Genomic DNA, 111,548 nt, shown 5'->3' on the forward strand with positions numbered 1-111,548 from the left:
GCGAGGGAGCGTCAAGCTTCAGCTCCGCATCCGAAAAGGTGATTGGCGTGCGCAAGCCGGGAATGCCGCTAGGGGCGATCTTCATGCCGCGATGGATGAATTGCGGATCGGCAAAGACCTCTGCCACCGTGTTGATCGGGCCGGCGGGCACACCCACCTTTTCGAGCGCGTCCAGAAGCCCGGCCTTGGTGAAGGCGGTGGTCTTTTCCGTGAGAATGGCGGTCAGCTGATCCCGGTTGGCGACGCGCTCGCGATTGGTGCGGTAGCGCTCGTCGGCCGGCAGATGGCCGACGCCGAGCACTTCGGACAGACGGACGAACTGCTGGTCGTTGCCGCAGGCCACGATGATATGACCATCGCTGACCGGAAAGACCTGATAGGGCGCGATGTTGGGATGGGCATTGCCAAGCCGGCGCGGGCTGTTGCCGGAGGCGAGATAGTTCATCGCCTGGTTGGCCAGCACGCCTGACATGCAGTCGAACAGCGCCATGTCGATATGCTGGCCCCGGCCGGTGCGGGCGCGCTGGATCAGCGCCGCCTGAATTCCGATCACCGAATAGACACCGGTAAAGATATCGGCAAAGGCAACGCCCACCTTCTGCGGCTCGCCCTGGGGGTCGCCGGTCAGTTCCATGATGCCCGCCATGCCCTGGATAATGAAATCATAGCCGGCGCGGCTGGCATAGGGTCCGGTCTGGCCGAAGCCGGTGATGGAGCAGTAGATCAGGCCGGGATGGGACTTCAACAGGCTTTCGTAGTCGAGGCCGAATTTCTTCAGGCCGCCCACCTTGAAATTCTCGATCACCACATCCGCCTCGGCAATCAGCGCCTTGACCTTTTCGAGGTCCGCAGGATTGCCGAAATTGGCGATGAGCCCCTGCTTGCCGCGATTGCAGGCATGGTAGTAGGCGGCCGACCGCTCCCCCTCGTTCTCGATCCATGGCGGTCCCCACTGGCGCGTATCGTCGCCCTCGGGGCTCTCCACCTTGATCACCTCCGCGCCGAGATCGGCCAGCGTCTGGCCGGCAAAGGGACCGGCAAGGATGCGGGCAAGTTCGACGACCTTGATGCCTTCGAGCGGAGCGGTCATGGGGATGTCCTTTGGCTTGATGGGGGGCGTCCCCCTCCCCCTTGCGGGGAGGGGTCAGGGGTGGGGGTCCCGAAAAGGGGCTCGAGCCGGGAAGAATCTCCCCTTGGCCAAACCCCACCCCTAGCCCCTCCCCACAAGGGGGAGGGGGACTTTGATTACTTTCAGAAGAAGGCCTGCAGGCCGGTCTGGGCACGGCCCAGGATCAGCGCGTGGACGTCATGCGTGCCCTCGTAGGTGTTCACCGTCTCGAGGTTCTGCGCATGGCGCATGACGTGATATTCGGCCTGGATGCCGTTGCCGCCGTGCATGTCGCGGGACTGGCGGGCGATATCCAGCGCCTTGCCGCAATTGTTGCGCTTGACGATGGAGATCATTTCCGGCGCGAAATCATGCTCGTCCATGAGGCGGCCGACGCGCAGCGAGCCCTGGAGGCCGAGCGAGATTTCCGTCTGCATGTCGGCCAGCTTCTTCTGGAAGAGCTGGGTCTGCGCCAGCGGACGGCCGAACTGCTTGCGGTCGAGGCCGTACTGGCGGGCGCGGTGCCAGCAATCCTCGGCAGCGCCCATGACGCCCCAGGAAATGCCGTAGCGGGCGCGGTTGAGGCAGCCGAACGGACCGGCAAGACCGGAAACGCCGGGCATCAGCGCCTCTTCGCCGACTTCCACGCCGTCGAGGACGATTTCGCCGGTGATGGAGGCGCGCAGCGACAGCTTGCCCTTGATCTGCGGAGCAGAGAGACCCTTCATGCCCTTTTCCAGGATGAAGCCGCGGATCTTGTTGTCATGGGCTTCGGATTTTGCCCAGACCACGAAGACATCGGCGATGGGGGCGTTGGAAATCCAGGTCTTGGCGCCATGCAGCTTGTAGCCATTGGCAGTCTTGACGGCGCGGGTCTTCATCGAGCCCGGATCGGAACCGGCATCCGGCTCGGTCAGGCCGAAGCAGCCGATCAGTTCGCCCGAGACGAGACCCGGCAGATACTTGTCCTTCTGCTCTTCCGAGCCGTAGGTATAGATCGGGAAGATCACCAGCGAGGACTGCACGCTCATCATCGAGCGATAGCCGCTGTCGATGCGTTCGATCTCGCGGGCCACGAGGCCGTAGGACACGTAATTGGCGCCGGCGGCACCGTATTTTTCCGGCAGGGTCACGCCGAGCAGACCGGCTTCGCCCATCTTGCGGAACAGCGAGGGGTCGGTCTTTTCCTCAAGATAGGCGTCGGAAACGCGGGGCAGAAGCTCGGCCTCTGCAAACGCGGCCGCCGCATCGCGGATCATGCGCTCTTCTTCGGAAAGCTGCTTCTCAAAGCGGAAGGGATCGTCCCAGGTGAAAGCCGTCATATCGCTCATGATTATCCTCCAGATCGTGGCGGCGAGAATGCCGGGGAAGGGGATATATGACAAGGCATATTTACTCCGCCCGCTTTGAGCTTTACTCATAGCGGCATGAAGGAAATCCAGCGCCGCCTCATTCCCTCCACCGCCGCCCTCACCGCCTTCGAGGCGGTGGCCCGGCTCGGCAGTTTTTCGGCCGCCGCCGGCGCGCTGTCGCTGACGCCGGGCGCCGTCAGCCGGCATGTGGACGGGCTGGAGGGCCAGCTCGGCGTGTCGCTCGTCACCCGCACCAATCGCGGCGTGGAACTGACCGAAAAGGGAAGGCGCTATGCCCAGGGCGTTGCCGAGATCATCGACCGGCTCCGCCTGCTTTCGCTCGATGCCATGTCGGACATCCATCCGGGCCAGCTCGATCTTGCCATCCTGCCCACGTTCGGCACGCGCTGGCTGCTGCCGCGCATTCCCGATTTCGTCGCCACCAATCCCGATGTCACGCTGAATTTCGTTACCCGCATCGGCCGGGTGGATTTCGAGCGCGACCGGCTGGATGCGGCAATCCATGTGGGGCGGGCCTTTTCGCCCGACCTGAGCTTCGAGCATCTGATGCCGGAAGTGGCGGCCCCCGTTTCCAGCCCCGCCTTCAAGGCGGCGCATGCGCTCTCGCGGCCGCAGGACCTTCTGGACATGCCGCTGCTGGAAATGGTGTCGCGCCCGGACGGCTGGCGGAACTGGTTTGCGGCCGCCGGCATATCCGCTCCCTATCGGGAAGGCATGCGCTTCGAGCAGTTCATTCACGTGGCGCAGGCCTGCATGAACGGGCTCGGCGTCGCCCTCATGCCGCTGATCCTCATCAAGGCGGAGCTCGAAAGCGGGCAACTGGTCGAACTGGACGTGCCGCGCCTTTCCACCGGCAACGGCTATTTCCTCGTCTACCCTCCGCACAAGGCGAACCAGGCCGCCGTGCGCCGCTTTTCGCACTGGCTGAAAGGCCAGGCGGCGCGCTTCGTCGAGGAGGAGGAAAAGCCCGGGCATCCCCTGTCGACCGCACGCCGCCCGTATTAAATTTTAATATATATTAGTTTACCTTGATCACGGTTTTCGCGTCCGAGTGCCCCGCACGGGTCCGTGCGGAAGGGGGGATTTAAGCATCCGCGTCCTAACGTGCTGCAACACACGCCGGAAAGTTCCGCATGCATGCCATGCGCTCCGCAGGGGAATACAGGGGGGCCGATGCTGAAACTGATCGAATTCCTGAAGGTCCCGAATGACAATCCGGCGCTGACGCTGGCCCAATTCGAGGCCTTTTCGAAGCAGGTTCCGCTTCTCTACTTCATCCTCCTCACCAATATGGCCTCGCTGGCCTGGACCCATGGAAAGACGGCGCCCCCATGGCTGGTGATCTATATCCCGACCGTGCTCGGCCTTTTCTTTCTGGTGCGCAGCCTCGGCTGGATCATGCGGCGCCACATTCCGGTGACGCCGGACGAGGCGTTGAAGAAACTGCGCTCCACCAATCTGCTGACCGCCCCCATCGCGATCTTCTGCGTGCTGTGGTCCTGTTCCCTGCTGCCCTATGGCGACGCCTACCAGAATGCCCATGTGGCCTTCTTCATGGGCATTACGGTGATCGGGGTGATCTTCTGCCTGATGCATCTGCGCTCTGCCGCGCTGATCGTCACCCTGCTCGTCAATGTCCCGTTCTTCCTGCTGATGGTCTCCACCGGACAGCCCACCTTCATCGCCACCGGCATCAATGTGGTGCTGGTGACCTTTGCGATGATCGCCGTACTTCTCACCCACTACCGGGATTTCAAGCACCTGCACGAATCCCGACAGGCGCTGATGGAGAAGCAGGCGGAGCTGACGCGCAAGCATCGCGAAATGGAAACGCTCTCCAACGAGAACCTGCGGCTGGCCAACATGGACAGCCTCACGCTTCTCGCCAACCGGCGCAACTTCTTCGACGTGCTCAACCAGTCCTATGATCGGGTGCAGGGCACCGGGCGGCGGCTGACGGTCGGCATTCTCGACCTCGATGGCTTCAAGCCGGTCAACGACATGTACGGCCATTCGGCCGGGGACCGGGTGCTGGTGGAAATCGGCCGGCGGCTCACCCGGCTTTCCAGCGGGGAAACCAGTGTCTACCGACTGGGCGGCGACGAGTTCGCCCTGATCCTGACCGGCGACCAGGACGATGCGGCGCTTGCCCGGTTCGGCGAGCGCGTCTGCGAGGGCGCGGCCGAACTAATCCCTATCGGCGCCTGTGCGGTCCAGGTGACCGCATCCGTCGGCTTTGCCGTCCATCCCGACATCGGGCTCAGCGCGCAGGATCTCTACGAGCGGGCGGACTATGCGCTCTACACCGCCAAGCGCAACCATCGCGGCGGCGTGGTCATCTTCAATGCGGCCCAGGCGGCCACGCTCTCGCGCCATCGCGAGATCGAGGAGGTGCTGATGGCGGCGGACCTCGAAAGGGAAATGTCGCTCGTCTACCAGCCCATTGTCGACGTGCAGAACGTCCGCTGCATCGGGTTCGAGGCTCTGGCGCGCTGGACCAATCCGGTGCTCGGCCGGGTGTCGCCCGCCGAATTCATCCCCGTGGCCGAACATATGGGTCGCATCGCCCTCATCACCCGCCATCTGCTCGGGTCAGCCTTGCGCGAGGCCCGGACCTGGCCGCAGGACGTGTTCCTCTCCTTCAATCTCTCGCCCCACGATATTGCCACCCCCGAAAACGTGATGCGCATCATGAAGGTGGTGGAGGAAAGCGGCTTCGATCCCCGCCGGATCAATTTCGAGATCACCGAAACGGCGATCATCCGCGACTTCGTGCAGGCCGCGAACGCGGTCGAATTCCTGCGCAATCTCGGTTGCGGCATTTCGCTGGACGATTTCGGCACCGGCTATTCGAGCCTCAACCACGTGCACAAGCTGCCGCTCTCCAAGATCAAGATCGACGGCAGTTTCATCACCGAGATCGACAGCCGGCCGGCCAGCTACAAGATCGTCAAGTCCGTGCTCGCCCTCTGCGAGGACATGGGGCTGGAAGCGATCGTGGAGGGGGTGGAGACGGAGGCGGAACTGGCCGTGCTGAAGGAACTGGGGGTCAATGTGGTGCAGGGGTTCCATTTCTCCCGTCCGCTCGATGCCTTGCAGGCCAAGGAGATCCTCGACAGCGCCGACGGGCTGGCCACGGCCCCCGGCTCGGCGATTGCATGAGGCGCACTTCGCAACCTCTGACAGAGACGATCCTTTTTTAACGCGGGCAGGAACCGGACCGCCCCCTGAAACGTTTTGCTATATGGTTTCAGGGGATCACGCATGCAGGGCAGTTCCGACGCAATCGACAATCGGCTCGCGATGGTGGAGGGACGGTATCGTCTGCTGATCGATGCGATCACCGATTACGCCATCTACATGCTCGATCCGGAAGGCCATGTCACGAGCTGGAACACCGGTGCGGAACGCTTCAAGGGCTACCGCGCCGAAGAGATTCTCGGCTCGCATTTTTCCCGTTTCTACACGCTGGAGGACAGGGCCGTCGGCCTGCCGGTCCGCGCTCTGCAGATCGCGGAGCGCGAGGGCCGCTTCGAGACCGAAGGCTGGCGTCTGCGCAAGGATGGCACCCGTTTCTGGGCCAATGCGGTGATCGACCCTATTCGCATGCCGGACGGCCGGCTGGTGGGCTTTGCCAAGATTACCCGCGATCTCACCGACAAGCGCCGCATCGAGGCGGAACTGCGCATGAGCGAAAGCCAGTTCCAGGTGCTGGTGAACGGCGTGACGGATTATGCCATCTACATGCTCGGTCTCGGTGGCGAAATCACCAGCTGGAACCACGGCGCCGAGCGCATCAAGGGCTATCGGCGCGAGGAGGTGCTGGGCACCAATTTTGCCCGTTTTTATACGCCTGAGGATGTGGGCACCGGCGCGCCGCGCAAGGCACTGGCCACCGCCTGCCAGACCGGCCGTTTCGAGACCGAAGGCTGGCGGGTGCGCAAGGACGGAACCCGCTTCTGGGCGAGCGTGGTGATCGACGCGCTGCACGACGAAACCGGCGCGGTGATCGGCTTTGCCAAGGTCACCCGCGATATTACCGAAAAACACGAGGCCCGCCGCGCGCTGGACAAGGCCCGGGAAGAGCTGTTCCAGGCCCAGAAAATGGAGGCCGTCGGGCGGCTTACCGGCGGCATCGCCCATGATTTCAACAATCTGCTGATGGCCATCACCGGCAGTCTCGAACTGCTGAAACGGCATTTGCCGGACGATCCGAAAGCCCATCGGCTGATCGGCAACGCGCTGGAAGGCGCCCAGCGCGGCGCGGCGCTGACCCGCCAGATGCTCGCCTTCTCGCGCAAGCAAGAGCTGCATCTCGAACCGGTGGATCTCGCGGCTCTGGTGTTCGATATGGCGGATCTGCTCGCCCGCACCATCGGCCCGTCCGTGGCGATCGAGACCCATATTCCCGACCAGCTGCCCATGGTCCATTCGGATCCGAACCAGCTGGCCAGCGCCCTGCTGAACCTCGCCGTCAATGCCCGGGATGCCATGCCCGCCGGTGGCAAGCTACGCCTTTCGGCCCGTCGGGTGACGGCGGCCGACCCCCGGCCCGCCACGCTGAAGCGCGAGCACGGCGATCACATCTGTCTTTCCGTACGGGACAACGGATCGGGCATGGACCCGGATACGCTGGCCAAGGCCGTGACCCCCTTTTTCACCACGAAGGAAATCGGCCGGGGCACCGGGCTCGGCCTTTCCATGGTGCAGGGGTTCCTCGAACAGTCTGGCGGCGGGCTGGTCCTGCATTCCGAACCGGGCGCCGGCACGCAGGCCGATCTGTGGCTGCCGGTCGATCCGGAAGCGGCCAGGGTGCCGGATCGCGAGCCGCCCCCACCCCCGCCGCTGGAGGAGGGCGAACCGAGCCTCCGGGTTCTCGCCGTCGATGACGATCCACTGGTGCTCATGAGCACCGCCATGATGCTGGAGGCGCTCGGCCATACGGTGTTGCAGACCAATTCTCCGGACCGGGCCCGCCAGATTCTGGCTTCGTCCGAGCCGCTGGACCTGCTGGTCAGCGACCAGTCCATGCCCCGGTTGACCGGGCTGGAACTGATCGAGGCCGGCCGCCGCAGCCGGCCCGACCTGCCGGCGATCATCGCCACCGGCTATTCCGAGACACCCGGCCATGGCCACACGGATGTCATCTGGCTGTCGAAACCCTTCGGCGAGGACGACCTCGCCCGCGCCATCCGGCAGGCGGTGCTGGTGCCGGCCTGAAACGGCAAGGGGCGCATGCGTCACCGCATCCGCCCCCTTCCTTTGGATGTCAACGATCGATCAGGCCTGCTTCGACCAGTTGTCGTACCAGTTGCGGAACAGCGTGTACTGGGCTTCCACGAAGCCGCGCTGGCTGTCGGAGAGTGCATCCGTCTCGTTGAAATGCAGCGTGTATTCCGGGTTGCCGGTCAGCACCATCAGATACTTGTAATAGAGCACCAGATCCGGGCCTTCGTCGAAGGAGGAGAGCACGCCGAGCGCCTGCTCGAGTTCGAGCGCCTTCACGCGCGCCTTCGCATCGCCCTTGGCGGCAGCCTCGCAGAGCGAGACGAGATGCAGCACTTCCTTCGGCAGGACATTGCCGATGCCGGTGATCGCGCCCGCCGCACCGCAGTTCACATAGCCGTGGAAGACGGCGGTATCGACGCCGACCATCAGCGTGATGTCGTCATTGCCGCTGGTGATGAATTCGGCCGCATAGCGCATGTCGGCCGGGCCGCCGAATTCCTTGAAGCCGACGAGGTTCTTGTGCTCGCGGCGCAGTTCGAAGAACAGGTCGGCGCGGGTGGCGAAACCGTAATAGGGGCTGTTGTAGATGACCGCCGGCAGATCCGGGGCGGCGGAGAGGATGGCCTTGAAATGGGCCTTCTGGGCAACCAGCGACGGACCGCGGGACAGCACGCGCGGGATGACCATGAGGCCATGCGCGCCGACCTTCTGGGCGTGTGCGGCATGCGCCACGGCCTTGGCCGTGTTCACGGCGCCGGTGCCGACGATGACCTTGATGCCGGCCTTCACCAGACGCTCCACGCCTTCCATGCGCTCTTCGTCGGTCAGAAGCGGCCAGTCACCCATGGAACCGCAATAGACGACCGAGGCCATGCCGGCCGCGATCAGCTCCTTGCCCTTGGCGACAAGCGCATCGAAATCCGGCGTGCGGTCTGCCTTGCAAGGCGTCATCAGGGCCGGGATGACCCCGGTGAAAATGTTCGAAGCCACGTCAATTCTCCTCTCGGGTCCTCATGCCGGCGACCTCTCGCAAGTCTCGCAAACCGGCTGTGAGACTGTCTTTAGCACGCTGCATATTTCTTGTCGACAAGAAAAATACGAACGCAGGAAGCCGCTCGGAGACGTTTGGAAACGCTCAGAGCGTGATGGAGAGCGGGTCCTTGCGGGCAAAGAGGCGCTGCACCTGCACGACGATCTGTTCGGCATGGACGCGGGCCGCCTGATCCGCCGCATCCGCATCGCGGGCCTCGATCAGCGCGATCAGATGGGCGTGTTCATCGACGAAACGGTGGGGGAACTGCTCGTCATAGGAATTGTAGTAGAGGCGCAGAATGCGCCGCCCCTCGTCCAGCAGCCGGTTGAAGAGGCCGGTGAAATAGGGGTTCCTGCCAGCCTCGGCAATCGCCGCGTGAAAGGCCGCATTGGTGGCGATCATGGCGAGCGCATCCCGGTCTGCCACGGCCGCCGCATAGGCCTCGTGATGGGCGCGGATGACGGCCAGGTCTTCCTTCCGGTGATGCTGGGCGGCAAGCCGCGTCGTCACCCGATACATCAGCACCATGGCATCGAAAAAGGGATTGAGATTGAGGAAATCGATGGTGGAGACCATGGTCGAGCGGTTCGGGAGCGTCTCGATCAGGCCTTCGCCGGAGAGACGCACCAGCGCCTCGCGGATCGGCGTGCGCGACATGCCGAAGCGTTCGGCAAGCTGCACCTCGTCCACAGGGCTTCCGGGCGCCAGCTTCAGGTCGAGGATCTCGTCCCGCAGCAGGTCATAGACCATCTTCACGCCCGAGCCGCGCTTGCGCTCGGGAAGGGAAGGGGAGGCGGCATCTTTGTCGGTCATCGCAATCCTCGCTGTGCCCTCTGGACATACCGGAACCGCGGGCGAAATCAATCCGCCCCGCTAGCCGAGCCGTCCGCCGGGATTGTTCCAGTTGCCGATGACCGTTTCCATGGCGACATTGGTGGAGGTGCTGGCAACGAAGGGCAGCGCCGAAATCCGCTCGCCGAGGACATGCCGGTAGCGCTTGATGTCGCGCGTGCGGATCTTCAGGAGATAATCGAACCGGCCCGCGATCATGTGGCATTCCTCCACCTCGGCGATCTTCTTCACCGCCGTGTTGAAGGCCTTCAGCGCCTCCTCGCTGGTATTGGTCAGCTTCACCTCCGCAAAGGCGATGTGGTCGAGCCCAAGCTTCGACGGATTGAGCACGGCGCGGAAGCCATCCACATAGCCATCGGCGATCAGCCGGCGGAAACGCTGCTGGCAGGGCGTCTTCGACAGGCCCACCCGCTGCGCGAGATCGGTGATGGAAATGCGCCCGTCCTCGGCCAGAATCTCGATGATCTTCCGGTCGAACCCATCCAATTCACCTTCAGGGAGCTTATCCATAGTCACTTTGCCTTTGTTGGGCTCAATTTTTGGTCAAAACGAGCAGTGAAATCCGTAAAACAAGTCTGAATGCGTTTCAAGCTCATGCTATGGTGTCGCCACGCTTCAAGATCCCCGCTCATCGCGTCCCGAACGCCTGTCGAGAGAACCCATGGCCAACACGCCTTTCGCCCGCTTTGCCCCGTCCGTCCGCCCGCAGTCCCCGCTTCGCCGGGCCATCACCGAAGCCTATCGCCGGGCCGAGCCCGATTGCGTGCGCCCGCTGGCGGAAGCCGCGACCATCGAGCCGGTCATGAAGGCCGCCATTGCCCGCACCGCCCGCACGCTGATCGAGGCGCTGCGCGCCAAGCACAAGGGCACGGGCGTGGAAGGTCTGGTGCATGAATATTCGCTCTCCAGCCAGGAAGGCATTGCGCTGATGTGCCTGGCGGAAGCGCTGCTGCGCATTCCCGACACCGACACGCGCGACGCCCTCATCCGCGACAAGATCGCCGAAGGCGACTGGAAGTCCCATATCGGCGGGCAGAAGTCGCTCTTCGTCAATGCGGCCACCTGGGGCCTCGTGGTGACCGGCAAGCTCACCTCCACCGTCAACGACCGCAGCCTTGGCGCGGCGCTGACACGCCTCATTGCCCGCGCCGGCGAACCCGTCATCCGGCGCGGCGTCGACATGGCCATGCGCATGATGGGCGAGCAGTTCGTCACCGGCGAGACCATCGACGAGGCGCTGAAGCGGGCCCGCCCGCTGGAAGCCCGGGGCTTCCGCTATTCCTATGACATGCTGGGCGAGGCCGCGACGACGGCTGCCGATGCGGAGCGCTATTTCCGCGACTACGAGAACGCCATCCATGCAATCGGCAAGGCGGCAGCGGGCCGCGGCGTCTATGACGGCCCAGGCATCTCGATCAAGCTGTCCGCGCTCCATCCCCGCTATGTCCGCGCCAAGGCGGACCGGGTGATGACCGAGCTGCTCGGCAAGGTGAAGAAGCTCGCCCTCATCGCCAAGTCCTACGATATCGGCCTCAACATCGACGCCGAGGAAGCGGACCGCCTCGAACTGTCGCTGGATCTCCTCGAAGAGCTGGCGCTCGATCAGGACCTCGCCGGCTGGAACGGCCTCGGCTTCGTGGTGCAGGCCTATGGCAAGCGCTGCCCCTTCGTGCTCGACTACATCATCGATCTCGCCCGCCGCGCCAAGCGCCGGATGATGGTGCGCCTCGTCAAGGGCGCCTATTGGGATGCGGAAATCAAGCGCGCCCAGCTGGACGGCCTCGAAGGCTTCCCGGTCTATACCCGCAAGGTGCATACGGATGTCGCCTACATCGCCTGCGCCCGCAAGCTGCTGGCCGCTGCGGATGCGGTCTTCCCGCAATTCGCCACCCACAATGCCCAGTCGCTCGCCACCATCTATCATCTGGCCGGCACGGATTTTGCCACCGGCAAATACGAGTTCCAGTGCCTGCACGGCATGGGCGAGCCGCTTTATGACGAAGTGGTCGGCCAGGACAAGCTCGACCGTCCCTGCCGCATCTATGCGCCCGTCGGCACCCATGAGACGCTGCTCGCCTATCTGGTGCGCCGCCTGCTGGAAAACGGCGCGAACTCCTCTTTCGTCAACCGGATTTCCGATCCGAACGTCTCGGTCGACGATCTCGTCGCCGATCCGGTCGATGTCGTGACCGCCATGCCCGAGGTCGGCATGCCGCATGACCAGATCGCGCTGCCGGACAATCTCTTCGGCAAGGAACGCCCGAATTCTGCCGGCATCGACCTTTCCAACGAAATCGCGCTGGAAAAGCTTAGCTCGACCCTGAAATCGACCGCCGAAACCCGCTGGCATGCCGCCCCGCTTCTGGCGGACGGCTCCAACGACGGTGAGACCCGCGATGTGCTCAACCCCGCCGATCACGGCGACGTGGTGGGTCAGGTGACGGAAGTACGCTCCGAGGATGCGGGCCGCATCCTGAAGCTTGCCAAGGACGGCGGCGAGGCCTGGGCGAATACCACGCCTGCCGAGCGCGCCGCCTGCCTCGACCGGGCCGCCGATCTCATGCAGGAACGCCTCGAAGTGCTGATGGGCCTTGCCATGCGCGAGGCCGGCAAGACGGCGGCGAACGCGGTCGGCGAAGTGCGGGAAGCCATCGACTTCCTGCGCTACTACGCCAATCAGGCCCGCCGCTCGCTCGGCACCAACCACAAGCCGCTCGGCCCGGTGGTCTGCATCAGCCCGTGGAACTTCCCGCTGGCGATCTTCACCGGTCAGGTGGCGGCCGCGCTGGTTGCCGGCAACAGCGTGATTGCGAAATCCGCAGACGAGACGCCGATCATCGCCCATGAAAGCGTGAAGCTCCTGCATGAGGCCGGCGTGCCGCGCGGCGCCCTGCAGTTCACTCCCGGCGATGGCCGCCTTGGCGCTGCCCTCGTCGGCGCGCCGGAAACCGCAGGCGTCATGTTCACCGGCTCGACCGAGGTTGCCCGCCTCATCCAGGCGCAGCTCAACGAGCGCACCTCCGCCTCCGGCAAGCCCATCCCGCTGATTGCCGAAACCGGCGGCCAGAATGCCATGATCGTCGACAGCTCGGCGCTCGCCGAACAGGTGGTGGCAGACGTGATCGCGTCCGCCTTCGACAGCGCCGGGCAGCGCTGCTCGGCGCTCCGCGTCATCTGCCTGCAGGAAGACGTGGCCGACCGTACCCTCACCATGCTGAAGGGCGCGCTGAACGAGCTGACGCTCGGCCGCACCGACGAACTCTCCGTCGATATCGGCCCTGTTATCACCGCCGAAGCCAAGCAGGGCATCGAGGCCCATGTGGAGCGCATGCGCGGGCTCGGCTGCAAGGTGGAACAGCTGCCGCTTCCGGAAGCGGCCGCGCGCGGCACCTTCGTCGCGCCGACCATAATCGAGATCGGCACGCTCTCCGACCTGAAGCGCGAGGTCTTCGGCCCCGTGCTGCACGTCATGCGCTTTCGCCGCGAGGACATGGACAGCCTGATCGACGAGATCAACGCCACCGGCTACGGCCTGACCTTCGGCCTGCACACGCGCCTCGACGAAACCATTGCCCATGTCACCGAGCGGGTGAAGGCGGGCAATCTCTACGTCAACCGCAACATCATCGGCGCCGTGGTGGGCGTCCAGCCCTTCGGCGGACGCGGCCTGTCCGGCACCGGCCCGAAGGCGGGCGGCCCGCTCTATATCGGCCGTCTGGTGCAGAAGGCACCGGTGCCGCCGCAGGTCAGCTCCGTCCATTCGGACACGGGCCTGCGCGATTTCGCCACCTGGCTCGGTCAACGCGGCCACAATGCGGATGCGGATGCGGCCCGTGAGCTCGGCGGCCTGTCGTCGCTCGGCATGATCAAGGAACTGCCGGGCCCGGTCGGCGAGCGCAACATCTACGCGCTCCACGCCCGCGGCAGCATCCTGCTGGTGCCACAGACGGCGCGCGGCCTGTTCCGGCAGATTGCGGCCACGCTTGCCACCGGCAATGAGGCCGCCATCGACCGCGCCTCGGGTCTCGAAAACGTGCTCTCCGGCCTGCCGATGAGCGTCGCTGCCCGGATCCGCTGGACCTCCGACTGGAACGCGGACGGCCCCTATGCCGGCGCGCTGATCGAGGGGGACGGCGCCCGCGTCACCGAGGTGAACCGGAAGATCGCCAAGCTCGACGGCCCGCTGGTTCTCGTCCAGGCCGCTACCACCGCCGAGATCGAGGCAGATGCGGAGGCCTATTGCCTGAACTGGCTGCTGGAGGAGGTTTCCACCTCGATCAACACGGCCGCCGCCGGCGGCAATGCGAGCCTTATGACCATCGGCTGACCCGAACGATCCACGGGGCGGCGCGGCAGGCGACGCCCCTTTTTTCCCTGGGAGGGGGAAATCATGTCCCGCACATCGAACAATGGCGGCGATCTCGTCGATCATTACCGCCCGATCGGCATCCGGGCGGTCAATGCCGCCCTGGTCCTGAAGCCGAAGCCAGAGCCCGTGCGGTCGCCGACGAGCGGCGAGCCGCCCGTCTGGGAAGGGCAGCCGCTGCCGGAAGGCTTCCACATGCCGCAAAGCGTGATGGAGGATTGAGGCCGATCAGGCCTCGTCCGGCACCATCAGGCAGAGAATGGTGAAGAGCACCTGCGCGGCGATATGGGCCGTGTTGGTGGTCGAATCATATTGCGGGGCCACTTCCACCACGTCGCCGCCCACGAAGTCGAGGCCTCTCAAGCCGCGCAGCAGTTCCAGCACCTCGCGCGGCGTCAAGCCGCCGACCTCGGGCGTGCCCGTGCCCGGCGCAAAGCCCGGATCGACGCTGTCGATATCGAAGGAGAGATAGGTCGGGCCGTCGCCCACCACCGTGCGCGCCTTCTCGATCAGCGCGGGGATGCCGATGCCCGGCACTTCCTCCGCATGGATCACGGTCATGCCGCTCTCGTAGGAAAATTCCCAGAGATATTCCGCCCCGCCGCGAATGCCGATCTGGATCGTGCGGGCGGGATCGAGCACGCCATCCAGCACCGCGAGGCGGAAGGGGCCGCCATGCTGGAACTTCGCGCCCTCGTAAGGCCCCGCCGTATCGCAATGGGCATCGATATGGATCATGCCGACCGGCTGCTTTTCGCCCACCGCCTTCAGGATCGAGGAGGTGATCGAATGATCGCCGCCGACCGAAAGCGGGCGCACGCCGGCCGCGACCAGCCGCTTGTAGAAGGTCTCGATATCCTGATGGCAAAGCGCCAGATCGTAGCGGCTCTGCATCGGCACATCGCCGATATCGGCGATCTTTGCACGCGAGAACGGGGCGATCTTCAGCACGTGATCATAGGGCCCGACGCGCTCGATGGTGCGCACCGCACGCGGCCCGAAGCGGCTGCCGTTGCGATTGGTGACGCCGAGATCCATCGGCACGCCGAGAAGCGCGATGTCGAGCCCGCCGAAATCGGGAAGATCCTGCGCATCCGGGCGCGGCGGCGCATCGAGAAGGGTCGGAATGCCCGCAAAGGGCCATTTGCGGCGATCCGTGCCCTTGAACTGGGCCTGCGCCACCTGCCGGAAATGCGGATCGAAAATATCGCCGCCGGAAGCATTGGCATACCGGTCGCGCAGTCGCTTGAGCTTGTCCTGATCCATGGGTGCAGTCTCTCCCTCATCCCTTTTGGGGGAAGTGTAGAGAGAGGAAGCCGCGCTGGGAATAGAGGAAATGGAGAGCGTCCCTGCCGGAGGCGAAGGGATGTCCCCCCAGCCTATTTCCACCAGCCCGCCGGATAGGGTTCGTCATCCCGCTCGGCAACGGGAACCCAGTCGTCGATCCCGGTCTTTCCGACCGTCAGCGGACCCTGGCTGGTCATCAGCAGGATCCGGTCCTCGGTTTCGCCCTCCACCGCCCGCACGACGGCGAAACGGCTGCATCCCTCGTCATCACGATATTGCATGACGTAGGAATTGTCGGGCCGGGGGAAGGGAATGATGTTGTCGGAGGGGGGAAGCTTTTCCATTGTCTCGTTCAATTGACGGGCCAAGCCTGCAAAATCATGCATCATACGGTTGAGATCCTGCATGACCTGGCCCTGCAAACCCGCGAGACTTGCGTCTTCCCGATTGATTCCCTGAGCCATCTCATCCCCCAACCCGTAAAAGTTGAGGCTAATTTTAGGGATCAAGAGTTAAGACCATATTAATAGATTTCGGTCTCGTTCAACCGGTCATCCGCCGGCGCTGCTCGGCGATGGCGAGGCGGCGCTCCCACCAGATCAGCGACAGGCTGGAGAGGGCGATCAGCGCCGCGCCCGCCACCACGTTCCAGGTCGGCACCTCCGCCCACAGCAGGTAGCCGTAGAGAAAGGCCCAGACGAGACCGCTATATTCCATCGGCGCCAGGGTGGAGGCATCCGCATGGCGGAAGCTTTCATAGAGCAGATACTGCCCTCCGGCACTGACGAAGCCGAGGCCGATCATCAGTACCCAACCGCTGGCGTCCGGCCATCGCCAGACGAAAGGCAGGCTCGCCCCGCAGACCAGCAGAAAGGCGAGGCTGGTGGCGAGCATCTGGTTGAGGGTGCTTTCCGAACTGCCGTAAAGACGCAGCATGATGGTGCTGAGCGCCCAGCAGAAGCCGGCGGCGAGCACCATCAGCGCCGGCAGGAGGCTCGGCGCTTTCACCGGATCCGCAGCCAGGACCACGCCGACGAAGCCCGCCAGGCTGGCGAACCACCGCATCGGCCCCACCTTTTCGCGCAGGATGACGATGGAGAGCGCCACCACGATGATCGGCGCGGAAAAATACATGGTCGTCATTTCCGCCAGTCCGAGATGACGTGCCGCCGAGTAATAGCAAAGCCAGGCCAGCAGCATCAGCATGGCCCGCAGGAACAGCGATCCCCGTCGGGGGCTCCGCAGGATCGACGGATGCCCGTAGCGGTGCACCAGCCCGACGCTGAGCGCGACGATGACGAGGCTGCGCATGAACAGGATCTGCGGCACGGAATAGGAAGCGACCATCCATTTCACGGCCGCATCCTGAATGGCAAAAAAACTGTAGCCGCCGCAGGCCAGGGCAATGCCTGTCAGCGGCGCGGTCTGTTCGCCTGAGGGTCTGAACGCCATGAAGCCCTCATCGAAACCGGAGGATGGATCAGCGAAGACTAACAAAGCCCGCTTCGGTTGACAATGGCGGTCTCCGGCGTCATGTCATCCCCCTGAAATAAAAGGATGCTTCGGCTTTCCGGCCCTCTGATGTCCACCCGCCATGCCGCGCCGGCACCGGCCAACCACGAAACGCGAAGCATGACGAACAACACCAAGGGCTATCTGTTCACGCTGGCGGCCATTCTCATTTTCGCGACGCAGGACGGGTTCACGAAATATCTCGGCACCCATTATCCGCCGATTCTGGTGACGATGCTTCGCTTCTGGGCTTTTGCGCTTTTCGTCACGGTGATGGCAGCCTCATCGCCCGGCGGCATCCTCAGCGCCATCCGCACAAGGCACCCCTTTCTGCAGGTCACCCGCGGCGTGCTGCTGGTCTCGGAAATCGCGGTTGCGGTGCTTGCCTTCGCGACGGCGGGGCTGGCGATGACGCAGGCGATCTTTCAGGCGACGCCGCTGCTCGTCACGCTGCTTTCCGTCCCCATGCTGGGCGAGAAGGTGGGCTGGCGGCGCGGCACTGCGGTGGCTGTCGGCCTGCTCGGCGTCCTCGTGATCCTGAACCCGACCGGCCTGCATTTCGACCTGACGCTGCTGCTGCCGCTGATCGCGGCGCTGATGTTCGCGCTGTACAGCATCCTGACCCGGGCCGTCAGCCGCAGCGATTCCGCCACGACAAGCGTCTTTTATGCGGGCGTTGCCGGGGCCGTGGCGATTTCCACCGTGGGACCGTTCTTCTGGGTCCCGATCCGCATGGAAGACTGGCCGGCGGTCGGCATCCTTTGCGTCTGCGGCACGCTCAGCCACTATTGCCTCATCCGCGCCTATGGCTATCTGGAAGCGGTGAAGGTGCAGCCGATCACCTATCTGCAGCTGGTGCTGAGTGTGGCGGTCGCGGTGATCTTCTTCAACGAGGTGCTGACCGTCAACATGGTGGCGGGATCGCTGATCGTGGTCGGCGCCGGGCTCTACACGGTCTGGCGCGAATACCAGCTCGACCGGCGTGGCCGGAACGCCTGAGGCTCAGCTTTCGCTGAGCGCCCCGCGCATCATGTCGCGCACCGGTTCCAGCATGTAGTCGGCAAGGCTGCGCGGCGCGGTGATGACGACGGCTTCGACCGGAACGCCGGGCTTCAGGCTGGCCGCGATCCTCTCCGGCAGGGCGCCGGCATCGACCTCGATCGTCGCTTCGTAGAAGCTCACCCCCGCCGCCCGGTCCGTCTCCGCATCGGCCGACAGGCGCGAGAGCCGCCCCTTCACGACCGGCAGGTTGCGGCCGGACACGCCGGGGAAGCGGAGTTCGGCGGCAAGACCGACCGTAAGATCGTCGATCGCGGTCACGGGAATGCGGGTCTGCACCACCAGCCGGTCGGCGGAGGGAACGATATCGAGCAGGGGCTCGGCCGGCGACACCACGCCGCCGCGAGTGAAGACCTTCAGATCCTGCACCGTTCCATCGGCAGGGGCGCGCAGCTCCGCCCGGTCGAGACTGTCCCGGGCGACCCGGATCTTTTCCTCGATTTCGGCAATGGCCGGAACCGCATCGGCCAGGCCATCCGCCGCCGCCTGCCGGTAGGAGACCCGCGCCTGCTCGGCCTGCAGGGCAAGCTCGGCGCGGGCGGCGTGATTGGCGGCGATGTCGGCACGGGCATTGCCGAGAACCCCTTCGAGCCGGCCGATCTCCCGGTCGAGCTCCTCGAGCTTCGCCCGGGGAAGGATGGCCTTGGCGGCCAGGGCGGCCATGCCCTGCCGTTCCTTCAGGCGGCTGTCCCGCTGGTTTTTCGCGGCCAGCGCCTGCGCTTCCAGTCCCGCGCGCCGTTCCGAAAGCTGGCGCGCGCGGGCCTCGAGAACCGCGATCTGCCCGTCGAGAGCCCGGCGGCGCGCCTGGAAGAGTTGCGTTTCCGAGGCCGTGAACGAGGCCATTGAGGGTCCCGAGACGCCCTCCATGCGTGGCCGCAGGGCCGCCTCCGCCTCAAGCCGCGCCTTGCGGGCGGTTTCCCGCGCCAGATTGGCCTGAAGCACGGCGAGCGTCGCCTTGACCCGCGTCGTATCCAGCCGGATGAGTGGCTGGCCCGACCGCACCCGGTCGCCTTCGCGCACCAGAATATCGGCGACGATGCCGCCTTCGAGATGCTGCACGGTGCGCCGGTTTCCATCGGGCTTGATCACCCCGCCGGCCAGTACGGCCCCCGGCATGTCGACCAGAAAGGCCATGGAGGCAAGTCCGGCCAGACCCGAGCCGATCAGGAAAGCGCCGGCCAGCGCATAGGGGCGGATGGAAAGAGCGGAAGGGCTGGTCATGGGCGGTCTCCGGAACGGGCACGGGCGGAACTGCCCGCGCAAAAACCATGCCCTCTTCGGCCCATCCCGTCTGTTTCCCGGGGAACAGGCATCAGGCGGCCCGCACGGGACGGGGCGCGATCTTCTCCAGAACCTCGGCGCGCGGGCCGACCATCTGCTGCGTTCCATCGGCCAGCACGAGAAGACGATCCGCCATGGAGACGAGCGGTTGCCGGTGGCTTGAGACGATCACCGCCGCCCCGCCTTCGCGGGCGGCCTGAAGCGCGGCGTGAAGGGCGGCCTCGCCATTCAGGTCCAGATTGGCATTGGGTTCGTCGAGCACCAGAAGCGACGGCTTTCCATAGAGCGCCCGGGCGAGACCTATGCGCTGGCGCTGGCCACCGGAGAGCGCGGATCCGCCCGGCCCGATTTCGGTATCATATGCCTGCGGCAGGCGCAGGATGAGCTCGTGAACCCCGGCCAGACGGGCGGCCTCCACCACGGCGGCCGGATCGACGAGCCCGAAGCGGGCGATGTTTTCGGCCACCGTACCGGCCAGCAACTGGACGTCCTGCGGCAGATAGCCGATGGCCGCGCCGCGCTTTTCCGGCGCATAGCGATCGAGCGTCGCGCCGTCGAGACGAATGGTCCCGGCCGAAATGTCCCAGGCATTCACAAGGGCCCGCAGCAGGGTGGACTTGCCCGCGCCGGACGCGCCGACCACGGTCATCATCTCGCCGGGATTAAGGGTGAAGCGGATGGAATGGAGCGTCGGACGCTCGGCGCCGGGCGCGCGGACCGCAAGGTTTTCGACCTGGAGCGAGCCCTTCGGCACGGGCAGGTCCATGGGTTCGGCAACGCGGCCCGCCTCGGCGAACAGTCCGTCCAGCCGCGTCATGGCCTGACGGGCGGCAATCACGGCCTTCCAGTGCTGCACCGCCTGGTCCACCGGCTGAAGGGCGCGGCCGATCAGCAGGTTGGAGGCGAAGATGGCGCCGATGCCGATCTCCTGATGGATGGCAAGCCAGGCGCCGAGCCCGAGAACGCCGCTCTGGAAAATCACCCGGTAGGTGCGCGACAGCACCGTCGTCAGGCTTGCCCGGTCGCTGGCCCTTCCAAGGGCATGAAGCATGGCGCCCCGCCGTTCGGCCCAGCGGTCGGCCAGACGCCCGGCCATGCCATGGGCGCGCACCAGCTCCTGCCCGCCGAGCGCGGCCGATGCCACGGCGGCTGCTTCGACCGCCGGCCGGCTGGCCGCCGCCATCAACGCCCGGGTCAGGATTTCGGTGAGGACCGCAAGCAGGAAAAGGCCGCCAATGCCGGCCAGCGCGGCCCAGCCGAGCGCGGGATGCAGCAGCCAGGCGAGCACCACGAACAAGGGCGTCCAGGGCGCATCGCACAGCACTGCGGGTGCAGCCCCCGTCAGGAATTCACGCAGCTGGTCGAGATCGCGGAAGGCCTGCTGGCCTGCCGCTTCCGGCCGCTGTTTCCGGGCGCCGAAGAGCGCATGCGCCAGATCCGCCGAAAGGGCCCGATCGAAGATCGCACCGCTGCGGATCAGGATGCGGCCGCGCAGGAATTCGAGCGCGCCGTAGAGCAGAAAGGCCACGAGCGCCATGCCCGACAGCGCGATCAGCGTGCCCGAATGCCGGCTGGCGAGCACCCGGTCATAGACGGAGATCATGTAGAGCGGCCCCGTGAACATCAGCAGGTTGATGGCGAGCGACAGCCCGCCGGCCAGAAGGAAGGCCGGACGGCAGGCGCGCAAGGCTGCCCGGATCTGGGAACTGCGATGGGGAATGGTCATGAGAAGGCTCCCGTGCGTTGCGGGCCACAGGCGCGGCCCCGATGGCATGACCATGCGCCAGACCCGCTGCGGGCGCTGTTCCCTGCGGCACAGCACGACAAAAAGCCTGCCCGGCGAAACCGGGCAGGCTCTGCGGCCGTGCTCAGAAGGTCCTCAGAAGAGGAAATCCGCATTGGTCAGGGTAATGTGGCCGTTGAGCGCGATGGTCAGATCGGCCACGCCGTCGGCATCCGTGTGGGCCTGCACGAAGGTGGTGTTGGTGGAGGCGTCGAACGTCACCTTCACCTGCCCGGTCGGATTGGCATCGAAGATCGGCACCAGCCGGAAGGCATCGTTGACCCCGGCCGTGGCGGCATTGGCATCGATCTGCGTGAGATCGATCTTGTCGCTGCCATGGGTGAAGTCGGTGATCACGTCCTGCTGGGCGCTGCTGCCCACCTGGCTGTCGGTGACGGAGAGATAGCGGAAGATATCCGCCCCGGAGCCCCCGGTCATCTGGTCCTTGCCGCTGCCGCCGATCAGGATATCGGCACCGATGCCGCCGTTCAGCGTATCGTTGTCGGCCTGCCCGAAGAGCGTATCGTCGCCGCTGCCGCCGAGAACCGTATCGCGGCCCTGACCGGCCCGGATCGTATCGTTGCCGGTGCCGCCATCGATCACGTCATTGACCGTGCGGGCGAGGAAGACCGTGCCCGTATCCGTGATCACGTCGTTGCCAGCGCCGCCGAAGAGGGTGTCATTGCCCAGGCCGCCATCGATGACGTCGTTTCCGGCGCCGCCTTCGATCTGGTCGTTTCCGGACCCGCCATTGAGGGTATCGGCGGCAAGGCCCGCAAGACCCGTATCGACGATCAGATCGTCGCCTTCGCCGCCATTGACGGTATCGTTGCCTTCGCCGCCGTCGAGATTGTCATTGCCCAGTCCGCCGCGCAGCTGGTCGTCGCCGGCTAGGCCGCGGAGCCGGTCATTGCCCGCACCGCCATCGATCGTATTGGCGACGGAACTGCCCGTCAGCACATCGTTGCCGCCCTGGCCGGTGACGTGTTCGATGCCGGAATAGCGATCTCCCTGCGCATCGCCGCCAGCACCCGTGCCGGTGGACAGATTGACCGTGAGCGCGGTGGTGGTCGCGGCGAAGACGAGCGTATCGCTGCCGAAGCCGCCGTTGATCGTGTCCGCCCCCGCGCCGCCATCCAGCGTGTCGTCTCCGAAATCCCCGGAGAGCTGGTCGACGCCCGTGCCACCCGACAGGATGTCATTGCCGTCGCCGCCGTTCAGCTGGTCGTCGCCGATATTGCCGATCAGCGTATCGGCGCCCGCGCCGCCGAACAGCCGGTCATTGCCGCCCTGGCCATCGAGCCGGTCGTTGCCGGCATCGCCAAACAGGCGGTCGTTGCCATTGCCGGCGAAGATCTGGTCGTTGCCGGCTCCACCGTTGAGAATATTGTCGAGACCATTGCCGGTGATGGTGTCGTTGAAGGCCGTGCCGACGACATTCTCGATCCCCGCATAGCGATCGCCGAAGGAGGCGCTGGCGGCGGTGCCGCCGCCGAAGCCGGTGGCGAGATTGACGACCACGCCGCCATTGGCCGCCTGACTGTAATCCACCGTATCGATGCCCGCACCGCCTTCGAACGTGTCGGAGCTGGCCGCACTTTCCACTGCCTGACCGCGATCGATCATCCGGTCGTCGCCGTCGCCGGCGAGGATGGAGTCCGCACCCCCGGAAATGTTGATGACGTCATTGCCGCCGAAAGCGCGCAGAAGGTCGTCACCGCTGGTGTCGTTGAGCGTATTCGCACTGTTGTTGCCGTCGATAGCCATTGTCCTGTCTCCTGCCTTTTGGTGTGGGATCACACGTCGTTCGGATGCCCAATGCGATCCGATGGGGAGAGAATGCCGCCACGCCCGGCGGGCCGCAGTTCCCCAGGGAACAGCCGCAAGCCCGTCGAACGGTTTCATTCGCCCGGCGATTTGAAGCGCCGGTCGGGCGTGGTATGCGTGCATGTTCCCGCAAGGGAGAAAGGCGGGGGCCAGATGGGCAAGCCAATGGGATGGGTGCGGACGGGCGCTTGGAGACCGGCGGCGGGCGGCATGGCGGCCGCATGGCTGCTGGGACTTGCCCTTGTCTTCGGCGGCCTCGGCGAACGGCTGCGCGAAAATGCCACCGACCGGCTGCTTGCCGGCACCGCCGCGCCGAGCGGCGCGGTGGTGGTGGTCGATATCGACAGCGCCACCCTGGCCGCGACCGAACCCTGGCCCTGGCCCCGTCTGCGTCTGGCCGCCCTGGTGGAGCGGATCATGGCGGAAGAGCCGAAAGCCCTGGGGATCGATATCCTGCTGGCCGGCCGCGACCGGTTTTCCCCCGTTCGGCTGGCGGAAAGCCTGACCGGCGCCGATGCGGAGCTGAGGCGCCGCTTCGGCGCCCTGCCGGATTCGGATGCGGCGCTTGCACAAGCCCTCGCCCTCCGTCCCACCGTCCTCGCCGCGCTCTTTTCGGGGGCTGCAGGCGAAACCCCTCCCCCCGTTCCGGTGCTGATATCAGGGGATGCGCCCCGTCTCGCGCCCTGGGCGGCCGCTGGCGCGCTCCTGCCCCTGCCGGACCTGACCGCATCGGCCGCCGGCATCGGCATCTCCTCGCTTGCCGGTGACGCTTCCGGCACCGTGCGCAGCGTGCCGCTGATGGGCACCGCCGGCAAGGGCATCGTGGCGGGTTTCGCGGCCGAAGTGCTTCGCCAGTCCATCGGCGCCTCCGCCTTTATCCTGGATGGAAGCCGGCAGACGCTTTCCCTCGGCGATCATGCGCTGCCGCTTGCCCGAAATCTTTCCCTGCGCTTTCGCCCGTCCGACCCTGACCTGTGGCGGGGCCGCACGGTCAGCGCGCAAGCGCTTCTGGAGGGAACCCTGCCCGTGGGCAGGCTGAAGGATCGGATCGTCATCCTTGGCGGCAGCGCGCCGGAGCTGGGCGCGCTTCGCGTCGATGCCGCCTCGCCCGTCGCCCCCTCCGCGCAGATCCAGGCGGATGCGCTGGAAACCATGCTGTCGGGCGCGGTGCCGGTCCGTCCCGTCTGGGCCGACCGCTTGGAAGGGGCAGCTTTCGTGATCCTGGCGCTCGCCGGAGCCTGTGCCGGCGCGCTCCTCGGGCCTGCGGCCGCCCTGATGCTCGCCCTGGGCCTCGGCGCGCTCTGGACCGGTTCGGCGATCGCGCTCCTCGCGCAAAGCGCGCGTCTCGTCGACCCGGTATCCCCGACGCTTGGGCTTGCCCTGGCGGTGATGACGGCAGCCGGGCTGAGCGCCATTCGCCAGCGCCGGCAGGCCGCCGCGATCCGGCGGCGTTTCGAACAGCATCTCTCCCCCGCGGTGGTGGCGCGCATGGCGGAGAATCCCGGCCTGCTCCGGCTGGAAGGGGAGAAGCGCGAGATCACCGCGCTGTTTACCGATATCGAGGGCTTTTCGTCGCTGGCCGACCGCATCGGACCGCAGGCGCTGATCGCCCTTCTCGACGATTATTTCGCCGGGGTGGTGGAGGCCGTCGTGCGGCATGGCGGCATGGTCGACAAGTTCGTGGGGGATGCGGTGCACGGCATCTTCAACGCCCCGCTCGATCTTCCGGATCACCCGCAGCAGGCCCTTGAGGCCGCCGAAGCGATCCTTGCCTTCACCGAAGCCTATCGCAAGACACCTAAGGCCGTGGCCGCCGGGCTGGGGCGAACCCGGATCGGGCTCGAATGCGGTCCGGTGGTGATCGGCGATGTCGGGGCGGGGGACAAGGTGGATTACACCGCCCATGGCCTTGCCATGAACGTGGCGGCGCGGCTGGAGGCGCTGAACAAGACCTTCGGCACCAGCATATTGATCGGTCCGGGCATGGCCGCCCGCCTGGGCAGCCGGCCGCTCCGCTCGCTCGGCCAACAGGAGCTGCGGGGCTGCGGCCAATTCGAGGTCTTCACCCCCGCCGCCCCCGTCCACAGCAACGGATGATCAGCCGAGCACGCTCGCAAAGGCCTCGTCGATGCGGGCCTTGCCCCATTGCTTGACCTTGCTGGGGGCAGCGCCGGCTGCAGGAATATCGATCCCGTCTCCGGGCTTCAACACGCGCTTGCGGCCACCGGCCCGCACCTGCACCTCGCCCCGCTCGCAGAAGACGGCAAAGGCGCCCCGGTTGGGGCCTGCGAAGAAGCGGGTGCCCCGGACGCCGATCAGCCCGAAAACAGACTGCACCTCGATCTCCGTCTTCGGCAAGCTATCGTCGCGATCAAAGACGAGCGCGCCTTCGCCGAGCACCAGCCGGCCGCCGGATTCGGCCACGAACTTGTCCACCTTGAGCTTGGCATTCGCCCCGAGGAAAATATTGGTGCCGCCCACCATGGCCAGTTCGGCGCGGGACGCGGAATTGGTCCAGACCAGATCGCCGAGCAGCACGCCCGCGCCCGCCTTTAGCGGCCGCGCATCGGCCAGCTGGGCAAAAACACTGCCAACCGCCGTGCGGACGTCTCCCACCTGCGCGGGGACAGGCCCGTCGACCGGAGCGGCGACGGCGGATCCGGCGGCTACCTGGGCGCCGGAGACCACCCCGCGCTCGCCCCGGGACCGCGCAACCGCGAAAGACCGGCCCGAACCCACCTTGCCTCCAGCCATGACGGTTGCCGGAACGGCAATGCCAGCCAGAAGTGCCAGCGCGAACTGCCGACGATTGAAGGACCCGTTGCCCGGAAACTTGCTCATGTCGTTCCTCTCTGCCTTATGCCCGCTGCCCTGTCGGGACCGGCCCTTGTGCATGGTGCGCCGCGGCTTGCGGCGCGCCCGTCAGTCATCCTGTGTTTCCACCAGCCGCTCCAGCGTTTCCCTGTCGCAGAAGAGCCGGTCCGCGGTGCGTTTGATCGCGCCGGTCTTTTCGAGAAGACCGAGCGCCACATTGAGTTTCGGCCGGCTGGCGCCAATCAGCCGTGCCAGCTCGCCCTGCGAATAGCCCAGTTCCAGCGGCTGGCGACGCCCCTGCCCGGCCTGCGGCGCATCCTGCAGCCGTTCGATGAGGAATCGGGCCAGCCGGAATTCGATCCGGTGAAGCGCAATCCCTTCCATCTGGTTCGTGGTGGCCCTCAGACGCTTGCAGAGATGGGCGATGACGGCGCTGGCAAGCCTCGGCCGCTCCTCGAACAGCGCGCTCAGGCTCGTGGCCGTGATGGAATAGGCCGTGACCGGGCTGATGGCCACCGCATCGGCCGTGCGCGGCCCGCGGTCGAGAACGGCGATTTCGCCGATGAGATCGCCTGCGCCCGCCATCCGGACATTCAGTTCGCGTCCCGAGGCCGTGGCCAGCGCCAGACGCACCATGCCCTCCGCAATGAGATAGGCCCGGTCGCCGGGGTCGCCGGTCATGAACAGCACCCGGCCCGCCTCGAAGGATACCTTGCGGAACGCCTCCGCGCAGGCCGGCAGGTCGGCCTCGTCGAGAGCGCCGAACAGGTCCGTCTGCCGCAGCAGACGAAGAAGGGCCGTATCCGTCATCAGGCCTGTCATTGCCTCGCTCAAGGTTGTCGTTTCCTGCGGATGCCGGGAGGAACGCGCCGGATTTTGCCGGAACCCCTCTTTTTCATGCATCCTCAGGATGAAGATCGAGGCCGACATTAACGCAAGCCGCAGCGGCGCGAAAGGCCCGCCGCGCCGCTCTTTCTTGACATGCCTGCACAGGGCCGTCATGGTTCTGCATCCGCATCGCGCCACATCGGCGCGCCGCATCCGCGGCCCGGCCCCATCATTCATCAACTTCGCTGAGGGCGATCATGACCATCAACCTGCAAACCAACGACATGGGCAAAGTCATCGAGGCGGACCGCGCCCATGTCTGGCACCATCTGAGCCAGCACAAGGTCTACGAGACCGTGGATCCGCGCGTCTTCATCGAAGGCAAGGGCATGAAGCTCTGGGATGCCAAGGGCAACGAATATCTCGACGCGGTGTCGGGTGGGGTCTGGACCGTCAATGTCGGCTATGGCCGCGAAACCATTGCCAATGCCGTGCGCGACCAGCTGGTCAAGCTGAACTACTATGCCGGTGCAGCCGGCACCGTTCCGGGCGCGCTCTTTGCCGAGAAGCTGATTTCCAAGATGCCGGGCATGAGCCGCGTCTACTATTCCAACTCGGGCTCGGAAGCCAACGAGAAGGTCTACAAGATGGTGCGCCAGATCGCGCATCGCCGCCATGGCGGCAACAAGTGGAAGATCCTCTATCGCGAGCGCGATTATCACGGCACCACCATCGGCACGCTCGCCACCTCCGGCCAGCCGCAGCGCGCCGCCCAGTACGGACCCTATCCCGACGGTTTCGTCTCCGTGCCGCACTGCCTCGAATATCGCAAGCAGTGGGATGTGGAGAACTATGGCGAGCGCGCTGCCGACGCCATCGAGGAAGTGATCCTGCGCGAAGGGCCGGAGACGGTCGGCTGCCTCGTGCTCGAGCCGGTCACGGCCGGTGGCGGCGTGATCGTGCCGCCGGAGGGCTACTGGAAGCGCGTGCAGGAAATCTGCAAGAAATACGACATCCTGCTCCATATCGATGAAGTGGTCTGCGGCCTTGGCCGGACCGGCAAGTGGTTCGGCTACCAGCAGTTCGACATCCAGCCGGACTTCGTGACCATGGCAAAGGGCGTGGCCTCCGGCTATGCGGCGATCTCCTGCACGGTCACGACCGAGCGCGTCTTCGACATGTTCAAGGACGATGCCTCCGATCCGATGAGCTATTTCCGCGACATCTCCACCTTCGGCGGCTGCACGGCCGGCCCGGTGGCGGCGCTGGAGAACATGCGCATCATCGAGGATGAGGGCCTGCTCGAAAACTGCGAGAAGATGGGCGAATACTGCCTGTCGAAGCTCGAAGAGCTGAAGGCAAAGCACAAGGTCGTGGGCGACGTGCGCGGCAAGGGCCTGTTCCTCGGCGCCGAACTCGTGGCCGACCGCGAAACCAAGGAGCCGCTGCCGGAGAAGATGGTACAGGCCGTTGTCGGCGAATGCCTTGTCAAGCATGGGGTGATCATCGGCGCGACGAACCGTTCGCTCGACGGCCTCAACAACACGCTCTGCCTCTCCCCGGCCCTCATTGCCACCAAGGCCGATATCGACCGCATCGTCGATGCCATCGACAAGGCGCTGACGACCGTCTGCGGCTGATCGCACGGGCACGGAAGACAAGAACGGCGCGTTCCCCTCTGGGGGCGCGCCGTTTTCCGTTTCGTCGATCCCTAGAGCACACCCCAGGCGCGGAACCGTCCACGCCCCGTCAGTTCCCTGAGGTTGAGTTCCTCCACCAGCCGCACCGCCGCGCGCGGGGTGACGTCGAGCGCTTCGGAAATCATCTGGGCCGAGAGAAGCGGTCGGCGGAAGACCAGTTCCACCAGCTCCGGAAGATGCGAGGAGGACCGGCGGCCGGAGAGCTTCCGCTCCAGCGCCTGGCGCGCCAGAAAAAGACGGTCATGGTCGCGCAGGCCCGCTTCGGCGGCAGCCGTCAGGCCGGCCACCAGCGCCAAGAGCCGGTTCGTCCGCCGGCCATGGGTGCGCTCCTCCCGGCGAATGCCGCGCAGGCCCGCATTGATGGCGGCGAGATGGGGGCCCGAGGTCAGCCCCTGTTCCCGCAGGCTCGCGGCCGCCAGCAGCCGCCCCAGCCAGGGGGCATGCTGGAGCACGGCCAGCACGTTCCACGCATCGAGGAGGATCGCGGCGCGCAGCACGGGCGGCAGGTCGAGCGTTTCCTCCGCCACGCGCTGCCATTCGTCCAGCCGCTGGTCCTCGTTCCAGTCCGGTTCGTAGAGCAGCGGATCGCGGGCGGGACGCGCATCGGGCGCGCGCACCCCCGCCAGCACCGCATCCGTGCGGGCAAGAACCGCATCCATAGCCGCCAGTTCGAGGGCGAGCGGATCGTCCTCCTGTTCCTCAGGCTGCACCGCCGCCGGCGCATCCCGCTCGACCCGGCCAGCCCCTTCCGGCGCTTTCAGGGTGCGCAGGCCATCGAGGCTCAGCGCCCAGCGCGGCGCCTGCGCGGCGATGCGGCGGCGGCTGCGCAGCACCGCATGGGCGATGGTCAGCTCATGGGTCGGCGCGCGGATATCGGCTTCGGCATCATGCAGCACCAGATCTTCCAGATGCACGAGTTCGCCATCGAGATAGAGCGAGGCACAGGCATCGTAGAAATGCAGCCTTTCGGCAAAGCCGGCCCCGAAGGCGGAGCGCGCGATGCGCTCGTCCAGCCGGGCGAGGCTTGCGGTCGCCGCCGCCACCGGCTTGAAAAGCTGGTCGAGAGGAAGGGTTTTCAGGTCGTAACGCATTGAAATGAGGTTAGACGATTTGCGAAACGGACGCTATCTCCGTTTCCCCGCCAATCGCCCCTTTAGGGGTTTCAACCCTCCGCCGGCCGGTCGAGGCTGCGCAGCAATTCCTGGAAGCGAAGCCCGGCCATGGAGACGCCGTCGAGAACCATGTCGTCGAGTTCGTCCTCGGCCGGACCCGTTCCACCCTTTCCGCGCAGGGTCGTGGTGCGCAGGCGGTCGGCGAGGAAGACGGCCAGCGCCTTGTAGAACCGGGCCGCGAAGGCGGCATTGTCGACAAGCCGCGCCTCGATCACCGCCTTTTCGAGCAGCAGCACCCGGGAGGCCCGGGCGGCCGTCACGGTGGCCGAGGGCGGCGATTTGTCGACGAAGGACATTTCGCCGAGGATTTCCCCGGCATGCAGGCTCGCCACCGTCCCCACGCCGGCAACGGATACGGCCACTTCCCCATCCAGCACGATGAAGATGTGCGGCGATGCCTTGCCTTCCTCGATCAGGATATCGCCGGGCGCCAGGCTGCGCCGCGCGCCCACCCGCCCCATCCAGGCAATATCGGCATCGTCGAGCTGGCCGAGAATATAGAGAACCTTGCGCATGGCGGATGTTCCTTCGTGGGATCAGGCGAGCTGGCGACGGGCATGGGCGGCAAAGGCGCCGTCCCGCCGCATCAGCTCGGCATAGGTGCCGGTTTCGATCAGGCGGCCCCGCTCCAGCATGACGATGCGGTCCACCTTTTCGATGGTGCTCAGCCGATGGGCGATGACGATGCGGGTGACGGGCAGCTGGCTGAGCGTCTGGGTGACGATTTCCTGGGTGCGGTTGTCGAGCGCGCTGGTCGCCTCGTCCAGCATCAGGATGGCGGGCTTCTGGATGAGCGCGCGGGCGATGAGGATGCGCTGGCGCTGGCCGCCCGAAAGCGTGCCGCCCCCGTCGAGCAGCACCGTATGCATGCCCATCGGCATGTCCTCGATGTCCTTTTCGAGCCCCACCATGCGGGCCGCTTCGAGCGCCTCCTCGAGGCCGAGACCGCTTTCGCCGGCGATATTGGCATGCAGGCTGCCGGCCATGATGCGCCCGTGCTGCAACACCACGCCGATCTGCCGGCGCAGCGCCGAGAGATCGAGCCGCTGCATGGAATGGCCGTCATAGAAGATATCGCCAAGCTCCGGGCGGTCGAAGCCGAGCAGCAGCCGCAGCAGGGTCGACTTGCCGGAACCGGACGCGCCGACGACGGCGACGAATTCGCCCCGGTCGATCTTCAGCGTCAGCTCGGAAAGGGCCCGCGGCGCCTGCTCGGCATAGCGGAAGCAGAGATTGCGCATGTCGATCTCGCCCTTCAGCGTCACCGGCCGGCTGGCCACCGGCGGCGTATCCGGCACGGCGGCGACGATCGGTTCCGCCCGCTCGATCAGCGGCACGGCGGCGAGCGACTGGGTAAGCGCCGTGGCGAGGGAGGAGATGGCGCCCAGCACCTGCGCGAAGGCGGTGGTGACGGTGACGAAATCCGCCAGCGAGAAGGCCGCCGTCGCCGCCTGTTTTTGCGCATCGGATTTCATCAGCCAGACGATGGTGGCGTAAAGGAGAAGCGTGGCGAGCTGCGGCAGCAGGGCATCCAGCGTGGCCTGCCAGTTGGCCCAGCGCCCGGCCGCCTGCGCATGGCGCGTGTTTTCCGCAAACAATGCCGCCCAGCGGGCAAAGCCCATGCGCTCGGCAGCGGCGGCCCGGAGCTTGCCGATGCCCATCAGCATCTGCACGACGAAACTGTCGAGACGGCCTTTCTCCTGAAGCCGCAGGCGCTCGTGCAGCAGGCCGCGATAGCTGACGAAACCGTTGATCGCGCCGAGTGTCAGCGCAAGGCCGAGCGCCAGCAGCGCCAGCCGCCAATCCACGGTGAGGATCGGCACGAGGCTGACGAGACTGAAGACCGAGCTGGTCGCGGCACTGGTGAAACTCTGGGTGATCACCTGTCGCGCATTCTGGATGCCCAGCACCCGGTCGGTGATATCACCCACCGCAAAGGCCCGGAAGAAGGAGGGCGGCATGCGCAGCAGGCGGAGCAGCAGGGCCGGCTGCAACCGCCCCTCGAAGCCGAGTTCCACCCGCAGCATCGCCAGCGATTTCGAGGCCTCCACCACCGTCTTGACGAGGGCCGCCGCGATCAGCCCCGCGACGATCACGCCCGTCAGCGCCAGATCGCCGTGCGGAATGGCATCGTCGATCAGGAAACGGGAGCCGTAAGGCACGAGCGTGGCGAGAACCGCCGCCGACAGCATCAGCAGCACAAGGCGCAGCCGGTCGCTGCCGAGCGTGGCAAAGCCGAAGGCGAAGAGATCGCGGAAGCGGATCGATCGGGCCGGAAGCGCGGGGTAAAGCTGAAGCGCATCGGCGGCAAGCCCGCCTTCGCCGGAGCCCTCCAGCGCATCCTGCGCCAGCGGGCGAACCCTGCCGCCCTCGCGCATCACCCATCGCCCCTTGAGGAAGAGCAGCGCCACGGGCCGCCGCTCCGGACCGAAGAAACCGACCAGCGGCGCGCCGGGCTGGCGGGTCCAGCCCGGACGAAGCAGCACGCTGCGCGAAATCAGCTGATGCCGGGCGAGAATCCGGGCAATCCGCTCCTCCGGTCCGGTATCGTCAGGCACCATCTCGAAGGCCTCGAGCCGTGGTGTCACGGCGAGCGCGGAGAGAACGGAAAGCAGCGCCGCCTTGAGGGGATCGCCGGTTGCCGGGGCCGAAAGCGGGCTTCGCTCGCCCGCAGCCGTGCCAAAGCTCGCAAGGCCCGCCAGCGCATCCGCCGTCGCCGCCTCGCCATGCCGCCGCCGCCGTTCGCGCCAGTCCTGCCCGTCGGCCCCGGTGCCCTCGCCTTCCAGCCGCCGGATCACCGCCGCCATCGTCGCCTCGGTGAAGGCGCCCGGGTCGGCAGGCATCTCGCCGCGGGGCGCAAGGGCGGCCTGCCGGAGCGCATCGCACCAGGGACCGAGTGCGGTTCCGGACACGGGCTCGCCTTCGGCCAGCGGCCGTATCAGGCTGTCCGGCCCGCCGATGGCGAGAAAGCGGTAGACCGTTCCCCGCGGGGCGGAAACCGGGGGAAGCGCCATCAGGAGCGCCCCCGCCTCCAGCCGGAAAAGCGGCAGCCGGCGGCTCGTCGCCGGATCGCCGGAGAGGGCAAAGACATCGATGAAACCGCGCAGGACGAGAAATGGACCGCCCGCCCTTCCGAGATCCAGCGGATGCGCGTGGTCGACCGTGAACCCGTCCGTCAGAAGCGCCTCGTTCATCGCCTTCTCCCTCACTGCCCGCCGGAGCGGATCAGCCCCGCATAAGGACCGTCACGGCCCATCAGCGCGTCATGATCGCCCCGTTCGACGATCCTGCCGTGATCCATCACGATGATTTCCGAACAATCGCGCACCGTGCTCAGCCGGTGGGCGATGATGATGGCGGTGCAGCCGCGCCGCCGGAGATTGTCGTCGATGCGCTTTTCCGTCTGCGGGTCCAGCGCTGCGGTCGCCTCGTCCAGCACGAGGACGGCCGGATCGGCCACCAGCGCCCGGGCGATTTCCAGCCGCTGCCGCTGGCCGCCCGAGAAATTGCGGCCGCCCTCCTCCACATGGGTGTCGAGTTCGCCGGGCCGGGCGACGATATCGTCGAGGATCGCCGCATCCTTGAGGGCGCGGGTGATGGCATCGTCGGGCACATCGGGATTCCAGAGGGTGAGGTTCTCCCGGACCGTGCCCTCGAACAGGAAGATATCCTGATCCACATAGGCAATATTGGCCGCCCGCCGGTACTGGTCGAGCCCTGATATCGGCTGGCCGTCGATGCGGACCTCGCCGGACCAGGGCGCGACGAGCCCGCAGATGAGGCGTCCGAGCGTGGATTTGCCGCATCCGGACCGACCGACCAGCGCGATGCGCTCCCCCGGCCGGGCTTTCAGCGACAGCCCGTCGAGCAGCGGCTCGCCGAGCGGATTGTAGCCATAGGTCACCGCATCGATCTCGACGGATCCCTGCAGGAGAACCGGTCCGCCTGCCGGATCGTCCCGGCTCTCCGTCAGCGGATCGGGCGGGTTGCGCAGCGCATCGTCTACCCGGTTGAGATCGGCCCGGATGGTCGCCAGCTTCGGCGAGAGCGCCACGAGGCTGACGAGCGGCGCGGTGAAGCTGGTCGCGAGAAGCTGGAAAGCCACGAGATCGCCGATGGTGAGCGCGCCGTTCATCACCCGGATCGCGCCGACACCGAGGATTGCCGCCTCGATCAGCCCGCCGAGCAGCGGCGGGGCCAGACCCGTGATCATGGATTTGCCGCCGAGCGACTGGGAGGTGTTGAGCATGCGCGCATGAATGCCCGCCCAGCGCCCGAAGGAGCTGGTTTCCAGTCCCGAGGCCTTGATCGTCTCGATATTGTAGATGATGCCGACGGTGGCGCCGCCGAGCTTGCCCTGCTCCACCGAAAGCCCGAGCGAATCCTGTTTCAGCCGCGCCTGCACCAGCCGCAGCACAAAGAGGTTCGGAAGGCCGAGCGCGACCGTCATCAGCCCCAGCACGGGATCGTAGCCAACAAGCACCACGGCAAAGAAGACCAGCATGCCCCAGTTGAGCACCGCATTGGCCATGTCGGCGGAGATCACCTCCGCCACCCGCGCGCTCGCCTCGATCCGGTCGGCAATCTCGCCGGGGCTGCGCTGGCTGAAGAAGGCAATCGGCAGGTGCAGCACCCGCCAGACGAAGGCGGTCGCGCCCGTGACCGTCAGCTTGGTCTTCAGCCGCAGGATCAGCGAGGCCCTGAGATAGGTGAGCGCTGCCCGGATGAGGGCGGTGAGGCCGAGCGCGATGAACAGCGGCTTTACCCAGTGCTCCTGCTGGAGCATCAGGACCCCGTCGACGAAGAGTTTCGCATAGACCGGCAGGACGATGCCCGGCACCACGAGCGCAAGGCTGAGAAGCGCGATCAGCGCCATGCCGGCCTGCGACTGCGAAACCCGCGCCCGGAAGGCTGCCAGCAGGCCGGTCGGACGGGCCGTCCTGCGGAAGCCCTCCGTCTTCTCGAAGGTGAGAACCACGCCGGTAAAGGCTTCGGACAGTTCCTCGCGGGTGATCACGCGCGGGCCGAGCGCCGGATCGTTGATATAGGCATGGGTGTCCGTCATGCCCTCGAAGACGACATAGTGGTTGAAATTCCAGTGCAGGATGGCCGGCCAGGGCAGATCGGCAAGCCCTTCCGGCTCCTTGCGGAAGCCCCGGGCGGTCATGCCATAGCTGCGGGCCGCCTTCAGAAGGTTGCTGGCCTTGGACCCGTCGCGCGAGACCCCGCAGGCCACCCGCAGCGCCTCCAGCGGATGCCAGGCCCCATGGCTGGCCAGGATCATGGCAAGGCTCGCCGCGCCGCATTCCACCGCTTCCATTTGCAGGATGCTGGGGGTTTTCATGCGTTTGCGCCGGGCCGGTGCCTTTGCGCTTGCAGGCGCCGCGCTCATCCGGAAAGACCCGTGATCTTCTTCAGCCAGGGGATGACGTAGCTGATCGGCCGCCGCCAGGCGACGGTGACTTCCGCTTCCGCCAGCGAGCCGCTGGAGAACTGCTGGTCCGGTCCCTGCCCGCCCGACCAGGCAAAACCGCTCGGCGAGGCGGGATCGCGGGAAAGCTTCACCCGGGCCGCATAGGGAGCGCCGCCGGCGGTGAAGGTGCGCACGAGCTGCTCGTTGCGCAGCACCGCCTGCATGGCCTCGCCGGTGGAGGGAAAGTCGGAAACCAGATCGACCGCGCCCAGGATCATGCCATATTCTTCCCGGCGCACGGTGGAGGGCGCAATCTGCACTTCCATGCCGGGCTTCACCCGCTTGCCTTCGTTCGGCGGCAGATAGACGAGAAGTTCAAGCCCGGACGCGCCGCTTTCCACGCTGATCAGCGACTGGCCGGGGGCGATGCGCGTACCGGGAATGGCCTTCCATTCCGTCACCCGCCCGTCGGCGGGGCTGAGAACCCGCTCCTGCTGGCGGATCTGGATGTCCAGTTCCGCCTGCTGGCGGCGCGCCTCGGCCACCCGCTCCTCCGCCGCCCGCATCTCGCGGTCGTCGGCGCTGCGGCGGCTGATATCCTGCGTTTCGAGATCGGTGATCTGGCTCTCGGCTTCCAGCTCGCTCTGCCGCGCCTCGGCAAGCGACATGCGCGTCTGGTTGAGCTGCGGCCAGGTGATGAGCTTGCGCTCGAACAGGCTGTTGTCCCGTTCGGCCTGCTTTTCCATGGCCGACACACGTTCGCGTGCATCGCGGACGCGCAGCTTCAGCACATCCGCCCTCGCCTTCAGGGCATCCTGCGCGGCGCGGTTCGACCGGGCGATACGATCGGTCAGCGCGGCGAGCTGGCTTTCCCGCTCGCCGATGACCGCACGGAGATTGAGGCTTTGCTGGCGCAGCGCCGGCTGAACGATGCGGGCCACCTCCTGATCGCGGTGGACCCGGCTGCCGACAGGAACCAGAATTTCGGTCAGCGTTCCCTCGCCGCTCGCCACCGCATCCACCACCTGGCCGCCGGTGGTGATCAGGATGCCCGACCCCTTGACCCGTTCGGGCACCCGGCCCAGCACCGACCACAGGCCTGCAAGCCCGATCAGCGACAGGAGTGCGGCGGTGGCAATCCAGTCGCGCGGCCGGGTGAGGCGGATGATTTGGTCGAGCTGTTCAGGCGAAGACAGACGGTCGAGAGCCGACTTGCGGAAGAGGCGCGCCGCCTGGTTGCCGCCTGCCGGAGAGTTCGGGGCCTGGTTCATCGCTCAGGCCTTCCGGCCAGAGAGGCCCGGTGCGGGATGGAGGAGACCTCCCTCCCCTTCAGCGATGTCGTAGCGCCCCACGTCGATGATCCCCGGTCGTCCTGTCAGCCATTCCGGCACTTCTAGACTGGTCGCCGGCCGGCTTGCCCGTTCCACCCCAAAATCGTCAAAACACCGCAAAGCCCCCGGCACGCTCGCTTGCTCTTGCCGTTGCTCGACTCATAGTATATTTAAGATTCTTCATCGTACTATTTTACATCGCCTCTCTCGTATTCCATATATTTTAATATATATTTTGAAACTTGGAATAATGACCGAATTTTCGCACTTCGTCGACTTCCTTTTGCATTTCGTCATCCCAATCATCAACCGGCATTGACGATCGGAGTCTTTATGGAGATCTCCGGCGTGATATTATTTTGATGAAACGTGATTGTTTTATCCGTTTCCGGACACCCTGAAGAAAGATCCCCTTCACGAGGCACGCGCACGGGCCGGGCAGAGGATAGGCATGAACATTCTCGTCCAGCAGGCCGCAGACGGATCGAGGGCAGGCGCCCTGTGCGGTGCCGCGGCCTGCCGCTCCGGTGCGGTGCGGTCGTTCATGGACCGCACCGGCTTTGTCGAGGCGCGCCGGCTTGCGGTTTCCCGGCTGATCCAGCTTTTCTCCGGCGATTACCTGCTGAACCGCCTTCTTCTGGAAGAGGGCCGCTACATCACCATTCAGGCCATGCTGGGGCTGGCCGCCTGCCAGCAGGCGGAAGAGCGCCAGAGCTGGCTGACGCTCGGCCGGCTGCAGGCCCGGCTGGCCGGTTCGGATTTCGCCAGCCGCAATCGCATCGAGGCGCTGGTGGCCATTCTGGAGCGTTATGGATTTGTCGAGCGCCGCAAGGCCGAGGACGATCTGCGCATCACCCTGATCACCCCCACGCCGAAGCTCTGGGGTGCCGATGCGCTCTACCACGAGGCATTTTACGGGCCGTTCCGCCGTCTGGCCGCGCGGGACGGGGTCGCGCTGCCGGAGGCCGGTCCCCGCACGGACGAGAGCGGTTCCGAGGCCGGCTTCGATCCGCAGGCGCCCGCCTGGACGAACCGGGACCTTGCTGCCGCCGGTGCCGGTCACCGCCACTGGCATCGGGCGCAGGCGCCCCGTCTCGACCAGCTTTTCGCCCTGCGCGCCGGCCATGGCGCCTTCCAGCAGATCGTCGCCCGTGACGGCGGCTATCTCGTCCTGCTGCTCGCGCTCGAACAGACGGACCGGATGGGATCGACCCGGCTCAGCCTGCCCTATGAAACCGTCTCCAGCCATACGGGCGTCTCCCGCACCCATGCGCGCCAGCTCGTCGAACAGGCCGAAGCGCTGGGTTTCCTGACCCTGCTCAGCAAGGGCGGGCGCGAGGTGGAGGCAACCGAAGCGCTGTTCGATGCGGCTGACCGGTGGTTTGCGGATCATGCCGCCTTTCAGTCGACGCTGATCGACTGAACGGAAAAACCCGGCTTGCGCCGGGTCCTTGCTGTTGCTGCGGGTCGCGGGTCCCTTTGGATCAGTCGATTCCCATGCGGGCCAGCTTGTCCTGTGTCCAGGAGTCGCCCTTGCAACCCTTGTAGGCACCGCCCGAGGCAAAATCGAGCAGATCGTCGGGCAGCTCGTCCTGGCCGAGAGAACGGGGCAGCACGAGGATCGCCTCGCCGGCATCTTCCTCGACCACGCGGATTTTGAGGCCGGGCACGGGATCGACGCCGAGAAGCTCGACCATGGCCGCATGGGGATCGGAGATCAGCAGGGCACGGAAGCCGGCATCGGCAAGCGCCCTGTCGCGCAGCTGGCGCTCCAGCAACTGGCGGGCCTTGTCCAGCGGGAAACCGGGAATGGCGTTCATGATGGGATAGCTCCTTTAAGGGGGTGAGGATCGGCAGACCGGGGTCACTTCGGCGGGCAGATCGAGCTGAAATCGGGGCCGAAGGGCGATGCAAAGCCGCCCGAGGCGAGGTCGAGAAGGTCGTCGGAAAGCTCGTCCTGTCCGAGATTGCGAGGCAGGACGAGGATTGCCTCGCCCGCCTCTTCCTCGACGACGCGGATCTTCAGGCCCGGCACCGGATCGGCGCCGAAGACGGCCTTCAGCGCCGCATGGGGATCGCGGGCGAGCAGCCCCCGGAATTCGGGATCGGCGACCGCACGGGCAAGAACGGTTTTCTCGATGTGGCGGCGCGCCTCGGCAAGCTGGTCGGTCATGTTGGCCTCGTTGGTTTTCTGGGGAACAGGGGGAAAAGGATCGCTCAATCCGGATCGTTCGGATCGGTGCAGAGATTTTCGAGCACGGTCCCATGCGGGCCGTAGCGGCCGCCACCCGCGGCGTAATCGAGGAGATCGTCCGGCAATTCGTCGTCGGCGATCGGCCGGGGCAGGACCAGCACCACCTCGCCCTCGCCTTCCTCCAGCACCCGGATCTTCAGCGACGAAACCGGGTCTATGCCGAACAGCGCCTCGATGGCGCCATGGGGCTCGATCAGCAGCCGGTTGCGGAACACCGCATCCGTCTCGGCGCGGTCCAGCAGGGCCTTTTCCATCTGGGCGCGGGCAAGCCGCAGCCGGTCGTTCGAGGGGTGAACGGTCATGGCATCTTCCTTTTTTCTTCGACGAAACGGATGGGATCAGCGTTTGTGCGGGCAGTGATAGATGCCCGGCGCACCGCCGCTGGCGAGGTCGAGCAGCTCGTCGGGCAGCTCGTCCAGGGCAATGTCGCGCGGCAGCACCAGCGTGACCTCTCCCGGCGCTTCCTCGATCACGCGCAGGCGGTAGCCGGGGATGGGGTCGACGCCGATGAGCTTGCGCAGCGCCGCGCGGGGATCGTGAAGCAGAAGCTGCCGGAAATCGGCGTCCGCTTCCGCGCGGGCAACGAGCGCCTCCTGGATGCGCTGGCGGGCAAGGGTCATCGGGTCGGTGGAACCTGCCATGGGAACCTCATTTCTCAGCAGGGCGGCAATCGCCCCGATGTCATGGGGATCACTATAAAGGACCGCGCCCGACCGGGCGGAAAGGACCTCAAAAGTTCCAAAACAGGCCGTCCGGTTTCCGCTAGGAATAGGGGCAAGGAAAGAGCGCGCGCGCCATGCGGGCCGCAAATCGGAAGACGCCATGACATCTGCGAACCTCAGGGCAGACAGTGCCGACCCACTTGAGATCCGCGCCCTGACGGCGAGCGAGGGGCCGGCCTTTGCCGCCCTGACAGCCCCCGCCTTTCGGGGGCTTCTCGCCCTTGAGGCGCTTCCGCCGGGCGTCTACCGGCTCGGCGCCTTGCTCTCGGGAAAACCCGTCGCCCTTCTGCTCTCCTGCCCGGCCGCCGAGGGCCTACAGGACATATCCTCGATCATGGTTGCCCCCGAATGGCGTGGTCGCGGCCTGGCCCGCGCCCTGCTCGACCGTCTGATATCGCTCGCAAGGACCGATGGCCGGTGCGGGCTCGTTGCCCGCTGGTCAGACCGCCTGCCCCGCGCCCGCGAATTTGCCGCGCTGCTTCAATCCTCCGGCTGGTCCGTCCCGGTCGAGACCCGCCGCCGGATGACGTGGCGGGTGGGCGACTGGCGAAAGGGTTTTCCGAAGCGGGATGCCCTCCTGTTCCGGCTCCGCAGCCATGGGCTGGTGGACCGCAGCCTGTCCGAACTCGGCGAGGCCGGCATCGAGGACCTGATCCGGCAGAACGCGGCGCTGATTGCCGCAAGGCGTGCGCCCGAATGGTCCCGCGCGGCGGGCTGGCTTCCGGAAGCGGACCGGGATGTATCCGTCGCGCTCCATGATGCGAACGGGGCGCTGGCCGGCTGGATGGCCTGCGCCTTCCAGCCGCAGTTCGGGCGCTGGTTCGTGCCCCAGGGCTGGGTCGTAGCGGAAAAGGTACCGCTCGGCTGGCTCATCGGCGGGATCGCCTCGCTCTGTCGGCGGCTTGAGGAAAAGGCCGGTCCGGATGCACGCGTGATCGCCCAGCCCCCATCCGGCTTTGCCGGGGGCATGGAAAAGATGCTCTTCAAGCATTTCGGGCGCCACGCGATCGCCACGGATTTCCTGCGGGAAAGCGAGCTGCTTTTCCAGCCGGAAAGCGGATGAGGGGACGCGCCCGGCCATCCGCTTCTCTTCTTTCCTATCCCTCGCCGCAGGCCTTTCGATGACGCCCACACCCTCCGCCGAACGCACATCCCTTCTCGTTCCCGATCTCGCCATCCGGCCGGTACGGCCCGGCGAAGAGCCGGGGCTTGCCGGTCTCACTGCCCGCAATCTGGTTCCCCTGCTGACGGACGGGATCGAGGATCCGGATTTCTGCCATCTGGTCGCCCATGCCGGCGGCGGACCGGTCGGCCTTCTGCTCAGCCGCCGCGATCCGGACAATCCCCGGCGTCAGGAAATCCCGTCGCTGATGGTGACGCCTCTCCTCCGGCGGCAGGGCATCGCACGAGCGCTGCTGGACGGGCTTTACGAGCACCTGCAGGATGCGGGCGTGGAAGAGGTGGCGGCGAGCTGGTCGGACCGGTTGCCGCAGCTCGAAAGCTTTATCGGCCTGCTGTTGCGGGATGGCTGGGGCGAGCCGGAACCGCATCGTCTGCGCATGAGTTTCAACGTGCGCGATGCGCTGGAGGCGCTGGCGCTGGCCCGGAGACCCGTTGCACGGGCGCGGGCGCGCGGCCTGACGAGCATTTCCCTTGCCTCGTTGGGCAAAGACGGGTGGTCCTCGCTTCTGGCGGCCGCCTCCGGCTTTCACGCCCGCGGCCTCCTGCCCGGCTGGGCCGATCCCGCCCCGTGGGAAAGCCGGATCGATCCCGCCGTTTCGCAGGTTCTGCTTTCGGCGGATGGCGCCGTCGCCGGCTGGCTGCTGGGGGAGGAACAGCCGGCCCTGAAGCGCCATGCAGCCCCGATCGGCTGGAGCAACGGCCTCAGGGATGGTCTGTTTCTGGCGGCGCAGGAATGGCTGCTGGCGCTGGAGGCCCGCGCCGGCGCCGGCGCGACCCTCATTCTCCAGCCGACCTATCGCAACGGCGGGAAGGTCGCCTCCCTCCTCGACCGCCATTTCCGGCCGCATGCCCTCTGGGCCGATCAGTTGGTGATGAGCGTGCGGCCGCTGGGCGGGGATGCATCGTCCAGCATGCGGCGCGGCAGCAGCATGTAACCCACGCCCCGCACCGTTTCGATGGGGGCATCGCGGCCTTCATGGGCCATCTTGCGCCGCAGCCGCACCACGAGATTGTCGACCGTATGCTTGGAAATATCGCGCGGGTCGCGGTTGGAGATCACATCCAGCAGGAAATCGCGCGAAACCGGCTGCATCTGGCGGGATGCCAGCGCGAAGAGAATGTTGAATTCGCCCGCCGTCAGCTCCACCAGCTGGCCGTTCGGCCGGAAAAGCTCGCGCCGCACCACATCCACGATCCAGCCATCGAAGGTGATGACGGGTTCGCGGGCCCGGCGCAGCACGCTGCGAATGCGCGCCATCAGGGTGCGGAGATTGACCGGCTTGGTGACGTAATCGTCGCCGCCGGCCTCCAGACCCTCCAGCATGTCGGCATCCGAATCCCGCGCCGTGACGAAGATCAGCCCGTGGCGTTCGCCGAGCCGCAGCCGCTTCGCCAGCGCAATCCCGTCATCGTCGGGCAGGTTCACGTCGAGCAGAATGATGTCCGGCTGCTCGGACTGAAGCTTTGCCCGCATTTCCGCACCGGTGGCGGCGAGAACGGTGCGAAAGCCGTGCTCCCGGAGATAATCGGACAGAAGCGCCCGGCTTTCCGGCGCATCCTCGACGATCAGAACGGTGGCGCTCATGTCGGCTCCTTCTCTTCTTTCCTCGCTTCGCCGCTGCCGGCTCCATCGCGCATCGCCGCATCGAGGGCAAGGCCGAGCGCGTGACGCAACTGCACATCCCCCGGGTCCCGGAGGAGCGCGCTCGCCGCGTCGGCAAGCGCCGGCAGCCCCATATTGGCGGCACTGCCCTTGATGCGGTGCGCCAGATCCTCGATCGCTCCCCGCTCCTCCGTTTCGGCAAGATCGCGCCTCAGATGCAGCATCTGCCGGTGGAACAGGCGTTGCAGCGCTTCCCGCCGCTCCGGCGGCAGGTGCGCAACCGGGGCTGGATCGTCCGCGGCGGCGCGCGCCTCGCCGAAAAGGCGGCTGCGAAGCAGCTCCTCTCCCGCCCCGGGGTCGAGCGCCAGCACATTCGTGTCCGGAGGATGGGCGCCCCAGAGGGCGAGCGCGAGGGGCGTTCCATCCGGATGGCGGAAGGATCGCGCCCGGGCGAGCGGGGCCGGATCGGCGAGAATCGCCATGCGGAAGGGGCGGTTGCGCAGCATGGCTTCCGCCGCGCCCGGTTCGGACACCGGAAAGACACGCAAACCCAGCCGTTCGAGCTGACGGCGCGCGCTCGCCCCGCCGCCGAGGAGCAGCACGTCCTCTCCCTCGCGGAGCGGGGCAAGGGACGGCGCAGCTTCGACCGAGTGGATATTCAGGGCGGCCAGTAGCGCCTCCGGGCGAACCGGCTTGACGAGATGGGCGACCATGCCCGCCTCCAGGGTTTTGGCGCGGTCTTCGGGCATGGCATTGGCGGTCAGCGCCAGGATGGGAACGCCGGGCGCAAGCCCTTCGGCCCGGATCCGCCGGGTCGTTTCGAAGCCGTCCATGCCGGGCATGCGCAGATCCATGAGAATGGCATCGACCGGTTGGTCGGCGAGCATGGCCAGCGCCGCCGCGCCGGAACCCGCCATCGCCACCCGGTGGCCGGCCCGCTCCAGAATGGAGCGGGTGACCTGCCGGTTGATCACATTATCCTCGACCAGCAGCAGCCGCAGCGACCGGCCCGGATGGCCGGCGAGATCGGGTTCGGGTGCTGCCGGCTCGGGCGGAGGCGCGGCGGCGAGCGGCAGGCCGACGCGGAACTGGCTTCCCCTGTCCGGCTGGCTCTCCACCTCGATCCGCCCCTGCATCGCCTCGACCAGACTGCGGGTGATCGAAAGACCGAGCCCGGCCCCGCCGAACCGGCCATGGGTGGAGGCCTCCCCCTGCACGAAGGGCTCGAAGATCCGCGCCAGCACGGCCGCATCCATGCCGATGCCGGTATCCTGCACGCCGAGGCGCACCAGGCCATCCGCCACCGAGAGCGTCAGCCAGACATGGCCGCGATCGGTGAACTTGACCGCATTGCCGACGAGATTGAGCAGGATTTGCCGGAGCCGGGCCGAATCTCCCAGCACATGGCGGGGCACGGCCGGATCCCGCGCCCATTCGAGGCTGAGCCCCTTTTCGCAGGCACGCGGCCGCAGGAGATCGATGACGTCGGCGCACAGGCGGTCGAGGTCGACGGGCTGGTGCTCCAGCACAAGGCCGCCGCGTTCCAGCCGGGTCAGATCCAGCACGTCGTCGAGGATCACCCGCAGCGCCTCGGCGGAGCGCAGGACGACGGACAGCCGCTCGCGGTCCTCGCTCTCCCGTTTTTCCTCCAGCATCAGCCGCACCATGCCGAGAATGCCGTTCATCGGCGTGCGGATTTCGTGGCTCATGACGGCGAGGAAATCGGATTTTGCCCGTTCGCCCGCCTCCGCCGCTTCCTTCGCGGCCACCAGCGCCCGGTTGGTCCGGCGCGATTCCTCGATATGGAGATATTCCTCGCGGCGCATGCGGTTGACCTGCGCCCGCGCCGCAAGCCCGACGCCGAGGCCGATGCCGGTCACCAGCAGGATGATGCCGAGATCGGCCGGCGCTTCGGCGGGTTGCCGCAGCACCCCCCAGAACAGGACGCTCACCAGCGCCGCATAGGCGGCCATCGACCCCGCGGCAAGCAGCCGGCCCGGCAGCAGCACGGGAAGTGCCGCCGCCATCAGCGGCAGCAACAGGCCGCCATGGCGCAGCAGCGCCGGGTGATCGAAGATCATGCCGTTCAGCAGGTAGAACAGGGCCTGATGCCCGTATGTGATGAGCATGAGCCGGCTTTCCTGTTCCGTCCGCCGGATCAGGACGGCGGCGGACAGGCCGAGCAGGAGCAGCAGCAGCCGGATAAGCACGAAGGGCGCAAGGCGGTCGCCCGTCACCGTCAGCACATCGACCGGCAGGAAGGAAACGCTGGCGAAGGTGGATCCCAGCACGCCGATCATCGCCATGCCGCGCGTCGCCTTCAGGGTGGCGCAGCGATAGGCGCACTCTTCCGCCGGGTCGGCAAATTCACCCGTCCAGCCCGCAAAGCGCGGCATCGGCAGGGAAGCGGCATTTTCCCTCATGGTCGCGTGGGGCCTCCATGCATCCTCTAGGCCCCGTGATACGACCCCAGCATGGCGAAGACTATAGGCGAGCGCCCGGCCGCGCCGCCGAATTCTGGGCGCATTGCGGCCGGCGGGCCCTATTCCACGCCGAGCGCTTCGGCGGCCAGATAGAAGACCGCATCCTGCGAATTCTCGGTTTCCAGCCAGAGGAAATCGAGATGCGGATATTCGTCTTCCAGGATTTCGCGCCCCGAACCGATCTCGCAGATCAGCCCGCCGCCCGCATTGAGGTGGGCGGGAGCCTCCTCGATGATCCGCCGCACGAGATCGAGCCCGTCCGTGCCGCCATCATGGGCCATTTCCGGCTCGGCGCGATATTCGGGCGGATAGCCGGCCAGCGCCTCGTGATCCACATAGGGCGGATTGGTGATGACGAGATCGTAGCGGCGGCCCGCAAGCGGTGCGAAGAGATCGCCCGCATGCAGGCTGACCTGATCCTCGACACCGTGCTCTTCCAGGTTCCGCTGCGCGACCTCAAGGGCGTCCGCCGAGAGATCGACCGCTTCGATGAGGGCATTCGGGAAGAATTTTGCGGCAATCACCGCCAGGCAGCCGGAGCCGGTGCAGATATCGACGGCGCTTTCCACCATCATCGGATCGGGCAGGAAAGCGGAGCCTTCCGAATGGATATATTCGTTGAACAGGATTTCGCCGATATGGGAGCGCGGCACGATGACCCGCTCGTCCACGAAGAAGCGCATGCCCTGGATGTAGGAGCGGCCGGTCAGATAGGCCGACGGCTTGCGGGTGGTGACCCGCGCCTCGATCCGTTCGGCCAGAAGCCTCCGTTCCGCCGGCAGCAGGCGGGCATCGAGGAAGGGGTCGAGCACGTCGATGGGCAGGTCGAGCGAATCGAGCAGCAGGAAGGCCGCATCGTCGCCGGCGGTCGAGGTGCCATGGCCATAGGCCAGATCGGCGGCATTGAAGCGGGAGATGGCATAGCGCCAGTAGTCGCGCAGCGTCACGAGTTCGCGGGTGATGTCGTCCTGGGTCAACATGATCTCACTTCGGGCAAAATTTCTGGTATGGCTCTAGAACCGAAGTCCCGGGCGGTCAACCGCCGCCCGGATTGCATGTCCACAGCCGGAGCCGAGAATGAAGCAAAGCCACGGGCGCCCGAAACGGGCTCCTTCCGCCAAACCCGCCGAGCGCGAGGGCAAGCGCAGCATGCTGGCGCGGGCCCTTTCCAAGCGCGGCTTCTGCTCGCGTACGGAAGCGGAGCGGCTGGTGCGGGAGGGCCGGGTGAGCGTGGATGGCCGGCGCATCACCGATCCCCTGAGCTGGGTGGATGTGGAGACGGCGCGGATTGCCGTGGACGGCAAGCCGGTCGCCGCGGAGAAGCCCCTCTATTTCATGCTGAACAAGCCGCGCGGTCTCGTCACCACGCGCCACGATCCGGAAGGGCGGCCGACCGTCTATGACTGCCTGAAGGGGCTCGACGCCACCCATCTCTCGCCGGTCGGGCGACTGGACAAGGCCAGCGAGGGGCTGCTTCTCTTCACCAACGACACGACTTTCGCGCAGGCGCTGCTCGATCCCGACACCCATCTGCCGAAAATCTATCATGTGCAGATCGACCGGCACGCGGATGAGACGATGCTCGCCGCCATGCGCGACGGCGTTTCCCATGAAGGGGAGCACCTGAAGGCGCTCGATGCCCGGCTCATCCGGGAAGGCGACAGGACTGCCTGGATCGAGGTGACGCTGGACGAGGGAAAGAACCGCCAGATCCGCCGCATTCTGGAGGCGCTGGGCGTTGAATGCCTGCGGCTGGTGCGGGTGGCGATCGGGGCGCTTCCGCTCGGAACGCTGGAAAAGGGTGCGGTGCGGGCGCTGACGCCTCAGGAAGTCGAAAGCCTCAAACGGGCAATCGGCCGCGCGTGAGGTCCCGTCGGGCGCCGCGAGGGCGCCCGCAGGAGGGCTAGGCTGTACTTCCGCTCAGGCGGCTTCCACCACCCGGGTGGCGGAGGCCTTCGCATTCTCGGCCTTGATGTAGCGGATGAGATCCTCGATGGTCACGAGAACCAGACCGTTCTGCTCGGCAAAGACTTCGAGCTGCGGCAGGCGCGCCATGGTGCCGTCGTCATTGGCCACTTCGCAGATCACGCCCGACGGAAACTTGCCGGCCAACCGGCAGAGATCGACTGCGGCTTCCGTGTGGCCGGGACGGCCGAGCACGCCCCGGGGATTGGCGCGCAGCGGGAAGATATGGCCGGGGCGGGCGAATTCTTCCGGACGGGAGGCGGGGTTGACCAGCGCGCGGACGGTCGCCGCCCGGTCGGCGGCGGAAATGCCGGTGGTGGTTTCCGGCAGATAATCGACCGAGACGGTGAAGGCCGTCTGCAGCGATTCCGTGTTGTTCGGCACCATCAGCGGCAGGTCGAGTGCATCGAGCCGCTCGCCGGGCATGGCGACGCAGACGAGGCCCCGGGCCTTGTTCATCATGAAGGCCATCTTTTCAGGCGAGGCATCCTCGGAGGCAAAAATCACGTCGCCTTCGTTCTCGCGATTCTCGTCGTCCACGACGACGATCATCTCGCCACGGGCCAGCGCGGCAATCGCATCTTCGATTTTGGAAATGGTCATGTTGCAGTCTTTCAAGGGTTGGCCGGATACCGGCTTCGTTGCACCATCACCGCCACATGGCGGATCAGCCAAACGTCCCTTGGGCGAACAAAGATCGCTGCGCCGCCCTTTTACAGGCGGTCGCTTTGTCTTGTCCTCTTCCATCCGGACTATACCGTCGGCTCCGGCCTCGCACCGGATCTGCTGACCTCCCGGTTGCCCGGAAGCGCTCGCGGGCTCCGGGATTTCTCCCGATACCGCCGGTGGGGAGTTTCACCCCGCCCTGAGAACAGTCTGAAAATGGCGGAGGCGCGGAGAAAATGCAAGTCTCTCCGCGCGAACGCAGCGTTCAATCGCGACAAATCCTACGCAGCGCGACGGTTTTTGCCGAAAGACGCCTCCAGACGGAAGGCAGACACCAGGTGGCGCAGCCGTTCGGTCTCGAGCGTCAGGGCGTGGCTCGCGGCGGTGGCTTCCTCGGCCATGGCCGCATTCTGCTGGGTGACCTGATCGAGGCTGTTGACCGCGCGGTTTACCTCCTGAAGGCCGGCGGACTGCTCTCCCGAGGCCGTCGCAATCGCGTCCATGTGGCTGTTGATCGCCAGGATATGCGCCTCGATGGCCCGGAGCGCCGACCCCGTTTCGCCGACGAGACGAACGCCGGTTTCCACTTCGCGGGCCGAATGGGCGATCAGCGCCTTGATGTCGCGCGCCGCCGCTGCCGAGCGCTGGGCGAGTTCGCGCACTTCCTGGGCAACGACCGCAAAGCCCTTGCCGGCTTCCCCCGCGCGCGCCGCCTCGACGCCCGCATTCAGCGCCAGCAAATTGGTCTGGAAGGCGATCTCGTCGATCACGCCGATGATATTGGCGATTTCCGAGGAGGAGCGGTCGATCCGCTGCATGGCATCGACGGCGCGATTGACCACGGCTTCGGCCTCGGCCGCGCTGGCATTGGCGGTTCCGGCGGCCGCGCGGGCCTCGGAGGCCCTTCGGGTGGAATGGCCGACATTGACGGTGATCTGGTCGAGCGCGGCTGCCGTCTCTTCCAAGGCTGCGGCCTGTTCGCCGGTGCGGCGGGAGAGATGATCGGCGCTGACGGAGATTTCGCGGCTGTTGCTGTCGATGGCCTCGGCGGTATGGGCGACGGTGGTGACGGTCTGGGCCAGTTGCGCCGCACAGGCGTTGAAATCGACGCGAAGCCGGTCGAGTTCCGGTGCGAAGGCGGTGTCGAGCGTGCAGGTGAGATCGCCTGCAGACAGGGCGCGCAGGGCATCGCCGAGCCGGTTGGCCGCATCGTTCAGCTCTTCGGCGCGCCGGTGGGCGGAAAGCCGCTCGGCCTCGCGGGCATCGGCGGCCCGTGCCCGGTCCTCGGCGGCAAGCTTCTCGTCGGAAAGTGCCTTGCGGGCATTGTCGCGGAAGACGGCCAGCGCCCGGGCCATGGAGCCGATCTCGTCCCGGCGGTCCTCACCCTCGATCGCGGCCTGAAGATTGCCTTCGGACAGCACCAGCATGGACTGGCTGATCCGGGTGGCGGGGAAGACGACCATGCGCCGGATCGCGACATAGCCACCGGCAATCACGAGAACGAGGCCTCCCACCATGAAAAGTCCGGTGTTGCGGGCCTTGTCGCTCGTATCGCTGGCCAGGGTCTCGCTGGCGATCCGGGCGCCGTCATAGATGGCCGCGCGCTTGGTCGTCAGGTCTTTGCTGAGGGCGGCGATTTGGGGCTGGCAGGCGGTGAGATAGGCCTCACGGGCGGCATCGTCCACCGTGGAGGCCGGCCGGCAGTCGCCGTCGAGAAGGGCAAAGGTGCGGTCACGCAGCACGGGAAGATCGCCATCGCCCGGAAGCGCCCCGATCGAATCGGCAAAGGTGGCTTCGAGCCGCTGGCGCGAGAAGGCGATTTCCTCGTCGGCCGCCGTCACGCCTTCCGGCGTCCCGACCAGCAGACGTTCGCCCAGCGCGGCGCGGCTGGCCTGCAGCATGCGGTTGGCGCTGGCCACCTGCGATGCCGCCTTGACGCCACCGTCGAGAAGGCCGTGATAGGCCGCCTCGACCCGGATCATGGCGAGGCCTGAATAGACGGCCATGCCGATGGCAAAGAGGCCGAACAGGCCGAGAATGGTGAGGACTTTTCCAGCAATCGATACATGTTTCATGGAAATCCGCCGCTTGATAGGAAAAGGGCGGCGGAACAATTTCCGCCGCCCCATCATGCCTGTTCTGCTTACTGGCCGAGCGCCGCGATGGCGGCCTGAAGCCGTTCGCCGGCCTTCTTCGGCACCTTGGCATTCTTGATCGCATCGAGATTTTCGGGCTTGTCGCCCACCACCACGAGGCCGACCATGCCCATGCCGACATGCGGCGAGCACTTGACCGCATAGGCGCCCGGCGCGGTGAAGGTGACCTTGTAGGTCTCGTTCATCTTGCTCTTGAAGGCTTCGGCACCGGCCGGGATCAGATCCTTGATCGTTTCGACATTATGGCCCTTGTCGGTGGGGATGAAGGTGACGCTGTCGCCCGGAGCAACCTTGGTCAGCGCCGGCTCGAACACCATCGAGCCATCCTTGCCCTTGTTCAGCATGTGAACTTCGAAATCGGCGGCGCCAGCGGCACCAGCAACGAGCGAGAGGGCAAGCGCCGCACCGGCGAGCGCAAAGGGAAAGCGTGGCATTTTCTTGTCTCCTTGAAGTTCGTCCCGGTCTTGAACACCGGCGGCGTGAGACAAGTGATAAAGCAACCGGCCGCGCAAACTTTGCGCCGCGTCAAATATCGGAGCGGAATTTGAGAAAAATCACTTCTCGCCTTCGGCCAGCCGCGACAGGCCGGTGAGGTCGCGCACCAGAAGCTTCTGCCGCCCGCCCTCGACCAGTCCCCGGTCTTCCCAGGCGCTGAGAATGCGCGAGACCGTGTGCAGCGTCGTGCCGGTCATTTCGGCAATATCCTGCTTGGAAATCTGGAAATCGATGCGGATACCGCCCTCTTCCGGCCGCCCCGCCTTGCCCGCAAGCCGGAGCACCGCATGGGCCACGCGCCGCTCCACTTCCTGGGTGGACATTTCGCGGATGCGCGTATGGGCTTCCTCGAGACGGTTGCCGATGGTCTGCAGGGCCGAAACGGCCAGCGCGGGGTTCTGCTCGACGAAGAAGGACCACAGCGAGGTCGGCCAGGCCAGATAGAGGCTTTCGGCCGCCGCATGGGCCGTTCCGGGATAATCGGTGCGCTGGAGCGCCTTGGCGAAACCGAAGAGATCGCCCGGATGCACGACGCGCACGATGATCTGCTGCCCATCCGGCGTCACCTGCGTGACCTTGAGGCGACCGTTGAGCAGCAGGAAGAAATGACTGGCCGGCGTGCCCTGCAGGAAAACCGCCTCGCCCTGCGCGGCGCGGCTGGAGCTGGCATGCGAGAGAATGAGGTCGATTTCGCTATCGGTCATCCGCGAAAACAGCGGCAACGGCTTGACGATGCTGCGATCTATGCGCAAGGCCATGGGACTTCCTGAGGTTTCATGCGGCGGGGAGCGGATCCTGGCTCCGCTTCGGCGGACTCTTTCCGGCTTTTCCCGGCGGCACAAGCCCGTAATTTCCCCTATGCACGGTCAAAGGCCGATTTTCTGGCCCAGCCACTGGAGAAGGCCCGGGCGGCGCACCAGCCGGAAACCCAGATTGTCCGGCGGTGCACCCACCGAGCAGCCGCCCGTCTTCGGGTCGCGCACGAAGGAGCTGAGCGCGGTGCGATGCTTGCCTTCCGCGACGAATATGCCGCAGGCCGTATCGGTCGCCTGATCCGCGGGCTTTTCGAGATCCACGCGGCGCTGGCAGGTGGAGGTCCACTCCCAGACATTGCCGGCGAGATCGGACAGGCCGTTCTCGTTCACGCCGAAATGGCCGAGCGGCTTCGGCGCGGGATCGGAAGAGGCCTTGCGGGCCGTTTCCCGGTTGTAATCCGCAAGCCAGCGGATGGCCGGGTTCTTGTTGTCGGGATCGATGCCCAGCGCATCGTCGACGAAGGACGATCCGGCGGCATAGGCCCATTCCGCATCGCTCGGCAGGTCATAGGTCTCGCCCGTGTGGGAGGAGAGCCAGCGCGCATAGGTGAGCGCGTCGTCATGGCTGACGCCGGTGGCCGGCACATCGACGCCGGCCGGCGCTGCGGGCTGGCGCCCGGGCTCGCGCGGCGGACAGGCAAGCTCGGCCACGCAATCGTCGTAGCTGCTGGCGGTCACCGGAAATTTCATGATCTCGAGCGGAGCCGGGATCGTGACGGTCTGGCGGGGCGCGTCCACGGCATAGCCCTTGCGGTAATAGTCTCCGTCGAGCCGGTGGGTGAAGCTGCCGGCGGCAAGCGTCACCGTCACGGGCCGGTAGAGATCGGCATCGGAGGGGCGCGGGTTCCAGAGGCCCGCCTCCAGCGCCAGCGCTCCTGACAGCAACAGCACGAGACTTGCGGGAAAAAGAAGCGAAAGCGTCGACTCATGGCCGTATTTCATGGTGGCTGTCACGGCGCGCTCCTGTCATGGGTGCCCTTGCCGGGCCTTGCGGGTCGGAAGCCGGGGCGGCGAGACGCCGCCCCGGATGCGGTCGCCGGCAGAAGCCGGCGGCCTGGGGGATCGGAGGAAAGCCGGTCGCGATCAGGTGGCGTTCGGGGCAACGACGGCGGTCATCAGGTCGTCGTTCCAGTCGCCGGTAACCTTGAAGTGGGCCGCCGCACCGAGCTCGAAGGCTTCGATGAGGTTGTGGTTCACATAGGCGTAGATGCCGGGCTGATGGAACGTGTAGTAGGCAGCCCCTGCCGCACCGCCCGGGATGAACCAGGTTTCCTGATCCACATCCGGCGGGTTGTGGAACTTGCCGGTGGCCCAGACATAATCGCCATGCCCGCCGATGAGATGCGGACGGGTATCGCGGTTGGCCTGGGAATGTACGATCAGCACCCGTTCGCCCACTTCCGCCTTGAGAGCCTTTTCGCCGGTCAGCGCGCCGACCGCGCCGTTGAAGACGATATGGGTCGGGGTCAGCGTGCGCATGACCTTGAGCTGGTCGTCATAGGCGTCGCCGGCGCTTTCATATTTCTTGTAATTGCCGTTTTCGTCCTTCGGCACGTAGAAATCCTGCTCGCCGACATAATAGACCTTGTCATAGACGAGGTCGTTGCCCTTGCCGTCCTTCAGGCCGTCGCGGGGCAGAACCATGATTGCGCCGTTCATGCCATTGGTGACGTGCCACGGAACCATTCCGGGAGGTGCGCAGTGATAGACGAACACGCCGGCGCGGGTGGCCTTGAAGCGCAGCACGGCGGTTTCACCGGGATTGACGAGGGTCAGCGCACCGCCGCCCAGCGCGCCGGTGGCGGCATGGAAGTCGATATTGTGCTGGAGTTCGTTGGTATCCGGGTTGATCAGCGTCAGCTCGACATAATCGTCCTGATGCACGACCATGAGCGGACCGGGAACCGAGCCGTTGAAGGTCATGGCGTGAATTTCGGTGCCCTTGTCGTCGATGACGAGCTTCTTTTCCTGGATCGTCATGGTGTATTCGATGACCTTCGGTCCGCCCTCGGCCTTCTGGGTATGGGCATGGACGAAGGGCGGCGCGACGAGCTCTACCTTCTGGCGCGGCAGCGAGGCGATATCGACCTTGGCGGCCGGGGTAGCGGCTGCGGCGGCAGAGGCCTTGGCGGCGGCGAGCACCGGTGCGGCTGCGCTTGCAAGGGCTGCGCCGGCAAGCATGGAGCGGCGGGTCAGTTTCATGGAATCGGACATGGCTATGTCCCCCTTTCTTCCTCAATGACTTCGACGCCGTTTCTACCCCTGAGCGAAGCACGCCTCTTTGAGGCAGCACAAATTTCGCAAAATTCTGTCGTTTCGCCCTTCGCGCGCCTGCTTGCGCCCGCGCAAAGAAGGGGGAACGGGCCTTTTCTAGAACGGAGGAAAATGACGCCACCTTGCCAGCACGAAAGGAAAGCACGCCATGTGCCCCATAACCCGCCTCATCCTCGACAGGCCCGACGGCCCCGTGCCGCGCGGGCTGCGCAAGGATGGCCCCGCCCTCTTCTCCTACGGTTTCCGCCCCTTCTTTCTCGGCGGCGGCCTGTTTGCCGCCATCGCCATGGCGGTCTGGCTGCTGGCGCTGAACAACGGACTGGAACCCGGCGGCAGCTACGGCTCCAGCCACTGGCACGCCCATGAAATGCTGTTCGGCTTCGCGCCCGCCATTCTGGCCGGCTTCATGCTGACGGCCATTCCGAACTGGACCGGCCGCCTGCCGGTGGCCGGCGGACCGCTGGTCGTGCTGTTCTGCCTGTGGGTTGCCGGGCGTCTGGTGATGATCGACCCCGACCGGCTGGGCACGACCGTCTCGGCGGCCGTGGACGGGGCTTTCCTGCCCGCCATGCTGCTTGTCGCCTTCCGGGAAATCGCCGCCGGCAAGAAATGGAGGGACCTGAAGATCCTCGCCGGTCTCGCCGCCCTTTCCCTCGCCAATATCCTGTTCCACCGGGCCATGGCCGAAGGCGAGCATCCGGAAATGGCCATGAGCCTCGCCATTTCGGCCTATACGCTGCTGGTCATGATCATCGGCGGGCGGATCGTGCCGAGCTTTACCCGCAACTACATGGCCAAGCAGGGCCGCAAGGATGCGCCGGCGCCCTTCGCCCGCTTTGACGTGGGGGCGATCCTGGTGGGTGTCACCGCGCTCGGGCTATGGACCGCCATGCCCGAATCGCCGGTCACCGCAGGGGTTGCCGCCGCTGCCGCCGGGCTTCACATCATCCGGCTGATGCGCTGGAAAGGGCTTGCGGTGCGGGCCGAGAAACTGCTCTTCGTGCTGCACGCCGCCTATCTATTCGTGCCGGCGGGCTTTGCGGCCATTGCTTTCGGCGGGCTCGGCCTGCTGGACGACGCCTTCATCCTGCATGTGCTGACGATCGGGGCGATCTCCACCATGATGCTCGCCGTGATGACCCGCGCGAGCCGCGGCCATACGGGTCGGGCGCTCACCGCATCCGGTCTGACCCGCCTCTCCTATCTGCTGCTCTTTGCGGCCGCCATCCTCCGGCCCGCCGCCTCGCTGGCGGGGGACTGGCAGATGCCGCTGCTGATGCTGGCCGGCGGGGCCTTTGCCGCCGCCTTCCTGCTCTTCGGCATCGAACACGCACCGATGCTGGCCACCCGCCGGGGCTGATGCTCAGCGGTTGACACCCAGCTTGCCGAACTGCCCCGACCGGGGGCTGACGGGGCGGGAACCGGGAGACCGGTTGCCGCCCTCTCTTTTTCCGGACGGCGGCGGCGCCTCGTCTTCGTCCTCGTCGGACGATCCGAAACCGCCTGCCGGAATGACGGCGATCGCCAGGAGAACGAGCAGCCCGAAGCCGGTGACCAGAGCGGCGGCCACGGCCGGCAGGGGAAGGCCGAGAAAGCGCGGCAGAACGAGCGGCGCCAGCACGATCCAGGTCGCCGCCTGCGGCCAGCCGATATCGCGCACCCGCCCGGAGACCAGCCACAGCACGCCGAGAAGCGTGCCAAGTCCCATCAGCAACTGGATGATCGGGTAGAGGGAGAAGAAAAAGCTCTGCTCGAGGGCGAGGTCACGGGTTTCCTGGTCCGCATTGCCGAAGCCGCCCATGCCGAGCACCATCCCTTCCGCCTCGCGGCGGATCTGCTTCTCGAATTCCTGCTTTTCCGCCTCCGTCAGCGGGCGGCCGAGCGCCTTCATCCGTTCGACCGCGGCACGCTGGCTGTCGAGCATCAGCGGAAGGTCGGGATCACCGGAGGCCCGGGGTGACGGGGCTGCTGCGGGCTTCGGCTCCATCAGCCGGGCGGCCGCCGCATCATGGCGGGCCATCACATATCGCTCCACCGGCGCCTTGACGAAATCGAAGCCGATCAGCAGCGCAAGCAGCAGGGCATAGGTGGCACGGCCGAGCCGTATATTTCCAAACAGGGTCACGTTTTCCATCTCCGCGGGAAGAATGGAATGCAACTTATGATATAGGATGTTAATGCAATACAAAGAAAGCCGGTCAAATACCGGCATCCGGCCCTTCCGGCAGCGGAGGTCTCAGGCGGCGGCCTCGGCAAGCCCGCGGCGGATGAGGATCCGGTAGGTTTCGCCGCTCGCATCGTAATTTCCCACCCATCCATGCCGGCGGCTGGTCAGGTCGGAATAGAGGAAGGTCGGCTCCTGGCGCAGCAGCACGAAGAGCACGTCGCCTTCGCCAATGCCTTCCAGCGCCTCCAGAATGCGGGGCACGATGTGGGCCGGCGTCGCATCGGTGAGGTCGAGCAGCTCCACCGGATCGGACCAGGTGAGCGGCGACGGGATGGCGGGATCGTCGGAGGGGGCCTCGTCGCGGGGCACGAACAGCACCTCGCAGCCGCCTTCGGCCAGATCGGCCATATGGGCCTCGAAGCCCTTTTCCTCCATCAGCCGGAACAGGGGATCGGGCCGGAACGGCGCGATCAGCCGCAGCGCCTGCCCCGGCTTCAGACAGTCCACCGCCTCGCGGATCGCCGTCAACGGATGCCCGCCTGAGGCGAGGATCGGCCGGACATCGAGTAGAATCGGTTCTTTCGCCATTGCACTCCTCCTGGACGCCACCGCGTCCGCACGAGACAAGATGCTCTTCGGGGGGCCGGGGTCAAGCCGACTTTCGCTTAACCCCGGCCCGATTTTCGGGTGCGGTCAATGGGTGCCGCAGCAGCAGTTGCAGCCGGCGCTTTCCTTGCGGGCGATGCGCACATGCCATTCGGACGGGCCTTCCAGCAGGTATTCCCACGAGAACACGCCGGGCTGCACCCATTCGAGCTGGCGATGGAGCGGCGCCGGATCGTGATCGTTGACGATGGTGAGATATTCGCCCCCGTCCAGCAGGCCCAGCATGTGGAAGATGCGGGCATGGCGTTCGGGTGGCGGCAGAAGCCGCACGTCCAGAGTGGCATAGGGCAGTTCGGTCGAACCGGAGGCGGAGGTGCTCATGCGAAAGGTTCCTGTGATCAAGCGTGGAGGGCATCCGGTTCGGCGCGAGGCGCAACCGGGCATGGGAACAGCCTAGAGGAGGCAGGACAAGCAGACTTTGCCGTGGCGCAAATTCCGGGCGCTTAACCGGCAAGACCGCGATAGATGGCAGGCAGCGCCGCAGGCAGTTTCGCCAGCGAGGCGACCAGCGCGAAACCGTTCTGGCCGAAGAGCGCCGGCAGATAGGTGCCCGCATTGCGGTCCACCGTTACGGCAAAGACCGAAATGCCGCGACGCCTAGCCTCGATCACCGACCGGCGGGTATCTTCGAGCGCATAGCGTCCTTCGTAATAATCGACATCGTTCGGCTTGCCGTCGGTGAGCAGCAGCAGCAGCTTGCGACTGTTCGGCTGCTTGCCGAGATCGGCGGCGGCATGACGGATCGCCGCGCCGATGCGGGTGTAATAGCCGGGCTTGAGACCGGCGATGCGGGCCTCGATATCCGGCCCCATGGGCTCGTCGAACCCCTTGACCGTCTCCATCCGCACCCAGTCGCGCCGGCGCGAGGTGAAGGAGAGCACCGAATAGCGGTCGCCGCAGGCGGCAAGCCCGTGCGAGAGCACCAGCAGCGCCTGCTTTTCCACGTCGATCACCCGGCGATTGTCCACCCAGGCATCGGTGGAGAGCGACACGTCGGTCAGAAGCGTCACGGCCAGATCGGCCGCACGCGGGCGCGACAGCATGTGGATGCGGTCCGTGCCCTCCTGCCCGGCGGCCAGATCGGCCTGCCGGCGGATGACCTGGTCGAGATCGAGCTCGGCCCCGTCGAGTTCGCCACGCATCAGGATGTTGCGCGGACGCAGGATCTCGAACTGGCGGCGCACCCGGCGGATCAGCTGGCGGGCCTCCTCGGGCAACTCGTCCCGCGCCTCGGCGGCATCGGCCACGCGCACCTGCACGGCCACCTGATTGTCGAGATAGGCCTGACTGCGATAATCCCATTCGGGATAGCGGATTTCCGCCGTCACCGGATTGCGGTCGAGCGCCTCGGGCGGCAGGTCGAGATCGAAGCGGAAGCGGGAGGCAGGCTTGCCCCGCCTTTCGCCCAGCACCATGTCCTCCAGATCGTCGGCGGTCTTCGGCGTGTCGTCATCCGTATCGTCGGCGGGGCGGTCGACCCCGATCATTTCGGAAAGGGAGAGGATCTTCTCGAAGCGGTTGAGCAGGAAGGGACTGCGGTCGCTCTTGCGGTCGGGGTCCTCGCGGCTGGCAATCATGCGTTCGCCATCGCCCGTCGCGGGCGAAGAGGCGGCGCCGGGGCTTTCCTCCTCGCGGCGCGGCGCCGTTTCCGGGCGCTCCACGAAGCGCGGCCAGAGCGGCACGGCGAGCGCCGGCAGATAGCCGGGCGGCGCCTTTTGCGGCAGCGGCAGCGCCTCGCGGATGAAAGGCTGGCCGGCAGCGGCCGAAAGCTCGGCGCGGATCAGGTTTTCCACCGCCTGTTCGGCGCGCGGCAGCCGGCCGCGCAGACGGCCAGCGGTGAGCGCGCCTGCAAGCCGCGCATAGAGCGGCTTCAGCCCGGGAAAGCGCTTCAGCACGCGGCGGGCGGTTTCCGTCGAGCGGGCGACATGCAGGAGATCGGCCCGGAGCGGATCGGCGCTCCCGTCCCCGTCCGCATGCTGCGGCATCAGGGCCATGAAGGCGGCGAGCCACAGGTAAAGATCGCGATTGAGCGAGGCCTCGGGAAAAAAGCGGATGCAATCCGGCAGCATCAGGCTCTGGTGATCGCGGGCTATATCCTCGATCCGCTCTTCGCCGAGCCCGACATATTGCCGGAAACGCAGCCGATGCATCGAGCTCTTCGCCCGCGAGGGGGCGATTTCCACCGTGCTCTCGCCCCCGAGGGCACGGAAGAAAGGCCCGAGCATCGGCCGCATCTCGGCCAGCCGCACCGCCGCCTGCGGGTGACTGGGGAAACTGCCTGTATCGCCTGCGAAACGGTGCCAGGCGCGGCCGACCGTTTCCTCCAGTTCCAGAAAATCCAGCATGGCGGGCTCCTTCGCGAACGCCTCAGCCGATGACGGCGCGGGCGGTTTCCAGAAGGGCGGCGCGGATATCCGGCTCGTCCGTGAGCGGTTCGACCAGCGCGGCGCGGATCGCCTCGAAGGGGGCGAGCCCGGCCTCGATCAGGCTGGCGCAATAGACCAGCAGACGGGTGGACACACCCTCTTCCAGATCCTGTCCCTTCAGCGCGCGGAAACGGTGGGCAAGCTTGACCAGCGGCGCGACACGGGCGGCATCGAGACCGCTTTCCCGGGAGATCACCGCGATTTCCTCGTCCTGCGGCAGGAAGGAAAACTCGATCGAGACGAAACGCTGGCGGGTGGAGGGCTTCAGCGCCTTCAGGAGGTTCTGGTAGCCGGGATTGTAGGAAACGACGAGCATGAAACTGTCCGGTGCCGACAGTTCCTCGCCGGTGCGCTCCAGCGGCAGGATGCGCCGGTCGTCGGTGAGCGGATGCAGCACCACGGCCACGTCCTTGCGGGCTTCCACCACCTCGTCGAGATAGCAGATGCCGCCTTCGCGCACCGCGCGGGTCAGCGGTCCGTCGACCCAGACCGTGTCGCCGCCCTTCAGCAGGTAGCGGCCGGTGAGATCGGCGGAGGTCAGGTCGTCATGGCAGGAAACGGTGGAGAGCGGCAGGCCGAGACGGGCCGCCATATGGGCGACGAAGCGGGTCTTGCCGCAGCCGGTCGGCCCCTTGATCATCAGCGGCAGCTTCTGGCGATAGGCCGCTTCGAAGAGCGCGCATTCGTTGCCGGCCGGGCTGTAGGCGGGGATGTCGGGATTGAAGGTCCTGGGATCGGCGATATGGAGGGTCATGGCAAGGTCTCCTGGGAAAGGGGAAGAAAGAGAATGGTTGCAGGCCGGTGCGGCAGGCAGAGGAGCGGGCGCAAAGCGCCCACCCCTCCCTTGTATGGCGTGGCATCACTCGGCCGGCTGGCTGACGATCCCGGGGTTCGCGGCCTTCTTCCCCTTGAGGAAGAGCGAGGCGAGGAACAGGAAGGCAGCGACCAGCACGAGGAAGCCGGAGCCGAGGCGCACCCAGTAGAAGAGCGCCAGCTGATCCTGCGTATCCATGTAGCTTTCACCGGCGATGCGCTGCAGTTCCACCTGCTTGATGCCGGCGAAGGTGAGCGCGAAGGTCATGACGGTCATGCCGCCGCACATGATCCAGAAGGCGAGCTTCGAAAGGCCCTGGTTGGCCGGCGCGCGCTTCAGGAGTTCCGGCACCGCATAGGCCATCATGGCGAGGTTCAGCATCACATAGGCGCCGAAGAAGGCGAGATGGCCATGGGCTGCGGTGAGCTGGGTGCCGTGGGTATAATAGTTGACCGGTGCGAGCGTGTGCAGGAAGCCCCAGACGCCGGCCCCGAAGAAGGCCATGACCGAGCAGCCGAGCGACCACAGGAGCGCCGCCTGGTTCGGATGCTTGCGGCCGGCCTTGCGGGTCATGACGAAGGAGAAGGCAACCATGGTGGCGAAGGGTGCGACCTCAAGCGTGGAGAAGAGCGAGCCGATCCACTGCCAGTAGCCGGGGGCGCCGATCCAGAAATAGTGGTGGCCGGTGCCGAGGATGCCCGAGAAGAGCGCCAGGCCGATGATGACATAGAGCCATTTTTCCACCACTTCGCGGTCGACGCCGTTGAGCTTGATCATCAGGAAGGCGAGCACGGAGGCCATGATCAGTTCCCAGACGCCTTCCACCCACAGATGGATGACGAACCACCAGTACATCTTGTCGAGCGCGAGGTTGGCCGGATTGTAGAAGGCGAAGAGGAAGAAGACCGCAAGACCCCAGAGCCCGAAGAGGAGGATGTTGGTCACCGTGGTCTTGCGGCCCTTCAGCACCGTCAGGGTGATGTTGAAGAGGAACATCAGCGCGACGACGACGATGCCGACCTTGATGATGAAGGGCTGTTCCAGGAACTCGCGGCCTTCATGGATGTGGAAGAGATAGCCGACGACGGCAATCGCTGCGGCAACGAGGAAGATCCAGAACTGGGCGATGGCGAGCTTGGGGCTGAACAGCTCCGTCTCGCTTTCTTCCGGCAGCAGGTAGAAGGTGGAGCCCATGAAGCCCATGAGCAGCCAGACGACCAGCGCATTGGTGTGAATCATGCGCACGATGTTGAAGGGCAGCACCACGGAGAAGGTGTTGGGCAGCACATAGATGGTGGCGGCGAGAACGCCGAAGAGGATCTGGGCGAAGAACAGGCCGAGCGCTCCGTAGAAATAGAGCATCGCGACCTTCTGGGTTTCGTATTTCATGATCGTTTGTCCCTTGAGAAGCGCGTGGTCAGCCGGCGTCGTTCGGCGGCCATTTCTGGGTGTTGATCTTCGAGGTCCATTCGAGGAAATCGGCGAGGTCGCGCACTTCCTCGTCGGTCAGGTTGAACTGCGGCATCTGCCGCCGTCCCTCGATCCCCGAGGGCTGGGCCGCCATCCAGGCCTTCAGCATCTCGCGGGCGCTTTCCGGATCGGCATCGCCGCCCCAGCGCTTCCAGACATTGCCGAGCTCGGGGGCGAAATAGGCGCCTTCGCCGAGCAGCGTGTGGCAGTTGATGCAGGAATTCTTTTCCCAGACATGCTTGCCGCGCGCCACGCTGTCGGAGAGCTTGGTCTCGTCCGTGGAAACGGTCTTGATGTAGTAATGGCTATGGGCTGTCAGCCCGATGAAGATGGCGAAGAAAAAGGCCGATCCGCCGTAGAAGACGTTTCGTGCCGCAGTCTTGGTCAGGCGTTCTGACATGCCCCGGCTCCTCTGTTGCGATTGGGTCCCCCTCCGGCGGAAGACCGGAAGCGGAAGCGTCGCATCGGTTTCTAGACCCGTGGCAAAATCGCTCTTTGCGTTTCGGCAAATAAAAACGGGAGGAGCCGCATGCCCCCCCAAATTTGACGCACCGCAAAGACGAAAAACCCCATCCGGCCGAAAAGGAAGGCAGGAACGATTTGAAATCCGGAGATTTTCCATGAATGACGCACAGGTGGGCCTCAGCATCGCGACGCCGATCCTGATCGGCTTTGCGATCGCGCTCTATCGCATGGGCGTGCTGCAACGGTCGGGCGCAGCCCTGGCCGTCTTCGCCTCGCTGGCCATTGCCGCAAGCCTCTTCCTGACCCAGTGAGGCTGCCGTGACCGCCTTTCTTGCAAGCCTCGCGCTCTTCGTCGCGCTGCACAGCGTGCCCGCCGTTCCGGCCATCCGGGGACGCCTGATCGGCGCGCTCGGGCGCAGCGCCTATTTCTCCCTCTATTCGCTGGTCTCGCTTGTGGCGATCGGCCTCGTCTTTCACACCGGTTTCCAGCTCGACTATATCCCGCTGTGGGATCCCGCCCCCTGGCAGGCATGGGTGACGCTGCTGACGGCGCCCGCCGGCCTCTTCTTCGTCACCACCGGCCTCATCAGCCGCAATCCCCTGTCGATCACGCTGCTGCCCGATGACGGGCGCCGGGGGGCGATCGTCTCGATCACCCGCCATCCCGTGCTGATCGGCTTCCTGCTCTGGGCGTGCGGGCATCTGGTGCCGAACGGCGACCTGCGCTCGCTCCTTCTGTTCGGCCTGCTCGCCCTCTTCAGTCTTGGCGGTATCGCCATGCAGGAGAAGCGGGCCGCAAGACGGCTCGGCGCGGAGCATGGCGCGGCCATTGCCGGCACCTCCATCCTGCCCTTTGCCGCACTGGTGGCGCGAAAGGCCCGGCCGCAGCTGGATGGCGCATTCGTCGCCGGGCTGCTGATCGCGGCGCTCCTCACCGTCCTTCTGCTCGATGGCGGTCATGAATGGCTGATCGGCGTCGATCCCCTGGCGCTTGCGACTGCCGGCTGAGCAGAGGTCTGCCACCGCTTGTCATGCGTCAAATCCGGGGGCGGAAACGGCCGCTTCCATCACTGCAACTGCTATCCCTATCAAGAATTATCATAATAATTACTGCTGGTTACGCTTGAATCTGACTGGAGCGCGGACGCATTGAAGCCTATGGTGCTGGCCGACCCCCGTTCCAAGAGGAGAAGACGACATGATCAAGAGCAAATATCTGGCGACCCTCGCCGGTGTTCTGATGCTGAGCTCGGCGGCGCTGGCCGACGATCTGACGATTGCGGTCGCAGGCCCGCTGACGGGTCCGCTCGCCACCATCGGCGATCAGTTCCGCCAGGGCGCCCAGGCGGCTGCCGATGCCATCAACGCCAAGGGCGGCGTGGCCGGCAAGCAGATCAAGCTGCAGTTCGAGGACGACCAGTGCGACCCGAAGCAGGCCGTTTCGGTCGCCAACCGCATTGCCGCTGCGGGCATCAAGTTCGTCGATGGCCATGCCTGCTCCGGTTCGAGCATTCCGGCCTCTGAAGTCTACGCCGAAAACGGCGTGCTGATGATGAGCCCCGCCTCGTCCAACCCGGTCCTGACCGATGCCGCCGCCGAAAAGGGCTGGCCGACCATCATGCGTCTCTACACCCGTGACGACGCCCAGGGCGCCTTCATCGGTCCGTGGATCGCCAGGCAATATGCCGGCAAGAAGGTCGCGATCCTGCATGACAAGACCGCCTATGGCCAGGGCGTGGCCGATGCGGTGAAGGCAACCATGAATGCCGGTGGCCTCAACGAGGTCATGTATGAGGGCATCAATGCGGGCGAGAAGGATTTCAGCGCGCTGGTGGCCAAGCTCAAGGAAGCTCAGGCCGACGTGATCTATTTCGGCGGCTACCACCCGGAAGCCGGCCTGATCCTGCGCCAGGCCGCCGATACGGGCTACAAGTTCCAGCTGATCATGCCCGACAGTATCGCCTCGCCGGAATTCTGGCAGGTGGCCGGCCCGGCTGGCGAAGGCACGCTCTTCGTCTTCCCGTCCGATCCGCAGTCCAAGCCGGAAGCCAAGGAAGCGGTGGAAAAGATCAAGGCCGGCGGCTTCAAGCCGGAAGGCTTCACCCTCTTCTCCTATGCCGTGGTCCAGGCGATTGCCCAGGGCGTCGAGGCTGCCGGTTCTGACGATCCGGCCAAGGTGGCCGAGGCCCTGAAGAGCGGCAAGCCCGTTTCCACCGTCGTCGGCGAAGTGGCCTTCGACGAGAAGGGCGACCTGAAGAACGCCAAGTACGACATCAACCGCTGGAGCAACGGCGCTTACGCCGCGATCCAGCAGTAACCGGAACAGACAGGAAGGGGGCCGGAAACGGCCCCTTTTCGATTCGACCCGCCGCGCGGCGCAGGGAGGCAGGATGAAATTCGTGATCATGGGCGTCTCCGGCTCCGGCAAGACCTCGGTCGGCGAGGCGCTGTCCGCCCGTCTCGGTGCTCCCTATATCGATGGAGACGCGCTGCATCCGCCCGCCAATATCGACAAGATGAGCGCCGGCATTCCCCTGACCGACGACGACCGCTGGCCCTGGCTGGAACAGGTGGGCGAAACCCTTCGCCGCACGCCCGGAACGGTGCTGATCGGCTGCTCGGCCCTGAAGCGCCGCTACCGGGACCGCATCCGCGAAAGCGCCGGCACACCCGTGACCTTTCTTTACCTCCAAGGCGAGAAAAGCCTGATCGCGGAACGGATGGGCCGGCGCACCGGCCATTTCATGCCGGCCACCCTGCTCGACAGCCAGTTTCAGGCGCTCGAACCGCCCGCGCCCGGCGAAAGGGCGATTACGGTCCGCATCGACCAGCCGCTGGAAGGCATCGTGGCCGACAGTGTGGCCGGGATGATGGGCGCATGAGAGCCAGAGTTTACGGCCGTAAACTTTTCACTTCACGCCGAAAGCCTGCTGCCACTGTTCCAGAAACTGCCGCCGCTTCTGCCGGTCCGTGACGAGGATCAGCGAGGGGCTGATCGGGATCGGGCGGAACACACCCTGCAGGTCGGCCTTGTCCGGTCCCTCGACGCCCACAGGCAGCGGCCCCTTCTCCGAAAAATGGAAGCTCTGCGCCGCCACGCGCTGCCCCTTTTCGGACAGGAGAAAATCCAGGAACAGCCGCCCATTCCCGGGATTTTGCGCCCGCACCGGCAGGAAGGCCGCGCGCGAGAGCACCAGCGTATAATCGGACGGAAGCACGATACCCACGGGCGCTCCCTCCGCCATGCGGGCCGCCGCATAGGAGCCGAGCAGGTTGTAACCGATCAGCACGTCGCCGCTTTCGATGCCGGACAAAAGCTCTCCCGTGCAGCAGAACCGCCGCGCATCGGCCCGGCCCAGCGCCTCGATCAGCCGCCCGAAGGCGCTCGATTGCTCCGCATCGTAAAAGCCGAAGAGATAGCCGATGCCGGAGGCGGCGATATCGTAGGTGCCGATCTTGCCCGCATAGGTTTCGGGCTTGCGGCGGATGAGATCGATCAGCTGGTCGCGGTTACGGGGAATGTCGGCCGCCGGCACCTTCTGCCTGTTATAGACGATGACGGCCGGTTCGAAGCTGAAGCCGAACACCGCATCCCGCCACCGGTTGTAATCGGGCATGCGCTCCGTTTCCGGCGACCGGTAGGCGGCAGCGCAACCGTCATTGGCCAGCCGCACCATGTGGTCGACGGAGGAGGAGAAGACCAGATCCGCCATGGGGCCAGTCCCATCGCAGGTGGCGCGCAGCCGGTCGAAGAGTTCGTTGGTGAGGCTGTCGCCATAGGTGACGTCCACATCCGGATAGTCCGACTGGAAGGCGACGATCAGCGGGCGGATGACCTCGATGTCGCCGGAAGCCTCGATGACAAGCGACCGCGCGGGCTGCACGCGCGCCTTGAATTCATAGCGATTTTCCGCCGCCAGCACCGGACAGGCAAGAACGGAAAGGACAGTCAGCAGGCGAACGACAGCGATCATGCGGGCTCCCTGTGCGAGGGGAAAACGAGGCTGACGGCAAAGAAGCCGCGGCTGTCCCGCGCGAAGGTGAGGTCCGCGCCGTGCTGGTCGGCGACGTCCTTGACGATGGCAAGCCCGAGGCCGGAGCCATAGACGCCGGTTTCCCCCCGGACGAAGCGGCGGGTTATATCCGGCAGGAGCGACGCAGCGATCCCCGGCCCGTCATCGGCAATCACCAGACGGATCGCCTCGTCCTGCCGGTCGAGGCGGATGTCGAGGGCCGAGGTGGCCCCGTGGCGCACCGCATTGTCGAGCAGGTTGCGCACCGCCTCCCCGATGGACAGCGGATCGCCGGTCATCGGGCAGGGCCGGTCTAGGCCGTCGGCGGAAACGGTAATGTCCCGCTCCATCCAGGCGGGAATGCTGTCGGCCGCCGCCTGCCGCACCACCTCGGCGAGATCGAAGCCGGTCTTGGCCACCGCCTCGGCGCGATGGGCGACCGCCGCCTGGGCGAGAAGCTGGTTGGTGAGCCGGCCGAGCTGGGCGGCGCGCCGCTCCGCCTGTTCCAGATGGCGGCGCGTGGAGGCGGGATCTTCGGCGCCGCGAATCATCTCGAGCTGTCCGGCCAGCGCCGCGACCGGGGTGCGGATCTGATGGGCGGCATCGGCGATCAGCCGCTGGATGGCCCCGAGCCGGTGGGAGAGCCGCTCCATGAAGCGGTTGATCGACTGGACCAGCCCCTCGATTTCCCGCGGCGTATCGAGCACCAGCGGGGTGAGATCGTTCGGATCCCGCCGGTTGAGCGCCTGACCGATGCGGCGGAGCGGCAGGAGCGCATAGCGCGCCGCCAGCGCCGAACCGGCAAGCGCCAGAAGGCTCATCACGGCAATCACCACGCTGACCTGCAATGTCAGGCGCTTGGCGAGCGCCACCCGCGAATCGGTGGAATGACCGACCACCACGACCGCATGGCTGGGGGCGCCCGCCAGCACCACCCGGTGGCGGAGTGCGGCGAACCGCACCGGGCCACCCTTGAAGGGCGCGGTCCAGACCTCGACCGGGTCACGCCCGCCGGTCGGACTGGCGGCAAGCGCGGCGAGCCTGGCCGGGTCGACCGGCAGGTCGTCATAGCCCGTCAGCGTGGTGCCATCGGCGGCGATCACCCGGTAATAGACCCGTTCCTGGCGAAAGACGGACAGGAGATCGAGCGCGCTCACGGGAATGTCGACCTCTAGCCCCGCCTCCCCCTGCCGCACCGTCTCGGCGATCTGGGCGGCGGCGCCGGCCAGCAGGCTGTCATAGGCCTCGTCGGCGGCCCGTCCGGCATAATCCCGCGCCAGCCACAAGAGCAGCACGGCCCCGATGGCCAGCACCAGCGCCACGGCCCCGAACAGGCGGCGGAAAAGCGAGGGACGCCTAGTCTTCATGGAGGACGGCCTGATAGCCGAGGCCGCGCAGGGTGCGGATTTCCATCCGCTCGGAGCCGAGCTTGCGCCGCAGCCGCGCCACATAGAGCTCGATCACGTTTTCCGCCGGCTCCTCCCCGAAACCGAAGAGCTGGTCGATCAGCTCCGCCTTGGAGAAAACCTTGGCGGGACGGGACATCAGCACTTCGAGAAGCGCGATTTCCCGGCGGGTGAGTTCGGCGCGCGCGCCATCCACATGCACGGCGCGGGCCACCTGATCGAGCACCACGTCGCCCATCTCGATGCGGGCCGATTGCGGGCCGCCGATGCGGCGGAGCAGCGCCCGCACCCGGGCTTCCAGCTCGCGAAAATCGAAGGGTTTCACCAGATAGTCGTCGGCACCGAGATCGAGCGCGGTGACGCGATCCTCCACCATGGAGCGGGCCGTCAGCACGAGAACGGGCGGCGAGGGCTTCATCCGGCGGATGGTTTCCAGCACCTGGAAGCCGTTCCGCCCGGGCAGCATCACATCGAGAATGACGAGGTCATAGGACTGCACGGCGAGCGCATCTTCCGCGCCCTCCCCGGTCTTTTCCCAATCGACCGCATGGCCCAGCCGCGAGATGCAAGCCGCGATGGCTTCCCCCACGTCGGGCGTGTCCTCGACCACCAGAATACGCATTTTCCTCCCGCAACAGGCCTCTCCACCCATGACAGCTTGTTGACAGGAACCGAGGCTATTGAGGGCTCGACAGCTTGTCAACCAAGCCGGAAACCGGTCCCGGGAGGGGACTTTCCGGCGCAAAGGGAGGAAAAAACCCATGAAAAGACGCGTCTTCATCGGCAGCATCGTCGCCGCCGGCCTCGCCCTCGGCTTTGCCGCACCGGCCCTTGCCGAAGGTCCTGAAAGCCTGAAGATCATCGTTCCCGCCAAGCCCGGCGGCGGCTGGGACCAGACGGGCCGCGCGCTGGAAGGCGTGATCCGCTCCGCTGGCTTGGCCGGCACCGTGACGGTGGAAAATGTGGCGGGTGCGGGTGGCACGGTCGGTCTCGCGCAGCTTGCCGGCAAGGAAAAGGGCAATGGCGGCGCGGTGATGATCACCGGCCTCGTCATGGTCGGCGCCGTGCTCACGAACAATGCGCCCAACACCCTCACCGAAGTCACCCCCATTGCCCGGCTGACGGGCGAATACGAGGTGGTGGTGGTTCCGGCGGCCTCGCCGATCAAGACCATGGGCGAACTGATCGAGAAGCTGAAGGCCGATCCGGGCGCGGTCGCCTGGGGCGGCGGCTCGGCCGGCGGCACGGACCACATCATTGCCGGCCTGATCGGCAAATCCGCCGGCATCGACCTGACCAAGCTCAACTATGTCCCCTTCTCGGGCGGCGGCGAGGCGCTGGCGGCGATCCTCGGTGGCCACGTGACAGCCGGCATTTCCGGCTATAGCGAATGGGAATCGCAGATCGCCGCCGGTGAACTTCGCGTGCTCGGCATCACCGCCCCGGAAAAGGTGGCCGGCATCGACGCGCCGACGCTGAAGGAACAGGGTGTCGACGTGGAGCTCGCCAACTGGCGCGGCATCGTCGCTGCCCCCGGCATTACCGACGAGCAGAAGGCCGCTCTCGCCGAAACGGTGGAGAAGGCCGTGAAGTCCGATGCCTGGAAGAAGGTTCTCGAAGAGAAGAAGTGGACCGACCTCTACCTGCCCGGCGACGATTTCGGCAAGCTGATCGCCGAGGAGAATGCCCGGGTCAGCGAAACGCTGAAATCCATCGGCCTCGTGCAGTAAGGACAGGCAAGATGAACAGCTCGTTTCTGTTCAAGGCGGGGGCCGGCCTTTGGGTCGGCCTCGGTCTTGTGGGCCTGTCGGTTCTGACGGTCATCTCGACGGCGGGCATGAAGATCGCGCCCACCTATTCCAAGGTCGGCCCGCAGGTCTTTCCCTATGCGGCGGCCCTCGTCATCGGGGCGCTCGGCGTGTTCTTCGTGTGGAAGGCCGTGACAGGCGATCCCGACCGGCTGGTGCCGGACACGGAAGAGACGGATTTCCGGGCGCTCGCCACCGTCGGCCTCGGCTTTGTCCTCTTCATCCTCACGCTTGAGACGCTGGGCTTCGTGCTGGCCGCAACCCTGCTGTTCACGGCGGTGGCGCGCGGCTTCGGCAGCCCGCGCCTGATCCGCGACGGCATCATCGGCCTTCTGCTCGGCGCGGTGGCCTTTGCCGTCTTCACGCGCCTTCTCGACCTGCAGCTTCCTGCCGGCCTGTTTGCGGGAGTTCTCTGACATGGAAGCACTGTCCTATCTCCTCCAGGGATTCGAGACCGCCTTCGTCCCCATCAACCTGCTCTGGTGCATGGTCGGCGTCACGCTCGGCACGCTGATCGGCATCCTGCCGGGCATCGGCCCCGCGCTCACCATCGCGCTGCTGCTGCCGGTCACCTCCAAACTCGACCCGACGGGCGCCTTCATCATGTTTGCCGGGCTCTATTACGGGGCGATGTACGGCTCTTCCACCACGTCGATCCTGCTCAACACGCCCGGCGAATCCGGCTCGATCATCACGGCGGTGGAAGGCAATGTGATGGCGCGCAAGGGGCGTGGCGCGGCCGCGCTTTCGACGGCGGCCATCGGCTCCTTCGTCGCCGGCACCATCGGCACGCTGCTGCTCACCTTCCTCGCCCCCGTCTTCGTCAAGCTCGCGCTGCGCTTCGGGCCGGCGGAATATTTCGCGCTGATGGTCTTTGCCTTCACCGCCGCCTCCGCCCTGCTCGGCAGCTCGCTGACGCGGGGGCTGACCAGCCTGTTCCTCGGCTTCGGGATCGGGCTCGTGGGCATCGACCTGCTGACCGGACAGACCCGCCTCTCCTTCGGCATTCCTGCGCTCTATGACGGCATCGACATCGTGGTGGTCGCGGTCGGGCTCTTCGCGGTGGGGGAAGCCCTGCACATCGCCTCCCGGCGCGACCTGCGCGACAGCGTGATTTCCCCGGTGGAGGGCTCGCTGTTCATGACGCGGGAAGAATGGAGCCGCTCCTGGAAGCCCTGGCTTCGGGGCACCGCGCTCGGCTTCCCCTTCGGCGTCCTGCCGGCGGGGGGAACGGAGATCCCCACCTTCCTTTCCTACTTCCTCGAAAAGCGGCTGGCGAAGAAGCCGGAAGAATTCGGGCATGGCGCCATCGAGGGCGTGGCAGGGCCGGAAGCGGCGAACAATGCGGCCGTGGCCGGCGTGCTTGTGCCGCTCCTCACCCTCGGCCTGCCGACCTCGGCAACCGCGGCCATCCTGCTCGTCGCCTTCCAGCAATATGGATTGCAGCCGGGGCCGCAGCTCTTCACCGCCTCCGGACCGTTGATCTGGGGGCTGATCGCCAGCCTATACGTGGGCAATTTCCTGCTGCTCGTGCTGAACCTGCCGCTGGTGGGTCTCTGGGTGCGGCTGCTCGCCATTCCCGCCCCGCTGCTCTATGGCGGCATCATGGTCTTCTCCGGCCTCGGGGTCTATGGCCTCAACCGGTCGGTGGTCGATCTGGTGATGCTGTTCGTCCTCGGCCTCGTCGGCTTCCTGATGCGGCGCTACAGTTTCCCCGTGGCCCCCGCCATCATCGGCCTCATCCTCGGGCCGCTCGCGGAGGAACAGTTCCGCCGGGCGCTGATGATCAGCCAGGGCGATGCGACCGTCTTCATCAGCCACCCGCTTTCGGCCTTCTTCCTGATTGCGGCGCTGATGGTGTTCCTCGTTCCTGTCGCCGCAAAGCGGGTGCTGAAAACGGCCTGACCAGCGAAGCGAACAATACCCAAAATAAGGGGGTAATTCCCCGCTTTGGTTGCAAGCTCTGCACAAGCTTCGCTTGCCAATTTCCCCCGGACACCACTTCCGGGGGATTTTTCCATGATAGGCATCGATCGCTATTCCATCCGCCAGACGCCGTCGATCGGCAATCAGAGGATGCAGGCTCAGGAAGAAAAGGCCGGGGCGGCCGCCCAGACGCCGCCCGTGCAGCTGTCCGGCGGCTCCGAGACGGGCCATGCCGCGAAATCCAAGCTTTCGGCTGCCTTCTGGAGCATCCAGAGCGCCGGCCAGAGCGGCGAGGATGGCTCCGACACGCCGGAGGCGGAATTCACCAAGCTTTCGAAGATGACGCTTGCCGAACGCATCCGGGCGCAGATCCTCGAAAAGCACAAGCTGACCGAGTCCGATTTCAAGACTCTGGAAGACGGCGACCGCATGGCGATCGAGGCGGAAATCCGCGAGGCGATTCTTCAGGCCTATGGCGCCGAAGGCGGCGAGAACGGCGCTGCCGCAACCGAAGCTGCAGCACCCGCCGCCGAAGCGGCACCCGCCCCGGCACCGGCCCGGACGAAAGAGGCCTGAGCCTCAGGCCGTCTTCGGCTTCATCTGGTCGAAGGCCTCGAGCGCGTGGCCGGCATACATGGCAGAGGGGCCAGCGCCCATGTAGATCGCCATGCCCAGCGTTTCCAGGACCTCTTCCCGGGTCGCGCCTTCCGCCGCCGCGGCCTTGGTGTGGAAGGCGATGCAATCGTCGCAGCGGATCGCGACGCTGATGCCGAGCGCGATCAGTTCCTTCGTCTTCCGGTCGAGCGCGTCGGGTTTCAGCGCCGCCTGGGCGATGGCGGAAAAGGCCTTCATCACATCGGGCGCGCCGGCCCTCAGATCGCCGAGCGGGCCATTGAGGCCGGCGATGAAATCCTTCCAGTCCATATGCATGTCAGTCTCCGTTTCCGTCAGGCGTGCTGGCCGGCGGGCGTGATGCCGTGCCGGCCGATGAAGGCGCGCAGATCCCCTGCGCCAAGGGCTCCGCTGACCCGGTCGATCTCGCGGCCGCCCCGAAACAGGATCAGCGTCGGAATGGAGCGGATCTGGTAGCGGGCGGCGAGCTCCTGCTCCGCATCGGTCTCCACCTTGGCGAAGCGCAAGCGGTCGCCATAGTCGGCGGCGGCCCGCTCAAAGACCGGGGCCATGGCCCGGCAGGGGCCACACCAGGACGCCCAGAAATCCACGATGACAGGCAGGTCCGGCGACTTGATCTGCCGGTCGAAATTGGCGCGGTGAAGGGTGAGCGGCTTGCCGTCGAAAAGCACGGCCTTGCAGGCCGGGCAGTGCGCGCCTGCAGCGGTTCGGCCCTCCGCAAGTCGGTTCATCTGGCCGCAGGCGGGGCAGGGAACGATACGGGACATGGCGTTTCGGAACCTCCGTCTCTCTGTCGCGAAGGGGTCTAAGGCCGACCTTGGACCCGCGGCGGCGGGCTTTTGTGCCGGCAGGCCTTCGCCTTTCGTCCATGATGTAACAATGTCATCCAATAATCAATTGATTTCTGTATCTACGTATGTTTGTATGTAAATAGCTTTTTTGGAGGAGACGCGCATGACTGAAATCGTCGTTTTGGGAGCGGGCCTTGGCGGCACGATCATGGCCTACGAACTCCGGGACCAGGTTCCGGCGGATGTGAAGATTACGCTGGTCAGCAAGGGCACGACCTATTCCTTCGTCCCCTCCAACCCCTGGGTGGCCGTCGGCTGGCGGGATCGGGAGGATATCGAGGTGGAACTTTCGGCCGCCTGCGCGCGCCGCAACATCACGCTTCGCCCCGAAGGCGCAGAGCGGGTGCATCCGGCCGAAAAGCGCATCACGCTCATGGATGGCAGCAGCCTGTCCTATGATTATCTGGTGCTGTCGACCGGCCCGGAACTGGCCTTCGACGAAATTCCCGGCTTCGGGCCGCAGGCCCACACCCAGTCGGTCTGCCATATCGACCATGCGCTGATGACGCGGGATGCCTTCCGCAAGCTCGTCGCCAATCCCGGCCCTGTCGTGATCGGCGCGGTGCAGGGCGCCTCCTGTTTCGGCCCGGCCTATGAATTCGCCTTCATCCTCGACAAGGCGCTGCGCGACGCCAAGGTACGCGACCGGGTGCCGATGACCTTCGTGACTTCCGAGCCCTATATCGGCCATCTCGGTCTCGACGGCGTGGGCGATACCAAGGGTCTGCTCGAAAGCGAGCTGCGCAACCACCACATCAAGTGGATCACCAATGCCCGGGTGAAGGCTTTCGACGAGAAGGGCGTGACCGCCGAGGAAATCAACGAGGACGGCAGCGTCAAGGCCGTGCACGAGATCCCCTCCGTCTTCACCATGATGCTGCCCGCCTTCAGGGGCGTCGCGGCCGTGCGTGACATCGAGGGTCTCGTCAATCCGCGCGGTTTCGTGCTGGTCGACAAGCACCAGCAGAACCCGACCTATCCCGATATCTTCGCGGTCGGCGTCGGTGTCGCCATTCCGCCGATGGGCAAGACGCCCGTGCCGGTCGGCGTGCCGAAAACCGGCTTCATGATCGAAAGCATGGTGACGGCGACAGCCCACAACATCGCCCGCCGGCTCGAGGGCAAGACGGCCAATGCGCAGGGCACCTGGAATGCGGTCTGCCTGGCCGATTTCGGTGACGGGGGCATTGCCTTCGTGGCGCAGCCGCAGATCCCGCCGCGCAACGTCAACTGGTCCTCGTCCGGCAAATGGGTCCATGCCGCCAAGGTCGGCTTCGAGAAATACTTCCTCTACAAGGTGAAGCTCGGCAAGTCGGAGCCCTTCTACGAGAAGCTCGCGCTGCAGGCCCTCGGCATCGACAAGCTGAAATCGATCACGCTCGACCAGCCTGTCTGAGACCTGCCTCACCGCGCCGGATGGCCCGGCGCGGCCTTCTCAGTGAAGATGCCGGCGCCGCCCGCGCGGGGCGACCGGCTGGAAGGCGGCCGCCTGCAGCAGAAAAGCCTTCAGGCGCTGGCTTTCGCTATCCGTTGCCCGGTCCCGGTCGATGCGGTCGATTTCCCGCTTCGCGGCTTCCGCCATGTTGCAGGGATCGCCAAGCGCGAGCAGCCAGGCGAAGAAGCGGTCTTCGGCGGTGAGGGTGGACGATGTGCCGGTGTGCGTGTGCATGGTCAGGCCTCCACTTCGACTGAGGTGAGCGGGCGCGAGCAGCAGGCGAGGATGTAACCTGCATCGATCTCCTGCTGGCTGATGCCGCCATTATGGTGCATGTCCACCTCCCCTTCCCGCTTCAGCACCTTGCAGGTGCCGCAAATGCCGCTTTCGCAGGCCGCCGGGATGCGCACGCCGATGCTGCGCGCGGTTTCGAGAATGGTCTGGCCGGGCTTGGCGGGGGCCGTGTCATTGGCACCGAGGAAGGTGACGGAGAGCCCGTCCACCGCGCCGCCCTCGGCCTTGGCCTGGGCCTGCCGCTCGACGCTGCCGGTGATCGAGGTCGCGCCGAAGCTTTCCTGGTGATAGTGGCCCATGTCGAAGCCCTCGTGCCGGACGATGGAGCTCACCGCCTTCATGAAGGGATCCGGCCCGCAGCAGAAGATTTCGCGGCCCATGAAATCGGGAACCAGCATGGCGAGCTTGTGCCGGTCGATGCGGCCCATCAGCCCCGCCCAGGGCGAGGCGACGGAGCGGCCTTCCGGCAGGAAACCGAGCGAGAGATTGGGCATGCGCTTGGCGAGCAGCTCCAGCTCCTCGCGGAATATGATTTCCTCCGGCCGGCGCGCCGAATTCAGGAAGACCACATCGGTCGCAGGCGCGGTATCGGAAAGCCAGCGCAGCATGGACATCATGGGGGTGATGCCGGAGCCGGCCGAAATGAACAGGTATTTCTCCGCCGGATTGCGCGCCAGCGTGAAATGGCCGTTCGGGCCATAGGCGCGGATGCGCGAACCCGGCACCACATGATCGAACATCCAGCGGGTGCCGATGCTGCCGGGCTGCGCCTTGATGGTGATCGACAGCGCATAGGGCCGCGAGGGCGTGGAGGAGATGGTGTAGGTGCGATGGAGATCGCCGCCCTTCGCCCGAAGCTCCACCGTGATGAACTGGCCCGGCATGTATTTGAACCAGCCGCCGCCCTCGACGCCGAAGGTGAAGGTCTTCACATCGGGCGCCTCGTCGGTGACCGCCGTGCAGACGAGCATCTGCCGGGCGGCATTCCAGGGGCTGGTCGCGTCGAGGGGAAGTGCCGGCGGCACCTCCCCGAGGAAGGGTTTCATCGTCATGGCGGGCCTCAGGCGACCGAGCGCAGCGAGGCCGGAGCCTTGCCGCCGAGACGCTCCTGCATGAAGCGGGAATACCAGTCGACGAACTGCTCCACGCCGCCCTCATGCGCTTCCGAATAGGGGCCGGGCTGATAGGCGGGCGACTGGATGCCGAAGGCATTTTCCTCGACGATCCGGCGGTCCTGGTCGTTGGTCTCGGTCCAGACATGGATGAGATCGTCCAGCCGGTAATCGATGCCTTCCACCGCATCCTTGTGCACCAGCCACTTGGTGGTGACAGCAGTTTCCGTGGCGCTGATCGGCAGCACGCGGAAGGTCACCGCATGGTCGGAGAGAATGTGGTTCCAGGTGGTCGGGTAGTGGAAGAGCAGGAGCGTGCCGAGGCGGTCCTGGTTGATGTCGTCGGAAAGCCGCATCTGCACCGCCTTGCGGCCGGACATGGTGTAGCTCACCGCATCGCGCAGCAGCGGAATACGGGCGGTGCGGAACTGGCCGCGCTGGTCGATGGCAAAGCGGCTCGGCAGGCCGAGCGCCTCGCATTTTTCCCAGTGCTCGACGATTTCAGGATCATCCGCCGCACCGTTGACGCCGGTCGCGGTCGGGGCTTCCGGATAGGTCTTGCAGAGTTCCGGATGGTTGCCGGCGCAGTGATAGCATTCGCGGTTGTTTTCCCAGACGAGCTTCCAGTTGCCCTTTTCGATGATAGTGCTTTCGTAAGCCACCTTGGCATCGCGCAGCCGGTGCGGCAGGAAATAGGGCTCCATGGTAGCCCGGAAGGGGGCGAAATCCATCGGCTTCTCGGCGAGCGAGATGAAGATGTAGCCGCCGGCGAGCTCGCAGGCGACGGGCTTCAGGCCATAGGTGGACTTGTCGAAGCTCTCGCCCATGTGGCGGGCATATTGCAGCGAACCGTCGAGATCGTAGGTCCACTGGTGATAGGGGCAGACGAGCTTGGCCGCCGAACCGCGATGCTCGGTGCAGACCCGCGAGCCGCGATGGCGGCAGGAATTGTGGAAGGCGCGGATGCCGCCGTCATTGTCGCGAACGAGGACCACAGGATAGGCGCCGACCTGCACCGTCATGAAATTGCCCGGCTTCGGCAGCTCGCAATCATGCCCGATGAACAGCCAGTCCTTGTACCAGATCTCGTTCAGATCCTGCTGGAAATAGGCCGGATCGATATAGAAGGGCTGGTCGAGGGTAAAGCCGGGCTTGCGGGCCTGGAGCCGGGAAAGCATGTCGGAACGGATGTCCATGGTCGGTCCTTATGGGTCGGGGACGGCCGGGCGGATGATCCGGAAACGCATGGACAGGCGCAGGCGCACCCTCAGCCGGAGGGGCCGCATGTCCATTCGCCTCCTGCTCGCCCACCGCGATCAGTCGAGTTCAGCGCATCGAGGCTGGTTTCCGGGCTCCAGAACCGTCCCCCGAGGGGACCTTGCGTCACCTTCCCGGGCCTTCGCCCAGTGGTCTTTCGACGCCGTTCAGTTCTGCTACCGTTGCGGGGGCAGCGCCGGGTTGTCACCGGCTTCCCAATTGTCCCTCCGGCTCGTCAAAACCTTCGGGCACCTCGATGTCCCCAAGACACCATATTTCATTCGCGACCACATGGCTGAATGCGACATCTGCAAGCCTCATCGAAACAGGCCTGTGGACGGAGGCGGTCAGCCATCGCGCAGGATGCGACGGGCAAGAGCCGGCGACAGGCGGCTGATTGCGGCGAGAAGCCGGGCCTTTCCCACGACGATCTCCGGCTTTCCCCGTTCGAGGCCCGCAATCACCGCGCGGGCTGCCTCGGCAGGGTGCATCTTGTTCCGCCCGCGCCCCGCTGTCATGCCCGTCTCGACGAAAGCCATGATCACGTCATGCACGGTCACATGGGGCGCCGCATCCTCGCAGCGGTAGCGCAGCGCGCGGCTGAAGGCGCTGAGCCCCGCCTTCGTCGCGCAATAGACCGGCGCGGTCCGCTTCGGGGCCAGCGCAAGGCCCGAGGACATATTGACGATGGCCGCGCGCGGCTGCCGGGCCAGCAAGGGCATCAGACCGAAGGCGAGCGCGATGGGCGCGTCCAGATTGAGCTCGATTTCGGCGCGGAAGGCCGCCATCAGGCCCGCATCGCCAAGGCCCGTCGCCGGCATGTTCACCTGCACGCCCGCATTGTTGACGAGGATCGACAGATCGGGATGGCGCGCCATGACCTCGGCCACCAGCCGTTCCTGTCCTTCCCGGTCGGCGAGATCGGCCTCGATGAAGGCCATTGCCCCTCCCGCCGCCGCGATTACCGACTCGGCGGCGACCCGGTTCCGCCCGGTGATGATCACCCGCGCACCCCGCGCCGCGAGTTGCAACGCGATGTCCCGGCCTATTCCGGCGGTGCCGCCGGTGACGAGTACCCTCTGTCCCTCGATCCGCATGGCCACCCCCTTCACACCCCACTCCGCTCATAGTGGCGGAAGCCGTCCTCGATGGCCGGAATGATCCGGATCAGGTCGAAGAAGGGCTCGGCAAAGAGCGGCGAATCGCGCAGCGCCTCCATCACGCCATTGAATTGAACCGCATCTTCCGCCTCGAAGAGCACGATGTCGGAACAATCCGCGGAAAAGGCCTCCGCATCGAAATGGCGCAGGGTCACGCTCCGCCCCTCAAGCGCCGGCAAGAGCGCTGCCGTCGCGATCCGCTCCCGCTCGGGCCGTGGCAGGCGCAGCCAGGACGGCAACGCCCTCAGACAGACGAAAACGGAAAGGCGGGGCTTCAGCGGATCCATGGACGACGCTCCGGTTGCGGGATGGGTGGAACGGATCTATGGTGCGAGCAATTGCTCACATTTCCAACTCGCATTCCATGTCCCGCACCGCAAAGCCCATCGAAGCCCGCAAACATCCGCGTCAGGCACGGTCTGCCGCGACCGTCGAGATCATCCTGGAAGCGGCGGCTCGCATTCTGGAGGGCGGCGGGCTATCGGCCCTCAACACCAATCTGGTGGCGGAACGGGCGGGCATCAGCATCGGCAGCCTCTACCAGTATTTTCCTGGCAAGGAGGCGCTGCTCGCGGCCCTCATCCGGCGCAAGCGCGCGGAACTGATCGTGCTGCTGGAAGGGCAGGCTGAGCAGGCGGGAACGGCCGATCTGAAGACGTTGCTCGACGGCCTGATCCGCGCCGCGCTGCACCACCAGTTCGCCCGTCCCCGGCTGGCGGCCAGTCTCGAATATGCGGAAAGCCTGCTGCCGCTCGACGCGGAAACCCAGGCGCTGAAACAGGAGATTGCCGAAACTGTCGCCCGGGCGCTCTCCGCCCATGGCATAGCCGACCCGGCAACCGCCGCGCGGGATCTGGCGGCGCTGACCCGGGGGATGGCCGATGCGGCAGGGCTCTACGGCGAGACCGATCCCGCATCGCTCGAAGCGCGCATCCGCCGTGCCGTCTACGGCTATCTCGGGCTTGGCGGCTGACGATCAGCGCAGCGAGAAATCGAAACGATAGGTGGCGGAGACGCCGATGGTGACCTGATCTTCCGAGCCCTTCTGGCGAACGAGGCTGCTGTCTGCCGCGACGCCGACCATGCGGCGATATTCGGCAAAGAGGCTCGTATCGACGTTTTCGGTGGCTTTCCAGGTGATGGCACCGCCCGCACCCACCGACTGCCAGCCGCTGCCGGGCGTATAGGGATCGAGACCGGAGGCCGCCGATTCCGCCGCGTTCACGCCGTAATAGACCTTGCCATAGCCCTTGGACGCCCAGGTGGCGCGGGGACCGGCGGAAATCCTCACATCGGGCGTGATATCGGCAAAGGCATCGACGGCGAGATCGACCACCTGGCCGTCATGGCTGCGGATGCCCTGCCGCACCTCGGCCCGGGCGCGGATGTTTTCGGTCGGGTAGACTTCGGCAAAGGCGCCGGCTTCCACGCCGATTTCCACGTCATGCAGACCCTTCAGGTCGTCGGAATCCTCGGCACGGCGGCCGGTGATGAGCTTGCCGGCAATGCCGGCCTTGACGTTTTCCGTCTCGAAGAGGCCGAAACCGGCGCTGTCGTTGCGGGACGAGAAGCGGGTGGTCTGTCCCTGCCGGCCCAGCGAAATGATCGGCTCGAACAGAAGCTTGCGTCCCTTTGCGCCGTCGAATTCCGGGCCATGGGCCACGGAACCGCCGAGCGTCAGGGACCAGTCGCCCGCATAGAAGGGCTCGCCATCGCCTGCAAGCGCCTGCTGCAAGGAAACGGTCGAGAGAAGAAGGAAGGAAAGGAGGAAAGTGCTCCGCATCATGCAGTGTCCCTGTACGCGATATTCAACCAAAAACACGGGAATTCTTAGTGGTTTTTCAACCAGAAAGATTAAGAACCCCCTAACCAAGCGAACAGCAGGCAAAACCATCCGGCCCGCAGCTTGCGGGTGCTTCTCGCCGCCCCTGCTTTTCCTCTATGCTGGCGGCCGGAACGAGGAGGACGAATTGCGATGCCGATGATGCTCACCCCTGCCGAAATCCTGCCCGCAGAACCGCACGCGACCCTGATCGGGCGCATCTGGCTCGATGCCGTGGACGGTCCCCTGCCCGTGACGGTCCGGGAGGGCGTGCTCTACGATATCTCGGCGCTCGGCGCGACGGTCTCGGCCATTCTCAACCGCGAGGGCGCGCTGGATCTCGCCGGGCAGCACTTTCCGGCGGTGGGGCCGCTCGAGGATGTCCTCGCCGATGGCGGCAACCGGGGGCCGCGCGGGCGGCTTCTCGCCCCTTGCGACCTGCAGGTGGTGAAGGCGGCCGGCGTGACCTTCGTCGACAGCATGCTGGAACGGGTGATCGAGGAGCGCGCCAAGGGCGATCCGGCCGCCGCCGAGGCGATCCGCAGCCAGCTCAAGCAGGTGCTCGGCGACCAGCTGGGCGCCATCGTGCCGGGATCGGAGGCGGCCGGCCGGGTGAAGGCGGTTCTGCAGGCGGCCGGCAACTGGTCGCAGTATCTGGAAGTGGGCATCGGGCCGGATGCGGAAATCTTCACCAAGGCGGCGCCCCTTTCCGCCGTCGGCTGCGGGGCGATGGTGGGCATCAACCCGATTTCCTCCTGGAACAATCCCGAGCCGGAGGTGGTGCTCGCCGTCAATGCGCGCGGGGAAATCCGCGGCGCCTGCCTCGGCAACGATGTCAACCTGCGCGACGTGGAGGGGCGCTCGGCGCTCCTGCTGAGCAAGGCGAAGGACAATAATGGCGCCTGCGCCGTCGGTCCCTTCATCCGCCTGTTCGACGACCGGTTTTCCATGGCCGATGTGGAGCGGACGGAGGTGAGCCTGTCGGTAACGGGCGAAGACGGCTTTTCGCTCACGGGCACGAACGACATGTCTCGCATCTCGCGCAAGCCGTCCGAGCTGGTGCGGCAGGCGATCAACCGCTCGCACCAGTATCCCGATGGCTTCCTGCTGTTCCTCGGCACCATGTTCGCCCCCGTCAAGGACCGGGATGCGCCGGGCCTCGGCTTCACCCATCACATGGGCGACGAGGTGAGGATTTCCTCGCCAAGCTTCGGTGCGCTGGTCAACCGGGTCGGCCGCAGCGACGAGATCGAGCCCTGGACCTTCGGCATCGGCGCATTGATGGCCAATCTCGCCCGGCGCGGCCTGCTCTGAGGCGGGCCTATTCCGCCAGATAGAAGACGAGCTTGGCGTTCGGGCTCTTGTCCGAATAGCCGACCACGTCGCATCCCTTGCGCACCGGCGCCTTGCCGGTGAGTTCCAGCCGGTCGCCATACTGGTCGTAGCCCTGCACGATGTAGGGCGCGGGCTTGCAGCCCTTCTTGTAGGTATAGGCCACGCCCTGCATGTTTCCGCCCTGCGCTATCCAGCCGTGAAACAGCACCGTGTTCGGCTTGATCGTGCCGGAAATCGAGGCCTTCGGATTGGTGTAGTAGATGATCTGCCGGCGCTGGTCGAAGAACATGTCCGAACCATTATGGCCGGCCGGCATGCCATAGGGCTCGTGATCGGGCCCGTCATGCAGCAGGGTTTCCACAGGCACCCGGTCATAGGGGTTGCCGAAGGGGCAGAGGGCCAGCCATTCCAGTGCATAGCCGAGGCCGTTCGAGGCGTTGTCGGTCGGGATCTGCTTGCCGGTTTCCGCATCCTTGATGGCCACGGCGCCATCGGAGAGGCCGCTGCCCTCGACCTTGCCGTCGAAGAGATATTTCCGGCCATCCCATGACCACAGCTCGCCGGTGACGCAATTAGCACGGCTCTCGTAGACTTTGCCCGCCTGCCCGGCGAGGATGCCCTTGGCGCAATCTTCAATCTCGGCTTCGGTCCCGGACTGCCAGTTGGCGCACCAGTCGCGGGCGGCGTCGATGGTCACCCGCGCCCGCAACTTGGAGGCCTCGCCGCCGAAATCCGACCGTTCGAAAATGGTCGCGACGGGCGACTTGTTGCTGCCCGTCGAGATCACGTCCCCTTCCAGCGGGGGCGGCATGTCCGGCACGAGCGTGGACGCGAGGAGGGCGATCAGCGGGGCAGACAGCATGAGGGGGCTCCGGATGGTTCGAAAGAAAACGGATAGGAGAGAGGGCCCCCGTGGAGGCCCTCCCGCGTGTCGGGATCAGTCGCATTCCCGGCCGGAGACGGACCCCATCATGCAGCCGGTGGCAACGGCGGGGGTGATGCGGGTAACCTCTTCCGGCGTGTTCTCGGCCCAGGCGACGCCTTTCCAGTCGCCGCTCTTTTCGTCCTGCGCCATTTCCAGACCGATGACGCTGTCCGGACGCGCCTTGCGGCGATATTCGAGCACTTCCGTCTTCCACATCAGCATGCCTTCGGTGCGGAAGGTTATCTGATCGTCGCCATGCTCCGCCACCTTGCAGACCAGATCGCGGATGGTGGCCCGGTCGTCCATGCCCTTGCCCTTGACCTGGATATAGGCGGCGAGCAGGTCTTCGCCGGCGCCGGACTCGGCAGCCGCCTTGTCGCACCGGGCGACCTCTTCCCGCTCCGACAGCGCATTCATGGCCGACTGGCAGGCAGAGCTGGCGGCATTCCGGGTCTCGTCGGAGAGGTTTTCCCGGTAGAGGCCTTCGCAGAGCTTCATCGCCGCCTTGGCTTTCTCGGTCAGCGGTTCGGCATCCTTGAAGGCGGCGTCGATCTTCGCCACGACGGCGTCGGTCTCTTTCCGCGTCACGGTGGCCAGCGTCTCGGTGCAGAGATCGGCCGCCGCGGTGCGCTTGTCATCCGCCAGCCCGTCGAGATAGCGCAGATCCTCGCAGGATTGCTGAAGCTTTGCGGCAGCCTCCGGAACGGGCGCGCCCGCATCGGTGCCCATGGCCTTCAGTTCGGCCATGGCGCTGTCGAACAGCTGATCGCGCCGGGGCTGCAGGGCCTTGCCGAACACCCGCTCCACAAGCGCATTGTCGTTGTAGCTGACATTCACCTTCTCGCGGTCCGGCGTGAGATTGCGGGTTTGCAGCAGCGTGGCAAGCGTCTGCGGCAGGGCGATCAGGCGATCACGCTCCTGCTTGAGCGTCTGCAGAATGGCCTGGCGGCGCTGGATATCCGGCCATTCCGCCGTGAGATCGGAAAGCAGGTTTTGCGGGTCGTCGCAGCTTTTCAGGTCGCGCACGACATTCTCCGCGAGGGGCCGCGTCCAGTTCTCCAGGCTGACGCCCAGCACGAAGGACAGGTCTTCCACCCTTGCATAGCCCTGGCGCATCTGCCGCACCGCACCGAGCCGCTTGCAGAACAGCGGCGTATCGGCGGGATCGAAAGCAGCGGCCAGCGGCTGACCCGTCTCGGCGAGCCGGTCGGATGCAAGCGACAGCATGGCCTTCATCTCGTCGAAGCCGTTGCCGAAACGCGGATCGGTCGACGGCGCGAGCGTCTCGGACGACAGCGCATCCCGGACGGTCTGCGCATAGGCGGCAATATCCGCATCCCCCGTCAGCGGCAGGGTGGTGAAAGCCCGGTTGAGACCATCGCGATAGCGCTGCCAGAAGGCAGGCACCTTTTCGCTGAGGCGCTGCATGTAATCGCGCTGGTCGAGTTCGGCCAGGGTGAAGATGATCGGCCGGTTGTCGAGCGCGGTTGCCGCCTCGCCGGCCTGCTGGGCGGTGGGCTCCGGCGTATCGAGCAGCGCCAGCAGCGTGTCGAAGCGGTTCTTCGGCGCCTCGGCGGAGGTTACGGTGAAGGCGCGGCACGCATCGGCCGGTCCGCCCGCCACCCAGACCGCATCGATGCCCTTGTCCGACCGGGCGGTGCGCAGGCGCAGGACCCCGTTCTCGTCGAGAAGACCGTGGCCTTCGGCGCTTTCGCCCTCCCGCATGGCCACCCATTGCACCTGGTCCTGTTCCTTGCGCTGGAAATAGACGGTGGTGCTCTCCTGGCCCTGCAGGTCGCGCATCGTCACCCAGTCGGTGTCGTAAAGGGCTTCGCCGCAGGTGAAATGGCCGGTCATGTAGGTCGTATCCGCATCCTCGGCAAAGGCTGCGGGCGCGGCAAGGAGCAGGCCGGCCATCAGGGCGGCTCTCGAAACTGTCGTCGTCATGGTGCTGTCTTTCCTGGAAACGCGCTTACGGGAGGACCACCCAGCCATCATCGGTGCTGGCGAGCCGCACGGTGCCGGCGAGCGGGCGGGGCGGAACCTTCATCGGTCCGCCGGACACGCTGTAGCGCACATCGCAGCGATAGGTTTTCTCGCCATCCGCCGTGCAGCCGATCTTGTCGAAATCGCTGATCTCGATGGCCATCTCCTCCATCATGCGGTTGGCGGCCTCGTTGCCGCCGCCGATACCGGCGGCAAGGCCGGCGGCCTGCTTCATCTGGGCATCGATTGCCTGTTTCATGGCGCCCTCGATGTCGGATGCGGACGGCTCCCCGGAACAGGAAGCGAGGAGAAGGCCGGCAGCAGCCAGCATCACGACGCGCAGCAGCGTCGGGGTCGAGCGAATGGTCATGTCACCCTCGAAGGAAGTTTCTTGTGATTGGTAAGGAATGGCGCGGGGGAACGGCGCCCACGCCGGATCGCAGCCCTCGCGGATCAGACCAGCCAGGTGCGCGGCGCGGTGATCGTCTCGTTGCGGATCAGGTAGACGAGGCTCTTGATGCAGCGGGCGAGATACCAGATCGACACCACGAAGAAGCCGAGAATGCCGATCAGCACGAAGGAGAGCACGACGCAGATGGCCGAATAGAGCAGGCCCTTCCAGAAGGTGCCGATCATGTAGGTATAGTGCGAAGCCAGGAGCGCATCCGCCTTCGGACGATCCACATAGGCCAGGATGACGCCGGCAGGCGCAAAGAAAACCATCAGTGCAAGCGCGACGAAGCCGAGAACCGGGGGCTCGTTGGCGGCAGAAGACTGGGGAGCGGGCGTGAGCGAAACATCAGACATGGGCGCGACCTTCTTTACGCGGTTTAAACTTTTTGCCGTGTGGGACGCCGATCATCGGCAGGTCGTCATTCATGGCTTTCGCCGACCTTCCACGCTTTCCGGTAGAAATTGACCCGGAAACTGGACCGGTTCTTGATACCGGCGGCTGTCGTTATTCACGGCCCGCTTTTAAGATGGGGTTTGGACGGGAGGGTATTTTTACGGTCAAACCGGCCCGGGCCGCAGAACCGGAGCGGAGGGTAAACAGTCCGTGTGCAGGGCTTGTGGCTTTCCCGGCGAAAGGCGCGCACCGCGCCGTGTTCGGGCAAAACAGGGCATTCTTCGCTCCGGCCGGAGGATGGCCGACGGTATTAAATATGTGCCTATTAATGTAATTAAACAAAACTTAATCCATCCATAGATAAATATCCGGTGCGGGATGGTACCGTGTGCGCAGGCGCGCCTTCCGAATGACGTCGGATTTGACCGTTTTCAGGCTTTCTGCCCGGGGGATGCGACCGATGTTCTTCAAGACTGCCACCAGCCGCAATATTTTCTCGCTGGTCACGGCCGGCGTGCTGGCAACCAGCGTTGCCGCCGGTGTGCTTTTCTCCATCTCCTATCAGCAGGTTCTCGACGACACCCATGGCAAGATGGAAGCGGTCGCGGAAGCCACGGGCGAGACGGTCATCGACACGTTCCAGAAGGGCGTCCGCGTGGTGGATTCCATGCGCATCACCATGCTTGCCCTGAAGGGCACCGGTCATAACGATCGCGCCGCGGCCAATGCCGTGCTGCACGACCTTCTGGCCGGCAACAGTTTCGCGCTTGGCACCTGGACGGGCTGGGAGCCCGATGCCTTCGACGGCAAGGACAAGGACTGGGCCGGCAAGCCCGCCCACGACGCCACGGGCCGCTACATGCCCTATTGGGTCCGCTCCGGCGACAAGATCATCAACGAGGTTCTGGTCGACTATACCAAGCCGGGCGCCGGCGATTACTATATCCTGCCTTTCACGAAGAAATCCGCGCAGATCATCGAGCCCTACATCTACCCCGTCGACGGCAAGAATGTGCTGATGACCTCGATCGCGCTGCCGATCATGGAAGGTGACAAGGCCATTGGCGTGGCCGGCATGGACATGGCGCTGGCCGAAACAAACAAGCGGCTGAACGAAACCCGCCCCATGGGCGATGGAGAGGTGATGCTGGTTTCCGCCAGCGGCATCGTCGTCTCGGATGTCATGACCGACCAGATCGGCAAGCCCCTCAAGGATACGGGCTTCGACATGCAGACCTGGGCCTCGCTGACGAGCCATCCGGGCGAACCCTTTGCCTTTACCGATACGGACGGCATCGACAAGATGGCCATGTCCGTCCCGGTGGAACTCATCCCCGGCACGGTCTGGCAGTCGCTGGTGCTGATCCCGAAATCCACGGTCTATGCCGAGCTCAACCGCATGATCGAACTGTCCGCCGGCATCGTCCTGCTGGCGGTGGTGGTCCTGTCCGGTCTGGGCGTGCTGCTGTCGCGCGGCTTCCGCCGGCGCCTGCAGGCCATGATCGGCCGCACGGCTGAAATCGCCGCCGGCAACAATGCGGTGGCGATCGATGGCACCGACCGTCAGGACGAAATCGGTGACCTTGCCCGGTCGCTGGTGGTGCTGCGGGATGCCAATGCGGAAAAGGACCGTCTGCAGGAGGAAGCGCAGGCCGCCTCGCAGCAGCGCGCCCGGGACCGCGCCGAACGGGAAGCCCATGCGGCCGAACAGGAACAGATCGTTTCCTTCGCCGTCTCCGAACTGGCGAACGGCCTCTTGAAGCTGTCCGAAGGAGACATGACGATCCGCCTGAAGCAGCCCTTCGGCGGCTCTCTGGAGCGGTTGCGGGCAGATTTCAACACCTCGGTGGAAAAGCTCGAGGATGCCCTGAAGAGCTTCATGCAGAACGCCCATGCCATCAAGACGGGTTCGGATGCGATCCGCGATGCGGCCGACGACCTGTCCAAGCGCACCGAGCAGCAGGCCGCCAGCGTGGAACAGACGGCCGCCGCCCTGGAGGAAATCACCACGTCGGTCAAGGACTCCACCCTGCGGGCGGAAGCGGCCGGCCAGCTCGTGTCGCGGACCCGCGAAGATGCGGCCCATTCCGGTGCAGTGGTGCGCAATGCAGTGGCCGCGATGAGCGCCATCGAGCATTCGAGCCGCGAAATCTCCAACATCATCGGCGTGATCGACGAGATCGCCTTCCAGACCAACCTGCTGGCGCTGAATGCCGGCGTCGAAGCGGCCCGCGCCGGGGAAGCGGGCAAGGGCTTCGCCGTCGTCGCCCAGGAAGTGCGCGAACTCGCCCAGCGGTCCGCCAATGCGGCCAAGGAAATCAAGAGCCTGATCACCTCGTCCGGCGAACAGGTCAAGCGCGGCGTGGCGCTGGTCGGCGAAACGGGCGAAGCGCTGGAAAGCATTGTCGGTCAGGTCAACGAGATCAATGCCAATGTGGAGGCGATCGTGCAGTCGGCCCGCGAGCAATCCATCGGGCTGGCCGAAATCACCTCGGCCGTGAACACGATCGATCAGGGCACCCAGCGGAATGCGGCCATGGTGGAAGAGTCGAATGCGGCGTCCAACCGTCTGGTCAGCGAAGTCACCTCGCTCAACGACCGCATCGGCACCTTCCGGATCGGTGGGGCGGAAACGATGGCACGCAGCAGCCAGCGCAACGCTTCGCCTTCACCGGCACCCGCCGCGCCTCCGGCGCCCCGGGCTCCGGCAAAGCCGGCTGTCGCCTCGCAGCAGGCCCCCCGCCCCTCGCCAGCCCGCGCGCTTGCCGGAAAGATCGCTTCGGCCTTCACCGCCCGCTCATCCGCCCCGGCTGCCACGGCCACAGCCGCGAGCCAGGATTGGGAAGAATTCTGAGAACGGAGTTCCGCCTCGAACCGTGCGGCCGCCGAAAGGCGGCCGTTTCTGCATGAGGGGTCAGGCCCCGTTCCGGCTCCAGACCAGGCAGCCGAGGGCGGCGAGCGGCAGGCAAGCGGTGATCGCCGCCACCCTTTCCCCGGTGAAATAGCCGGACGGTGCCAGAATATTGGCGGTACCGGCCACCTCTCCCCCGATCACGATCGGGAAGGAACCGCTCGCCCCGTAACCCGCCTTCTCGATCTCCGCCGCTTCGGTCAGATAGTGCCGCAGCCCGTCCGGGTCATCGGCCAGCACCGGCTGCTTCTCTTCCATGATCCGCTGGCACCAGGGATCGGCGGGATCGAGCGCTTCGCCGCCCCCTTCTGGAAAGAGGGCGGGATTGCTCGTCGCAATCCGCGTCACGCTTCGCCGATCCGCAGCCACCGCCAGAAGCGTGGCGTCCATGACCCCGGGCAGCGCCGTGAGACGCTGGAGGATGGCCGCCAGAAGCGCGGTCTTGCCGTCTGCCAGTGCCTTTTCAAGTTCGATCATGCCCGCCTGGTCCATCATGCCTGTCCTTGTTCTTGGGGGAAGATGCGCTGCCCGAAGAGAATCGCGCCGCAAACTTTAGTGGAATTAAAGTTTGGGGCCTCGACCTGTCAATGGCGGGATTTTTGGGTCAGTTCAGGCGAAGCCCGCTCCCGGGATCGAAGAGATGGAAGGCACTGGCTTCCGCCCGCAAGGCGATCCGGCTGCCGGCGGCAGCGCCGACGCGCGGCGACAGGCTGGCGACGAGCTTCTGGCCGGCCAGCATGCCGTTCACCACGCACTCCGGTCCGGTCAGTTCGGCCAGTTCGACATCGAGGGTGAGAGCGACATCCCCCGTCTGCCCGGAGAGCGCTTCCGGCCGGATGCCGAGGATGACGGGGCGGCCGGCTTCGAGCGCATGGGGAACCGGAAGCAGCGCGTCGAGCCCCTTCAGGCGGATGCCGTCCGCTTCCGCCACGCCGTCCAGCAGGTTCATCGGCGGAGCGCCGACAAACGTGGCGACGTAAAGGGTTGCCGGGCGGTTATAGATCGCCTCCGGCGTATCGAGCTGTTCGATCACGCCGTTGCGCATGACGGCGATGCGGGTCGCCAGCGTCATGGCTTCGATCTGGTCATGGGTCACGTAGACGACCGTGGTCTTCAGCATCTGGTGCAGGCGCTTGAGCTCCGTGCGCATCTCCATGCGCAGCTTGGCATCGAGATTGGAAAGCGGCTCGTCGAACAGGAAGATCTTCGGACGGCGAACCAGCGCGCGGCCGATGGCGACGCGCTGTCGCTGGCCGCCGGAAAGCTGGGCGGGCTTGCGCTCGAGCAGCGCCTCGATCTGCAGGAGGGCCGCCGCCTCGCGCACTGCCCTTTCCCGCTCGGGCGCCGGCACATGCCGCATTTCCAGCCCGAAGCCGATATTCCGCGCGACGGTGAGATTGGGGTAGAGCGCATAGGACTGGAACACCATCGCCACGTCCCGGTCCTTCGGGTGGACCCCCACCACGGAGCGATCCCCGATGCGGATATCGCCGCTGGTCGGCTCCGCCAGACCGGCGATGATGTTGAGCAAGGTGGACTTGCCGCAGCCGGACGAGCCGAGCAGCACGAGGAATTCCCCGCTTTCGAGCGCGATGTCGATGCCTTTCAGCGTCTCCACCTCGCCATAATTCTTGCGGACGGATTGGATGGTCAGGGCACTCATGCGCCACTCCCTGCAAGCGTGAGGTCATAGGATCGAGGATGGGTGGAGATGGCCCGCGAGGCGATCCGCACGCCGGCCTCCAGGCAGGCCTGAAGCGGCTTTCCGGCCGCGAGCGCGGCGAGGAAACCCGCATTGAAGACATCGCCCGCGCCGATCGTGTCGATGACGGAGACTGCGGGTGCCGGCGCTGAAACCAGGACGCCGCCGGGATCGACGGCGATCGCGCCATGCGGGCCGCGCTTGACGACGGCAATCGCGCCCTCGGGCATGATGGCTTTCAGCGCCCGGGCCGCCGCTTCCGGATCGTCCTCGCCGGTCAGCATTGCGGATTCCACCTCGTTGAGCAGGGCAACGCCGCAGCGGGACAGCCAGTGCCGCACGGCCGCGCGGTTCTCGGCGGTCCAGCCATCGCTCGGCCATCCGGTATCGAGCGCCAGCGTGAGACCGGCGCGATCGGCCCAGTCGAACAGGCGGTCATAATCTGCCACCAGCCTGTCGGTGAGGAAGGAGCCGCAGAGCAGGCCATACCCGCCCTTGAGGTCAGAGCCGGCAAGAGCCCGATGCACATCCTCCAGACAGAAATGCACCAGATGGCCGCGGGTGGTGAAGAAGGTGCGCTCCCCGTCCGGATGGACGAGCCCGACCGACAGCGTCGTGCCGCCCGGATGAACCGGCAGCCGCGGGCCATGGGCCCCGAAGGCCTCCGCGAGCCAGCGCCCGAACACGTCGTTGCCGGTATTGGCGGCGAGCGCGAAATCGAGGCCAAGCGCCATCCAGGCCAGCGCCGTATTGCCCGCCGACCCGCCGACCCGGAGATCGTCATGGTCGAGGATGACCTCCGTGCCCGGCTTCGGCCAGGGCACGGCCGGCCCCATGATCAGGTCTGCATTGAGGTTTCCGATGACGGCAAGCGGCTTCATTCACTCGCTCCGGGTGATTTTCGAGGAGCGGACCGGCGTGCCGGCATTGTCCACCCGCTGCGCGGCGAAGGCGACCATGAACCGCTGCGCGGCCGGCAACAGCGCGAAAATGGCGGCCAGCCCTTCGGCCGGACGGAAAGAGAGCGTCGTGGCGCCCGAAACCGGCGGCTCGCCGGAGGCATCGAAGACCACGAGGGGCGCACCCGCCTCGACCACCGAATGGGCCATGGCGGTCACCAGCGGTGCGGTCGGATCCGCGCCGCGAAAGAGCACGATGCCGGTGAGAGGCGAGAGCATTTCCATCGGGCCATGGCGCAGTTGCCCGCCTTCCAGCGAGAAGCAGGGAAGCCGCGACAGTTCCGTCAGACCGAGCGCCAGCGCTTCGGCAACGCCCTGGAGCCGACGTCCGGAGGTGACGACCGTCTGCACGCCCTCAAGCGCGGCAAGGGCCGGCTCGATGGCGGGTTCTTCCGGCGTCACCAGCCCGGACAGGGCCGTCTGCGGATCGACGCCCAGCGCCGCCAGAATGGCGAGATGCAGGGCAAAGGTGATGGTGAGGCTGCGCGTCGCCGCAAAGGCCCGTTCCGTGCCGCCAACACCCGCGAGGCTGGGTGCAATGCGGGCGAGGAAGGAGCCATCCTCCAGGGTCAGGCCGAAGGTTTCGGCCGTTCCGCCCGTTTCCGCGAACCAGCGGTGCACTTCAGCGCTTTCGCCGGACTGGGAGGTGATGAGGACGGTGCGGCCGGCGAGCGGCAGCGGGGCACAGAGCTGTTCGGAAAGCGGCAGCGCCACCGCATCGATGCCGGCAGCGCGATAGAGCGGCTCGACCGCGCGGCTGACCGCGTGGGAACCACCCATGCCGAGCAGCAGCAGGCGGCCCGTGCGCTTCAGCGAGGCGGCGATGTCGTTGGCCCGGGGACGGGCGGCGGCGAAAGACGCCAGGGCATCCCCATGCTGCCGCGCCATTTCGCGATCGATGGCCAGAAGTCCTTCAGGACGGGTATTCATCGTGTTCATCCCTTGACGCCGCCATTGGTGAGCCCGGAAATCAGGGCGCGTTGCATGAAAAGCCCCACCAGCACGGGCGGCAATGCGGCAAGGACGCCAGCCGTTGCAATGAGGCCGTAATCGGAAACACGCCCGCCCGCGAGATCGGCAATCGCCACCGTCAGCGTCTTGGCGCGCTGGTCGGAGGTGAAGAGCAGGGCGTAGAAGAATTCATCCCAGGCGAGCAGGAAGGCAAAGAGCGCCGACGTGGCCACCACGGGCATGGCGAGCGGCAGCGTGATGATGCGCAGCGTCGCAAAGAGCCCGGCGCCGTCCATCATGGCCGAGGCCTCGATGTCCCGGGGGATCGTGTCGAAGCCCGATTTCATCAGCCAGGTGGTGAAGGGGGCGAGGATGGTCAGATAGACGAGCGCCAGCCCGAAGACGCTGTTGAGCAGGCCGAGATGGGCAAGCCCCATGTAAAGCGGCACGGCCAGCGCCACCGGGGGCAGCATGTAGGTGCCGATCAGCAGGCCCAGCGACCAGCCGATGGCGGGCGTGCGGGACACGGCCCAGCCTGCGGGAATGGCCAGCAGCACGGCGGCGACCGTTGCCATGCCCGCCACCATCAGGCTGTTGCGCAGCGAGGCGAGGAAGGCCGCCCCGGCGCTGTTTTCCACCGTGGAGAGAAGCGTCGCATAGCGCGAGAAATCCAGCGTCGCGGGCCACCAGCGCAGCGGCCGGGCGGCGAGATCGGCTGCCGGCGCTACTGACATGATGAACAGCCAGACGAGCGGCGCGAGGATGACAATCCCCAGCAGCAGGGCAGCCGCGTGAAGGGCGATGCGGAAGGGAAGGCTCTGGCGTTCCATTTTACTTGGCACTCCCGGCGGCCTTGCGGACGAGCGCACCATAGGCGACGGCCAGCAGCGTGACGATGAGGGTGACGATGAGCGCGAGCGAAGCCCCCGAGCCCGCCCGTCCGAAGGAGAAGGCTTCCTGATAGACGAGGATCGAGAGGGACCGGGTGGTGTTGGCCGGCCCGCCGCGGGTCATGACCCAGATGATGTCGAAGACCTTGAAAGCCTCGATGGTGCGCAGCACCAGCGCCACCATGAGGGGGCCGGCGAGATAGGGCAGCACCACAAAGCGGAAGCGGTTGAAGGCGGAGGCGCCATCCACCAGCGAAGCGGCGATGAGATCGCGCGGCACGCTTTGCAGGGCGGCGAGCGCAATGAGCGCGACGAGCGGAAAGTTCTTCCAGCAATCGGCCACGATCAGCGCGGCCATGGCAAAGCCGGGCTCGCCCAGCCAGGACCGGTAATCCGCAATCAGGCCGAGCTGTGTCAGCGCCGCATTCAGCGCGCCATATTCCGGATTGTAGATCAACCGCCAGAGCGTGGCATTGACGATGGTGGGCAGCGCCCAGGGCAGGATCATCAGGGCGCGCAGCAGGGTGCGGCCGTAGAATTGCTGGTTCAGCAGCAGCGCCGCCAGAATGCCCAGCACCATTTCGGCCGTGACCGAGACCACGGCAAAGAGGCCGGTCGTGTAGAGCGTATTGCGGAAATTGCTGCCGGTCAGCACTTTCACGTAATTGTCGAAGCCGACGAACTGGCCGCCCGTCCCCACCAGCTTCGCATCGGTGAAGGACAGCCGGACCGTATCGACCATCGGCCAGCCGATGACGGCGATCATCACCGCCAGAAGCGGGAGCATGAGCAGCCATGCCCGGGTGGTGAGCCAGGTACTGGACATTGCGGGTTCTTTCGGGGTGAGCGGAAAGCTTTTGGGGTTCGGCTCCGCCGGGGCGCGTCATCGAGGAGGCGAAGGCGGAGGAAAGGCGCGGGCCAGCCCGAAGGCCAGCCCGCGGGGGGGCGTCTCAGAGACCGCTGTTTTCGGCAGCAGTCTTCAGGGCATCGGCGGGCTCGGCCTGGCCGAGGAGCGATTCCTGGATTGCCTGCTGCAGGGCCGTGGAAAGCTCCTGGTACTTCGGCGTGGTCGGGCGCGGATACATGGCGGCCAAGCCCTGCTTGGCGGCAGCGATCAGCTCTTCCTGGCCCTTGGTCACGGCCGGATCCTCATAGGAGGAGGCCCAGATCGGAAGGCTCAGCTTGGCATACTGGTTCTGCACGGCTTGCGACGTCATGAACGCGATGTATTTCCAGGCTTCGTCCTGATGCTTGCTGGCAGCCGTGATGCCGAGGCCCATGGAACCGTTGACGGCCGAAACCTCGCTCTTGCCGTCGACGCCCGGCGCGGGCACGACACCGACCTTGCCGGCAACCTTGCTGTCCTTCGGGTCGTTGGCCATGTTGTACATGTAGGTCCAGTTGAGGGCGAAGGCGGCTTCGCCGTTCTGGAACACCTTGCGGACGTCCTCTTCCAGGAATTCCTTGGAGTTGGGGTTGGTGAGGCCCGACTTGTAGCTCTCGACCATGTAGGTGAGCGCATCCAGCGCGCCGCCTTCCGTGAAGGCCGGCTTGCCATCCTTCAGGAAATCGCCCTTGTTGGCGGCAACGAGGGTGGTGAAATCGCAGATGGCGGCTTCCGCCTGTGCCCAGCTCCAGGAAATCGGCGTCTTGAGCAGGCCCTTCTCCTGGATGATCTTGGCCTGTTCGGTGAGTTCCGCCCAGGTCTTCGGCGGGGCCTTGATGCCGGCCTTTTCCAGGATTTCCTTGTTGTAGAACAGATATTTGGTGTCGAGGATCCAGGGCATGCCATAGGACTTGCCGTCATACTGGACCGTGGTCCAGGCGCCGGGCAGCACGCCCTTCTTCATGTCGTCGGTGATGCGGGAAGAAACATCCACCAGCACGTTGTTGCTGGCATATTCCGCCGGCCAGATCACGTCGAAGAGCACCACGTCATAGGCGCCGCCGGAGCCCTGCGCCAGCACGGTCTTGTCATGCAGGCCCTCATAGGGAACGAATTCCAGATTGACCTTGATGTCGGGGTTCGCCTTGGTGAAGGCATCGGTCATGGCGCGGACATCGGCCTCGCTATAGGCGGCCTGCGCCATGAACAATGCATTGATCTGGGTTTCGGCGAGCGCATGCGACGCCATCAGCGCCATCGCGCCGGCTCCCAGAAGGATCTTCAGGCCAGTCTTCATCACTTCCTCCATATTTTTATGCGGCGCTGCGCGGCCGCTGCGGTCTTGATCCCCGAGGTTCTTCGCCCTCTATTAAGTCAAATGACTTGACTTAAACTTTGTGTAAGTTTCTATATCTGTCAAGAGGTATTTTCAGAATGCATGATATCAGGCCCATCCGCGCCAAGACCGGAACCAATCAGGAAGGCGCCAGCGCCCACAACCGCCGCGTGATCATCGAAGCGCTGCGGTTGAACGGGGCGCTGTCGCGCGCCGATCTGGCGCGCGCCACGCTTCTGACCAAGCAGACGGTTTCCAACCTGATGGAGGCGCTGGAGGAAGACGGACTGGTGACCGGCGAGGAAGTGGTGCGCAAGGGGCGCGGCCAGCCCTCCACGCCCTACCGGCTGGTGGCGGAGGGAGCCTTTGCCATCGGCCTTCAGATCGACCGGCACGTCACCCGCGCCATCGGCGTGGATCTGCTCGGCAATGTGCTGAGCCGGGCGGAAATGCCGCTTCCCCCCGACGGCCCGGACTCGGGCGTGCGCGTCATCCTCGATCTCATCGGCACGGTCAGGCGCGATCTCGTCGCCGGCTCCCCCCGGGCAGAACACCGGCTGGCGGGCCTCGGCGTTGCCATGCCCGGTCCGTTCGGCATCGAGGCGGAGGGCAATGACGACTGGATGATGGCGGCCTGGCAATCCTTTCCCCTGCTCCAGTCGCTGGCCACGGGCACCGGGCTGGAAGTCGGCTTGCAGAACGACGCCGCCGCCTGTGCCACGGCGGAGCGGATGGTGGGCGCAGCCCATGGGCTGGACCATGCGATCTGCATCTATCTCGGCTACGGCATCGGTGCCGGCCTGATCCTCAACGGCGAGCTTTACGCGGGCGCGCATGGCAATGCGGGAGAACTCGGCATGGCGCTGTTCTCGGCGGGCGGCCTGCCTTCGCCGGTCGAACACCGGGCGTCGCTCGCCTCGCTCTACAAGCGGCTCGATCTCGATCCCGCGCGCGTCGATCTCCAGGCGGAGACCACCGCGCTGGTCGAGCGCAACGATCCCCGCGTCGAAAGCTGGGTCGGGGAAGCGGCGGATTCCCTGCGCTGGTCGGTGCATCTGGTGGAGACGCTGTTCGACCCGCAGACGGTCATCCTGTCCGGCGGCGCTCCGGCGGCGCTGGTCCATCGTCTCATGGAACGCATCATGCCGCTTCTGCCGTCCAACGCGCTGCGCCGCGACCGGGCGCTGCCCCGGCTGACCGTCGGCATGACCGATCCCTGGGCCGTGGCGCTGGGGGCGGCTGCCGAGCCGATCAGCCGCGCCTTCGACCCGCGATTCTCGGCCATCCTCAAGGACGGCGGCTGAAAAACGGCGCGGCCCGCCGAAAAATATCCGTCTCGCCTGTAACGAAAGCGCGGCGCGCTGCGTAACCCCCGTAGATCGGCCTGTTTCCTCTGCCGGTCCAAGCCCGGGAGTTATTGATGACGCGCCAAGCCCACGACCTTTCGACCAGCACCGCCAGCGCAGAGGCCCGGCAGGCTTTTGACAACGCCATCTACGGCCTTGCCGCCCACCGGCCCAGCACAGGCATGGCGATTGCCGCGACGCTTCAGGCCGATCCCGGCCATATTGCCGCGCATGTGCTCAAAGGCTTTGCGCATCTGATTCTCGCCCGGCAGGAAACCGCCGATGCGGCCCAGCTCATCCTGAACGACGCCCGGCATGCAGCCACAGCCCGGGACGGCGGCACCGCAGACGAGGCCGTTCTGCTTCAGGCCTTCGAGGCCGCCGCCAGCGGCGGCTTTGCCCGCGCGATAACCGTCCTGGACAACGGCTTTGCCGATCGTCCGTCGCTCTTCCTGCCTTTCAAGATCGCCCATGCACTGCGCTTCATGCTGGGCGATGGCGGTGGCATGCTCGCTTCCTCCAGCCATGCGGTCCGGGCCCTGTCGCCCGCCGATCCCTATGCCGGCTTCATCCACGGTTGCCATGCCTTCGCCCTCGAAGAGGCGGGCCGCTACGAAGAAGCGCTCTCCGCCGGCCATCTGGCCGTATCGCTGCGTCCGGACGATTCCTGGGGCCTGCATGCGGTGTCCCATGTGCACGAAATGCGCGGCGATACGGCGCGCGGGATCGACTGGCTGGAAGACAGCCGCCCCGCCTGGTCGCGCTGCAACAATTTCTCCTTCCATATGGCCTGGCATCTGGCCCTCCTGCATCTGGAGAGGGGAGACCACGCCCGGGTGCTGGACCTCTATGACGACGAGGTGCGCCCGCAGCAGACCGACGACTTCCGCGACATGGCCAATGCGGTCTCGCTGCTGTGGCGGCTGAACCGCATGGGCGTGGCTGTCGGCCATCGGTGGGAAGAGCTTTCCCATGTGGCCCGCAGCCGCCAGAAGGACACGACCCTGATCTTTGCCGCCCTCCACAATCTGGCCGCGCTGGTGGCCGTCGGCGACCGGCGCGCGGCCGAAACCCTGGTGGCGGAAATCGAGCGCAAGGCGCAGGGCACGGGCGATCAGGCCCGCATCGCGGCCGAAATCGGCATTCCGCTGGCGCGGATGCTGGCAGGCCTCGGCGCGCCGGCCGACCGGCAGATGCTCGACCGCATGATGCTCAACCTGCCGAAGATCGGCGGCAGCAATGCCCAGCGCGATTTTTTCGTGCTGTCGCTGGCCGAAACGCTCGGACGGCACGGCGATCAGGCTGGTCTCTCCCGCGTCGGCCTCGTCCGCAGCTCGCTGAAGAAGGAAGACCAACTGTTCCGCTCGATCCGGCTGGCGACAGCCGTGCATGCCTGACCTCACCCCCGCCGCAGAAGGATCCCGTCCATGACCATGACCACCACCGCCAGACCCATGCTTTTCCCCGAAATCGACGGACGGCTCGTCCGCACCATCCTCACCGCCGGCATTGCCGCCGATCTCAGCTGGGAGGTATGGGCGCGGGTGATCACCCCCCTGCTCGTCGGCGGCCCGCTTCAGCCGGCGGCCCTCGTGCAATCGGTTTTCGGCTTCCAGAACCTGTTTCTGGCCGAGGTGATCCATGCCATCGTCGGCATCGTCTTCTACCCCATCGGCTATCTCTTCGTTGCCCGGCCCCTGCAGCGGCTCGTGGTGCCCGGCCTGCCGCTCGTCCTCACCGGCGCCGGCTTCGGCGTGGGCCTCTGGGTTTTCGCGCTTTACGTGATGGCGCATCTCTTTGCCGGCCTGCCGCCGTTCCTCGGCTTCATCCCGCTCACCTGGGCCTCGCTCGGCGGCCACCTGCTCTTCGGCCTTGTCGTCGCCTATGTGGTGAAGGCCTTCCGGCAGTAAGGGCCGTTCATGCCCCCGGTATCAGCGCGCGTAACCGAGAGTGGTCAGCGCCCGGTCGAGATCGCCCGGGCGCACCTGATGTCCGCCCGGATGCAGGCAGAGACGGCTTTCGCCCCTGACGCAGTCGGGTGCGGTCTCGCATTCGAGATCCGCGGCTTCGGATGCGAAGGGCTTCGGCTTGTCGCAGGCCGCCCGGTCCCGGTAGATCGCGACGCTCTGGACTGTGTCGCCCTGATGATAGGACCCGCCGATGGCGCGGCCGGACAGCGGAAAGGTGCCATCGGCCCGGCCATGGATGTGGATCATCGGCGGCAGGTCCTTCACGCAGTCCGCCGGCCGGGGAAGCGGATCCCAGAACACGCCGGAAAAGGTCAGCATGGCCGCTGCCCGGCCGCCGTCGCGGCAGACCGTGTACCAGGCCATGGAGGCGCCGAGAGAAAAGCCGCCGACCAGCGTCTTGTCCGGCGTAAAGCCGAAGCGGGCCTTGAGATCGTCAAGGACGGCCAGCGCATAGGCCCGGTCGTCGCGCGCCCTTTCGGGACCGGCCGGAATGCTCCAGCTGCCTTCGACCCCGTCAGGGGCCGCAAAGGCGAGGTGATGGGCGAGAACCACATCGACGATGGCCTTCTGCTTCACCTGAAGCGCGGCGGAGGACTTGTAACCGTGGAAAAACACATAGACCCCCTCCACCCGACCTTCGGGAAGGAGGATACGATACGCTCCGTCTTCGACCTTGCAGACCGTCTCGCCGCCGCACCCGGCACCGGCGGCAAGCGCAGGCGGAGCGGCCAGGGCGAGAGCGAGAATGAGGGATCGAAGCATCCGCTTTGTCCTTCTGGCGGGATTGTCCTGAACAGCACTCATGCCTGCCCGATGCCCGAAACCGAAATCACGATCACGCGAGCCCGACCATGAACGACAAGACCGACACCGAAGCCGGACACCGGGTAGCCGATGTGGTGGGCGAAACGCTTTACGCCCACGGCCTGCGCCATGCCTTCGGCATGCCCGGCGGCGAGGTGGTGACGCTGATCGACGGCCTGCTGGGCGCGGGGATCGGCTTCCATCTGGCCCGGCACGAAACCGCGGCAGCCATGATGGCGGCCGGCGTCTCGGTGCGCACCGGCGCCCCGGCCGCCCTCGTCACGACGCTCGGCCCCGGCCTTGCCAATGCGGTGAACGGCATTGCCGATGCCGCGCAGGAGCGGGTGCCGCTGATCGTGCTCTCCGGCATCGTCGACCGGGAGTTGCGCGCGACCTATACCCACCAGATCATCGATCAGTCGGCCCTCCTCCGCCCGCTGGTGAAGGCCTCCTTCGAGATTGCCGAAGCCGATGCGGGGGAAACGGTCGCGCGCGCCATCGCCCTTGCGCTTACCGAGCCGAAGGGACCCGTGCATATCGATATCGCCCCCGGCGTCGCCGCGCGGCAGGCGCAGGGCAAGGCGGTTCGCCAGCCGGTATCGCCGGCCCTTCTGCCACATCCCTCCTCGCCCGCGATGGCGGCGGTTGCGGCCCGCATCGCTTCCGCCGAACGGCCGGTCATCCTTGCCGGGTTCGAGGCGGCGCGGGATGGCGCCGGCGAAGCGGTGCTGGCGCTGGCCTGCCGCATCGGCGCGCCCGTCATCACCACCTACAAGGGCAAGGGTCTGGTGCCGGAAGACCACCCGGCAAGCCTTGGCGGCGCCGGCCTTTCGCCCCGGGCGGACGGTCTGCTGCTGCCCTTGCTCGGGGCGTCCGACCTGGTGCTTGCGATTGGCTACGATCCGATCGAGATGCGGCCCGGCTGGCAGAATTTCGCGGCGCGGGAGGCCATCGTCGAGATCACCGCCCTTCCCGCCGATCACGGCATGCACGGCGCGGCCATGCGGATCGCCTCCGCTCCCCGGGTGTTTCTGGAGACGCTTGCCGGCATGGTCGAGGAGAAAAAGGGCTGGCCGGCGGGGGAACCCGCAGCGCTCCGCGCCCGCCTTCACACGGCCTTCAGCCCGGCGCCCGCCTTTGGCCCGGGTGCCATCGTGGAGGAACTGCAGGCGGCCACCGCCCCCGGGGATATCGTGACCGTCGACAGCGGCGCCCATCGCATCTTGCTTTCCCAGCAATGGGTCGCGCAACAGCCGCTGACGCTGCTGCAATCGGCCGGGTTCTGCACCATGGCGGCCGCGCTGCCGCTCGCCATCGGCGCGGCAATGGTCGAACCGGAGCGGCGGGTCTTCGCCGTCATGGGCGATGGCGGGCTGGAAATGGGTATCGGCGAACTGGCGACCCTGCGCGACCTTGCGCTTCCCGTCACGCTCGTGGTCTTCCAGGACCAGAGCCTCGCCCTCATCGCGCTCAAGCAGGCCGCCGCCGGCCTGAAATCCGCCGGGGTGACGCTCGGCGAAACAGATTTTGCCCGGATTGCCGAAGGGTTCGGCGGAGCCGGGATCACCGTGGAGACAAGGGATGAACTCCGTACCGCGCTTTCCGAGGCCCGTCGACGCAACGGCTTCTCCCTCATCGCCTGTCGCTTCGATGCCGCCCTCTATCGCGGCACCTTCTGAACCGGCCGGCGCAAGGCCGAAGCGCCCGCGCGATCCGCGGCTGGATTTCTTCCGGGGGGTGGGGATGCTGATCATCCTCATCGCCCATATTCCCTATGACGGCTGGGCGCTCTACATCCCGGCCCGCTTCGGCTTTTCCGATGCGACGGAAATGTTCGTCTTCCAGTCGGGCATGGCCTCCGCCATTGCCTTCGGCGGCACGTTCGACCGGGGCGGGATGACGGCGCTGCTGTTCCGCGTGGTGCGGCGCATCTGGCAGATCTATTGGGCGCATCTGGCCGTCTTCGTCATTCTGGTGGCGATCATGGCGGCCGCCGGCCCCCGGCCCGATGGCAACGGGACCTATCTGGAAAGCCTGAACCTCCTGCCCTTCATCCGGGATCCCGGCCCTATGCTCGGTGCCTTCCTGACACTGCGCTACGTGCCGAACTATTTCGATATCCTGCCCATGTACATGGTGCTGCTCGCCCTCCTGCCGCTGATGCTCGGCGCAGAGCGGTTGCATCGCGCCCTGCCCTTCCTGCTGATGGCAGCGCTGTGGGGGGCGGCCCAGGCGGGCGTCAACCTGCCGGCCGAACCCTGGTCCGACCGCGCCTGGTTCTTCAACCCGCTGGGCTGGCAGCTGGCCTTCTTTACCGGCTTCTTTCTGATGCGGCGGACCCTGCCCGCGCCGCGCGCCCATGGCTGGCTGCTGCTGGCCGCCGTGGTCGTGGTGCTCGCCAGCATCCCCTTTGCCTGGGGCCGGTTCTATGCGGATCATCCCTTCTTTGCCGATGCGGCGAAAATGCTGGTGCCGCTGACGGACAAGAGCCGCTTCGGCCTGCTCCGCCATGTGCATTTCCTGGCGCTTGCCTATCTTGCCGTACAGCTTGCCGGCCCCGGAGGACGACGGCTGAAGGGGGCGCTGGTGCGGGTGTTGACGGTGGTGGGACAGCAATCCCTCGCAGTTTTCGTGACAGGCATGGTGGTCGCGCAGCTGTTGGGCTTCGTGCTGGATCATATGGGCCGCACCGCCCTGCCGCTGGCGCTCGTCAATCTCGCCGGGTTTGCCGTGCTGATCCTGACCGCCTATCTGGTGCGCTGGTTCAAACGGCGGGAACAGGGACTTTGAACCGGCCGGGGCATTGCCCCCTGCCGCCTGCGTTAACGCCGTTCGATAATAAATCGTTAAGATAATCAGAAACCGGTTACGGATAAGGGGTGAATATGCCAGAAAGCAGGTCGGAATTGCCCGCCCCGCCCTTCAGGAGGACCCCCGATGAAAAAACTGCTTCTTGCCTCCGTCATGGTTCTCGCCATGCCGCTCGCCGCGTGGTCTGCCACGCTTGAGTTTCCGAGCGACGATCCCGTCGCCTCCATCGAAATTCCCGACAGCTGGACCCCGAAGGAAACGGAAACCGGCGTCGATGCCGCCTCCGACGATGGCGCCATCTATTTCTCCGTCGATGTGGCCGATCAAGCCTCCTCCGACCAGATCATCAATACCGCGATCGACTTCCTCGGCCAGAACGGCGTGAAGATCGACCCCGCAACGCTGAAAGAGTCTCCCGAAGTGGAGATCAACGGCATGAAGGTCTCCACCCTGGATTACCAGGGCACCGACAAGGACGGCCCTGTCGACGTGTCGCTCGGCTTCGCCGCGCCGGCTGGCGACAAGATCCTGGTCTTCACCTATTGGGGCCTGAAGGAAACGCAGGACGCCCATTCGGACGAGGTCGTGAAGATCCTCGCTTCGATGAAGCCGATGAAATAAGCCATCCCCGATGGCCGATACGGAAACGGGGCCGCAAGGGCCCCGTTTTTTTTGGTCCGGCCGAGGCGCTTCATTCATCCTCGGTGAAGGTGTCGTCGACGGATTCGAGGCACATGTCCGCGCCGTCGGTCAGCTCGTTCTTGCTCAGCCCCGCATACATGTTCACGGTCGAGCCGATCATCTGGTCCGAGGCATCCTTTCCGCCGTTCAGCTTCACCGACATCTTGCGATAGGCGTCGGAGGCATCGCGGTAGTCCTGCTCGTCCTCCACATCGATCGCCCCGCCCTGGAGCGCAAGACCGATCAGCACCACGCAGGTGGACGGCGAGGCATGTTCGGGAAGATCCGATGCGGCAGCCGGTGCGGCGGTAAGGGCGCTGGCGAGGCCGAAGGCAAGCGGCGCAAGAGGCAGCAGGCGACGCGAGAGGCGCGAACGAGTCATGCGAGAGATTCCTTTGATAGAAAACAATTATCTATCACGCCTCCCGCCGCCGCTGCCAAGCAACCAGCGGTCTCCATCCCCCATTTCAATCTTGAATAGAACCCGGTCTATTCGGCGGCGAGCGACCGGCTGAGATCGGGGCCGCCCGCATTGCGCCGGCCGATGCACCAGTAATCGAATCCTGCGGCGGTTACGGCCTCTTCCTCGTAGATGTTGCGGAAATCGACCAGCAGCGGCTGCCGGGTTTTCGCCCGCAGGCGCTCCAGGTCGAGATCGCGGAACTCCTTCCATTCGGTCAGGATCACCACCACGTCGGCGCCTTCGGCCGTGTCATAGGCATCCGTGCCATACTCCACCTGCGGCAGGATCGCCCGGGCATTGTCCATGGCCTCCGGATCATAGGCGTGCACCTGCGCGCCGAAATCGAGAAGCGCCTGGATGACCGGAATGGCCGGGCTGTCGCGCATGTCGTCGGTATCCGCCTTGAAGGCGAGGCCGAGCACGGCCACCTTCTTGCCGCGGATATTGCCGTTGCAGGCATCCACCACGCGCAGCGCCATGGCGCGCTTGCGGTTGTCGTTCACCTGGATCACGGTTTCCACCGTGCGCAACTGCACCTTGTAGTCCCGGGCCGTCTTGGAGATCGCCAGCGTATCCTTCGGGAAGCAGGAGCCGCCATAGCCCGGGCCGGCATTGAGAAATTTCTCGCCGATCCGGCTGTCGAGGCCGATGCCATAGGCCACGTCGCGCACATCGCCGCCGACGGCCTCGCAGAGATCGGCAATTTCGTTGATGAAGGTAATCTTCATGGCCAGGAAGGCATTGGCGGCATATTTCAGCAGTTCGGCGGAGCGGCGCGCCGTGTGCAGCACGGTGACCCCTTCGAAGCCCGGAACCGCATAGAGGCGGGAGATCACGTCCTGCGCCCAGGCATCGTCGCTGCCGATCACGATCCGGTCCGGCCGCATGAAATCGCCGATGGCCACCCCTTCCCGCAGGAATTCCGGATTGGACACGACCGCCATGCGGAACGGGCGCCCGGCCGAGAGCAGAATGCGCTCCACCTCGTCGCCGGTGCCAACCGGCACGGTGGACTTGTTGACCACCACCAGATCGCCGCTTGCCTTTTCCGCGAGCGCCCGGGCGACGGCATAGACATATTTCATGTCCGCATGGCCATCGGTGGCGCGGGGCGGCGTGCCGACCGCGATGAAGGCGGCATCGGCGCCGTTCAGCGCCTCTTCCAGACCCTCGGTAAAGGCCAGACGCCCTTCCCTGGCATTGCGCGTCACCAGCGCATCCAGACCCGGTTCGTAGATCGGCATGATGCCCTGCGTGAGCGAGGCAATCTTCATCGGATTGTTGTCGACGCAGACGACGTCATGGCCGAATTCGGCAAAGCAGGCGCCTGCCACCAGACCGACATATCCCGTGCCGATGATCACGATCTTCATTTCACTCACTCCTTAGCGCGCCGCACGGGCGCCAGCGGACGCCTTACCATCGACAAACTGCCGAAAATAGTCGATCGACTTCAGCAATCCTTCCCGGAGCGGTGTTTTGGGGGCCCAGCCCAGATAATCCCGCGCCCGCGCAATGTCCGGGCACCGCTGCATGGGATCGTCCTGGGGCAGCGGCCGGTTGACCAGCCGCGAGCGCGAGCCGGTCAGTTCCAGCACCAGTTCCGCCAGCTCCCGGATGGTGAATTCCACGGGATTGCCGATATTGACCGGGAAAGACACGGTGTCGGGCGCGTCCATCAACCGGATGATGCCCTCCACGAGATCGTCCCGGTAGCAGAAGGAGCGGGTCTGGCTGCCATCGCCGTAAACGGTCACGTCGTCGCCCCGAAGCGCCTGGAGGATGAAATTCGAGACCACCCGCCCATCCGCCGGGTTCATGCCCGGACCATAGGTGTTGAAGATCCGCACCATGCGAATGTTGAGGCCGTGCACGCGCTGATAGTCGCAGACCAGCGTTTCCGCCCCGCGCTTGCCTTCGTCATAGCAGGAGCGGATGCCGATCGGATTGACATTGCCCCAGTAATCCTCCCGCTGCGGATGAACCAGCGGGTCGCCATAGATTTCGGACGTCGAGGCCTGCAGGATCTTCGCACCGGTGCGGCGCGCGAGTTCCAGCATGTTGAGCGTGCCGATGATGTTGGTCCGGAACGTCAGGATCGGATCGGCCTGATACTGCGGCGGCGAGGCGGGGGACGCCAGGTTGTAAATCTCGTCGAATCGGTCTTCGTAGGGTTCCTCGACCGACTGTTCCACGAGGCTGAAGCCGTTCCTGCCGGCAAAACGGCACAGATTTTCCCGGCTGCCCGTGTAGAAATTGTCGAGGCAGGTCACCTGATTGCCCGCATCGAGCAGCTTCTCGCAGAGATAACTGCCGAGAAAGCCAGCCCCGCCGGTCACCAGTATTCTTTTCATTGCGAAATCCTTTGACGCACCTGCACCCGGAACAAGCCTAGCGAACCCGCCAGCCGTGTCCAGCCTCCGTTACCTATATAGGGAGCGCGTGCGGCAAAAGCGTGAAACCCGAGCCGGGCCGGTCAATGGCCGGCGAAAGACGTGAGCCACACGCCGACCAGCGTCACCGCAAGTCCGACCAGCATGGACAGCGACAGGGGTTCGGCAAAAAGAGCCCAGCCCCAGATCATCGTCACCGGCGGGCTGAGATAGACGGCGGCGCTGACCCTGGAAGCGGGATAGAGCCGCAGGCAGGCATAATAGATCGTGTAGCACAGGAAGGTGGCGATCAGCACCAGCCAGACGATTCCGACGACGAAACCCTGTTCCAGCGGCGGGACGAGGCTGCCCTCTGCGCCCGCGCAAAGCCCGAAGAGCAAAGCCCCGGTGAGAAACTGGATGGACAGGCTCTGGTGGATCGGCATGCCCACCATGCCGAGAGATTTCTGCAGCACGGTGGCCAGCGCAAAGATCAGCATGGCGCCGACCGTCACGCCGTAAGCCCAAAGCGGGGCGGTCCCGATGGAAAGACTGTGGGAGGACACCAGCAGCACGCCGAGGACGGCGATGGCGGTGCCCAGCCATTGCCGGCCCGTCATGCGCTCGCCCAGCACCGTATGGGACAGTCCGGCAATGGCCAGCGGCACGAGATCGGAAATCAGCGCCACGAGCCCCGTCGGCACCCGCTGCTCGATGGCCAGCGCAAAGCCGCCCAGATAGAGAAACACGATCATGACGCCGAGCCCGCTCTGGATCAGCACATCCCGTGCGCGAAGGCGCGGACCGATGAAAAGGGCGAAGGGGGCCAGGATCAACCCCGACAGCAGCGTGCGCCAGAACAGCACGAGCAGCACGCCCGCATGCTCGCTCGCATAGCGGATGCCGACGAAACCGGAACTCCAGCTCACCACCAGCAAGGCGGCCAGCACGGGCCAGAGGAACCGGCGCAGGCGCGAATCCGGCTGGCGGAGGCGATCGGTCAGGACAGTCATCAAGCGTATCCCGTGTCTCTAAAGGCCCAAGTCTACAGGGCGGGGACACCGCGCATGGCCGCAGAGCGACATCGGGAGGCGGGTTTGGAGCGAGGCGTCTCCCCCATACCATGACGCCACGAGGCGAGAGGGCAAGGATCGGCTGTCGCAAAAGGGCCTGACAGGGCGGGCGCTTCGAACCGCTCCGCCATTTCCGGATTGACGGCGGGCGCGCGGCGGTCGATCCTGATGCGAACCAGAACATCCCGCTCTGGGGCTCGATCACGGGCGGACCCATCGCCCGACCGGACAGGCGCAGGAGAGAGCGTGCCCATGGGGCCTTACGTCATCGCCGTCGCAAACCGCAAGGGCGGAACCGGAAAGACCACCACCAGCCTGCATCTTGCCGCGGGCCTTGCGAGGCAGGGGCATCGGGTGCTGCTGGTGGATCTCGACCGGCAGGGCCATTGCGCCCATGCGCTCGGCCTGAAGATGTCCAGGGATCATCCGGCGGTCCATGATCTGCCGCGCGACGGCCCGTCGGCGCTCCATGCCGCGCTGCTGAAGACCGGGGTGGAGCGCCTCGACCTGGCCCCTGCCGCCACCGGCATGGGGCGTACGGAAGGCGAAATCCCGCCGGGCGTGCTGCGCGACGCGCTGCGCACCGACGCCATTCAGGCCCGATACGACCTTGTCGTCATCGATACCGCGCCCGCCTTCGATCCGGATATGGTCATGGCGCTCGCCGCCGCAAACGGCGTCGTCATCCCCTTCCTGCCGCATCCTCTGTCGCTGGAGGGCATTCGGCAATTCAGCCGCATTTTCCTGATGGTCCGCATGAAGATCAACCCGTCGATCCGGGAGTTCGGCCTCGTCGCCTGCCAGTACAACCAGCAAAGCCTGGTGCATCGGGGCATCCTGCAGACCGTCGAACGGGAGTTCGGCGCGGACAAGCTGATCGGCACGATCAGGGCCGATATCCGCATCGCGGAGGCGGTGGAGAGAGGCGTCACGGTGGACAGGCATGCCCCTGCCTCGCGCGGCGCAGCGGATTACGGCAGGCTGATCGACACGGTCGATGCAGACTGGCTGTCCGCCCATGCCGCCCGGATGGATCAGAAGAGAACCGCGGCGAGATCGAGCTGACCGTTGTCGCCATCCATGCCGAACAGGTTGATGGCCTCGCAATCGGAGGAATCGATATCCACGTGGAAGTGCCTTTTGTGCACCTCGCGCTCGAGATTCATCGTGTAGAGCGCGAAGATTTCCTGGCTCAGTGCCTCGGTGCGCGGGCTGGTCGCAAGGCGTGACCCGGCCTGGCGATAGGCCGCCAGATGATCGCGCACCGGCGCCGCTCCCTCGGTCACTTGCCGCAACCGCGGAATTTCGGCCAGAAGTTCGACCGCCAGCTCGTGCAGCCGGGCGGGACTGAGCCAGGCCTGCCGGGCATGTTCGGCCATCGCCTCCACCTGACGGGAGAGGCGCGCCTCTTCCGTGGCGGTCAGGTCGGCCAGCCGCTCGTTCCCGATATCGCGGTAGCAGGCCATGCTTTCACGGATGACGGGCGCCAGCGCCGCCATGCCATCCGCGATCTCGCCGAGATGCCCGACATGATAGCGAATTTCCGCCGTGATCGGCGCGGCGGAGGCAGCGCCGTCACCCAGCCGGCCGCAGCTCAGCGTCGTGTTCAGGGCCATGTAATAGATGTCGCGGACCGCCGATGCGATGGCGGCAATTTCCGCTTCGATGGACAGCGGCGCATCGTCGCCCAGGGCAGGCAGCCGGCCGCTCCGGTCGCTTCCCGCCCGGAAGAAGGCCTGAAGCGCCGCGAAATAGGCGTCGAGACGCTTCAGCAGCGCCCGGTAATTGTCGGCAAGACCGGTGCGATGCCGGTCTGCATTGTCCTCCAGCACCGAAATGCGGCTGGCGATCAGCTGGATATTCTCGGTGAACATGCCGCAATTGGAGATCAGCTCCTCCATCGTCTCGGCAAGCTGATCGTCGATCATGGCCAGAAACAGAGCCCGCTCCTCGGGCGAAAGGCCGGCGGTCTCGATTTTCTCCACCGCCTGCACGATATGGTCGAGCCTCTGGCTGGCGATATCGCCGCTTTGCAGCGTGCTCATCAGCCGCGCGATCATCTGGTCGATTTCCTCTGCGGCAATGCGCATGGAAGCCGGTTCGGTGCGGAAGGTTTCCTCCAGCACCGGCTGTTCCACCGCGTGATCCCCCGTCCCGGTCAGCCGCGCCCTCGGATCGCTGACGCGGGCGATATGGCCGGTCAGCTTCTCGCCGGAGGCGCGGATGCGGTTGACGCAATCGGCAATCTCCTGGGCGAAACCCGAAATCTCGGGAAAGCGGGCGCTGATGACCTTGAGCGTGAAGGTGCAGCTGCGCAGGTGAATGCTGTGATCGACAATGCCCGGCCCATGGCTGCGCAGATCCCCCGCCACTTCGGCAATCCGGCCTTCCGCAGCGCGCAGCCGGGAGAAATCCTGCTCGAAAAGGGAGAGCCCCGACTGGAAGTCGCGGCTGTAATGGGGAAGCTCCAGACCGCTGTCCAGATCCTGGCGAAGATAGCCCTGGAACGCCGCCGCCACTGCCGCCAGCTGGTCGAGAAGAGATCCGATCGAATGAAATGTCTTTTCCACGCGGGAACGGATTTCCGCCACCGGCCGGGTCACGATCGTCAGCGACCGATCGGATTGGATTGCTTTAAGTTGGGCCAAACTGGAAACCACCCGAAAAACTGTACTCGCAATAATGCTATAGACGAGTATTTAAATAAGGGTATATTATGTACCTTGAAAATAAATTAGAGATTTACTTAAATACGCTCGCCTTTCCGGGAAGGCTGTGGACGCATGGAATCGGCAACTGTCTACATGACGCGGGATACGCTGGCGCAGCTGGCCGCCGATCCGCGTCTTGCCGATTTTCGCCTGTCCTGCCGGGCCGGTCGGGGCCGGCTGGATCTGTGTCTCAAGGAAGGATCGCTTCCGGGCGCGAAGACGGGCAGCAAGGCGCCACCCATCACCCTGACCTTCGACGCCCATCGGGCCGAAGTGGCCTTCACCGATCCGGAGGGGCGATTGCAGATGCGCGCCTTCGACGAGCGGCGCATCGGTTCGATTGCAACGCTCGTCAATGCGCCGCTTGGCTGGCAGGGGGTGCCCGCAGACCTGATCGAACCCTCGCTGCTCGAAGAGGACTGGCTTGCGGAACGGCCCGTGGCCGGCATCGACCGGCAGGCGATCGGCATGCTGCTGCGCCATATCTCGGTGCGGGACCTGCTGTTCGGCTCCAACGGGCGGGAATGCACGCTGCAATTTCAGCTGGCCGCCGGATTTGCCGGAACGCATGTGGAAGCGCCCCTGGACTGGGTGGGCATCGATTTCGACGAGCGACAGACGGATCTCAGCTGGTTCGACCGTCAGGGCACCTTCCGCATGTCCTCTTTTCGCAACCCCATGAACAGTACCGAAATAGGCCAGCTCTTTGCCGACCCGCTCGGCCATGTGCTGAAAAATGACAGCCCCGGCGGCCTGTCCCAATCCGGTACCGGCATGCGTGCGCTTCTGGAAAAACTGCACCAGGGCTTTGCGGCCGGCCCCGCACGGCCTTGATAATAGTCATATTTCTTGCCGTTCCGTCTCTGCCCGCCTGTTTCACGACGTGACACAGGCCGGTTCGAAACGGCCCCGAGACCCCCTTTTCATCTCTTTATTCGGAAATACAAATTATTGATTTTCGCTTAATTTCGGATCCTCTTTCGGAAAACCGCTCCATTTCGGAATAAGCACAAGGTTTCATAGAGAATGACTTCAAGCGGCATTTGACGGTTCCGGTGTCCTATTATCCAACAGGCATGAAAGCGCATTCTGAAACAGCAGTTTGCACTCCCGGCTCAATCCAGCACCAGAGGTCGCTCCATGCCAATTGTGAAGAAAACGGGGGCGTCGTCGATGCCCGTGAACGCCAGCACCGGGACCGGTCACAAGACCCTGCCGGCGGCCGCGGCCCGGGAAGCGGAGGCGCAGCGCAAGCGCGCCCGCACCTTTGCCAAGCAGCAGCAGGCCGCCGAGCGCATCGCCGCCGCCACGGGGCAGATCGCCTCCAGCACGGCCGAAGCCGCCTCCGCGGCCGAAGAGCTGAAGCGCGCCTCCGAGCTGATCGCCAGCGGCGCCGAACAGGCCAGCAGCGCCGCCCAACAGTCGCTCGCCGCGACCCGTCAGGTCATGGATTCCCTCGGCCGCCAGCTGAAGCTCGCCGAAAGCAGCCAGTCGCGCGTGGACACCGTGCAGACGCTTGCCGCGCGCACTTCCGCCGATATCGGCGCCCTGATCTCCAACGTGGGTGTGGCCGCCCAGCGCCAGGCCGGCTCCGTCCATCTCGTCAAGGAACTGGAAAGCCAGGCGGCCGACATCGGCGAAATCGTCAAGGCCGTCGCCCGCATTGCCGACCAGACCAATCTTCTCGCGCTCAATGCGGCCATCGAAGCCGCCCGCGCCGGCAAGCACGGCAAGGGCTTTGCGGTCGTGGCCGACGAAGTGCGCACGCTTGCCGAAACCTCGGAGAAGAGCGCCCAGCAGATCGCTGAACTCGTGGGCCAGATCCAGACCGATGTGGAGGCGATCACCTCGGGCATCAACACCTCCGCGCAGACCGTGATCGGTGAAGTGGAGAAGGGCAAGGTCGTCACGGTTCAGCTCGCCGAAATCGGGCAGAACATGATGGAAATCATGGGCGGCACGCGCGAGATCGCGTCGGCCGCGCTGCAATCCAATGCCGCCGCCACCCAGGCCATGCGCGGTGCGGAAGATATCGCCGCCGCCGCCGAGGAACAGTCCGCCGCCGCCGAGGAATCCGCCAAGGCGGTGACCAGCCAGACCGAAGCCCTGGCCGAATGCGAGCAGACGGCCCAGTCGCTGAACGAGCTTGCGGAAGACCTGAAGAATTCCTCCGACATCACCAAGAGTGCCGAGGAAGTGGCCTCCGCGTCGGAAGAGCTGTCCTCCGCCATCCAGAGCATCAACCGCTCCGGCGGCCAGATCATGACTGCGCTGGAACAGATCCGTAAGGGCTCCCAGACCTCCGCCGCCGCGACCGCCCAGGCCGCCGCCGCCATGGGCCAGATCGAGAAGGGCGCGGAGCTGGCGCTCCGCCGCGCAGAGGGCAGCGCAGACCGCGTCAGCACGGTCCGCACCCTCTTGGAAACGAACAAGCAGGCCGTCGACGAACTGATTGCCGGCATTTCCAATTCGGCTGACGGCACCCGCACGAGCATTCGTCAGGTGAAGGATCTCGGCGTCGTGTCCCGCAAGATCGACAAGATCGTCGAGGCGATCGCCAATGTGTCGATCCAGACCAATATGCTCGCCGTCAACGGCTCCATCGAAGCGGCGCGCGCCGGAGAATTCGGCAAGGGTTTCGCCGTGGTCGCGACGGATATCCGCAATCTCGCCCGGGACTCCGCAGAAAATGCGGACCGCATCAAGGATCTCGTCAAATCCGTGCAGGACCAGATCCAGCTCGTCGGACGCGATCTCGACGAGATCGTGGAAGCGGCGCTGACAGAGGTGGACAAGGCGAAGATCACCACCGAAAACCTGATCGGCATCGAGGCGGACATCCGGGAAGTGGAAACCGGCACGAGCGCCATCAGCGCCAGCGCACAGGAAATCGTCGCCGCGCTCGGCCAGACCAAGCAGGGTCTCGACCAGATCGCGATTGCAGCCACGGAATCGGAAAAGGCGGCATCCGAAGCGGCAACCGCCGCCCAGCAGCAGGCCCAGGGCACCGAGGAAATGCTGGCCGCCATCGAGGAAATCGCTTCGCTTGCCGACGAATTGCAAAGCGCAAGCTGAGGGAGAGATCGATGCAGGATGCCGAAACAATCGACCGGGACGACGAGGCCCGGGAGCGGGACGACTGCCAGTTCGTGACCTTCATGGTAGAGGATGAAATTTTCGCGGCGCCCATGGGGCCGGTGCAGGAAATCATCCGGGTTCCCGATCTGGCCCGGGTGCCGCTGGCCCCGCATTCGTTGCTGGGTCTCGCCAATCTGAGGGGCAGGGTTCTGCCCATCGTGGATCTCCGGCGCATCTTCAATCTCTCCGATGTCGGTCATACGGATTCGACCCGGGCACTGGTGATCAATTTCGGCTCCCCGCTGGGCTTCGTGGTGGATCGCGTCTCGAGCGTGATTGCCGCCGCCAGTTCCGACATCGAGCCGGTCGCCAGCATCCGCTCCACGATCCGGGACGAGATGCTGACCGGCGTCGTCCGCGGTCAGGACGGACAGCTGATCATGGTCCTCGATTTCGAGCGGATCATCGCGCAGGAATTCGCGGCCATCCTGGAAGGCACGCGATCCTCCGCCCCGTCGGATCTCGTCATGGACGGCGCCTTCAGCGCCGAGGAGGACGAAGCCGAGGTAGACGAGCTTCAGCTCGTCTCCTTCTCGGTCGAGGAACAGGAATATGCGGCCGACATCTCCACCGTGCAGGAAATCGTGCAGATGCCCTCCCGCGTCGTGGCGATCCCCAATGCACCCCGGCACGTGCTCGGCCTGATGACCCTGCGCGAGCGGCTGCTGCCCATGGTTTCGCTGCGGGCGATGCTGAACCTGCCGCTGGCCCGCGAGGGCGGTTCGGAACGGGTGGTGGTGCTTGGCCTCGGCGACGGCCATGCCGTGGGCGTGGTGGCCGATACCGTGGACGAGGTGCTGCGGGTGCCGCGCAATCTGGTCGAACCGCTGCCGACCCTGCTCGCCCAGGGCGGCGGGATCGAGGAAATCGCTTCCGTCTGCCGGCTGGACGGCGGACGCCGCCTGGTTTCGGTCATCGACACCGAGCGGATGTTTGCCGCCGCATCCTTCCAGTCTGCCATGAACCACGCCGTGCATCTGGAGAAAAACATGAACGATCAGAACCTTCAGGACAGCGACGACGACATTATCGAGGACGAGGAGCAGGTGGTGGTCTTCCGGCTCGGCAGCGAGGAGTTCGGCGTGCCGATCGCTGCGGTGCAGGAAATCGTCCGCGTTCCCGAACAGCTCACCCATGTGCCGA

101 protein-coding genes and 2 riboswitches (2 of these 103 running past the window's edge) are annotated in these 111,548 nt (G+C 65.8%); of the genes, 35 read left to right on the forward strand and 66 right to left on the reverse strand.

Annotated features, from left to right (window positions below; translation table 11 throughout):
- A protein-coding gene (locus ACT54B_RS18590) for a CaiB/BaiF CoA transferase family protein (RefSeq protein WP_476047068.1) crosses the window boundary here: on the reverse strand, positions 1-1,090 show its 5' portion. The gene continues 38 nt to the left of window position 1, outside the view; 1,090 of the gene's 1,128 nt are visible here — the first part of the coding sequence; the start codon lies at positions 1,088-1,090; the stop codon falls past the left edge of the window.
- Between the two features lie 161 nt (positions 1,091-1,251).
- On the reverse strand, positions 1,252-2,439 hold the full coding sequence (locus ACT54B_RS18595; protein ID WP_476047070.1) for an acyl-CoA dehydrogenase: 1,188 nt from the start codon (positions 2,437-2,439) through the stop codon (positions 1,252-1,254).
- Positions 2,440-2,535: 96 nt separating this feature from the next.
- Here ACT54B_RS18595 and ACT54B_RS18600 point away from each other — a divergent pair, with 96 nt between their 5' ends.
- The 3 genes from ACT54B_RS18600 (at position 2,536) to ACT54B_RS18610 (ending at position 7,701) form a co-directional block, all read left to right on the forward strand.
- Positions 2,536-3,486 carry a LysR family transcriptional regulator gene (locus ACT54B_RS18600; protein WP_476047072.1) on the forward strand — a complete coding sequence of 317 codons (951 nt, stop codon included), beginning with the start codon at positions 2,536-2,538 and terminating at the stop codon, positions 3,484-3,486.
- Positions 3,487-3,654: 168 nt separating this feature from the next.
- Positions 3,655-5,643 (forward strand): putative bifunctional diguanylate cyclase/phosphodiesterase, encoded by a 1,989-nt coding sequence (locus tag ACT54B_RS18605; RefSeq protein ID WP_476047074.1) that lies wholly within the window; start codon positions 3,655-3,657, stop codon positions 5,641-5,643.
- Positions 5,644-5,745: 102 nt separating this feature from the next.
- Positions 5,746-7,701, forward strand: a complete 1,956-nt coding sequence (locus ACT54B_RS18610) for a hybrid sensor histidine kinase/response regulator (RefSeq protein WP_476047076.1) — start codon at positions 5,746-5,748, stop codon at positions 7,699-7,701.
- A gap of 60 nt (positions 7,702-7,761) precedes the next feature.
- On the opposite strand, the gene ACT54B_RS18615 is transcribed toward ACT54B_RS18610, so the two are convergent.
- The 3 genes from ACT54B_RS18615 to ACT54B_RS18625 form a co-directional block, all read right to left on the reverse strand.
- Positions 7,762-8,700: a dihydrodipicolinate synthase family protein gene (locus ACT54B_RS18615; protein ID WP_476047077.1), complete on the reverse strand. Its 939-nt coding sequence runs from the start codon at positions 8,698-8,700 to the stop codon at positions 7,762-7,764.
- Between the two features lie 145 nt (positions 8,701-8,845).
- A complete protein-coding gene (locus ACT54B_RS18620) occupies positions 8,846-9,556 on the reverse strand; it encodes a GntR family transcriptional regulator (RefSeq protein ID WP_476047079.1) in 711 nt (236 codons plus the stop codon).
- Positions 9,557-9,616: 60 nt separating this feature from the next.
- Positions 9,617-10,105, reverse strand: coding sequence for an Lrp/AsnC family transcriptional regulator (locus tag ACT54B_RS18625; RefSeq protein WP_476047081.1), 489 nt, complete (start codon positions 10,103-10,105; stop codon positions 9,617-9,619).
- 136 nt (positions 10,106-10,241) lie between these two features.
- On the opposite strand from ACT54B_RS18625, the gene putA reads away from it, so the two are divergent.
- Positions 10,242-13,922: a trifunctional transcriptional regulator/proline dehydrogenase/L-glutamate gamma-semialdehyde dehydrogenase gene (putA, locus tag ACT54B_RS18630; protein ID WP_476047408.1), complete on the forward strand. Its 3,681-nt coding sequence runs from the start codon at positions 10,242-10,244 to the stop codon at positions 13,920-13,922.
- Between the two features lie 63 nt (positions 13,923-13,985).
- Positions 13,986-14,183: a hypothetical protein gene (locus ACT54B_RS18635; RefSeq protein ID WP_476047082.1), complete on the forward strand. Its 198-nt coding sequence runs from the start codon at positions 13,986-13,988 to the stop codon at positions 14,181-14,183.
- 6 nt (positions 14,184-14,189) lie between these two features.
- On the opposite strand, the gene speB is transcribed toward ACT54B_RS18635, so the two are convergent.
- The 3 genes from speB to ACT54B_RS18650 all read right to left on the reverse strand — a co-directional run bounded on the left by speB (position 14,190) and on the right by ACT54B_RS18650 (position 16,700).
- Positions 14,190-15,227, reverse strand: coding sequence for an agmatinase (gene speB / locus ACT54B_RS18640; protein ID WP_476047084.1), 1,038 nt, complete (start codon positions 15,225-15,227; stop codon positions 14,190-14,192).
- Between the two features lie 113 nt (positions 15,228-15,340).
- Positions 15,341-15,712 (reverse strand): hypothetical protein, encoded by a 372-nt coding sequence (locus ACT54B_RS18645; protein WP_476047085.1) that lies wholly within the window; start codon positions 15,710-15,712, stop codon positions 15,341-15,343.
- A gap of 79 nt (positions 15,713-15,791) precedes the next feature.
- Positions 15,792-16,700, reverse strand: coding sequence for a DMT family transporter (locus ACT54B_RS18650; protein WP_476047087.1), 909 nt, complete (start codon positions 16,698-16,700; stop codon positions 15,792-15,794).
- A 180-nt stretch (positions 16,701-16,880) separates the two neighbouring features.
- On the opposite strand from ACT54B_RS18650, the gene ACT54B_RS18655 reads away from it, so the two are divergent.
- Entirely contained in the window at positions 16,881-17,759 is an 879-nt protein-coding gene (locus ACT54B_RS18655) for a DMT family transporter (RefSeq protein ID WP_476047089.1), read from the forward strand.
- Positions 17,760-17,762: 3 nt separating this feature from the next.
- Here ACT54B_RS18655 and ACT54B_RS18660 read toward each other — a convergent pair whose 3' ends face one another.
- The 3 genes from ACT54B_RS18660 to ACT54B_RS18670 all read right to left on the reverse strand — a co-directional run bounded on the left by ACT54B_RS18660 (position 17,763) and on the right by ACT54B_RS18670 (position 22,650).
- On the reverse strand, positions 17,763-19,040 hold the full coding sequence (locus tag ACT54B_RS18660; RefSeq protein ID WP_476047091.1) for an HlyD family type I secretion periplasmic adaptor subunit: 1,278 nt from the start codon (positions 19,038-19,040) through the stop codon (positions 17,763-17,765).
- A gap of 91 nt (positions 19,041-19,131) precedes the next feature.
- A complete protein-coding gene (locus ACT54B_RS18665; RefSeq protein ID WP_476047092.1) occupies positions 19,132-20,826 on the reverse strand; it encodes a type I secretion system permease/ATPase in 1,695 nt (564 codons plus the stop codon).
- Between the two features lie 153 nt (positions 20,827-20,979).
- Complete coding sequence (locus ACT54B_RS18670; protein ID WP_476047093.1) at positions 20,980-22,650, reverse strand: calcium-binding protein; 1,671 nt, start codon at positions 22,648-22,650, stop codon at positions 20,980-20,982.
- Between the two features lie 270 nt (positions 22,651-22,920).
- On the opposite strand from ACT54B_RS18670, the gene ACT54B_RS18675 reads away from it, so the two are divergent.
- On the forward strand, positions 22,921-24,807 hold the full coding sequence (locus ACT54B_RS18675) for a CHASE2 domain-containing protein (protein ID WP_476047095.1): 1,887 nt from the start codon (positions 22,921-22,923) through the stop codon (positions 24,805-24,807).
- Here ACT54B_RS18675 and ACT54B_RS18680 read toward each other — a convergent pair whose 3' ends face one another.
- Both ACT54B_RS18680 and ACT54B_RS18685 read right to left on the reverse strand, forming a co-directional pair.
- Positions 24,808-25,551: a FecR domain-containing protein gene (locus tag ACT54B_RS18680; RefSeq protein WP_476047097.1), complete on the reverse strand. Its 744-nt coding sequence runs from the start codon at positions 25,549-25,551 to the stop codon at positions 24,808-24,810. It lies immediately after the preceding gene.
- An 81-nt stretch (positions 25,552-25,632) separates the two neighbouring features.
- On the reverse strand, positions 25,633-26,358 hold the full coding sequence (locus ACT54B_RS18685; protein WP_476047098.1) for a Crp/Fnr family transcriptional regulator: 726 nt from the start codon (positions 26,356-26,358) through the stop codon (positions 25,633-25,635).
- 251 nt (positions 26,359-26,609) lie between these two features.
- Between ACT54B_RS18685 and tpa the strand changes: the two genes are divergently transcribed.
- Entirely contained in the window at positions 26,610-27,992 is a 1,383-nt protein-coding gene (gene tpa / locus ACT54B_RS18690) for a hypotaurine--pyruvate aminotransferase Tpa (protein ID WP_476047099.1), read from the forward strand.
- A gap of 71 nt (positions 27,993-28,063) precedes the next feature.
- On the opposite strand, the gene ACT54B_RS18695 is transcribed toward tpa, so the two are convergent.
- The 5 genes from ACT54B_RS18695 to ACT54B_RS18715 all read right to left on the reverse strand — a co-directional run bounded on the left by ACT54B_RS18695 (position 28,064) and on the right by ACT54B_RS18715 (position 35,908).
- Positions 28,064-29,143 carry an RHE_PE00001 family protein gene (locus tag ACT54B_RS18695; RefSeq protein WP_476047101.1) on the reverse strand — a complete coding sequence of 360 codons (1,080 nt, stop codon included), beginning with the start codon at positions 29,141-29,143 and terminating at the stop codon, positions 28,064-28,066.
- A 71-nt stretch (positions 29,144-29,214) separates the two neighbouring features.
- The gene (locus tag ACT54B_RS18700; RefSeq protein ID WP_476047103.1) at positions 29,215-29,739 is read right to left on the reverse strand and encodes a cyclic nucleotide-binding domain-containing protein; all 525 of its coding nucleotides are present in this window, start codon (positions 29,737-29,739) and stop codon (positions 29,215-29,217) included.
- Between the two features lie 21 nt (positions 29,740-29,760).
- The gene (locus ACT54B_RS18705; protein WP_476047105.1) at positions 29,761-32,418 is read right to left on the reverse strand and encodes an NHLP bacteriocin export ABC transporter permease/ATPase subunit; all 2,658 of its coding nucleotides are present in this window, start codon (positions 32,416-32,418) and stop codon (positions 29,761-29,763) included.
- Positions 32,419-32,429: 11 nt separating this feature from the next.
- Positions 32,430-34,568 carry an NHLP family bacteriocin export ABC transporter peptidase/permease/ATPase subunit gene (locus ACT54B_RS18710; protein WP_476047106.1) on the reverse strand — a complete coding sequence of 713 codons (2,139 nt, stop codon included), beginning with the start codon at positions 34,566-34,568 and terminating at the stop codon, positions 32,430-32,432.
- 44 nt (positions 34,569-34,612) lie between these two features.
- On the reverse strand, positions 34,613-35,908 hold the full coding sequence (locus ACT54B_RS18715; protein ID WP_476047108.1) for an NHLP bacteriocin system secretion protein: 1,296 nt from the start codon (positions 35,906-35,908) through the stop codon (positions 34,613-34,615).
- Positions 35,909-36,419: 511 nt separating this feature from the next.
- Between ACT54B_RS18715 and ACT54B_RS18720 the strand changes: the two genes are divergently transcribed.
- Positions 36,420-37,391: a hypothetical protein gene (locus ACT54B_RS18720; protein ID WP_476047109.1), complete on the forward strand. Its 972-nt coding sequence runs from the start codon at positions 36,420-36,422 to the stop codon at positions 37,389-37,391.
- Between the two features lie 61 nt (positions 37,392-37,452).
- Here ACT54B_RS18720 and ACT54B_RS18725 read toward each other — a convergent pair whose 3' ends face one another.
- From ACT54B_RS18725 to ACT54B_RS18740, 4 genes are read right to left on the reverse strand one after another with little or no spacing between them, the layout of a single operon-like run.
- Positions 37,453-37,788, reverse strand: coding sequence for an NHLP leader peptide family natural product precursor (locus ACT54B_RS18725; RefSeq protein WP_476047111.1), 336 nt, complete (start codon positions 37,786-37,788; stop codon positions 37,453-37,455).
- A 44-nt stretch (positions 37,789-37,832) separates the two neighbouring features.
- A complete protein-coding gene (locus ACT54B_RS18730) occupies positions 37,833-38,141 on the reverse strand; it encodes an NHLP leader peptide family natural product precursor (RefSeq protein WP_476047112.1) in 309 nt (102 codons plus the stop codon).
- 44 nt (positions 38,142-38,185) lie between these two features.
- The gene (locus ACT54B_RS18735; protein WP_476047113.1) at positions 38,186-38,524 is read right to left on the reverse strand and encodes an NHLP leader peptide family natural product precursor; all 339 of its coding nucleotides are present in this window, start codon (positions 38,522-38,524) and stop codon (positions 38,186-38,188) included.
- 36 nt (positions 38,525-38,560) lie between these two features.
- On the reverse strand, positions 38,561-38,863 hold the full coding sequence (locus ACT54B_RS18740) for an NHLP leader peptide family RiPP precursor (RefSeq protein WP_476047114.1): 303 nt from the start codon (positions 38,861-38,863) through the stop codon (positions 38,561-38,563).
- Positions 38,864-39,044: 181 nt separating this feature from the next.
- On the opposite strand from ACT54B_RS18740, the gene ACT54B_RS18745 reads away from it, so the two are divergent.
- Positions 39,045-40,007 (forward strand): GNAT family N-acetyltransferase, encoded by a 963-nt coding sequence (locus ACT54B_RS18745; RefSeq protein WP_476047115.1) that lies wholly within the window; start codon positions 39,045-39,047, stop codon positions 40,005-40,007.
- A gap of 58 nt (positions 40,008-40,065) precedes the next feature.
- Positions 40,066-41,061: a GNAT family N-acetyltransferase gene (locus tag ACT54B_RS18750; RefSeq protein WP_476047116.1), complete on the forward strand. Its 996-nt coding sequence runs from the start codon at positions 40,066-40,068 to the stop codon at positions 41,059-41,061.
- On the opposite strand, the gene ACT54B_RS18755 is transcribed toward ACT54B_RS18750, so the two are convergent.
- The 3 genes from ACT54B_RS18755 to prmB form a co-directional block, all read right to left on the reverse strand.
- Positions 40,989-41,711 carry a response regulator transcription factor gene (locus ACT54B_RS18755; protein WP_476047117.1) on the reverse strand — a complete coding sequence of 241 codons (723 nt, stop codon included), beginning with the start codon at positions 41,709-41,711 and terminating at the stop codon, positions 40,989-40,991. The genes ACT54B_RS18750 and ACT54B_RS18755 overlap by 73 nt on opposite strands.
- A complete protein-coding gene (locus ACT54B_RS18760) occupies positions 41,708-44,152 on the reverse strand; it encodes an ATP-binding protein (RefSeq protein WP_476047119.1) in 2,445 nt (814 codons plus the stop codon). Before ACT54B_RS18760 ends, ACT54B_RS18755 begins: the two co-directional genes overlap by 4 nt.
- 119 nt (positions 44,153-44,271) lie before the next feature.
- Positions 44,272-45,192 (reverse strand): 50S ribosomal protein L3 N(5)-glutamine methyltransferase, encoded by a 921-nt coding sequence (prmB, locus tag ACT54B_RS18765; RefSeq protein WP_476047120.1) that lies wholly within the window; start codon positions 45,190-45,192, stop codon positions 44,272-44,274.
- Positions 45,193-45,289: 97 nt separating this feature from the next.
- Between prmB and ACT54B_RS18770 the strand changes: the two genes are divergently transcribed.
- Positions 45,290-46,078 (forward strand): pseudouridine synthase, encoded by a 789-nt coding sequence (locus ACT54B_RS18770; RefSeq protein ID WP_476047122.1) that lies wholly within the window; start codon positions 45,290-45,292, stop codon positions 46,076-46,078.
- 54 nt (positions 46,079-46,132) lie between these two features.
- Here the strand turns inward: ACT54B_RS18770 and ribB are convergent, their stop codons facing one another.
- The 6 genes from ribB to nirK form a co-directional block, all read right to left on the reverse strand.
- Entirely contained in the window at positions 46,133-46,780 is a 648-nt protein-coding gene (gene ribB / locus ACT54B_RS18775) for a 3,4-dihydroxy-2-butanone-4-phosphate synthase (protein ID WP_476047123.1), read from the reverse strand.
- A gap of 128 nt (positions 46,781-46,908) precedes the next feature.
- A riboswitch (FMN riboswitch) is annotated at positions 46,909-47,054 on the reverse strand.
- A gap of 70 nt (positions 47,055-47,124) precedes the next feature.
- Positions 47,125-48,918 carry a methyl-accepting chemotaxis protein gene (locus ACT54B_RS18780; protein WP_476047125.1) on the reverse strand — a complete coding sequence of 598 codons (1,794 nt, stop codon included), beginning with the start codon at positions 48,916-48,918 and terminating at the stop codon, positions 47,125-47,127.
- Between the two features lie 68 nt (positions 48,919-48,986).
- On the reverse strand, positions 48,987-49,433 hold the full coding sequence (locus ACT54B_RS18785) for a pseudoazurin (RefSeq protein WP_476047126.1): 447 nt from the start codon (positions 49,431-49,433) through the stop codon (positions 48,987-48,989).
- A 120-nt stretch (positions 49,434-49,553) separates the two neighbouring features.
- Positions 49,554-50,246, reverse strand: coding sequence for a Crp/Fnr family transcriptional regulator (locus ACT54B_RS18790; RefSeq protein ID WP_476047409.1), 693 nt, complete (start codon positions 50,244-50,246; stop codon positions 49,554-49,556).
- 114 nt (positions 50,247-50,360) lie between these two features.
- Positions 50,361-51,263, reverse strand: a complete 903-nt coding sequence (locus ACT54B_RS18795) for an SUMF1/EgtB/PvdO family nonheme iron enzyme (RefSeq protein WP_476047128.1) — start codon at positions 51,261-51,263, stop codon at positions 50,361-50,363.
- A gap of 129 nt (positions 51,264-51,392) precedes the next feature.
- A complete protein-coding gene (gene nirK / locus ACT54B_RS18800; RefSeq protein ID WP_476047130.1) occupies positions 51,393-52,523 on the reverse strand; it encodes a copper-containing nitrite reductase in 1,131 nt (376 codons plus the stop codon).
- A gap of 208 nt (positions 52,524-52,731) precedes the next feature.
- On the opposite strand from nirK, the gene ACT54B_RS18805 reads away from it, so the two are divergent.
- Positions 52,732-53,943 carry an NnrS family protein gene (locus ACT54B_RS18805; RefSeq protein WP_476047132.1) on the forward strand — a complete coding sequence of 404 codons (1,212 nt, stop codon included), beginning with the start codon at positions 52,732-52,734 and terminating at the stop codon, positions 53,941-53,943.
- Between the two features lie 3 nt (positions 53,944-53,946).
- Here ACT54B_RS18805 and ACT54B_RS18810 read toward each other — a convergent pair whose 3' ends face one another.
- The 7 genes from ACT54B_RS18810 to ACT54B_RS18840 form a co-directional block, all read right to left on the reverse strand.
- A complete protein-coding gene (locus ACT54B_RS18810; protein WP_476047133.1) occupies positions 53,947-54,708 on the reverse strand; it encodes a hypothetical protein in 762 nt (253 codons plus the stop codon).
- Between the two features lie 111 nt (positions 54,709-54,819).
- Positions 54,820-55,338, reverse strand: a complete 519-nt coding sequence (locus ACT54B_RS18815; protein ID WP_476047135.1) for a DUF2249 domain-containing protein — start codon at positions 55,336-55,338, stop codon at positions 54,820-54,822.
- A 105-nt stretch (positions 55,339-55,443) separates the two neighbouring features.
- Positions 55,444-55,737: a DUF2249 domain-containing protein gene (locus tag ACT54B_RS18820; protein WP_476047137.1), complete on the reverse strand. Its 294-nt coding sequence runs from the start codon at positions 55,735-55,737 to the stop codon at positions 55,444-55,446.
- A 122-nt stretch (positions 55,738-55,859) separates the two neighbouring features.
- Positions 55,860-57,761 (reverse strand): nitric oxide reductase activation protein NorD, encoded by a 1,902-nt coding sequence (locus ACT54B_RS18825; RefSeq protein ID WP_476047139.1) that lies wholly within the window; start codon positions 57,759-57,761, stop codon positions 55,860-55,862.
- A 22-nt stretch (positions 57,762-57,783) separates the two neighbouring features.
- Positions 57,784-58,596 carry an AAA family ATPase gene (locus ACT54B_RS18830; protein ID WP_476047141.1) on the reverse strand — a complete coding sequence of 271 codons (813 nt, stop codon included), beginning with the start codon at positions 58,594-58,596 and terminating at the stop codon, positions 57,784-57,786.
- Positions 58,597-58,701: 105 nt separating this feature from the next.
- Positions 58,702-60,045, reverse strand: a complete 1,344-nt coding sequence (locus tag ACT54B_RS18835; protein WP_476047143.1) for a cbb3-type cytochrome c oxidase subunit I — start codon at positions 60,043-60,045, stop codon at positions 58,702-58,704.
- A 28-nt stretch (positions 60,046-60,073) separates the two neighbouring features.
- The gene (locus ACT54B_RS18840) at positions 60,074-60,526 is read right to left on the reverse strand and encodes a c-type cytochrome (RefSeq protein WP_476047145.1); all 453 of its coding nucleotides are present in this window, start codon (positions 60,524-60,526) and stop codon (positions 60,074-60,076) included.
- Between the two features lie 220 nt (positions 60,527-60,746).
- Between ACT54B_RS18840 and ACT54B_RS18845 the strand changes: the two genes are divergently transcribed.
- From ACT54B_RS18845 to ACT54B_RS18860, 4 genes are all read left to right on the forward strand, one after another.
- Positions 60,747-60,902, forward strand: a complete 156-nt coding sequence (locus ACT54B_RS18845) for a hypothetical protein (RefSeq protein WP_476047147.1) — start codon at positions 60,747-60,749, stop codon at positions 60,900-60,902.
- A 7-nt stretch (positions 60,903-60,909) separates the two neighbouring features.
- A complete protein-coding gene (locus ACT54B_RS18850) occupies positions 60,910-61,599 on the forward strand; it encodes an NnrU family protein (protein WP_476047148.1) in 690 nt (229 codons plus the stop codon).
- A gap of 190 nt (positions 61,600-61,789) precedes the next feature.
- Positions 61,790-62,908, forward strand: a complete 1,119-nt coding sequence (locus ACT54B_RS18855; RefSeq protein WP_476047149.1) for an ABC transporter substrate-binding protein — start codon at positions 61,790-61,792, stop codon at positions 62,906-62,908.
- A 73-nt stretch (positions 62,909-62,981) separates the two neighbouring features.
- Positions 62,982-63,473: a gluconokinase gene (locus tag ACT54B_RS18860; RefSeq protein WP_476047151.1), complete on the forward strand. Its 492-nt coding sequence runs from the start codon at positions 62,982-62,984 to the stop codon at positions 63,471-63,473.
- 27 nt (positions 63,474-63,500) lie between these two features.
- Here ACT54B_RS18860 and ACT54B_RS18865 read toward each other — a convergent pair whose 3' ends face one another.
- From ACT54B_RS18865 to ACT54B_RS18875, 3 genes are read right to left on the reverse strand one after another with little or no spacing between them, the layout of a single operon-like run.
- Positions 63,501-64,565, reverse strand: a complete 1,065-nt coding sequence (locus ACT54B_RS18865; RefSeq protein ID WP_476047153.1) for an ABC transporter substrate-binding protein — start codon at positions 64,563-64,565, stop codon at positions 63,501-63,503.
- Positions 64,562-65,971, reverse strand: coding sequence for a sensor histidine kinase (locus ACT54B_RS18870; protein ID WP_476047154.1), 1,410 nt, complete (start codon positions 65,969-65,971; stop codon positions 64,562-64,564). The genes ACT54B_RS18865 and ACT54B_RS18870 overlap by 4 nt, the downstream gene beginning before the upstream one ends.
- The gene (locus ACT54B_RS18875) at positions 65,961-66,632 is read right to left on the reverse strand and encodes a response regulator transcription factor (protein ID WP_476047155.1); all 672 of its coding nucleotides are present in this window, start codon (positions 66,630-66,632) and stop codon (positions 65,961-65,963) included. Before ACT54B_RS18875 ends, ACT54B_RS18870 begins: the two co-directional genes overlap by 11 nt.
- 139 nt (positions 66,633-66,771) lie before the next feature.
- Here ACT54B_RS18875 and ACT54B_RS18880 point away from each other — a divergent pair, with 139 nt between their 5' ends.
- The 4 genes from ACT54B_RS18880 (at position 66,772) to ACT54B_RS18895 (ending at position 70,320) form a co-directional block, all read left to right on the forward strand.
- Complete coding sequence (locus ACT54B_RS18880; protein WP_476047156.1) at positions 66,772-67,740, forward strand: tripartite tricarboxylate transporter substrate binding protein; 969 nt, start codon at positions 66,772-66,774, stop codon at positions 67,738-67,740.
- An 11-nt stretch (positions 67,741-67,751) separates the two neighbouring features.
- Positions 67,752-68,234 carry a tripartite tricarboxylate transporter TctB family protein gene (locus tag ACT54B_RS18885; RefSeq protein ID WP_476047158.1) on the forward strand — a complete coding sequence of 161 codons (483 nt, stop codon included), beginning with the start codon at positions 67,752-67,754 and terminating at the stop codon, positions 68,232-68,234.
- Between the two features lies 1 nt (position 68,235).
- Positions 68,236-69,723, forward strand: a complete 1,488-nt coding sequence (locus tag ACT54B_RS18890) for a tripartite tricarboxylate transporter permease (protein WP_476047160.1) — start codon at positions 68,236-68,238, stop codon at positions 69,721-69,723.
- A 114-nt stretch (positions 69,724-69,837) separates the two neighbouring features.
- Positions 69,838-70,320: a hypothetical protein gene (locus tag ACT54B_RS18895; RefSeq protein ID WP_476047161.1), complete on the forward strand. Its 483-nt coding sequence runs from the start codon at positions 69,838-69,840 to the stop codon at positions 70,318-70,320.
- Positions 70,321-70,323: 3 nt separating this feature from the next.
- On the opposite strand, the gene ACT54B_RS18900 is transcribed toward ACT54B_RS18895, so the two are convergent.
- Positions 70,324-70,674: a carboxymuconolactone decarboxylase family protein gene (locus tag ACT54B_RS18900; protein ID WP_476047163.1), complete on the reverse strand. Its 351-nt coding sequence runs from the start codon at positions 70,672-70,674 to the stop codon at positions 70,324-70,326.
- 17 nt (positions 70,675-70,691) lie between these two features.
- A complete protein-coding gene (gene trxC / locus ACT54B_RS18905; RefSeq protein WP_476047164.1) occupies positions 70,692-71,144 on the reverse strand; it encodes a thioredoxin TrxC in 453 nt (150 codons plus the stop codon).
- 187 nt (positions 71,145-71,331) lie between these two features.
- Between trxC and ACT54B_RS18910 the strand changes: the two genes are divergently transcribed.
- Entirely contained in the window at positions 71,332-72,624 is a 1,293-nt protein-coding gene (locus tag ACT54B_RS18910; protein ID WP_476047166.1) for an NAD(P)/FAD-dependent oxidoreductase, read from the forward strand.
- A gap of 39 nt (positions 72,625-72,663) precedes the next feature.
- On the opposite strand, the gene ACT54B_RS18915 is transcribed toward ACT54B_RS18910, so the two are convergent.
- The 5 genes from ACT54B_RS18915 to ACT54B_RS18935 form a co-directional block, all read right to left on the reverse strand.
- Entirely contained in the window at positions 72,664-72,897 is a 234-nt protein-coding gene (locus ACT54B_RS18915) for a hypothetical protein (protein ID WP_476047167.1), read from the reverse strand.
- A 2-nt stretch (positions 72,898-72,899) separates the two neighbouring features.
- Complete coding sequence (locus ACT54B_RS18920; protein WP_476047169.1) at positions 72,900-74,009, reverse strand: FAD-binding oxidoreductase; 1,110 nt, start codon at positions 74,007-74,009, stop codon at positions 72,900-72,902.
- An 8-nt stretch (positions 74,010-74,017) separates the two neighbouring features.
- Positions 74,018-75,265: an aromatic ring-hydroxylating oxygenase subunit alpha gene (locus ACT54B_RS18925; protein WP_476047171.1), complete on the reverse strand. Its 1,248-nt coding sequence runs from the start codon at positions 75,263-75,265 to the stop codon at positions 74,018-74,020.
- A gap of 125 nt (positions 75,266-75,390) precedes the next feature.
- Positions 75,391-75,597, reverse strand: a riboswitch (cobalamin riboswitch).
- A 76-nt stretch (positions 75,598-75,673) separates the two neighbouring features.
- On the reverse strand, positions 75,674-76,423 hold the full coding sequence (locus ACT54B_RS18930; protein ID WP_476047173.1) for an SDR family oxidoreductase: 750 nt from the start codon (positions 76,421-76,423) through the stop codon (positions 75,674-75,676).
- 11 nt (positions 76,424-76,434) lie between these two features.
- Entirely contained in the window at positions 76,435-76,773 is a 339-nt protein-coding gene (locus ACT54B_RS18935; RefSeq protein WP_476047175.1) for a darcynin family protein, read from the reverse strand.
- A gap of 38 nt (positions 76,774-76,811) precedes the next feature.
- On the opposite strand from ACT54B_RS18935, the gene ACT54B_RS18940 reads away from it, so the two are divergent.
- Entirely contained in the window at positions 76,812-77,459 is a 648-nt protein-coding gene (locus ACT54B_RS18940) for a TetR/AcrR family transcriptional regulator (RefSeq protein WP_476047177.1), read from the forward strand.
- 3 nt (positions 77,460-77,462) lie between these two features.
- Here ACT54B_RS18940 and ACT54B_RS18945 read toward each other — a convergent pair whose 3' ends face one another.
- Entirely contained in the window at positions 77,463-78,272 is an 810-nt protein-coding gene (locus ACT54B_RS18945) for a MipA/OmpV family protein (protein ID WP_476047178.1), read from the reverse strand.
- A gap of 189 nt (positions 78,273-78,461) precedes the next feature.
- Here ACT54B_RS18945 and ACT54B_RS18950 point away from each other — a divergent pair, with 189 nt between their 5' ends.
- On the forward strand, positions 78,462-79,622 hold the full coding sequence (locus tag ACT54B_RS18950) for a fumarylacetoacetate hydrolase family protein (RefSeq protein WP_476047180.1): 1,161 nt from the start codon (positions 78,462-78,464) through the stop codon (positions 79,620-79,622).
- Between the two features lie 7 nt (positions 79,623-79,629).
- Here ACT54B_RS18950 and ACT54B_RS18955 read toward each other — a convergent pair whose 3' ends face one another.
- The 4 genes from ACT54B_RS18955 to ACT54B_RS18970 form a co-directional block, all read right to left on the reverse strand.
- On the reverse strand, positions 79,630-80,505 hold the full coding sequence (locus ACT54B_RS18955) for a hypothetical protein (RefSeq protein ID WP_476047182.1): 876 nt from the start codon (positions 80,503-80,505) through the stop codon (positions 79,630-79,632).
- Between the two features lie 75 nt (positions 80,506-80,580).
- A complete protein-coding gene (locus ACT54B_RS18960; RefSeq protein ID WP_476047184.1) occupies positions 80,581-82,515 on the reverse strand; it encodes a hypothetical protein in 1,935 nt (644 codons plus the stop codon).
- A 25-nt stretch (positions 82,516-82,540) separates the two neighbouring features.
- Positions 82,541-82,924, reverse strand: coding sequence for a hypothetical protein (locus ACT54B_RS18965; RefSeq protein ID WP_476047186.1), 384 nt, complete (start codon positions 82,922-82,924; stop codon positions 82,541-82,543).
- Positions 82,925-83,007: 83 nt separating this feature from the next.
- Positions 83,008-83,361, reverse strand: a complete 354-nt coding sequence (locus ACT54B_RS18970; protein ID WP_476047187.1) for a DUF4870 family protein — start codon at positions 83,359-83,361, stop codon at positions 83,008-83,010.
- A gap of 500 nt (positions 83,362-83,861) precedes the next feature.
- Between ACT54B_RS18970 and ACT54B_RS18975 the strand changes: the two genes are divergently transcribed.
- Positions 83,862-86,255 carry a methyl-accepting chemotaxis protein gene (locus tag ACT54B_RS18975; protein WP_476047189.1) on the forward strand — a complete coding sequence of 798 codons (2,394 nt, stop codon included), beginning with the start codon at positions 83,862-83,864 and terminating at the stop codon, positions 86,253-86,255.
- Between the two features lie 60 nt (positions 86,256-86,315).
- On the opposite strand, the gene ACT54B_RS18980 is transcribed toward ACT54B_RS18975, so the two are convergent.
- From ACT54B_RS18980 to ACT54B_RS19010, 7 genes are all read right to left on the reverse strand, one after another.
- Positions 86,316-86,807 (reverse strand): GAF domain-containing protein, encoded by a 492-nt coding sequence (locus ACT54B_RS18980; RefSeq protein ID WP_476047190.1) that lies wholly within the window; start codon positions 86,805-86,807, stop codon positions 86,316-86,318.
- A gap of 109 nt (positions 86,808-86,916) precedes the next feature.
- Positions 86,917-87,975, reverse strand: a complete 1,059-nt coding sequence (locus ACT54B_RS18985; RefSeq protein WP_476047192.1) for an ABC transporter ATP-binding protein — start codon at positions 87,973-87,975, stop codon at positions 86,917-86,919.
- On the reverse strand, positions 87,972-88,895 hold the full coding sequence (locus ACT54B_RS18990) for a carbohydrate kinase family protein (RefSeq protein WP_476047194.1): 924 nt from the start codon (positions 88,893-88,895) through the stop codon (positions 87,972-87,974). Before ACT54B_RS18990 ends, ACT54B_RS18985 begins: the two co-directional genes overlap by 4 nt.
- Positions 88,896-89,912 carry an SIS domain-containing protein gene (locus ACT54B_RS18995; RefSeq protein WP_476047196.1) on the reverse strand — a complete coding sequence of 339 codons (1,017 nt, stop codon included), beginning with the start codon at positions 89,910-89,912 and terminating at the stop codon, positions 88,896-88,898. It lies immediately after the preceding gene.
- Complete coding sequence (locus tag ACT54B_RS19000) at positions 89,909-90,754, reverse strand: carbohydrate ABC transporter permease (protein ID WP_476047198.1); 846 nt, start codon at positions 90,752-90,754, stop codon at positions 89,909-89,911. Before ACT54B_RS19000 ends, ACT54B_RS18995 begins: the two co-directional genes overlap by 4 nt.
- Position 90,755: 1 nt before the next feature.
- Entirely contained in the window at positions 90,756-91,640 is an 885-nt protein-coding gene (locus ACT54B_RS19005) for a carbohydrate ABC transporter permease (RefSeq protein ID WP_476047200.1), read from the reverse strand.
- 124 nt (positions 91,641-91,764) lie between these two features.
- The gene (locus tag ACT54B_RS19010; protein WP_476047202.1) at positions 91,765-92,997 is read right to left on the reverse strand and encodes an extracellular solute-binding protein; all 1,233 of its coding nucleotides are present in this window, start codon (positions 92,995-92,997) and stop codon (positions 91,765-91,767) included.
- A 137-nt stretch (positions 92,998-93,134) separates the two neighbouring features.
- Here ACT54B_RS19010 and ACT54B_RS19015 point away from each other — a divergent pair, with 137 nt between their 5' ends.
- The 3 genes from ACT54B_RS19015 (at position 93,135) to ACT54B_RS19025 (ending at position 96,292) form a co-directional block, all read left to right on the forward strand.
- Positions 93,135-94,340, forward strand: a complete 1,206-nt coding sequence (locus ACT54B_RS19015; protein ID WP_476047203.1) for an ROK family protein — start codon at positions 93,135-93,137, stop codon at positions 94,338-94,340.
- Between the two features lie 116 nt (positions 94,341-94,456).
- On the forward strand, positions 94,457-95,779 hold the full coding sequence (locus ACT54B_RS19020) for a tetratricopeptide repeat protein (protein WP_476047205.1): 1,323 nt from the start codon (positions 94,457-94,459) through the stop codon (positions 95,777-95,779).
- Between the two features lie 30 nt (positions 95,780-95,809).
- The gene (locus ACT54B_RS19025) at positions 95,810-96,292 is read left to right on the forward strand and encodes a hypothetical protein (RefSeq protein ID WP_476047207.1); all 483 of its coding nucleotides are present in this window, start codon (positions 95,810-95,812) and stop codon (positions 96,290-96,292) included.
- 21 nt (positions 96,293-96,313) lie between these two features.
- Here ACT54B_RS19025 and ACT54B_RS19030 read toward each other — a convergent pair whose 3' ends face one another.
- Complete coding sequence (locus ACT54B_RS19030; RefSeq protein ID WP_476047208.1) at positions 96,314-97,114, reverse strand: CE1 family esterase; 801 nt, start codon at positions 97,112-97,114, stop codon at positions 96,314-96,316.
- 89 nt (positions 97,115-97,203) lie between these two features.
- Between ACT54B_RS19030 and ACT54B_RS19035 the strand changes: the two genes are divergently transcribed.
- From ACT54B_RS19035 to ACT54B_RS19045, 3 genes are all read left to right on the forward strand, one after another.
- Positions 97,204-98,835, forward strand: a complete 1,632-nt coding sequence (locus ACT54B_RS19035; protein WP_476047210.1) for a thiamine pyrophosphate-binding protein — start codon at positions 97,204-97,206, stop codon at positions 98,833-98,835.
- Positions 98,807-99,946 carry an OpgC family protein gene (locus tag ACT54B_RS19040; protein ID WP_476047212.1) on the forward strand — a complete coding sequence of 380 codons (1,140 nt, stop codon included), beginning with the start codon at positions 98,807-98,809 and terminating at the stop codon, positions 99,944-99,946. Before ACT54B_RS19035 ends, ACT54B_RS19040 begins: the two co-directional genes overlap by 29 nt.
- Before the next feature lie 147 nt (positions 99,947-100,093).
- Positions 100,094-100,588, forward strand: a complete 495-nt coding sequence (locus tag ACT54B_RS19045; RefSeq protein ID WP_476047213.1) for a histidine kinase — start codon at positions 100,094-100,096, stop codon at positions 100,586-100,588.
- Positions 100,589-100,658: 70 nt separating this feature from the next.
- Here the strand turns inward: ACT54B_RS19045 and ACT54B_RS19050 are convergent, their stop codons facing one another.
- The 4 genes from ACT54B_RS19050 to ACT54B_RS19065 all read right to left on the reverse strand — a co-directional run bounded on the left by ACT54B_RS19050 (position 100,659) and on the right by ACT54B_RS19065 (position 104,496).
- A complete protein-coding gene (locus ACT54B_RS19050) occupies positions 100,659-101,030 on the reverse strand; it encodes a hypothetical protein (protein ID WP_476047214.1) in 372 nt (123 codons plus the stop codon).
- A gap of 107 nt (positions 101,031-101,137) precedes the next feature.
- Entirely contained in the window at positions 101,138-102,484 is a 1,347-nt protein-coding gene (locus ACT54B_RS19055; protein WP_476047216.1) for a UDP-glucose dehydrogenase family protein, read from the reverse strand.
- 12 nt (positions 102,485-102,496) lie between these two features.
- Complete coding sequence (locus ACT54B_RS19060) at positions 102,497-103,465, reverse strand: UDP-glucuronic acid decarboxylase family protein (RefSeq protein WP_476047218.1); 969 nt, start codon at positions 103,463-103,465, stop codon at positions 102,497-102,499.
- A 122-nt stretch (positions 103,466-103,587) separates the two neighbouring features.
- On the reverse strand, positions 103,588-104,496 hold the full coding sequence (locus tag ACT54B_RS19065; RefSeq protein ID WP_476047220.1) for a DMT family transporter: 909 nt from the start codon (positions 104,494-104,496) through the stop codon (positions 103,588-103,590).
- Positions 104,497-104,808: 312 nt separating this feature from the next.
- Here ACT54B_RS19065 and ACT54B_RS19070 point away from each other — a divergent pair, with 312 nt between their 5' ends.
- The gene (locus tag ACT54B_RS19070; protein ID WP_476047222.1) at positions 104,809-105,621 is read left to right on the forward strand and encodes a ParA family protein; all 813 of its coding nucleotides are present in this window, start codon (positions 104,809-104,811) and stop codon (positions 105,619-105,621) included.
- Here ACT54B_RS19070 and ACT54B_RS19075 read toward each other — a convergent pair.
- Positions 105,591-107,126 carry a hypothetical protein gene (locus ACT54B_RS19075; RefSeq protein ID WP_476047224.1) on the reverse strand — a complete coding sequence of 512 codons (1,536 nt, stop codon included), beginning with the start codon at positions 107,124-107,126 and terminating at the stop codon, positions 105,591-105,593. The genes ACT54B_RS19070 and ACT54B_RS19075 overlap by 31 nt on opposite strands.
- 213 nt (positions 107,127-107,339) lie before the next feature.
- On the opposite strand from ACT54B_RS19075, the gene ACT54B_RS19080 reads away from it, so the two are divergent.
- The 3 genes from ACT54B_RS19080 to ACT54B_RS19090 all read left to right on the forward strand — a co-directional run.
- Positions 107,340-108,101 carry a hypothetical protein gene (locus ACT54B_RS19080; protein WP_476047226.1) on the forward strand — a complete coding sequence of 254 codons (762 nt, stop codon included), beginning with the start codon at positions 107,340-107,342 and terminating at the stop codon, positions 108,099-108,101.
- A gap of 306 nt (positions 108,102-108,407) precedes the next feature.
- Complete coding sequence (locus tag ACT54B_RS19085) at positions 108,408-110,342, forward strand: methyl-accepting chemotaxis protein (RefSeq protein WP_476047227.1); 1,935 nt, start codon at positions 108,408-108,410, stop codon at positions 110,340-110,342.
- A gap of 11 nt (positions 110,343-110,353) precedes the next feature.
- Positions 110,354-111,548, forward strand: partial view of a chemotaxis protein CheW gene (locus ACT54B_RS19090; protein ID WP_476047229.1) — the 5' portion only. 347 nt of this gene lie beyond the right edge of the window; the window shows 1,195 of its 1,542 coding nt (coding positions 1-1,195); the start codon lies at positions 110,354-110,356; its stop codon lies off the right edge, out of view.

The sequence above is a fragment of the Gellertiella sp. DMC107 genome (assembly GCF_056313605.1).

What these genes read in the sequence shown, in the direction of transcription:
- ACT54B_RS18655 (WP_476047089.1), top strand. Translation starts at nt 16,881, where the DNA reads ATGACGAACAACACCAAGGGCTATCTGTTCACGCTGGCGGCCATTCTC.
- ACT54B_RS18830 (WP_476047141.1), bottom strand. Translation starts at nt 58,596, where the DNA reads ATGACCCTCCATATCGCCGATCCCAGGACCTTCAATCCCGACATCCCC.
- ACT54B_RS18975 (WP_476047189.1), top strand. Translation starts at nt 83,862, where the DNA reads ATGTTCTTCAAGACTGCCACCAGCCGCAATATTTTCTCGCTGGTCACG.
- ACT54B_RS19015 (WP_476047203.1), top strand. Translation starts at nt 93,135, where the DNA reads ATGCATGATATCAGGCCCATCCGCGCCAAGACCGGAACCAATCAGGAA.
- prmB (WP_476047120.1), bottom strand. Translation starts at nt 45,192, where the DNA reads ATGTTGACCCAGGACGACATCACCCGCGAACTCGTGACGCTGCGCGAC.
- ACT54B_RS18840 (WP_476047145.1), bottom strand. Translation starts at nt 60,526, where the DNA reads ATGTCAGAACGCCTGACCAAGACTGCGGCACGAAACGTCTTCTACGGC.
- ACT54B_RS18990 (WP_476047194.1), bottom strand. Translation starts at nt 88,895, where the DNA reads ATGAAGCCGCTTGCCGTCATCGGAAACCTCAATGCAGACCTGATCATG.
- ACT54B_RS18665 (WP_476047092.1), bottom strand. Translation starts at nt 20,826, where the DNA reads ATGACCATTCCCCATCGCAGTTCCCAGATCCGGGCAGCCTTGCGCGCC.
- ACT54B_RS18880 (WP_476047156.1), top strand. Translation starts at nt 66,772, where the DNA reads ATGAAAAGACGCGTCTTCATCGGCAGCATCGTCGCCGCCGGCCTCGCC.
- ACT54B_RS18730 (WP_476047112.1), bottom strand. Translation starts at nt 38,141, where the DNA reads ATGACCGACCAGCTTGCCGAGGCGCGCCGCCACATCGAGAAAACCGTT.
- ACT54B_RS18710 (WP_476047106.1), bottom strand. Translation starts at nt 34,568, where the DNA reads ATGAAAACCCCCAGCATCCTGCAAATGGAAGCGGTGGAATGCGGCGCG.
- ACT54B_RS18835 (WP_476047143.1), bottom strand. Translation starts at nt 60,045, where the DNA reads ATGAAATACGAAACCCAGAAGGTCGCGATGCTCTATTTCTACGGAGCG.
- trxC (WP_476047164.1), bottom strand. Translation starts at nt 71,144, where the DNA reads ATGTCCCGTATCGTTCCCTGCCCCGCCTGCGGCCAGATGAACCGACTT.
- ACT54B_RS18660 (WP_476047091.1), bottom strand. Translation starts at nt 19,040, where the DNA reads ATGACCAGCCCTTCCGCTCTTTCCATCCGCCCCTATGCGCTGGCCGGC.
- ACT54B_RS19080 (WP_476047226.1), top strand. Translation starts at nt 107,340, where the DNA reads ATGGAATCGGCAACTGTCTACATGACGCGGGATACGCTGGCGCAGCTG.
- ACT54B_RS18745 (WP_476047115.1), top strand. Translation starts at nt 39,045, where the DNA reads ATGACATCTGCGAACCTCAGGGCAGACAGTGCCGACCCACTTGAGATC.
- ACT54B_RS18755 (WP_476047117.1), bottom strand. Translation starts at nt 41,711, where the DNA reads ATGAGCGCCACCGTTCTGATCGTCGAGGATGCGCCGGAAAGCCGGGCG.
- ACT54B_RS18610 (WP_476047076.1), top strand. Translation starts at nt 5,746, where the DNA reads ATGCAGGGCAGTTCCGACGCAATCGACAATCGGCTCGCGATGGTGGAG.
- ACT54B_RS19050 (WP_476047214.1), bottom strand. Translation starts at nt 101,030, where the DNA reads ATGACTCGTTCGCGCCTCTCGCGTCGCCTGCTGCCTCTTGCGCCGCTT.
- ACT54B_RS18595 (WP_476047070.1), bottom strand. Translation starts at nt 2,439, where the DNA reads ATGAGCGATATGACGGCTTTCACCTGGGACGATCCCTTCCGCTTTGAG.
- ACT54B_RS18965 (WP_476047186.1), bottom strand. Translation starts at nt 82,924, where the DNA reads ATGACCATTCGCTCGACCCCGACGCTGCTGCGCGTCGTGATGCTGGCT.
- ACT54B_RS19035 (WP_476047210.1), top strand. Translation starts at nt 97,204, where the DNA reads ATGAACGACAAGACCGACACCGAAGCCGGACACCGGGTAGCCGATGTG.
- ACT54B_RS18815 (WP_476047135.1), bottom strand. Translation starts at nt 55,338, where the DNA reads ATGGCGAAAGAACCGATTCTACTCGATGTCCGGCCGATCCTCGCCTCA.
- ACT54B_RS18725 (WP_476047111.1), bottom strand. Translation starts at nt 37,788, where the DNA reads ATGAACGCCATTCCCGGTTTCCCGCTGGACAAGGCCCGCCAGTTGCTG.
- ACT54B_RS19045 (WP_476047213.1), top strand. Translation starts at nt 100,094, where the DNA reads ATGAAAAAACTGCTTCTTGCCTCCGTCATGGTTCTCGCCATGCCGCTC.
- ACT54B_RS18930 (WP_476047173.1), bottom strand. Translation starts at nt 76,423, where the DNA reads ATGCGGATCGAGGGACAGAGGGTACTCGTCACCGGCGGCACCGCCGGA.
- ACT54B_RS19040 (WP_476047212.1), top strand. Translation starts at nt 98,807, where the DNA reads ATGCCGCCCTCTATCGCGGCACCTTCTGAACCGGCCGGCGCAAGGCCG.
- ACT54B_RS18925 (WP_476047171.1), bottom strand. Translation starts at nt 75,265, where the DNA reads ATGGACATCCGTTCCGACATGCTTTCCCGGCTCCAGGCCCGCAAGCCC.
- ACT54B_RS18855 (WP_476047149.1), top strand. Translation starts at nt 61,790, where the DNA reads ATGATCAAGAGCAAATATCTGGCGACCCTCGCCGGTGTTCTGATGCTG.
- ACT54B_RS18900 (WP_476047163.1), bottom strand. Translation starts at nt 70,674, where the DNA reads ATGCATATGGACTGGAAGGATTTCATCGCCGGCCTCAATGGCCCGCTC.
- ACT54B_RS18885 (WP_476047158.1), top strand. Translation starts at nt 67,752, where the DNA reads ATGAACAGCTCGTTTCTGTTCAAGGCGGGGGCCGGCCTTTGGGTCGGC.
- ACT54B_RS19065 (WP_476047220.1), bottom strand. Translation starts at nt 104,496, where the DNA reads ATGACTGTCCTGACCGATCGCCTCCGCCAGCCGGATTCGCGCCTGCGC.
- ACT54B_RS18825 (WP_476047139.1), bottom strand. Translation starts at nt 57,761, where the DNA reads ATGCTGGATTTTCTGGAACTGGAGGAAACGGTCGGCCGCGCCTGGCAC.
- ACT54B_RS18780 (WP_476047125.1), bottom strand. Translation starts at nt 48,918, where the DNA reads ATGAAACATGTATCGATTGCTGGAAAAGTCCTCACCATTCTCGGCCTG.
- ACT54B_RS18770 (WP_476047122.1), top strand. Translation starts at nt 45,290, where the DNA reads ATGAAGCAAAGCCACGGGCGCCCGAAACGGGCTCCTTCCGCCAAACCC.
- ACT54B_RS18870 (WP_476047154.1), bottom strand. Translation starts at nt 65,971, where the DNA reads ATGAAGACTAGGCGTCCCTCGCTTTTCCGCCGCCTGTTCGGGGCCGTG.
- ACT54B_RS18995 (WP_476047196.1), bottom strand. Translation starts at nt 89,912, where the DNA reads ATGAACACGATGAATACCCGTCCTGAAGGACTTCTGGCCATCGATCGC.
- ACT54B_RS19070 (WP_476047222.1), top strand. Translation starts at nt 104,809, where the DNA reads ATGGGGCCTTACGTCATCGCCGTCGCAAACCGCAAGGGCGGAACCGGA.
- ACT54B_RS18650 (WP_476047087.1), bottom strand. Translation starts at nt 16,700, where the DNA reads ATGGCGTTCAGACCCTCAGGCGAACAGACCGCGCCGCTGACAGGCATT.
- ACT54B_RS18820 (WP_476047137.1), bottom strand. Translation starts at nt 55,737, where the DNA reads ATGAGCACCTCCGCCTCCGGTTCGACCGAACTGCCCTATGCCACTCTG.
- ACT54B_RS18620 (WP_476047079.1), bottom strand. Translation starts at nt 9,556, where the DNA reads ATGACCGACAAAGATGCCGCCTCCCCTTCCCTTCCCGAGCGCAAGCGC.
- tpa (WP_476047099.1), top strand. Translation starts at nt 26,610, where the DNA reads ATGACCATCAACCTGCAAACCAACGACATGGGCAAAGTCATCGAGGCG.
- ACT54B_RS18865 (WP_476047153.1), bottom strand. Translation starts at nt 64,565, where the DNA reads ATGATCGCTGTCGTTCGCCTGCTGACTGTCCTTTCCGTTCTTGCCTGT.
- ACT54B_RS19030 (WP_476047208.1), bottom strand. Translation starts at nt 97,114, where the DNA reads ATGCTTCGATCCCTCATTCTCGCTCTCGCCCTGGCCGCTCCGCCTGCG.
- ACT54B_RS18875 (WP_476047155.1), bottom strand. Translation starts at nt 66,632, where the DNA reads ATGCGTATTCTGGTGGTCGAGGACACGCCCGACGTGGGGGAAGCCATC.
- ACT54B_RS18945 (WP_476047178.1), bottom strand. Translation starts at nt 78,272, where the DNA reads ATGATGCGGAGCACTTTCCTCCTTTCCTTCCTTCTTCTCTCGACCGTT.
- ACT54B_RS18915 (WP_476047167.1), bottom strand. Translation starts at nt 72,897, where the DNA reads ATGCACACGCACACCGGCACATCGTCCACCCTCACCGCCGAAGACCGC.
- ACT54B_RS18960 (WP_476047184.1), bottom strand. Translation starts at nt 82,515, where the DNA reads ATGACGACGACAGTTTCGAGAGCCGCCCTGATGGCCGGCCTGCTCCTT.
- ACT54B_RS18940 (WP_476047177.1), top strand. Translation starts at nt 76,812, where the DNA reads ATGGTGCGAGCAATTGCTCACATTTCCAACTCGCATTCCATGTCCCGC.
- ACT54B_RS18955 (WP_476047182.1), bottom strand. Translation starts at nt 80,505, where the DNA reads ATGCTGTCTGCCCCGCTGATCGCCCTCCTCGCGTCCACGCTCGTGCCG.
- ACT54B_RS18735 (WP_476047113.1), bottom strand. Translation starts at nt 38,524, where the DNA reads ATGACCGTTCACCCCTCGAACGACCGGCTGCGGCTTGCCCGCGCCCAG.
- ACT54B_RS18985 (WP_476047192.1), bottom strand. Translation starts at nt 87,975, where the DNA reads ATGAGTGCCCTGACCATCCAATCCGTCCGCAAGAATTATGGCGAGGTG.
- ACT54B_RS18705 (WP_476047105.1), bottom strand. Translation starts at nt 32,418, where the DNA reads ATGAACGAGGCGCTTCTGACGGACGGGTTCACGGTCGACCACGCGCAT.
- ACT54B_RS18635 (WP_476047082.1), top strand. Translation starts at nt 13,986, where the DNA reads ATGTCCCGCACATCGAACAATGGCGGCGATCTCGTCGATCATTACCGC.
- ACT54B_RS18980 (WP_476047190.1), bottom strand. Translation starts at nt 86,807, where the DNA reads ATGATGGACCAGGCGGGCATGATCGAACTTGAAAAGGCACTGGCAGAC.
- ACT54B_RS18670 (WP_476047093.1), bottom strand. Translation starts at nt 22,650, where the DNA reads ATGGCTATCGACGGCAACAACAGTGCGAATACGCTCAACGACACCAGC.
- ACT54B_RS19000 (WP_476047198.1), bottom strand. Translation starts at nt 90,754, where the DNA reads ATGGAACGCCAGAGCCTTCCCTTCCGCATCGCCCTTCACGCGGCTGCC.
- ACT54B_RS18890 (WP_476047160.1), top strand. Translation starts at nt 68,236, where the DNA reads ATGGAAGCACTGTCCTATCTCCTCCAGGGATTCGAGACCGCCTTCGTC.
- ACT54B_RS18910 (WP_476047166.1), top strand. Translation starts at nt 71,332, where the DNA reads ATGACTGAAATCGTCGTTTTGGGAGCGGGCCTTGGCGGCACGATCATG.
- ACT54B_RS18805 (WP_476047132.1), top strand. Translation starts at nt 52,732, where the DNA reads ATGTGCCCCATAACCCGCCTCATCCTCGACAGGCCCGACGGCCCCGTG.
- ACT54B_RS19055 (WP_476047216.1), bottom strand. Translation starts at nt 102,484, where the DNA reads ATGAAGATCGTGATCATCGGCACGGGATATGTCGGTCTGGTGGCAGGC.
- ACT54B_RS18625 (WP_476047081.1), bottom strand. Translation starts at nt 10,105, where the DNA reads ATGGATAAGCTCCCTGAAGGTGAATTGGATGGGTTCGACCGGAAGATC.
- ACT54B_RS18895 (WP_476047161.1), top strand. Translation starts at nt 69,838, where the DNA reads ATGATAGGCATCGATCGCTATTCCATCCGCCAGACGCCGTCGATCGGC.
- ACT54B_RS18680 (WP_476047097.1), bottom strand. Translation starts at nt 25,551, where the DNA reads ATGAGCAAGTTTCCGGGCAACGGGTCCTTCAATCGTCGGCAGTTCGCG.
- ACT54B_RS19025 (WP_476047207.1), top strand. Translation starts at nt 95,810, where the DNA reads ATGACCATGACCACCACCGCCAGACCCATGCTTTTCCCCGAAATCGAC.
- ACT54B_RS19005 (WP_476047200.1), bottom strand. Translation starts at nt 91,640, where the DNA reads ATGTCCAGTACCTGGCTCACCACCCGGGCATGGCTGCTCATGCTCCCG.
- ACT54B_RS18750 (WP_476047116.1), top strand. Translation starts at nt 40,066, where the DNA reads ATGACGCCCACACCCTCCGCCGAACGCACATCCCTTCTCGTTCCCGAT.
- ACT54B_RS19010 (WP_476047202.1), bottom strand. Translation starts at nt 92,997, where the DNA reads ATGAAGACTGGCCTGAAGATCCTTCTGGGAGCCGGCGCGATGGCGCTG.
- ACT54B_RS18935 (WP_476047175.1), bottom strand. Translation starts at nt 76,773, where the DNA reads ATGGATCCGCTGAAGCCCCGCCTTTCCGTTTTCGTCTGTCTGAGGGCG.
- ACT54B_RS18645 (WP_476047085.1), bottom strand. Translation starts at nt 15,712, where the DNA reads ATGGCTCAGGGAATCAATCGGGAAGACGCAAGTCTCGCGGGTTTGCAG.
- ribB (WP_476047123.1), bottom strand. Translation starts at nt 46,780, where the DNA reads ATGACCATTTCCAAAATCGAAGATGCGATTGCCGCGCTGGCCCGTGGC.
- ACT54B_RS18715 (WP_476047108.1), bottom strand. Translation starts at nt 35,908, where the DNA reads ATGAACCAGGCCCCGAACTCTCCGGCAGGCGGCAACCAGGCGGCGCGC.
- ACT54B_RS18695 (WP_476047101.1), bottom strand. Translation starts at nt 29,143, where the DNA reads ATGCGTTACGACCTGAAAACCCTTCCTCTCGACCAGCTTTTCAAGCCG.
- ACT54B_RS18970 (WP_476047187.1), bottom strand. Translation starts at nt 83,361, where the DNA reads ATGTCTGATGTTTCGCTCACGCCCGCTCCCCAGTCTTCTGCCGCCAAC.
- ACT54B_RS18720 (WP_476047109.1), top strand. Translation starts at nt 36,420, where the DNA reads ATGAACATTCTCGTCCAGCAGGCCGCAGACGGATCGAGGGCAGGCGCC.
- ACT54B_RS18845 (WP_476047147.1), top strand. Translation starts at nt 60,747, where the DNA reads ATGAATGACGCACAGGTGGGCCTCAGCATCGCGACGCCGATCCTGATC.
- nirK (WP_476047130.1), bottom strand. Translation starts at nt 52,523, where the DNA reads ATGTCCGATTCCATGAAACTGACCCGCCGCTCCATGCTTGCCGGCGCA.
- ACT54B_RS18920 (WP_476047169.1), bottom strand. Translation starts at nt 74,009, where the DNA reads ATGACGATGAAACCCTTCCTCGGGGAGGTGCCGCCGGCACTTCCCCTC.
- ACT54B_RS18700 (WP_476047103.1), bottom strand. Translation starts at nt 29,739, where the DNA reads ATGCGCAAGGTTCTCTATATTCTCGGCCAGCTCGACGATGCCGATATT.
- ACT54B_RS18760 (WP_476047119.1), bottom strand. Translation starts at nt 44,152, where the DNA reads ATGAGGGAAAATGCCGCTTCCCTGCCGATGCCGCGCTTTGCGGGCTGG.
- ACT54B_RS18860 (WP_476047151.1), top strand. Translation starts at nt 62,982, where the DNA reads ATGAAATTCGTGATCATGGGCGTCTCCGGCTCCGGCAAGACCTCGGTC.
- ACT54B_RS18950 (WP_476047180.1), top strand. Translation starts at nt 78,462, where the DNA reads ATGCCGATGATGCTCACCCCTGCCGAAATCCTGCCCGCAGAACCGCAC.
- ACT54B_RS18740 (WP_476047114.1), bottom strand. Translation starts at nt 38,863, where the DNA reads ATGGCAGGTTCCACCGACCCGATGACCCTTGCCCGCCAGCGCATCCAG.
- ACT54B_RS18600 (WP_476047072.1), top strand. Translation starts at nt 2,536, where the DNA reads ATGAAGGAAATCCAGCGCCGCCTCATTCCCTCCACCGCCGCCCTCACC.
- ACT54B_RS19020 (WP_476047205.1), top strand. Translation starts at nt 94,457, where the DNA reads ATGACGCGCCAAGCCCACGACCTTTCGACCAGCACCGCCAGCGCAGAG.
- ACT54B_RS19085 (WP_476047227.1), top strand. Translation starts at nt 108,408, where the DNA reads ATGCCAATTGTGAAGAAAACGGGGGCGTCGTCGATGCCCGTGAACGCC.
- ACT54B_RS19060 (WP_476047218.1), bottom strand. Translation starts at nt 103,465, where the DNA reads ATGAAAAGAATACTGGTGACCGGCGGGGCTGGCTTTCTCGGCAGTTAT.
- speB (WP_476047084.1), bottom strand. Translation starts at nt 15,227, where the DNA reads ATGGATCAGGACAAGCTCAAGCGACTGCGCGACCGGTATGCCAATGCT.
- ACT54B_RS18605 (WP_476047074.1), top strand. Translation starts at nt 3,655, where the DNA reads ATGCTGAAACTGATCGAATTCCTGAAGGTCCCGAATGACAATCCGGCG.
- ACT54B_RS18675 (WP_476047095.1), top strand. Translation starts at nt 22,921, where the DNA reads ATGGCGGCCGCATGGCTGCTGGGACTTGCCCTTGTCTTCGGCGGCCTC.
- ACT54B_RS18785 (WP_476047126.1), bottom strand. Translation starts at nt 49,433, where the DNA reads ATGCCACGCTTTCCCTTTGCGCTCGCCGGTGCGGCGCTTGCCCTCTCG.